This is a genomic window from Streptomyces sp. NPDC050704, from assembly GCF_040654355.1.
Taxonomy (GTDB): domain Bacteria; phylum Actinomycetota; class Actinomycetes; order Streptomycetales; family Streptomycetaceae; genus Streptomyces.
Genome location: NZ_JBFAHW010000040.1, coordinates 1 through 84768 on the forward strand (window position 1 = coordinate 1; position 84768 = coordinate 84768).

Sequence of the window (84768 nt, forward strand, 5' to 3'; positions counted from 1 at the left end):
GGTGCGGGCCGGGTGAACCATCGTCACCCGGCCCGCACCAACCGCCCGAAGTCTTTCAGTCGGCGATTCCGTCGAAGGCGATGACTTTGTCGATGTGGGCGCGGACGAGGAGGTTGCCGGGGGTGCCGTTGCGGGCGGCGTACTCCTGGGTGCGGTGCTCGCCCATGTAGCGGGCACCGAGGAGGCCACCCCAGCGCAGCATCTCGTCGGGGTTCTCGTAGGTGTCGGCGCGTCCTTGGAGGATGACGAACGCGTACGGGGGGTGGTCGTCGTCGACGCAGAGGGCGAACCGTCCGTCGCGGACGAGGTTGCGGCCCTTGACGCCGTCTTGCTCGGTGGTGAGCACGATGTCGTTGCCGTCGAGGAGGAACCAGACCGGGGTGACGTGCGGGCTGCCGTCGGCTCGGACGGTCGACAGTTTGCCGGTGCGGGTGCCGTGCGTGACGAACGCCCGCCACTGCTCGTCGGTCATCTTCCGCATGCGATGCCTTTCACTTTGGTGGACAGCCGTGCCGGTGGGGGTGTCGCACGTGTGCGCCGAGGACCGGCCCGGCCTCGGCGCACACGCGGGTCTCTCAACGGCCCCAGAAGGCGTCTTCGGCGTTCTGGTCGCCGGAGAAGAGCCACATTTCGGTGATCTTGCCGTTCTGGATGCGCAGGAGGTCGAGGCCGTCCATGGCCATGGACGTGTCGCCGCGGCGGCCGGCGAAGTGGATGGTGGCGGCGATCAGGTCGCCGTTGCCCATGAGCGAGTGGATCTTGTCGATGGAGAAGGTGCCCTGGCTGGCCTCCATCATGCTGCCGAGCATCTGGAAGACGGCGCCCTGGCCCTTGTGGTCACCGGAGAACTGGTTGGTGCCGGGCTGGTGCCAGACGATCTCCGGGTCGAGGAGGTCGCCGAGGCCGGCCATGTCTCCGGTCTGTACGGCCTGGAAGTAGGCGCGGGCGAGGTCGAGGTTCGCAGTGGTCATCGAGGTCTCCACGGGTTCGGGCGGGGTTGTCGGGCGAAGTCGAGACGGTCGGCCAGGCCGGCCTCGGCGAAGGCGGTCTCGATTTCGGTCCGGCCTTCCTGGAAGTGGGCCCAGCTGTCGTAGTGCGCGGGGACGATGCGGCGGGCGCCGAGTGTCTTCGCGGCTTCGGTGCGCGGTGGCCGCCTGGTGCGGCGGTCGGCGGCCGTGACCGCGCTTACTGGGCGGGTACCGAGAACACGCCGAAGTGGTTGCCGGCGGAGTCCTCCAGCCGGGCGAAGGTGAGGCCCGCGGAGTCGGAGACCGGCTCCATGAGGACCTTGGCCCCGAGCTCCTGGCCGCGCTTGACGGTCGCGGCCACGTCCTGCACCAGTACGTAGAAGACCGCGTAGTTGGGGAAGCCGCCCTCCGACTCCCACACGCCGCCGGACGGCTGCGGGGCGCCCGGCGCCATCACGGAGTGGTAGGTCACACCGGGCGTGTTGGTGTTGAGCGCGTACTTCCAGTCGAAGAGCTCGCCGTAGAACTCCTTGACCTTCTCGGGCTGGTCGGTGCCGAACTCGAACCAGGCGACCGAGTTGAAGGCGGGAACGGTCATGACACTCACTCCTTTTGCCCCCGGCAAAAGGGGACGATTGTGACTCGCTGAAGCAGGCTGAGTACCGGGCGGTGGCCGCCACTCGCGATGGGCCCCGAGGGGAGCGGCAGGGGCGGCAGGCCCTGAACCGGCCTGGCGTCCAGCAAACCATTTACATTCCATGGAAGCAACTTCCGAGGAGTATTGATCCGCGGGTGTGGCTTTGGCGGTCTCCAGCCGACCAGCCCTCGGGCGGCACAGGACCCCGGCGCACGGCCTCCAGGGCATCGCGCAGCCCTTCACCGAGAGGTGTCAGTGAGTACTCGACGCACGCAGGCATCCCCGGACGGCCCGCCGTCTGCGTGCGTACACGGGTCGCCGCTTCGACGGCGGCGAGGCGGCGTACCGCGCGGCGGGGCGAGGCATCCCCTTCGTCGGCCTCGGCCTCGGCGTCGTCGGGCGCCGTAAGCGCGGACGCGGGCAGGCATGACGCCCCGCACGAGCCATCCGGGGAAGTCGGCTGGGGGGGCTGGCAATCTCATTTTGCACTGTGCAATGATTGGCCGTAGGGGGCACCGACGGACGATTGGCTTCCGGCGCCCAGGAGTGACAGCGGCAAGGTGGACGGGAGGCACACCGACCCGTCGGTGCCCCCCTCTGTAGTTCTGCCACCACTCAGCCGCACGGCCGGTTCGCGGCCTCGAAGCACACGCGGGCCGGCACAGGATACGGATCACAGAACGACGACCCAGCCCTTGATCGGCGTCGTGGACCGGAACAGCCATGGACGGCGGGGTCGCCATCTGCCGGTCCGTCGCCCCATGCCTGCGAGATGTCCAGGCGGGCATGTGTGTTGACCAGGTCGGAGATTGCCTCGCTCAGCGGCACGACGGCCGCCCTTGCGCGAGGAGGAGTCGGTCACCTGCCCCAGAAGGCGTCCTCGGCCGCCTGGTCACCGGAGTACAGCCACACCTCGACGACCTTGCCGTGCTTGAAGCGAAGGACATCCACACCGTCCATGCTCATGGACCTGTCGCCGCGCTTGCCCGAGAAGTGGATGGGGGCTGCCACCTTGTCGCCGTTGGGCATGAGGCCGTTGACCTTGTTGATGGCGAAGGTGCCCTGGCTGGCCTCGGTCATCCCGCCGAGCATCTTGAAGACGGCGTCGCGCCCCTTGTGCGTCCCGGAGAACTGGTTGAAGCCCGGCTGGTGCCAGACGACGTTCTTGTCCAGGATCCTGCCCACCTTGTCGAAGTCGCCCTTCTGGATGGCCTGGAAGTACTCGCCGGCGAGCTTGACGTTGGCGGCCTGCTGCTGGGCCTTCCATCCGTCGGCGGAACGGGTGACCGGCTTGTGGGCCGTGGCCGTGGCGGTGACGGATGTGTCCGCCGTCGCGTAGCTCACGCCGGCGGTGAGGGTGCCGACGACGGTGAGGGCGAGAGTGGTGGCCGCAACGGAACGTGTGCGAACGCGGTTCTTCATCCTGATCTCCCTGGTTTCGGTGGGATCTGCATCCCGGGACTGTTTCGCCGCCCCGATGCTTTCCACTGGTAACCAGTCACCTCAACGTAACCGTTGGTGACTTGTGGTGCACGTCACAAATTGATCGACCGGATGCACGCCCGTAAATGTGATGTGCGACACGTATTGCCATTGGTTACGTTGAGGTGACTGGTTACTGACGGTGAGCATGGGTGTCATCGGAACCAACTCACCGAGGGAGAGAGCCACCATGGAGTCCAGTGCCGTACTCGGCATCGCCCGGCAGTACGCCGTCGCGGTGTCGGCCAGGGATTTCGGCGCGGTCACCCGCATGTTCACCGACGACATCGTGTGGCATCAGCCGGGCAGGAACCAGTTCTCCGGCAGCCACCGCGGTGCGGCTGCGATCGGCGAGATGTTCGGCGGCATGATGACGGTCACCGAGGGGACCTTCGAACTCAGGACGACCGGCAACCCCATGGTCAACGGTGCACTGGTCGCCACACCGGTCCACTTCTCCGCCAGGCGTAACGGCGAGGTGATGGGGATGGACGGCGTCGACCTCCTGAGGGTCGAGGGTGACCGGATCGCCGAGGTCTGGCTCTTCTCCGCGGGTCAGGGCGGTGAGGACGCCTTCTGGGGCGCCGCCTGAGGGTGGGCCGCTTCCATGGAAACGCCGTCTCTACCGGCCGGGTTACGAACCCAACTTGCAAACACAGCAGCGTCGTTCTGCCCCGATATCCGGGGCGTAAAGGAGTGGATGGTCATGAGCAGCACGAACGTCGACATCGCCCGTGAGTACTTCGAGTCGATCCAGAAGGGTGAGTTGGCCCGGGTGGGGGAGCTTCTGGCGGAGGAGGTCGTCTGGCACCAGCCGGGCGGCAACCAGTTCTCCGGTGAGCACCAGGGCCGTGATGCGGTCTTCGCGATGCTCGGCGGGATGATGGAAGCCAGCCAGGGCAGCTTCGCCATCGACGCGGTCCATGCCTTGATGGGCAACGGCGATGTGGTGGCCGCCTCCATTCACTTCGCCGGCCGGCGCGGGGACGCGTCCATGAGCATGGACGGAGTGGATGTGCTGCGCCTGGAGGACGGGAAGATCGTCGAGATGTGGCTGTTCTCCAGCGACCAGGCGGCCGAGGACGCCTTCTGGGGGAAGTAGAGAACGGCCCGGATCGTGGGGCGTTGGCGGGCGGTCGCGTCGAGGCGCGGCCGCCCGCCGGCAATTCCTCAAAGTCCGGCCTGCTGTGTTCGTCACCAGCGGCCCAGCGGCCCAGCCGCCAAGCCGGGCTCGGGTCTTCCTCCCGGACTGTCGCTCGGTGATTTCCCCCGTCGCCCGGGCGGCATCAGGCCCCGGCGGTCCTCTGCGACGGCCCCCAGAAGAGAAGTGGAAAATGCCAGAGAAACGGGAGTTCAACATCTTTACGGCGGACTGCCCGTCCCGCACGTCGCTGGATCGCATCGCCAACAAGTGGGCGGCCATGGTGGTCGTCGCGCTCGGTACCGGCAGGATGCGCTTCGGCGACCTGCGTACCGCGGTCGGTGGGATCAGCCCCAAGGTCCTCACCGACACCTTGAAGAACCTGGCACGCGACGGACTGGTGACCCGGCACGCCTACCCGGAGATACCACCCCGGGTTGAGTACGAGCTGACCGCACTGGGACACACGCTGCACACACCTCTGCGCGTACTGGGGCACTGGGCCGAGGAACACATCCGCGAGGTCCTCGACGCCCGCGAGATCTACGACAACCGCCACTGATCCCCCGCTGGACCAACAGGCCTGGGCAGAGACGTGACGTGATCCGGGATCGACAGTGCCCAGCTGGTGTGTACGTCGTCAGGTGAGGTGTTTGCCGAGGTAGCGGCCGGTGATGCTGTGCGGGTTCCGTGTGATGTCGTCGGGGGTTCCGGTGGCAACGATGGTGCCTCCGGCGGTGCCGCCTCCGGGGCCCATGTCGATGACATGGTCGGCGTTGGTGATCATGTCGAGGTCGTGCTCGATGACGATGACGGTGGCGCCGTTGTCGACCAGACGCTGGAGGACGTCCAGGAGGGTGCGGATGTCGAGGGGGTGGAGTCCGACGCTGGGTTCGTCGAGGATGAAGAGGGCGTCGGACTGGTTGCGGGTGAGCTCGGTGGCGAGCTTCAGCCGCTGCGCCTCGCCACCGGACAGGGCCGGGGTGTCCTCGCCGAGGGTGAGGTAGCCGAGGCCGAGGTCGATGAGGGACTGGAGCCGGGTGCGCACCCGCCGGATGTCTCCGACCTGCTCGATGGCCTGCCGCACGGTGAGAGCCAGCAGGTCGGGCAGGCTGATCCCGCCGTCAGGGTCGCCGGGGGTCGGACGGAGGATGTCGGCGGCTTGGGGAGCGTAGCGGGCGCCGTCGCAGGCCGGGCAGGCGATATCGACGTCGGGGAGGAACTGCACGTCCAGGGAGATCTGGCCGGTGCCTTCGCAGCGGGGACAGCGAAGGGAGCCCGTGTTGTACGAGAAGTCCGCGGCGGTCAGGCTCTGTTGCCCGGCCGTGCCGGTGGCGGCGTAGGCACGACGCAGGTCGTCGAGGATGCCGCTGTAGGTGGCGACGGTGGACCGGACGTTGACGCCGATGGGGGTGGCGTCGACCATGTTCACCCGGGTGATCCCCTGCGCGTCCACCTTCGAGACATGGCCGGGCAGCTGGCGGCCGTCGGCTTGTGCCCGGAGGGCCGGGACGAGGCTGTCGAGGATCAGCGTGGTCTTGCCCGATCCGGACACGCCGGTCACGGCGGTCAGACGCCCCTGGGGGATGTCGACGTCCAGGGCGTGCACCGTGTGCAGGGGGCGGGTGTCCAGGTGGATGCGGCCCTGGTCGAACATCGCGTCGCGGTCGGCTCGGTCGCGTACGAGGGCGGGCTCGCGGCCGACGAGGAATCCGCCGATCAGGGAGTCGGGGTCGTTGCCGAGGGCGGTGACGTCGCCGGCGGCCAGGACGGTGCCGCCTTCGGTGCCGGAGCCGGGGCCGATCTCGATGAGCCAGTCGGCTTCGCGCAGGACCTGGACGTCGTGGTCGACGAGTACGACGGAGTTGCCGTCGCGCAGCAGGTCGCGCATCACTCCGAGGAGACCGTCCACGTTCGAGGGATGCAGGCCGATGGAGGGCTCGTCCAGGACGTAGAGCACTCCAGTGGTCTGGTTGCGCACCGCGCGGGCCAGCTGGACACGCTGCCGTTCACCGGTCGACAGGGTTGAGCTGGCTCGATCCAAGGCGAGGTAGCCCAGGCCGAGTTCGACCAGGCGGCGGGCGGCGTCCAGCAGAGTGGCGACGATGTTCCGCGCCATCGGGCGCATCTCCGGTGGCAGGGTGTCGGTGAGGACAGGGGCCCACTCGATGAGGTCGTCAAGGGTCTTCGCGGCTGCCTCGGCGAGATTGATGCCGTCGACCAGGGTGGCGCGTGCCTGCTCGCTGAGCCGAGTGCCACCGCAGGCGGGGCAGGTCTGGGCGCTGATGAACTTGTTCACCCGGTTCAGACCGCGCTCGGTCGTGGCGTTGTTCAAGGCGTCCTCGACCGCCCGGCGGGCGTTGCGGTAAGTGAAGTCCAGCTCGAAGAGCTTGCCGTTCTTGGACCGCACGCTGATGTGCCGCTTCTCGGCGGGGCCGTGCATGACGATGTCCCGCTCGTGGGCGGTCAGCTCCGTGTACGGCACATCGGTGCGAACCCCGAACTCGGCGACGACCTGCGGCATCACCGTCAGCCCGAACATCGACCACGGAGCCACCGCCCCCTCGGCGATGGTGCGTTGCGGATCCGGGACGAGGGCTGCTTCGTCGACTTCCCGGACCATGCCGGTGCCGGTGCACCGCGGGCATGCGCCGTCCGAGTTGAAGGCCAGCGACTCCGCGCCCGGCGGGTAGAACGTCACCTCGCACACAGGGCAGGTCAGGTCCAGCCCCGCGGCGACGTCGATGGTCGGGTCCTGCCGGTGGCCGTTGGGGCACAGGTGTGCTCCCAGGCGGGAGAACAGCAGGCGAAGGACGTTCAGTAGCTCGGTCGACGTACCGAAGGTGCTGCGCACCCCGGGGACACCGGGCCGCTGCCGCAGCGCGAGCGCCGCGGGCACATGCTCGACACTGTCCACCGCCGCGCGTGGTGCCTGCGCCATGCGCCGGCGGGTGTACGTGGACAGCGCCTCCAGGTACCGGCGTGACCCCTCCGCGTACAGGACCCCCATCGCCAGCGAGGACTTGCCGGAACCGGACACGCCTGCCACCGCGACGAGTTGGCGCAGTGGCACCGTCACGTCGATGTCCTTGAGGTTGTGGACCTTCGCCCCGCGCACCTGGATCGCCAGGGGTGGATCCCCCGCGCCCTCGGCCCCGGCCGAGGGCGGCCCGGATACTGCGTCGCCCGTGCTGTTGTGCGTCATCGGGTCTCCCTACCAACGGCATCTTCGGGTTCACCAACGACCCGGCACCCACAGAATAAATCCTCAGAAGTTGCTTCCGTGTAATGTATATGATGCTTTTGGTGTGACACAAGGAATGGCTGACGGCTCCGGGGAGCAGGCGGCGGGGGGAGGGGCGGAGGGCAGGTCAGGACGGGATGATCCGCCATTGCTGCCGCGTCTGTGACGCGTACGGCTGCTGCTCGACGTTGGCCCCGTCGGCGGTGCTGCCCTCGTCGACGCCGAGGGAAAGCCCGCTGTAGCGGTTGATGAGGAAGTAGTTTCCGTCACCGGTGGGCGTGACGGCCCAGTGCTGCTGGGGGGCGTCGGCGTCTCCCCAGATGCCGACGTTGCCGCCGTCCGCGCGCGAGAGAGCCGCGACCTCCAGAAGCTTGCGGCTGCCCACACCCTTGATCTTGTAGTAGCCGTCGCCGGTGCTCGTGAAGGTCCACTTCTGGTTCGCCTGGTTGAGCCATGGCCACTGATCGACGTTGGTGCCGTTGGCGGTGTGCGCGCCCTCCACGTCGGCGACCTTGCCGCTGTGCTGGGCGACCAGCCGGTAGACGGTGCCGTCACCGGGGAGTGTGGTGGACACCAGTGCGGGCTTGGCCTTCCGGCCGCCGATCCTGACGCCGCTGATGTTGGCGTAACCGCCGGTGGCCGCATTGACCTGGATCCGAACGAAGCCCACGTTCCTGGCCGGCCACTCGGCCAGCTTGAGCCTGCGGTCACCGGCCCAGGTGCCCGCGGTTACCTGGGTGAAGGTGACACCGTCGGTGCTGGTGTGGATGGTGTACGAGGTGATGTCGCCGTCGGTGGAGTTGCTGCGGTTCCACTGCTTGGGCAGGTACTCCAGGGTGGAGACGTTGCTCCACACCCCGCCCAGGTCGATGGTGATCGACTGCGGCAGCGGCAGGCTCCAGGTCGACCAGCAGGTTTCGTAACGGACGTCGCTGAGTCCGTCGATGGTGTTGAGGGGTCCCTCGCCGGTGTGGAAGGCGGTCGCGTACGCGTTGACCGGGGTGACCGGGTACTCGGCGCGCAGTGGCTGGGTGGGCAGCGGTGGCCGGGAGGTGTTCGGGCTCCAGGCGGCACCCACCTCGGCGAGCCGGTTGACGATGTTGGTGTCCAGCAGGCCGTTGCGGTTGGGCGGGCAGTTGAGGATGAACGAGGTGTACTTCGGCTCCAGGTCGGCCAGGTGTGACAGGACCGCGGCTTTGCTCATGAGGCTCTCGGTCGGGGTGGAGGGGTGCCAGAACCAGCCGTCGCTGATGGTCTGCCCCTGCATTCCGGCGTAGGTGTTGCCCGCCGGCGCCGAGACCCCCAACGGCTCCTCGAAGAAGATCGCGTCGCTGAGGAAGGGCTCCGACAGTCCGCCGATGTCGATCATGACGCAGTCCGGCTGCAGCTGTTTCACCAGCGAACGAATCCTCTGGTAGGAGACGGCCTGCTGCCCCATCTGCCATGTGTAACCGTCGGTCATGAAGATGTCGATGGTGCCGTAGTTGGTGAGCAACTCGGTGATCTGGCCGAGGATGAAGGTCATGTCGCCGGGCTGGATGGCATCGGTGGTTTCGAGCCCGGTCACCTTGTGCCGGCTCTCCCATGCCTCGACGCCGAAGGTGCGGTCCCAGATCGAGTAGTAGAACCCGACCTTCAGCCCCTTCGCCCGGAACGCATCGCAGTACGCCCGCACCACGTCCTGCTTGTAGGAGCTGTTCGCGACGTTCTGGGTGCCGTAGGCGCTCGGCCACAGGGCGAAGCCGTCATGGTGCTTGGTGGTCAGGATGCCGTAACTCATCTTCGCGGCGGCCGCCGCGTCGGCCCACTGCGCGCAGTTGACGCTCGGGGGAGCGAAGAGGGTGGGGCTCTGGTTGGGTTCGGCCCACTCCTGGTTGGTGAACGTGCCCAGGCTGAAGTGGTTGAACATGCCGAACCGCATGTCGACCATCTTGCTCAGGTTGGTCTGTGTGTCCGCGGCGGCTGCCTGCGACAGAAGGCCGGAGAAGCCGGGGACGATCGGCAGGGCGGTCGCGGCGGTCGCCGCACCCGCGGCACCGAGAAACATACGGCGATTCATTCCTGATGAGGACATGGCTCACTCCTGTGGATCGATGGCATGGATCGCGGTGACGCCGTCCCAGGTGGCAGTCGGCGCCGGCCTGGGTGCAGGGGCACCCGGGATGCGTCGGTCACGGTGACGAAGTGACCTTGGCGCGCAATCCGGTGACGAGCAGTGGGAACACACTCAGGAAGGCGGTCGGCGCGAGCCCTGCGGCGCGCCGGCTCTGACAACGTGCGCTCCTAACTCTTCGCGGGACAACACATGGTGCTGCGGCTCGACAACCGGGCTGAACGGAGTGACTGGTCACCCTCGGGCGGCGAGCAGGAGAGAAGCCACCGCACGGCGTGTGTTTCGCCGGAGTAACATCGGATCTATTAAGGGGCTTCAGTGCAGGGTCTGTCTAGAGGATCGACAGAAACCTCGTGATCGCAGCAGATGAGGCACCAAGTCTCAGGGGCAAGTGGCCGAGGTGCGGCATGTCAAAGGTCCGATAGGTCGGGTGAATGGGGTGGCTCGGGCCCTTGTGAGTGCACTTCCAGACGGGTCGGGGGCGAGCAACACCGGAACCGCCGTGGGGCCTGCTCCTGGGTGACGGACTCGCGGTGCGCCGGGTCCCGGTCGGGGTGCCGCAAGTCCCCTTCATCCAGCGCTTGTTGCCGTCCACGTTAGCGGGAAAGGTAGCCGGGGCGAGTCAGGTCCGGTGGTCAAGGTGGCCACCGCGATGTCGCTGAGCTGCCGCTCTTCTGTACGCAGGTGACCCCGATCGCTGACGGCATACAATTAACAACCTATGGAACATAATTCTTCGGAAGATGAATGATGGCTGACGCTGATCTGAAGCTGTTGTACCGGGAGCTGGTCTCGCTGGAGATCGAGCTGTGGAACGGCATCGAGGGGCGGTTGCGGGCCGAGTACGACCTGCCTCTCACGTCGTTCGAGGTGCTGCACCTGCTGTTGCGTCGGCCCGGGCGGCGGATCCAGGACATCGCGGAGGAGTTCTCGATCACGGTGGGTGGCACGAGCAAGGTGGTCGACCGCCTGGAGGTGGCGGGCCTGTGTCAGCGGCGGGCCAATCCGAACGACCGCCGTTCCTCGATCGTCGAGTTGACGCCCGAGGGACGGAAGCTGGTGAAGGGGGCGCTGAAGGTCTTCGAGGAGGAGCTGGAACTGCGTATCGGGTCGGTGATTCCCGAGCAGTCCGTACGGGAGGTGACCGCGGTTCTCGGCATGCTGCGGGCGGCTGGACGTGGCCTGGATGCGGAGCGGAAGGGTGCTGGGCAGTCGCCGGTGCCGGCGATGCGGGCGTCGAAGCAGGCCGGCCGGTCGGCCTCGTGAGCCACGACGACTGAACCCCGGTGCTCCACCGTCGCCGTCCCTGCCGGTGACAGCCTCGCCATGTCCCCGTACGAACTTGACGCGACAGTGCCCGCCGATCCCGACTGGTGGTACGGAACATGACTCCCCCTCCCTCAGGAGTCGGGCGGGTCGCCTATCGGGTTCCGGCACGTTGGTGTGTCCTGCATCACCGATTCGGAGTTGAGTGGCAGGCCCGGGTGTTGTGCGTACCCACCTGTGACGAGCGGAGCTCGGATGCAAGGATGAGGCCGACATGACTGCTGGGTGGTGTGCGCGCACGATACGGGCCGTGGTGTTCGCGGCCGTCTGCGTGCTGCTCGCCGCCCTCGGCCACGTCCTGATGTCGGGCTCCACCGTGCCCTGGTGGACGATGGCCGCCGGGTTCGTCGCCACGAGCGGCGTCGGCTGGTGTCTGGCGGGCCGTGAACGCGGGCTCACGCTGGTGGTGTCCGCTGTAGCCCTCGCCCAGGGCGCGCTCCACTGGACCTTCTCGTCGGCCCAGTCGGCACAGTCGGCGGCGTCGGGGGCCGGCACGGATTCCGCGGTGCACCACATGCGTGGTGAAGCGAGCGGCATGCCCATGGGCTCCACCTCCGTGGACGCGATCGACATGGGCGCCATGGACATGGGCCACGCGGCGCCTGCGGGGCACCTCGGCCACATGGCTCACGACATGAGCGGCACGTCGTCACTCGGCATGCTCGCCGCCCACGCCCTGGCCGCACTGCTGAGCGGCCTGTGGCTGGCCCACGGCGAGCGGGCCGCGTTCCGTGTCCTGCGGGCGGTCGAGGGATGGCTGGCCGCTCCGTTGCGGCTGCCGGTCGCCCTGCCCGCCACGCCGCCCCACCCGCCGCGCCCGCGGCCGACGCGCGAGCGTTCGGCACGCGTACCAAGACTGACACTCGCTCACACGATCATTTCTCGGGGGCCTCCGGCCGGAACCGCTGTCGCCTGAGACAGCCGGTTCCCCGAGGCCGTCCCCACTGTCCCACTGTCCCCACGAGCGCCGCGTCGTCGACGCCAGGGGCGGGAGGGCAGGGCTTTCGGGCAGGGGTCGTTCACGTCGTACGGCCCCATCCCACTTCCCTCCCGTTCCGGGACGTTTCCGCAGCGGCGCACCGCGCATCCCTGCGCGCCAGGCGCGTCGCGCCCGAGTGCGCGGTCGCGCATGCCGCCCTGCCGGGTCCCGGACAATCCGAGAAGGACATACAGGTGATCACTCCTGTCCTGACCGCCTCACGCGAAACGCGTGAGGCGGGGTACGAGGCGACGGACGAGTCCGGCGCGGCAGCGCGCGACGAGTCGGCCACCGCCTGGGCGCTGGCCGCCCGCGGCGGCGACCCTGCCGCCGTCGACCGGTTCGTACGGGCCCTGCATCCCGACGTCGTCCGCTACATCACCCACCTCTCCTCCGATCGCCAGCTCGCCGACGACCTGGCGCAGGACACGTTTCTGCGGGCGCTCGGCAGCCTGCACCGGTTCGAAGGGCGCTCGTCGGCGCGCACGTGGCTGCTGTCCATCGCGCGTCGTACGGTCGTCGACAGCTGGCGGTACGCCGCCGCGCGGCCGCGGTTGGCCGATGCGGACGACTGGACGGTACGGGCCGAGCGGGCCCAGCCGAGAGGGCTGCCCGGCTTCGAGGAAGGTGTGGCGTTGCTCGGTCTGCTGGACGCCCTGCCCTCCGAGCGCCGCCAGGCGTTCGTCCTCACCCAGTTGGCGGGACTGCCCTACGAGGAGGCCGCCGAGTTGAGCGGCTGCCCCGTCGGGACGATCCGCTCGCGGGTGGCACGGGCCCGGGTGGCCCTCGTCGAACTCCTCGCGGAGGCCGAGGAACCGCCTGCGCCGGCCGCGGCGGCGGCCTGAGGAATGGAGTGCCGGTGTCTCCATGTCCGCGGAGACACCGGCACCCCTCCCTCTCTCCAGCCGACCCTGGCTCCCGGGCTCACCGCACGCTCTCGGTCACGGTCGCCCGGACGGCGACCCTCCCGCTCTGACGGAACCACAGGCTGTACGGCAGCGTCTGGCCGGTCGTCAGCTCGGGCGGATCCAGGATCACCACTCCGAGGCCGCCCGGCGCCATGCGTACCGTGCCGCCCGCCGGGACGTCGACAGCCCATACCGGGTCCGTACGCCCCGTACGCCCTGTCCCGGTCCTGCGCACCGTACGGCGGAGTTGGCTGACGCCCAGTTCCGTCGAGTCGGCGTACAGCAGTGTGTCCTTCGACGGGCCGGCGTTGCGGACCTCGAAGTAGGCGGTGGTGGAGCCGGAGCCCGCGGGTGCCGCGATGATGCGCGCGTCGACGACCGTGATCCTGGGCGGCGCTTCGCCTGCCGCGCCGGTCGAGGTGTAGGCCACCAGCAGGGCCAGCGCACCACAGGAAGCACCCAATGGTGCCGCGACGGCCCGAAGGACGTTTCCCAAGGGCGTGTTCCGCTGCCTGCGCATCACACGCATCAGACTTCTCGGCTCCATGCGTCAGTGGTCGTGGCGCGGTCCCGTCTGGTTCCCGGCTCCTGCCGAGCCGACCGGTTCCGACCGGTTCCGGCCGGTGGCGGTGGTGGCCCGCGCCCGCGCCCGCTTCCGCAGGCGCGGCTGAACAAAACGCTGCGCGAACACGGGAACTCCGCACCACCAGCGACCGACTACTGGTTCGACAGCGCGGTTCGGCACCCGCTGACCAGCATGTGCGGTCGTCGGCGGGCCGAGGCGCGGTACTTCGGGAGAAGGTGGTTCGACACACGTGAAGCGAAGACGTCTGTTTCCTCGATCAGAGCCGAGTTCGGCGAGTCCGTCGCCCTGATGGCTGAGATTCGGCGGTTCATGGGGGAGGACTGACACGGTGAAAGCAGTTCGGCGACGGCGCCCACGAGGACCTGATCGTGGTCGCGGCCGGCGGCTCCCGGCAGCGCTCCCGACCGGGCGAACCCAGCCGCCAGGACCGGCACTTCGCCATGCGGGGCAAGGAGGTCCACCGCCACGCGGTGACGCGCATGGCCGAGTCCGCGCGCGCCACGCTGTCCCGGGCCGGCTGGAAGATCGACGACGTCGACCACTTCGTACCCCACCAGGCCAACCTACGAATCCTGCACTCGGTGGCCGACGACCTCGGTCTGCCACGGGAGCGCTGCGCGACCCATGTCGAGTCCGTCGGCAACACCGGCGCCGCGTCCATCCCGCTCGCCCTCGCCGACGCGGCCGCCGGTCAAGTGGTCCGCCCCGGCGACCGGCTGCTGCTCACGGCCTTCGGAGGCGGCCTCACCTGGGGATCCTGCCTGCTGACCTGGCCCGCGCTGCCCACGCTGGGCCACCTGTACGACCTCTGTGACCAAGGAGAACGGACGACGTCATGAGCACCACGTACGAGCAGTTGGTCGGCATTCTCGCAAGGCTGCACGACACTCCGGCGGACCGGATCCGCCCCGAGGCGACCCTCGGCGAACTGGACGTCGACTCGCTGACGACCGTCGAGATCAGCATCCGCATCGAGCGTGACCTCGGTGTGAAGGTCGGCGACGACGAACTCCAGCCCGATCTCACGCTCGGCGACATCGCCGGGCTCGTCGACGCCCGACAGACGGTCCTGTGACTCCTCCTCGACTCCCCCTCTCCTCGGAAGGCAGCACATGCAGATCGAAGAACAGCCCGGCAGCGCGATCGGCGCGACGGTCGAGGGATTCGACCATGCCACCGCCTCGGACGCCGACATCGACGCCGTCAAAAGCACTGTCTACACAAAGAAGATCGCCGTCCTGAAGGGGCAGGACCTCTCGCCCCAGGAGTTCCTCGCACTCGGCAAACGGCTGGGCCGGCCGGAGGCCTACTACGAGCCGATGTACCAGCACCCGGAGGTCGCCGAGATATTCGTCTCCTCCAACGTCCCGGAGAACGGAAAGCAGATAGGCGTCCCGAAGACCGGAAAATTCTGGCAGGCCGACTACCAGTTCATGCCGGAGCCGTTCGGCATCACCCTGATCTACCCCCAGGTTATTCCGGAGAGGAACCGCGGTACGTACTTCATCGACATGGGCCGGGCGTACAACAGACTGCCCGACGATCTCAAGAAGGAAATCGGTGGGACGTACTGCCGGCACTCCGTCCGAAAGTACTTCAAGATCCGGCCCCACGACGTCTACCGCCCCATCTCCGAGATCATCGAGGAGGTCGAGCGGAAGACACCCGCTGTCGTCCAGCCGACCACGTTCACCCACCCCATGACCGGCGAGACGGTCCTCTACATCAGCGAGGGCTTCACCGTCGGCATCGAGGACCAGGACGGCAACCCGCTCGACGAGGAGCTGCTCAAGTGGCTCTTCGACGCCACCGGTCAGCTCGACGAGTCCTTCGAGCACGACAACATCCACCTGCAGAGATTCGAGCAGGGCGACCTGCTGGTCTGGGACAACCGCAGCCTCATCCACCGCGCCCGGCACACGACCACGCCGGAGCCGACCGTCTCCTACCGCATCACCGTGCACGACGAACGCGGGCTCCACGACGGGATCACGCCGGCATGACGGACGAAGCCCTGCTGGCGCAAGTGCTGACGCCGTACAAGGACCACTGCAGGTACCTGAGTTCGGCCGTCGTGACGGAAACCGACGGACGCGCTTTCGCCCGCTGCGAGTTCGAGATCTCCGAGTCGTGCTACATCGACGACACCGGACATCTGAATTCCGTCGAGGTGAACATCTGCTACAACCAGATGATGTATTACCTCGTCGCCAAGTCCGTGAAGGAAGGACTGGGGACGGGATTCGAATCCTGGACGTTGGACGACTTCTGGAAGCACCAGCTCCCGGACATTCTCATCGCCCGCTTCTCCTCGAATTTCCGACGCCCGGTCAATCCCCGTGTGTTCTCCGGGGAGATGGAGTTCCGGTCCGTGATCCGGCGAGCCCCGGCCGGCGGGAGCCCGTTCCTGCACGCCGATACGGCCTTCCGCTACTGGGACGCCGACGCGGGCCGCTGCGACGGCGAGGCGACCCTGGCGTTCGTCAACGTCCCCTGACACGAGACGGGAGACCCACGACCATGGACCGGCTCCACCACCCGCAGCTCCAGACCCTCGTCCAGACCACGAGTCTCCACGCACAGCACCAGCCCACCACCCCCGCGGTCCTCTGCGAGGGCCGCACACTGACGTACGAGCAACTGCACCGCGAGAGCAACCGCACAGCCCACGCCCTTCAGGCCGCCGGACTCGCGCCGGGCGACCGGGTCGCGTATCTCGGCAAGGAGTCCGAGCATCTACGGCCTCACCGAGACCGGCAACACCGCGGTGTGCCTGCCCCCTGCCGCACACGTCCCCGGCGATTCCCTGATGCAGGCGGCGGGCCGCCCCTATCCGGGCGTACGCAGCAAGGTGATCGACGGTGAGGCGCGTGAACTGCCGCCGGGCGCGCTCGGGGAGGTCTGCCTGGCACAGACTGCGGTGCGCACCGAGGGCATCGCCGAGCAGTTCCGTCGGCAACCGAGGGTGCGTGCCGAGGTCGACGAGTGCTACCGGGGCCTGGCCAACGAGTTCCCCAACCAGGTCAGCGCCCCGCCTGAGAAGCCGAAGGGCGACGCACCACTGGGCGAGCACTACGCCTGGCGCGAGCAGCGCCGGCTGCCAAGTCCTCCATCCGGATCTGTGTGGAGCACACCAACGCCGAGTACAAGCAGTGGCGACCACTTCAGCGATTCACCGGCCGCCGCGAGTCCTCTACCGAGACCCACCTCGCGATCGCCGGGCTGGTCTCCGACCGCTCCGCCCGGCGGGCGACCCGGCGAAAGCCGAGCACCGAACTGGTGCCGGTCAAGCAGACTGCCTGCTGATCAACCACCAGCCGGACCGCCAGGCGAGCCGGCCTCAATATCATTTTCCCCCGAGGCCGTTACCCCAGGTCGGCGATCACTCAAGGTCATGCGCTTTCGGTGGGACCGTTGCCCGTGAGGTTTTCCGGGGGAGGTGTTCTTGTCCCCAGTACGCGAGTGCGGCGAGGGGGATGAGTGCGGCCCGGCCGTTTGTGGTGAGGGTGTAGCGGACGGTGGGCTGGTCCGGGTACTCGGTGGTGGTGATCAGGCCTGCTCCGGTGAGTTCCTGTAGGCGGTCTGCGAGGGCGTGTTCGCTGATGGCGGGCAGGGTGTGTTGCAGGTCCGGGAGTTCGGTGGCTCCTTTGGCCAGGGCGGACAGCAGCGGGCCGGTGCCTGCCGCGCCGAGGGTGGCGCAGGCGTGGGAGAGGGCGTCGATCACGGTGTGCTCGGCTGCCCGGAGCGCGTCATCCGTCATGGTGTGCACACCTTCCTTGCGGGATGCGGCTGGTCGGTGGGTGGTTCGCTTCCAGGGGTGCGCGCGGTGCGCAGGCCGGCAGGTCCCGTCGGGGCCTGGGAGGGGATGGCCTGTGCACCGCGCGCGGTCTGCGGGTGGTGTTTGTTCAGCCCATGTGGACGGCCGGGGCGCCGTCTTCCGCGTGCTGCCGTCCGGCGTTGATGGCCCAGACGGTGATGGCGAGGCCCGCGAGGAACATGGTTCCGGCGGCGACGAAGGCCATGGTGTAGCCGTGGGTCAGGGCCTCGCCGGCCTTGGCCACCAGGCCGAAGTCCTTGGCGGCGAGCCCTCGGTAGAGGGTGGTGGCCGCGTCCGGGAGCTTGTCGTCGGCGGCCGACGTGGAGATTGTCGAGAGGATGGCGAGGCCGAGGGCGCCGCCGATCTGCTGGGCGGTGTTGAGCAGGGCGGAGGCGATGCCGGTGTCGTGGTGGGCGACGCCGCTGACCGCGCCGAGGGTCATCGGTACGAAGCTCATGCCCAGGCCGAGCGCGGTGACGAACATCGCGGGCATCAGGTGTGAGGTGAACGAGGAGTCCGGTTCCAGGGTGGCGAACCAGAACATGCCGACGGCTGCGACCAGCAGTCCGGGGCCGGCGATCATGCGGGGCGCGACGTGGGTGACCAGCTTGGCGCTGATGCCCGCGGCGGCGGCCATGCCGAAGCTGAACGGAAGGTAGGCGAAGCCGGTCTTCACCGGGCTGTAGCCGAGGATGAGCTGCATGTACAGGGTCAGGAAGTAGAAGGTGGCGAACATGCCCGCGCCGATGAACAGCATCGTGGCGTAACTACCCGAGCGGTTACGGTCCTTCAGAAGGCGCAGCGGCATCATCGGGTCCGAGACGCGGGCCTGCAGCAGGAGGAAGGCGGCGAGCAGCGCGGCGGCCCCGGTGAAGGAGACCAGGGTCAGGGTGTTGGTCCAGCCGTGTTCGCCGCCGCGGGTGATGCCGTAGACCAGGGCGAGCAGTCCGCCGGTGCCGGTGATGGCGCCCGGAATGTCCAGGCGGCCGGGGTGGCGTTCCGCCTCGACGAGGGTCCTGGTGCCGGCGAGCACCACCAGGCCGATGGGGATGTTGACGAAGAACACGAAGCGCCAGTCCAGCAGGTCGGTGAGGACGCCGCCAAGGAGCAGGCCGACGGTGGCGCCGACGCCGCCCATGGCCGCGTACACCCCCATCGCGGTGTTACGCCGCTTGCCTTGCGGGAACGTCGTGGTGATCAGTGCCAAGGCGCTGGGGGCGGCGAGTGCGGCACCGACGCCCTGCAGGATTCGGGCGCCGATGAGCAGACTCTCGTTGGGGGCGAGTCCGCCCAGCAGGGAGGCCAGGGTGAACACGGTGATGCCGGCCTGGAACATGCGCCGGCGTCCGAACAGGTCACCGGCCCGTCCGCCGAGGAGCAGCAGGCCGCCGAAGGCCAGGGCGTAGGAGTTGACGATCCAGGCGAGGTTCGCGTCGGTGACGTTCAGGTCGGTCTGGATGGCGGGCAGCGCGATGTTGGTGATGGTGGCGTCCAGTACCACCATCAACTGCGCTGCGGCGATGACGAGCAGGGCCAGCCCGAGGTGCCGGCTTCGGCCTGGCTGTGCGGGGGGTGTACCGGCCGGGGCCACGGCGGCCGTGGCCGCGCTTTCGGTGGGCATGAAAAAGACTCCAGAAGAGACATGTCGGTGGAGCAGCACGGCCGGAAAACGGCCGGGGCCACACTGGAAAAGGGGACACTCGATAAGGCGGTGAACTTCGCGCTTTCGCTGCAGAAGAGGAATGGTCCCGTGCGTTCAGGCAGGGGGGCAGATGGCGCCTTTGGAACACAAAAAAACCTAGCACCGGCCGACGGCCCGGATCGGACCGTAAATAGTGTGGCAAAGGTCACCCTTGACAAGGAGGCCTTTTCTCCGGGCTCTGAATATCGTCCAGGAACCCCGAATCCGGCTGGCGGGCAACTTGACAGATAGGCCTTTTCTCTGAGCACTGATTCCTGCCCAGTAACGTCTCGGGACGGCTTTCTCTTTCTGTGCCCACACGGTCGACTTCCCTGTCAAGGGCGATGTTCCCCACACGAGGATAACGCCGGACAAGGGCCGTCACCGGTGAAGTCGCGGTGTTACCGTTGGCTTCGTGATAAATCGCATCGTCGTCAAGGGTGCCCGTCAGCACAATCTCCGTGATGTGTCCGTCGATCTGCCCAGGGATGCGCTGATCGTATTCACGGGCGTATCCGGATCCGGAAAGTCAAGTCTTGCGTTCGACACCATATTCGCCGAAGGTCAGCGGCGTTACGTCGAATCCCTCTCGGCATACGCGCGGCAGTTTCTCGGGCAGCTCGACAAGCCCGACGTCGATGCCGTCGAGGGACTGTCCCCGGCCATCGCCATCGACCAGAAGACGTCGAGCCGCAATCCGCGCTCCACGGTCGGCACCATCACCGAGGTCTACGACCACCTGCGACTGCTGTACGCCCGGATCGGTCATCCCCACTGCCCGAAGTGCGGCGAGCCGGTCAGCAGGCAGACACCGCAGCGCATCGTCGACCTGCTCCTGGACGAGGACGAGGGGACCCGCTTCCAGGTGCTGGCCCCGGTCGTCCGCGACCGCAAGGGCGAACACGCCGAGGTCTTCCGGCAGTTGTCCGCCGACGGCTTCAGCCGGGTCCGGGTGAACGGGACGGTCCTCGCGCTGGCCAAGCCGCCCGCACTCGACAAGCGCAAGCAGCACTCTATCGACGTGGTCGTGGACCGGCTGGCCGTCAAGCATGGCGTACGGCAGCGGTTGACGGAGTCCGTGGAGACCGCGCTGGGCCTCGGCGGCGGTGCCCTGCGGATCGAGTTCGTGGATCGCGAACCCGGGTCCACGGGCCACGAAATGGTCTTCTCCGAGGCGATGGCCTGCCCGCGCGCCCACGAGCTCGGCCTGGAGTCACTGGAGCCCCGCCTGTTCTCCTTCAATGCGCCCTGGGGTGCCTGCCCTGCCTGCACCGGCCTCGGCTCACGTATGGAGGTGGACCCCTCTCTCGTCGTACCGGACGACTCCAAGTCCCTGGCCGAGGGCGCCATCGCCCCTTGGACCAACACCAGCGGCGCCGACTACTTCACCCGCCTGCTCGAAGCCCTGGCCGCCGACGCCGACTTCAGCACGGCCACGCCCTGGCGCGAACTCCGCGCCGACGTGCGGGAGATGGTGCTGCACGGGGCGGACCGCCAGTTGCACCTCGCATACCGGAACCGGTTCGGCCGCGAGCGCTCGCACCTGTCCCGCTACGAAGGCGTGATCCCGCACATCGAGCGCCGCCACGCCGAGGGCGCCGAGGGTGCCGAGTCCGGGGGCGGGTCCGGGGCCGCGCAGAACCGGTTCGCCGGGTACATGCGCGAGGTGCCGTGCGCGGCCTGCGGGGGCGCCCGCCTCGCCCCGGGCGTCCTGGCGGTCACGGTCGGCGGGCGCAGCATCGCGCAGACGGCCGCGCTGCCGCTCGGTGAACTCGCCGGGTTCGTCCGTGCGTTGGAGCTGACGGACAGCGAGCGGCGGATCGCCGAGGCGGTGCTCGCGGAGATCGGCGAGCGGCTGCGGTTCCTGCTCGACGTGGGCCTCGACTACCTCTCGCTCGACCGGCCCGCCGCCTCCCTCTCCGGCGGGGAGGCGCAGCGGATCCGGCTGGCGACCCAGATCGGAACCGGCCTGACCGGCGTGCTGTACGTCCTTGACGAGCCGTCCATCGGACTGCACCAGCGCGACAACCAGCGGCTCATCGAGACTCTGAAGCGGCTGCGCGACCGCGGCAACACGGTGATCGTGGTCGAGCACGACGAGGAGACGGTGCGCGTCGCCGACTGGGTGGTGGACATCGGCCCCGGCGCCGGCACCCACGGCGGCCGGATCGTCTGCTCGGGCACCGTGCGGGAGCTGGCCGAGCACCCGGAATCCCTCACCGGCGCCTACCTCTCCGGACGCCGCAGGATCGCGCTGCCCGCCCAGCGGCGACAGCCGACACAGGAGCGTGCCCTCACCGTGCACGCGGCGTCCGAGCACAACCTGCGCGACGTGACGGTGTCCTTCCCGCTCGGGGTGTTCACCGCCGTCACCGGCGTATCAGGATCCGGCAAGTCGACCCTGGTCAACGACATCCTGCACACCGCGCTCGCCCAGCGGATCCACCGCGCGCACAAGGTGCCGGGCCGGCACCGCGCCATCACCGGCATCGAGCACGTAGACAAGGTGGTCCAGGTCGACCAGTCGCCGATCGGCCGCAGCCCCCGCTCCAACCCGGCGACGTACACGGGCGTCTTCGACCACCTGCGCAAGCTGTTCGCCCAGACCCCGGAGGCGAAGGTGCGCGGCTACCAGCCCGGCCGGTTCTCCTTCAACGTCAAGGGCGGACGCTGCGAACACTGCTACGGCGACGGCACCATCAAGGTCGAGATGAACTTCCTCCCGGACGTGTACGTCCCGTGCGAGGTGTGCAAGGGCGCCCAGTACAACCGGGAAACCCTCGACGTGCACTACAAGGGCCGGTCCATCGCGGACATCCTGGCCATGACCGTGGCGCAGAGCGTGGACTTCTTCGACGGCCACCAGATCATCTCCCGGCATCTGCGGACCCTGGACGACGTCGGGCTCGGCTATGTGAAGCTCGGCCAGGCGGCCACCACCCTGTCCGGCGGTGAGGCACAGCGCGTCAAGCTCGCCGCCGAACTCCAGCGCCGTACCCGCGGACGCACCCTCTACGTACTCGACGAACCCACCACCGGCCTCCATGCCGCCGACGTCGACCGGCTGCTGACGGCGCTGCAACGACTGGTCGACGGCGGCAACACGGTCGTCGTCATCGAGCACAACCTCGACGTGATCAAGTCGGCCGACTGGCTCATCGACATGGGACCGGAGGGCGGCCTGCGGGGCGGCGAGGTCATCGCCGAAGGCACCCCCGAACAGGTCGCGGCCGACGTCCGGTCGCACACCGGACGATTCCTCAACTCCCTGCTGGAGCTGGAACTGGAGCGGACATGAGCGTCACCGAGGCGGCGACCCGGGTGGCGGACCCGGAGGAACTCCGGCTCGCGGAGGCCGAGGAGACCGACGAGACCGACGCGCCCCGTGCGCGGCTCTCCTCCGACACCGGCACGGTCGACCAGGTGAAGGACTACCTGCGGCTCATCACCAAGGTCCGGCTGCTGACCGCCGAACAGGAGGTGGACCTGGGCAAGCGCATCGAGGCCGGCCTGTATGCCGAGCACCTCCTCGCCGAAGAACCCGGCCCGGACCCGCACTTCCGCCGGGAACTGTCCCTCCTCGCCGAGGACGGCCACCGCGCGAAGAACCACCTCACCGAGGCCAACCTCCGCCTGGTGGTCTCCGTCGCCAAGCGCTTCACCGGACGCGGACTGCAGTTCCTGGACCTGATCCAGGAGGGCAACACCGGGCTGATCAGGGCCGTGGAGAAGTTCGACTACACCAAGGGCTTCAAGTTCTCCACGTACGCGACCTGGTGGATCAAACAGGCGGTCACCCGGGCCCTGGCCGACCAGGGCCGCACCATCCGCATCCCGATCCACACCGTGGAGGTCATCAACCGCGTGGCGCGGGTCAGGCGCGAACTGCACCCGGCAACTGGAGTACTTCCTCGCCATCGTCGAGCACGGAGGTTTCAGCAAGGCCGCCGCCGCCCTCCATGTGGCCCAGCCGTCGCTGTCCCAGGCGATGGCGAACCTGGAGGCCGATCTCGGAGTGGCCCTCTTCCACCGGGTGGGTCGGGGCGTCGTACTGAGCGAAGCCGGTGCGGAACTGCTGGAGCCGAGCCGGCGCGTGCTGCGGGACCTGGCCGCCGTACGGGACACCGCGGCCGCGCTCGCCGGGCTGCACGGCGGCACCGTCGAGGTCGCCACGATGCCCTCGCCCGGCATCGAACCGCTCACCACCCTCATCCACCGCTTCGCCGAACTGCATCCGTCGGTGACGGTGAGCACCCAGGCCGCCTTCACCCCGGACGAGGTCGTCTCCCTGGTCCGCAACGGCGCCTGCGAACTGGGCCTGCTGGGCAGCGCCGCCCCCGTGCACCCCTCCGGCCTTGACGTCCTGCACGTCGAGGACCAGCCGTTCGTGGTCGTCGCCGCGCCCGGCGGGGCGGTCGAGGACGACGTCACGATCCGGCCCGAGGACCTGGCCGGCCGACAGCTCATCGCGTCCCGCACCGGCAGCCTGATGCGCAGCATCGTGGACGACATCACCGCGGGCGGCACCGGAACGGAGATCGTGACGGTCGTCGACCACCGCACGTCGATCCTGCCGCTGGTCCTCACCGGCGTCGGCGTCGCCGTCCTGCCCTCCTCCTGGACCCGGCTGGCCCGCCGCTGCGGCGCGGTGGTCGCCCCCATCGAGCCGACCGCCCAACTCCACGTGGCGATGGTCAGCCTGCCCGCCCACCTCACGCCGGCGGCGCGGGCGTTCCTCGCTCTCACCGGGTCGCTGGCACAGCGGCGGGCACCCGCCGTTTGACGCGGGACCGATCGGCCACGCCTATACGTCGTATCGAAAGCAGGTCTTGGACGCGCCGTGACGTCGGTGTGTTGACTCGAATCCGACCGCACGACAGCGAGCCGGAGGCACCCATGACAGCCGCACCCCGCACGTTCCGCATCGCCGCCATCCCCGCCGACGGGGTCGGCAAGGAGGTCGTCGCCGCCGGGCGAGCCGTCCTGGACGCCCTGGCCGAGACCTCCAACGGGTCCGCTGCCCCCTTCGCCTTCGCCTGGCAGGAGTTCCCCTGGGGCTGCGAGTTCTACGAGCGCACCGGCAGGATGATCGACGACGACGGCCTGGAGCGGCTCAAGGACTTCGACGCGATCTACTTCGGTGCGGTCGGCTGGCCGACCGTCCCCGACCACATCAGCCTGTGGGGCCTGCGCCTGAAGATCTGCCAGAACTTCGACCAGTGGGCCAACATCCGCCCCGTCACCTTCCTTCCCGGCATCACCAGCCCCCTGCGCAAGGCCGATGACACCGAGCTGGACTGGGTCGTCGTCCGCGAGAACAGCGAGGGGGAGTACGCGGGACTCGGCGGCCGCAACTTCTCCGGCCGCGGCCCCGGCGGTGAAGTCGCCGTCCAGTCGGCCCTGTTCACCGAGGTGGGCTGCGAGCGGATCATGCGGTTCGCCTTCGACCTGGCCCGCACCCGGGCACACAAGAAGGTCTCCTCCGTCACCAAGAGCAATGCCCAGCAGTACGGCATGGTCCTGTGGGACGACGTCTTCAAGCGGGTCGCCGCCGACTACCCGGACGTCGAGACCGAGAGCGTGCTCGTGGACGCGATGTCCGCCAAGTTCGTGCTGCACCCCGAGGATCTGTCGGTCGTCGTCGCCTCCAACCTCAACGCCGACATCCTCTCCGACCTCGGCAGCGCCCTGGCCGGCAGCCTGGGCCTGGCGGCCAGCGCCAACCTCAACCCCGAGCGCCGCTTCCCCAGCATGTTCGAGCCGGTCCACGGCTCCGCGCCGGACATCGCGGGTCGGGGATTGGCCAACCCGATCGGTGCGGTCGGCAGCGCGGCGCTGATGCTGGAGCACTTCGGCCTGCCCGGCCAGGCTGCACAAGGCGATCGAGGCCACGACCGCGGCGGGCATCCTCACCCGCGACGTGGGCGGTACGGCCACGACGGAGGACGTGATCAAGGCCCTGATCGGCGCGCTCAACGCCTGACGGTCCGCCGATGCGGCGTCACCCCTTGAAGATCCGCTCGGCCTGATAGCGGTGGGTGGTGTGCAACTCCCAGTAGACGGGGGAGATCTGATCGGCCGTGGCCCGAGGCTGTCCGTAGAAGGTTGAGGTGCCGATCGTGGCGTCGATGCCGATGTGGGCGGCTTGGATGCCGGTACCGGCCAGTTCCTTGTGCAGGTTGACGGCCCAGTTGCGCAGTGCAGCGGCGGCGGCGTTGATGTCGGCGGTCGGCGGCCGCGGGTTGATGGAGCGGGCGCCGGTGGTGAACAGCAGGGTGCCGGCGCCTACTTCACGCATGGCGGGCAGCACGGCGTGGGTGGCGGTGATGGCCCCGTAGAGCTGGAACTCGATCTCGTGCTGTATGTGAGCCGGTTCGGTGTCGGCCGGGGTGGTGGGCGCGGTGGAGTCGAGGCCGGCGGCCGGGGAGTACTCCAGGACGTCGATGCGGCCGAACCGGGTGACGGCGTGTTTGAGTGCCTGGCCGAGTGCGTCGCGGTCGAGGACGTCCGCGGGGAACGCGGCGGCGGTGATGCCCTCGGCGGTGAGCGTGTCGACGAGACCGTCGAGCTTGTCGCGGTTGCGGGAGATCAGGGCGACGTCGAAGCCCCGGGTGCCGAAGGTGCGGGCGATGGCCAGGCCCAGCCGGGGGCCGGCTCCGATGATGGCGATGCTGGTCACAGCGGTCCTTCCGTAGGGGGTGTGGCGAGAGGTAGACGTCTCGGCGGGTGGGGTCCAGGCGGCGACCCCTAATCGGACAGGCCTATCCGATTGATGATTCGGATAGGCCTGTCCGATTCAATGGAATCACTGTAGCAGGGAAAGTGGATAGGTCAATCCGATTGCTGGGCTGATCGGCATGACCCCCTGGCACGGTTTCGTCGGCTACATCGAGACCGCCTGTGCGAGGACTTCGACCCCTCGGACCTGCAGCAGTCTTCGGAAGACCTGGTGGAATCCTGTCAGGAGTCAGGCCTTCTTTCCGAAGACGAGTACCTCGGTGGAGGCGATGCCCATGGGGGCCAGGAAGCTGGTCTCCAGGACGCAGTCGAGGGTCGCGAAGAGGTCCACGCATGTCTGGCGAGGCATGGCGGCCGGGTAGGAGCCGTGCCCGGCGCCGCCCTGGGTCGCCCAGGCGTGCACCGTGGCCGGGTCCAGGCAGGTCTCTGTCATCACGTCGAAGACGATCCGGCCACCCGGTCGCGTGACGCGTGCCATCTCGAAGAAGTAGCGGGAGGCACAGAGGAAGGTCACGGTGTTGAAGACCTTGTGGGCCTGAACGAGGTCGACACTGCCGTCGGGTGTCGAGGCGAGACTGGATCCTGCGGTCGGTTGGGCGACCACGCTGAACGTGTCCACCAGGTAGTCGGACCAGGGCGCCGCCGTCTCGTAGATCTCGTAGCGGCCCGGTGAACACTCCTTCAGCGTCTTCTCCAGGTACCGTCCGGACCCGGGGCCGATCTCCAGCACCGTGTCCGGTTCGGCGGTGAAGACGCCGAGTGTGCGTAGCTCGTCGATGGTGAACTGGGTGGCGCCAGGCGTCCCGTTCATGACCTCGTCGATGTAGTCACCGACCGACAGGCCGGCCGCCCGTGCGGCTCGCACCGTTGCCTCGAAGGGGATGAAGTCGTCCACTCCACCCCGGTTGTTGTTGGCGCGCACGATGTCGAATCCCGCACGGCCCAAGAGCCGCTTGACCCCCGACTTCCATACTGACGTTCCTCGTCCTGCTGGGCTCATCAGACATGCCCCCCCGGCTAGTCTCCACCCTAAGTACCCAAAAGCATATGAAGCATATGACAGCGGACGCGGACACGCAGCGAGACGGCGAACTTGGCTACGCGGGGTGCGGTTTGCCGCGACGGCATGGTTGGTTAGGGTGACAAAGTCAGACACAACGGGGGCTCGATGGTGGGGAGTTGGGCCGGAGCGGGCCTGGAAGTCGGCCCAGCGCGGCCATGTCGGCGGGCTGCGGCGGACAGTCTTCAAGAGGGCCTGGAGCAGGGGAAACAGGAGGCCACTGATTCATGGCTGCCCACCGGTCGGATGACTGGCCGAGCTCTCACCCCGTCTCAAGAGGTCAAGATCCGGAACACCGGCTGCCGATCACGGCGAGCCGGCGCGGGTCGACCGGGCGCGGTGGGGGTGTGACCGACCGGTCGGCGCCTGCGGTGCTGCCCCCGTCGCTGCGCGGGTGGCTCGGGCTGATCGCGGCCCTCGCCGCGCTGGTGGTCGTCGTGCTCGGGGTCCTGTACGCCGGTCACGGCGAGTCCGGCAGGGTGGACAGGTGGTTCATCCAGCCGACGGCGGACAGTGTGCGGCCGCCGTGGCGGAACGTCGCGCTGGCCACGGACTTCCTGGCGGAGCCCGCCGGAGCGGTGATGCTGGTCGTGGCCACCGTGACGGGCTGCCTGCTGCTTCGGCGGCCTCGCGCGGCGGTGTTCATCGTTGCCGGTGCCGGCCTGACCGTGGCGGCGACGATGCTGCTCAAACCCCTGGTGGGGCGCACCATCCACGGCGACGGCAACCTGTCCTACCCCAGCGGGCACACCGCGTTCGTCACCGCCCTCGCCCTCATGGTGGCGCTGGTCGCGACCGGCCGGCTCGGCCTCGGCAGGACGGCCGGCACGTTACTCGTGCTCGCCGCGGCGCTGGTCGCCGGCGCCGCGATGGGCTGGGCGCAGGTCGCCCTGGGCGCGCACTACCCGACCGACGTCCTCGGCGGCTGGTGCACCGCGCTGGCGGTGACACCGGCGACCGCGTGGCTGGTCGACCGGCTGGCCGATCGGGCGGCCGACACCGGTCGCCGGGAGCGCCGCTGACGTCACGTCAGGTCCCGTCACGCCAAGCGGCGGAATACGGGCTTCACCGGTCGCCCGGCCAGCCAGGGGGTGGGGTCGGCGGCGTCCAGTGCCTTCCGGTACACCGCACATGCCTGGGCCACCACGTCGACGGTGTGCTCGATGTCGGCGTCGCTGAGCGCGCTGCTCACCACGAACGACGGGGCAAGCACCCCGCCCGCGAGGAGCCGGCGCAGGAACAGGGTGCGGTACTCCTGCGACGGCTGCCGGTTCTCGTCGAGGGTGGCGAAGACCAGGTTGCTGGCCCGGCCCCGGACGACGACGTGGTCGCCGACGCCCATGGTGGCCGCGGCGTCGCGGACACCGGCGGCCAACCGCTCGCCGAGGGCGTGCAGTTGTGCGGTGACGCCCTCCTCGGCGTAGGTGGTCTGCACGGCCATCGCGGCCGCCAGGGAGTGCGTTTCCGCGCCGTGCGTGGTGGACAGCAGGAACACCCGGTCGTCGGAGTGGCGCAGCCCGCCCCGCTCCATCAGCTCGCGGCGCCCGGCCAGTGCGGAGACGGCGAACCCGTTGCCCAGCGCCTTGCCGAACGTGGAGAGGTCGGGGACGACGCCGTACAGGCCCTGGACGCCCGCCTCGGACCAGCGGAAGCCGGTGATCATCTCGTCGAAGACCAGTACGCAGCCGTGCCGGTCGGCCAGCTCGCGCAGGCCGGCGAGGTACCCGGGCGGCGGCTCGGTGTGGGTGGCGGGTTCGAGGATCAGGCAGGCGACCTCGTCCTGGTACCGGGTCAGCAGCTCCTCCGTGGCGGCCAGGTCCCCGTAAGGGAACGCCACGGTGAGCTCGTTGGTCGCCGTCGGGATGCCCGCGGACATCGGCGTCGTACCGATGAACCAGTCGTCGGTGGAGAAGAACGGATGGTCGCCGCAGATGGCCACCCGCGGGCGCCCGGTGGCGGCGCGGGCGAGGCGCACCGCGGCGGTGGTGGCGTCGGAACCGTTCTTCGCGAACTTCACCATCTCGGCGGTCGGCACCGTGGCCAGGAAGCGTTCTGCGGCGTCCAGTTCCACGATGGACGGCCGGACGAAGTTGCTGCCGCGGTCGAGTTCCCGCCGTACCGCCTCGGTCACGCGTGGGTGGGCGTGGCCGAGGCTGACCGACCGCAGCCCTGAGCCGTACTCGATGTAGCGGTTGCCGTCGATGTCCCACACGTGGGCGCCGCGGCCGTGGCTGATGACCGGGGCCAGGTGCTCGGGGTACTGGTCGTCGCCCTTGGCGTAGGTGTGCGCGCCTCCGGGGATCATGGCGTGCAGCCGCTCGTTCGCCGTCCGCGACCGGGGCAGGACGAACTCCTCGGTCTCTTCGGTGTGTTCGGTCTGTTCGGTGGTCACGCCGACCTCAACTCTCCTTCTGCTTCAGGACCTCGGCGAGGCTCGGCGCCTCCCGGTCCCGCTGGGACATCGATGCGACCGGCAGCGGCCAGGGAATGCCGAGCTCCGGGTCGTCGAAGGCGATCGTCACGTCCTCGGCCGGATCGTGCGGGCGGTCGATCCGGTACGAGGTGTCGGTGGTCTCGGTCAGCGCCTGGAAGCCGTGCGCGCACCCCGCCGGGATGTAGAGGGTCGCCTGCGTCTCACCGGACAGCTCGAAGAAGGCCCGGTTGAGGTAGGTCGGCGAGTCAGGACGCAGGTCCACGACGACGTCGAAGATCCTCCCGTACGAGCACCGCACCAGCTTGGCCTCGCCGGCGCCGGAGCGCAGGTGCAGGCCGCGCAGCACGCCCCGGACCGAGCGGGACAGGCTGTCCTGGATGAAGGCGTTCGGGTCGAGGCCCACCGAGCGGACCACGTCGGCGTCGAAGGTGCGGCAGAAGAAGCCGCGTTCGTCGACGTACGGCGTGGGCTCGAAGAGGTACGCGCCGGTGATCTCCGGGACTTCGGTCGCTTTCATGGAGCCTTCCGCATGGTGTGGGCGTGGGTGTGGTCGGTCGCCGGGAACAGGGCCGCCGTCAAGGCGCTGAACTGGTCCTCGAGTTGCCGGGCGGCCACCAGGTTCCGCTCGGCCAGGGTCCGCCGCAGCTCCGCCGATCGCTGCTCCAGCACCCGGAACTGTTCGAGCAGCCGGTCGGCGTCGACCTCGCGGGCCGGGTGGCGGTACGCGGCAAGGCCCATCCGAGCCATGAGCGCGTCGCTCTTCGCCGCATAGCTGAGGGCGAGTGTCGGTGTACCGGCCTTCAGCGCGCAGATCAGGTTGTGATAGCGGGTCGCCACCACGGTGTCGGCGGCCGCCGTCTCCTTCATCAGGTCGGCGAGCGAGGCCGCCTCGGCGGCGGTGACCAGCGGCGAGTCCACCGCGTCGAGGATCGCGGCGACCACCGGTGTGTCGCACTCGTCGCCGGTGAGCAGCCGGACCGGCCTGCCGTCCTCAACCAGGGCGCGGACGAAGCGAGTTGTTCCGTCGAGGTAGCGCCGGTGGATCTCCTCGGCACGGGCGCGGTCGTCGTTGCCGCCGTGGAAGTCCATGACGCCGACGCAGACCGGGCCCGGCGGGTCCGAGGGCGCGCTCGCCGGCGGCGTCGGCAGGGCGAACGCGAGGTCCGGGTAGACCTCGTCGCGCGCGGTGTCCACGCCCATCGCCCGCATCGCGTCGCGGGACAGGGCGTCCCGGTAGGAGCGGTACGTGGCCAGCCGCGCCGACCAGCGCACCAGGGCCCGGGTGGGCCGGTCGCTGATCGTGTCCGCGCCGACGCCGACCAGCGCGACCCGGGTGCCGAACAGCCGGCCGCTCGCGCAGAGCAGGAACAGCGAGTAAGGGAAGCCCCAGGGCCGCAGCGGCAGCGTGGCCTCCAGGACACCCATGCCCGGCACGATCACCACGTCGTGCCGGCGCACCCAGGCAGCGGTGCGGACGGCGTCGACGAGTTTGCCAAGCCCCTTCGCCGCGATCGCGCCCGCGCGCGACGCGGTCCGGTACTCCCCGCGGTACCAGTGCAGCCGCGTCGCGGGTATCCCGTACCGGGCCGCGACGACCTCGGGGCCGCCGCACAGCGCGTCCACGGCCGCGTCCGGGTGCTCGGCGCGGAGGTACCCGAGCACGGCCTCCAGCGACCCGTCGTTGCCGAGGTTGCCGGAGCCGAGCAGGCCGAACACCCCGACGCGCACCGGAGTTTCGTCCGCGGACGTCATGCCTGCCCCCCTTCACGACCTTCACGGCCGGCGACGAGGGCGTCGACGGAGACGGTGAGCCCGCCCGGGTCCACCGGGGCACGGTCCTCGACCCGCTCGCCGGCGCCGGGCCGGACCCGGCTGGTCATCCACGCGGCCAGGTGGCCGTAACACGCCCGCCGGTCGGCCGCGGACAACGGCGCCCGCCGGATCGCCGAGGCGAAGCCCCAGACGTACTCGGCGAGCAGCCGGGGCGTGGGGTGCAGCGGGCCCGCCCGGCGCGGGTCCAGGTTGACGCACCGGGAGCGCTTGGAAGGGTTCGCCCGCTCGGCGCGGGTGGGGTGGTCGCGGCGGAAGTACAGCAGCTCCGGCACCTGGTGGAAGGGCCCGTGCAGGGTGATCTCGGCGACGAACGTGCGGTCCGCGTGGTGGTAGCTGTCGTGCGGCTTCACCCGGCGCAGCACGTCGGCCCGCATCACCCCGTAGAAGTCGTCTCCACCGGGCTCGAACAGCAGACTGCGGAAGCGCTCCGGCGCGTGCGGCGAGTCGGTGGTCAGCCGGTACTCGTACGGGACCTTCACCTTGCCGTCGCCGTCGATGACCGCCTGGCCGCTGTGCGCGAGGATCATCTCCGGCCGCTCGTCCAGCGCCTCCACACAGCGCCGCAGCAGGTCCCGGGCGTACAGGTCGTCGTGCGAGGCCCACTTGAACAACTCGCCGCGGCACTCGGTGAACACGTGGTTGTGGTTCGGTGCGGCGCCGATGTTCCGGGGCAGCCGCAGGTACCGGATGCGCGAGTCCTGCTCGGCGTACTTGTGGCAGATGTCCTGGGTCCCGTCGGTCGAGGCGTTGTCGGAGATGACCAGCTCGAAGTCCTCGTAGGTCTGGCCGAGCAGGGCGTCGAGCGCCTCGGCGAGGTACTCCTCGCCGTTGTACACGGGCAGGCCGATGCTCAACCTGGGATGGGCGGTCATGGTGTCCTCACTTGGGGGAGTGGGTTCTGTCGGTTCTCGCGCAGGGCGGAGCGCAGCTGCAGCCACCACACGGCCGAGCTGCTGACGGTTGCGGCGGCGACGCCCCAGGCCGAGCCGGCCGTGCCGGCCATGGCAGCGCCGCCGAGCCCACCGCCGACATAGCAGACTGAGGCGAACAGTTGGCAGCGCAGGCTGCGCCGGGCCGCGGCGAGGGCGCGCAGCCCGGCCGCCGCGCCGGTGCCGAGGCCGGCGCCCGCGACGCCGAGGGTGACCGGCACGATGAGCTGTGCGGCGGAGTGCCAGACGTCGCCGAGCACGAACTCGCCGAGCCGGTCCGGCATCAGCAGCAGTGCCCCGCCCCAGAGCAGCGCGGCGGCGGCCTGCCCGCCGCCGAGGACGAGGCAGAACCCGCCGAGCCGATGCGGGGCCCGCCGCAGCACCCGTGCCGCCTCCGGGACGGTGACCAGCGAGAGGCCCATCAGCACGGCGAGGAACGGGCCGAGCAGGAGCTCGGCGCCCCGCACCGCGCCCACCGCGCCGACCCCGACGATCGCGCCGAGCCCGTACGCGCGCAGCTGGGCCGCGCCGCTGAGGCTGACGTTCTCGGCCAGGTACCGGTAGCCGAGATCGCGCTGCTCGCGAAGCCACCCGCGTGCCTCGGTCACCCGGGGCCGGATGCCGGACTGGATGTAGCCGTATCCCGCGGCCACCGTGGCGGACGCGCCCCAGGCGAGCACGAACGCGGCCACGCTGCCCACGCGGGCTGCCACGACCAGGGCGGGGATGAGCGCGATGCCCCACACGAGGTCGTTGACGAACGCCTTCCGCCCGGCGCCGGCGGCGAAGAACGAGAACCGCCAGGCGTCCTGCAGCAGCAGCCCAGGCAGCATGACGCCGAGGCAGGCGAACGCGAGCCCCAAGCGGCCGCCGAGAGCGAGCCCGACCACCAGACACACCGCGCCGATGGCTGCGCCCACGCCGAGTGCGGTACCCGACGACCGGGCCACCGCACCGCGCCAGGACGTGTCCGACACACCGCTGAAGCGCACCACGAGCGGATCGGTGGCAAGGCCGCGGGAGACGTTGAGCACCACTCCGTAGGTCACCCAGGCGAGGCTGAACACGCCGAACGCGGTCACCCCGAGCGAGCGGGCCACGTAGATGCCCACCACGAAGTTGCTCATGCTGGAGGCCGCCTGGTCGGCCAGCCCCCAGGACAGCCGGCCGACGAGGGCCCGCCGGGCGGATCCGGCCGGTCGCCCCGTTGCCCCCTGCTTCTCCCCCTCGGTGGCCATCGGCGTCATGCCTTGATCAGCCCGGCGCCCCGCAGGGCGCCGGCCGCCGCGGCGACGCTGTCGAACGGCAGCCCGGACCGCTCGGCGACGTCCAGCAGACTGTGCTCGCCGTCGGAGAGACTGAGCACCCAGAGCATGGCCATCTGGGCCTGCTTGGTGTCGCTGCGGCCGCCGAGCGCGTCGTACAGCCCGCGCCGGCCCAGCTGTGGTTCGCCGTAGGGACTGAGGTTGAGATACCGCCGGTTGCGGTCGAGGACGGCGAACGCCTCGCGGCAGACGGCGAGCGTGTCCGCCATCGCCTCCGGGGAGACGAAGTCCGGGTTGTCCGCCGAGGTGTGGTACTCGGGGTAGCCGGCGTACGGGGTCCGGCTGAGCGAGCCCACGCCGAGATTGAACCCGGGTGAGCAGTACTGCCGCTCGTCGTAGCCGTACGGAGTGAACTCGGTGACGTGGTGCGGGCGTTCGGAGGCGGCAAGGACGTGCCGCAGCACCTGGTCGATCTCCGCGTCGCCGCGCCTGCTCTGTTTGTACGTCAGGTTGCCCGAGTCGCCCGCACAGGCCAGCACAAGCCCGTGCTTGACCCGGTCCACCCGCTCCGCGTTGCGGGCCAGCCAGGTGATCGCCCCGATGGTGCCGGGCGCGAAGATGAACCGGTAGGTGTAGTACGGCGTCTGCTCCGCCAGCGCCCGGGCCAGGTACGTCGCCACCGCGATGCCGGCCAGGTTGTCGTTGGCCAGCGACGGGTGGCAGACGTGGCAGGAGACGATCACCTCGTCGGGGACCTGCCCGGGGACCACGTGCTCGGCGTAGGTGAGGTGGCCGTCCGCGAGTGTGGAGTCGATGCGCACCTCGTACTCGCCGTCCGGCAGCGCGTCCAAGGTCTCCTGGGCCAGGCAGAAGCCCCATTCCGGTTTGTAGTAGCTGGTGCGGTACGGCACCCAGCTCGGGTGGTCCGGCAGGGTGTGCAGGTGTTCGCGCAGCTCGGCCAGCGGCATGGTCGCCGACACCGGCACGCTGTAGCCGAGCACGTGCAGGCTGGACGCGGCGAAGTCGACGACCCGGTTGCCGGCGGTGTCGGCGATGTACGCGTCCCGGATGTTCCACTCCTGCGGCACCGTCCAGTCGAGCACCTGGGTCCCGGTCGGCACCTCGTGCACCTGGAGCGGGATGTACTCGCCGACGATGTCCAGGGTGGCGCGCACCCCGTCGCCCGTGATGCTCCGGCACAGCGGGTACAGCCGCTCCACCAGCGCGTGCATCTCTTCGCCGGGCGTGGTCGTCGGCTGTTCGCCGGCCGCTCTCATCGGCGCCGCCGCAGGGTGTCGTCGACGGTGCCGGCGTTGGACGCCGCGCGCAGCACGGCGAGGCGGGTGAAGCGTCGCTCGAAGTCCTCCCGCGTCAGCCCGTGTTTCCGGTAGGCGTCGGCGAGTTCGAGCGCACCCTGCTTCACCGTCCACTCGCAGTCGAAGCCGGGTATCGCGGCCCGGAACCGGGAGAAGTCCACCCGGTACGACCGTGGATCGGCCCCGTTCTCCCCGGTGATCACCACCTTCGCGCCGGCCACCGCCTCGGCGACCTGCTCGGCGATCTCGGCGACCGTGACGTTGTTGGTCTCGCTGCCGATGTTGAACGCCTGGTCGTGCACCGCTTCGCGCGGCGCGGTCAGCGCGGCCGCGAAGGCGCGTGCGATGTCGGCGGCGTGTACCAGCGGGCGCCAGGGGGTGCCGTCGGAGAGCACCAGGACCTCGCCGGACAGCAGCGCGTGGCCCACCAGGTTGTTCAGCACGATGTCGGCGCGCAGCCGGGGCGAGTAGCCGAAGGCGGTGGCGTTGCGCATGAACACGGGGCTGAAGTCGCCGTCGGCCAGCGCGTGCAGGTCGTCCTCCACCCGCACCTTGGACTCCGCGTACGGCGTCACCGGGCGCAGCGGGGCGTCCTCGCCCACCAGGTCGTCACCGCCGGCGGCGCCGTACACCGAGCAGGTCGACGCGTAGAGGAAGCGCCGCACTCCGGCTTCGCGGGCCAGCCGGGCAAGGCGTACGGAGGCGTGGTGGTTGATGTCGTAGGTGAGCTCCGGTGCCAGTGATCCCAGCGGGTCGTTGGAGAGCGCGGCCAGGTGGATCACGGCGTCGACCCCGGCCACGTGTTCGGCCGTGACATCGCGCAGGTCGACCCGCCGGCCCGGCGGGTCCTCCGGCGGCGGGCCGAGGACGCAGTCGGCGAACAGGCCGGCGTCGAGGCCGACGACCTCGTGCCCGGCGGCCGTGAGGATCGGGGCCATCACGGTGCCCAGGTAGCCCTGATGTCCGGTCAGCAGTACGCGCAAGGTTCATTCCCCCAGATCGGAAGTGCCGAGATTGAGCGTGAGTTTGGTGGCGGCGAACGCCTCGGCGTAGCGCGCGTGGCATTCGATGCCGCGGATCCGGGCCAGGCCGAGAAAGGCCTCCCGGTCGTACCAGGGCCGGTGCCGTTGCGAGGGGTAGTGCTCCTGCAGCAGCCGCACCTTCTGTTCGGCGATCTCCGGCGACAGCGGCTGGTACGCCGCCATACGGCCGAGATCGCCGTCCCACTTGACGATCTCGTAGCCGAGCACGAGGTGGTCGCGGAACGCGGTGGTGACCAGCTTCGCCAGGCCGCGGTGGTCCTGGTGCGCGTCCTCGGTGCGCGGGGCCAGCACGAGATCCGGTTCGGCCCGCTCGCGCAGTTCCTCGACCGCGGCCTTGGCCTCCTCCCAGTGCGCGGGCAGTCGGCCGTCCGGCAGCTTGTGCACGGTCAGCCGCAGGTCGGCGCCCGGGCAGAAGGCGGCGAGCGCGGCCTGCTCCTCCTGCTCCCGCTCGCTGCCGCCGCCGGTGAGCACCAGGGCATCGACGCGGATACCGGGCCGGGCGAGGCACAGCGTCAGCAGCGTGCCGCCGGCGCCGATGGCGATGTCGTCGCAGTGCGCGCCCACCGCGACGATCCGGTCCAGGCGCCCGGCCCCGAGCCGGATCACGCTCTCACTCCGGAGCCGTTGCCCCTGCCGGTCGCACCCTGGACACCCTGGAGACCGGCCCGCACGCCGTCCCGTTCCCACACGGCCCACGGGCGGTCACCCCGGGTGTAGGCGGCGTCGAGCGCGGCCCGCTCCTTCACGGTGTCGGTCGGCTTCCAGAAGCCGCGGTGCTGGTGCGCCACCAACCGGCCGCGCTTGGCGAGTTGGGCGCATCCGTCGGCGACCAGGTCCCCGTTCTCCGGTATGTGGTCGAAGACCTCCTGGCGGAGAACGAAGTAGCCGCCGTTCTCCCACAGCGGCATATCGCTCACCGCGGTGATGCCCCCCACCAGGCCGTCCTCGCCCAGGTCCACGCAGTGGAACGACGATTGCGGCGGCACCACCATCATCGACGCACCGGCGTCGCGCACGGCGAACCGGTCGATCATCTCCGGCAGCGGGGCGTCGGTGAGCACGTCGGCGTAGTTGGCGAGGAACATCTCGTCGCCGTCCAGGTGGTGCCGCACCCGGCGCAGCCGCTCCCCGATCGGCGACTCGATGCCGGTCTGCGCGAACGTGATGGTCCAGTCGGCGATGTCGGTGGACAGCAGCTCGGTCCGCCCGCCCCGCAGTACGAAGTCGTTGGACACCGTCTCCTCGTAGTTGAGGAAGAAGTCCTTGATGTGGTGGGCGCCGTACCCGAGGCACAGGATGAACTCCGTGTGCCCGAAGTGCGCGTAGTAGCGCATGACATGCCAGATCAGCGGTCGCGGGCCGACCATCGCCATCGGCTTGGGCACGTCGTCGGCGGTACCCTCGCGCATCCGCATCCCGTAACCGCCGCAGAACAGAACGACCTTCATGCTGTGCCCTTTCCAGACGCGCCCTCGACAATGCTCAGTTCCGGGATGGGAAAGACGAGCCGGCCGCCCCAGTCGTGCACGAAGGACAGCTGCTCGACCAGCTCGGCCCGCAGGTTCCACGGGAGGACGAGGACGTAGTCCGGTTTGTCGGCGGCTATCCGCTCGGGCGGCAGGATCGGGATGCGGGTGCCCGGGGTGAACCTGCCGTGCTTGTAGGGGTTGCGGTCGACCGTGTACGGGAGCAGGTCGGGCCGGATGCCGCAGTGGTTGAGCAGGGTGTTGCCCTTGCCCGGGGCGCCGTAGCCGACCACCGTCTCGCCGCGCTCGGCCGCGTCGATGAGGAACTTGAGGAGGTCCCGGCGCACCTTGGCCACCCGGGCGGAGAACTCGGTGTACCCGGACAGCTCCTGCAGCCCGGCGGCCTTCTCCCGGTCAAGCACGTCGGCCACCCGCCCGGTCGGCTCGCCGGCCACCTCGGCCGGCCGGGCCCACAGCCGGATGGAGCCGCCGTGCGTGGGCAGCAACTCGACGTCCACCAGCGCGAGTCCACCGCTCGCGAGGGCCCGGATCGCGGACGCGACCGTGTAGTACTGGAAGTGCTCGTGGTAGATCGTGTCGTACTGGTTCTCCTCGATCAGGCTCAGCAGGTGCTGCACCTCGATGGAGACCCAGCCGTCGTCGGCCACCAGGGCGCGCAGTCCCTGGGTGAACCCGACCACGTCGGGAATGTGCGCGTACACGTTGTTGGCCACGACCAGGTCCGCCGGGCCGTGCTCGGCGCGGACGGCCGAGCCGGTGTCCGGGCTCAGGAACTCGGTGAGCGTGGGCACACCCGCGTCCCGCGCCGCGGCGCCGACGTTCACCGACGGCTCGACGCCGAGGCAGCGGATCCCCCGGTCCACCACGTGCTTCAGCAGGTATCCGTCGTTGCTCGCCACCTCGACCACGAAGGCGTCGGAGCCGTTGGTGTCGAGACCCACCCGCTGTACGGCGTCGGCGACGTACGTACGCGCGTGCTCCACCCAGGAGGTCGAGTACGAGGAGAAGTACGCGTACTCCTTGAACGTCTCCTCCGGCGTGATCAGCGGCGGAATCTGCGCCAGCCAGCAGTCGGTGCAGACCCGCAGGTGCAGCGGGTACGTCGGCTCCACCGTGTCCAGTTGGTCCGCGGCGAGAAAGCTCTCACATGGTGGCGTCGCCCCGAGATCGACGACGCTCGTCATCGCTTCCGAGCCGCAGAGTCGGCATCGTGTCATCTACTTTCCCCATCCCCCTGCTCGCGCGGATGTCTCCGCCGCGAGCCTGTGTCGACCGACCCGCGATCGCGGTGCGGTACTCATCCACCAGGCGCTCAAGACCGACGGCCGGGCTGAAACCCTGCTCGTAACGGCGTCGGGCCGCCTGGCCCATCTCCCGGTTGCGGGCCGGCTCGGCCGCGATCCGGCGTATCCGGGACGCGAGCGAGGCGGGCTCGCCCGGCCGGTGCAGCAGCCCGGTCACCCCGTCCTCGACGAGTTCGGTGAAGGCGCCGTGGCCGGCGGCGACGGTCGGCACCCCCGCGGCCATCGCCTCCACGACCACCAGGCCGAACGCCTCAAGCCACGTCGAGGGAGCCACCACGGCGACCGACCGCGCGATGGCCTGGCGGCACTGAGCCGGGTCGTACAGGCCGACGTAGCGCACGTCGTCCCGGCCCGCCGCCCAGGCGGTCACCTCCGGCTCCAGTGGCCCCGTGCCGGCGATCACGAGCGGCACGCCCACACCGCCGCTCGCCGCGATCTCGTCCCAGGCGGCCATGAGCAGCCGTACGCCCTTGGCCTCCGCGAGCCGGCCGAGATAGAGCAGCTGCTCGCCGTCGCCCGTTCGGCGGGCGTCCGGCTCCGGCACGAAGTTGTGCTTCACCGCAAGGCGTTCGGCCGGCATACCGGCCTCCACCAGGACGTCGCGCTGCGCCGCGGAGATGCAGAGGAACCGCTCCACGCCGGACCACCACCGCCGCCGGTTGACCGACAGGCTGACCGCGAGCGGCACCGTCGCGAGCCGGGAGTTCCGGTAGCAGCCGTGCCGGACGGCGGGCAGCGGCGTGGAGCCGACGCACTCGGTGCACGGCCGGCCGTCCCGTTGCAGCGTGCCGGGTGGGCAGACCTGGGTGTAGTTGTGCAGCGTGGCGACGGCGGGCACGCCGACGTCGGCGCAGGCGGCAAGCACCGCGGGCGACAGGAGCGGGAAGACGTTGTGGACGTGCACCACGTCAGGGCGCTCGGCGCGCAACCGGGCGGCGAGCTCCGTGCGTACCGCCGGGTTCCACGGCACGAGCAGCGGTATCGCCGCCTTGCCGAGCAGCGACCGGGCCGCGATGTCGTCGCTGCGCCGCTCGAACACCTCGACCCGGTGGCCGGCCGCGCGCAGCAGCGCCACCTCCTGGTCGACGACCTTGTTCTCCCCGCTCGGCTGCGCCGAGGCGTAGCGGTTGTGCACCACGAGGACGTGCATGCTCAGGTCACCTCCGATCGTTGGGCCCATCGCGGGACGCGTCGGCGAGGCACTTCGGGCTTCGAGAGCCGAGGGACTTCGGGCGCCGGAAGGGGAGCGGCCACGGCAGGTGCCGCGAGGAGCGACGCGGCCAGGGCCAGATGCAGCAGATACGGCGAGGCGTCGCCGAGCCCGGCCTCGGTGTACGACGCGATCGCGCAGTAGCTGATCAGGAAGATCGCGCAGGCCCTCGACAGCGACGGTGGCCGCAGCAGCGCGACGCCGGCCAGCACGATGATGACCGCCGCCACCAGGGTCAGGCCGAGCAGACCCTGTTCGTGGAAGACGGCCAGCCAGCTGTTGTCGATCGGCAGCCCGCCGAACGACTTGTCGCCCAGGCCCATGCCGAACAACTTCTCCGGGGTCGTCCTGGGCGCTGCCAGCAGGGCGTCCCAGACCTTGGCCCGGCCGGTGAGGTTGGAGAAGTTCTCCTGGCTCTGGCCGCGCAGGAACCACGCCTGGAGCGCGGAGGTGAACCCCACCGCGGCGACCGTGGCGCACAGCACCGTCCAGGTGAAGAACCGGCGGGCCGCGGCGCTGGTCAGGATGAGCGAGCCGATCGCCAACGCGAGGCCGATGAAGAGGCCGAGCGTGGCCGTCCGGGTATGGGTCAGCGCGAGCAGGACGAGTGAGGGCACGATGACCACCGCCGCACTGACCCGGTCGGTCCGGCGGCCCAGCACGAGCAGCACGGTGAGCCCGATGATCACTGCGGCGTACTGTCCGATCTGCGGCGGGGTGAGCGGCCACAACGCGCCGACAAGGCGTCCGCCGTAGAGCTCGGGCATGGCCGCGCCCGGTGAGATGACCGCGCCGGCGGCGACCGACCCGAGCACCGCGAAGTACATCCGGATGTGATGCCGGACGAACGTCAGGCCGCCGTCCCACCAGCGGCTGAGCAGCCACAGCGTGCCGATGAAGAGAGCCAGCCGGGTACAGCGGAACAACGCGCCGAATCCGGACTCCAGTTGGAGGCTGGAGATGAGGCTCGGCACCAGCAGCAGGGTGAGCAGGAGCAGGAAGGCACTGGCTCGGATGCGCAGCCGGAGATTGAGCGCGAGCGCCAGCGCGAACGCGGCGACCAGCGCGCCCATCGTGACCAGCTGGATGAGGGAGCGGGGCAGCGGGACGATGGTCTTCGCCCCGGCGGAGCCGAGCGTGTTGAGGATCAGCAGCCCCCAGACGACGCCGACGATCTTCGGCGGGCCGGCCGGGCGCGGCTCGGCGCCGGGCCGCGTGCCCGCCGTGTCCGGTCCGTCCGCCAGCTCATCGCGCCGCAGGTCCCCGCCCATCTCAACCACCGGCCCGTGCGCGGAAGGTGCTGCCCGCGTCCTGCTGGTACGGCGTGCCCTGCCACTCCCCGGAGGTGAGTACCCGGCTCGGGTCGTGGGCGACGAATTTCCACGGTCCGAGGTAGACGTTGTCGTGCCAGCGGTTGTCCTGCTTGCGGGTGATCGCCTCGGCCACCCGCTCGCCCTTGTACGGCGACCAGTCCGGGTAGGTGCCGTAGTTGGCGAGGACAGCCATGCGGTCGCACTTCGCCGTGCACTTGACGACGGACTTGTCCAGCACGAAGCGGTTGTCGTGGATGTCCACCCGCTGGGTCTTCCACCGGCAGTCGGCGTAGAGCGGCGGCTTGGCGATCGCCGGCTGCGCGCAGCGGTCGGAGTCCGGCACCAGCAGGGTGCAGTCACCGGACGAGGTGTTGGCCGGGCTGTTGCAGAACCGGTCGGCGTTCTCCCACAGGGTGATCCCGGACCAGTTGTTCTCCAGCACGTTCCGGTAGACCTCGACCTTGTCGGTGCGGGCCTTGATCCGCGGTTCGCCGCCGGACTCGGACAGGTAGACGGTCGCGAACGGGAAGTTGTCGCCCTGGGCGGCCTGCTTGCGGCCGTCGACCCAGTTGTTCCGCCGGATCTCGTTGTTCCGGATCACCGCGTTGTAGCTGGTCTCGTAGATCAGCGCGGCACCGTCGTTGGCCTCGATCACGTTGTTCTCGATGCGGAAGTCGTTGTTGTTGGTGTCCGCCCACAACCCGGTTCCGCGGTTGTCGTGCACCCAGTTGCCGCGTATGTCGGCGCCGTCGACGGCCCAGAACTTGATGCCTCCGGTGCAGCCGCAGCCCTCCTTCCGCCGCTCCCAGTCGCCGGTGTTGTTGCCCACGATCTCGTTGCCCTCGACCACCAGGCCGCGGATGGAGTCGCCGGCCTTGTACGCGTTCATGCCGTACTGGCCGTTGTCGCGCAGGCAGCTGGCACGGACCTGCTGGCGGGCACCGGCCATCAGCCCGGCGGCGGAGTTGTACTGGATCGTCGCGTGCTCGATCACCCAACCGTCGGCCGAGTCGTGGTTGACCACGCCCTCGTCGTGCGGCGCGACGAAACGCTGCACGGTCAGATGGCGGATCGTGACGTCGCGGGCACTGCCGCCGAACGCGTACTGGTTCTTCTTCCCGCCGTCGAACACCGCGCCCGGCGCGCCTATGTAGCGGTTCCCCTCCTTGGGGATGACCTGGGCGTAGCGGTCCGGGTCGAGCCGGTGCTTGCCCGGTCGAAGCCAGAACGTGGTCTTCGGCGGGCTGCTCTTGGTCTTCGCGGCCAGATCACCGACCACCGCGGGGTCGACCGTCACCGCGCCCGCCGGCGCCTTCGCAGGCCCGGCCGCGGGCTTGGCGCACACCCGGGCCACGGACGTGGACCGCGCACCGGACGTGGATGGCGCACCGGTCGGCTCCGCCCCGGTGTCCGGCGTGCTCGTACAGCCGGTCGCCGCCAGCAGGGCCAGCCCCAGCGGTGCCGCCGCCAACGTCCAGTGCCGCCTCTTGATCTCCACGCGCACCCCTAGCCGCCGAACCTGAGGACGGTGGTGAACTCCACCGCGCCGTCGGCGGAACCGGTGCCGACCAGCGTTGTGGCGGGTTCCTTGCGCCCGAAGCCGGGGGAGTACCAGCCCAGCGGCGGGTCGCTCTCGCCGCGATGCGCCCGCCAGGACAGCTCCCCGGGCAGGTCGAGCACCGCGGAGCGCTCCTCGCCGTCCCGGGTCCAGGTGAGCTGTGCCCGGTTCCCCACCAGGTCCGCGGCGATCGCGGGGCCGAGGTGGAACGCCAGGCGTACGACCCGGTGCGGGCCGGGTTGGCCGCGGACCTCGTCGACCACCCTCAACTCCGGTGTCGCGGCGGTCAGTTCCACCCGGCGGCGGTGCACGGAGCCCTGGTAGCCGTCGTGTTCGGCGGACCAGCGGGCCGTCCCCCCGTCGGAGGTGCCGGGTGTGTCCACGGCCAGGACGCGGCTGCGGGCATGCCGGGTCCACAGGAACGGGCCGCCGGAGACGGACTGGTCACCGCCGTCCAGCTGCAGGGTGTTGTGGCCGAGGGTCGAGCGGAAGTACTGCCGCCACTCGGGCTGCCCGTGGTAGCAGAACGTCCCCGGGTCGGCGAGCACGTCGACCCCGTCGTGCCGGACCTCCACGGACAGCGCGTCCGCGTGGGCATGCGCGGCGATGGACAGGAAGCCGTGCGGCCCGCCGTCGCAGCGGCACCAGATCTCTCCCGTCTCCGCCGGACCGCGCAGGATGGTCATGCCCGCGTCCGCGAAGTGGGCCGGTAGGCTTGTAGGGCGGGTCGCGGTCGGTGTGGTTCCACCGTCCGAGTACGGCCGGACGAGCGCGGCAAGGAGCGGGGTACGCACATCGGTGCCGGTCACCGCCGGCCACCAGGCGAGCCGGCCGAACACGGCGTCCCCGGTGGCAAGGAGCGAGGCCCAGCGGTCGGTGCCCGCGCCGTCCAGGACCAGACCGTGCCCGTCGTCCGCGTCACCCTGGCGCGGCGGCCGTAATCGGCTGTCCACGACGGCCGCGAGCGCGTCGGTCATCCGCAGCAGCACCAGCCGGACGGACGCGGGGACCGGCACGTCGGCGGCGTCCGCCTCGGCCACCGCGGCCAGGCCGAGTTCCAGCACGAGTCCGTGATATTCGGTGGCCAGCTCGCGGTTGAGGCCGGAGTCGAAGGTGTTGCTTCGCAGGTGCTGTTCCAGCGACCGCAGCGCGTCGGCCCGCCAGCGTGCCGAGGAGGGGAACCACCCGAACGCGCAGGCGGCCGCGAACTGCCCGGCGGCCTCGGCGATGATGTGGTTGTTCGCCGAAGAGCCCCGGCTGGGGAAGGCGGCCAGCCAGCGCTGGTGGTGCCAGATCTGGTTCAGCGCCACCGGGTTGTCCTCGAAGAGACCGGCCGCGCCCGGCCAGCCGTCGAGCAGCCGGCGGATCCACACCCAGGACAGCAGTCGGATGCCCAGCTCGATGCCGCTGATCCAGTGCACGCCGCGCAGCGGAGGGTTGGCCGTCCACCACGACCGCAGGTGCTCGGCCACGCGCTCGGCGTACCGCTCGGCGCCGGTGATCGCGTAGGCGGCGGCGAGCTGGGTCAGGTACTGGTGCCGGGACAGCTCCCAGATCTGCTTGATGTCCCCGACCGCGTCCTCGTTGCGGTACGGCACGTCGAAGGCATAGCCCCATGGAGCCCGGCGCCCGGTCTTCGGGTCGCACCACCAGTCCGGGTCGACCAGGTCGTCGCGGACCACCCCGAAGTACTCGGCGTGCCCGTACATCAGCCGGTCCGCCTCGGCGATGAGACGTTTCGCGGCGTCCGGAGATACCGCGGCGATCGTCCCGGCGGGCAGTACCGCGGTGAACCGGGCGTCGGTCACGGTCGGGCAGTCGGGCCGTGCCGACCGCCACCGCCGCCTGCGCACCGCGTCGCCCGCCCGGCCGCCGACCTCCCGCGGTCCCATCCGGGACAGCCGCCGCAGGTACCAGCCCGGACTCCCCGAACTCACCGTCATCGCGCCCTCGCCAACGTCACCGGCGCACCGCCGGCCAGGCCGGCCTGCACGGCGAGCGTGGCCGCCGTGGTGGCGACCAGCGACTCCAGCGGCACCGGCATCGGCCCGCCGGTCCGCACGGCCTTGACGAACGCGGCCAGTTCGGCGTTCTGGCCCTTGTCCCGGGCCTTGGGAAGCCGCGAACTGACCCACCGCTTGCTGTCGTACACACTGGCCCGGACGAAGTCGTCGAGCCGCAGCACCTTGCCGTCCGCGATCAGGTCCAGGGTCTCCTTGGGGAAGCCGGCCGCGCCGGTGGTGACGTAGCTGATGGTGGCGGTGGACCCGTCCGGGTAGCCCAGCACGACCTGCAGGTCCTCGTTGCCGGGCGCGGCGACCGTGTACACCGAGACCGGGTCGGCCCCGAGCAGCCAGCTCGCCGTGTCGATGAAGTGTCCGCCCTCGCCGGCGAACCGCGAGCCCTCGGTGCCCTGTCGGAGGTACCAGCTGCCATGCTGCAGCCGGCCCGCGTTGACCAGGTAGCGCAGGCTCGCCGGACCGGTCCGGGCGCCGAACCGCTGCCTGGCCTCCTGGAGCAGCGGCGCGAACCGGCGGTTGAAGCCCACCTGGAGCCGGTCGTTGCCGGACTCCTCCACCGCCGCGAGCACGCCGGCCAGCTCGTCCTCGGTGAGGGCCAGGGGCTTCTCCACGAACACCGTCTTGCCGGCCAGGAGCGCTCTGCGGGTCAGTTCGGCGTGCGAGCTGTGCCGGGTGACCACGAACACCGCGTCGATGGACTTGTCACCGAGTACGGCGTCGAGGTCGGTGGTCGCCTCGGTGAAGCCGAACTTCCGCTTCGCGTTGGCCGCGGACAGCGCCGTCGTGGTGACGACGGTCGACAACTCGACGCCGTCGCGCTGGGCCAGGTGCGGCAGCAGCATCGACGTCGCGTAGTTGCCCGCGCCGACGAACGCGAGTCGCACCGGCGCTTTGGCGGCCCGGGTCGGTGTGGACACTCCGCCGCCGGGCCGCTTCACCGCGGGCACGGCTACCACCGGGGCTTCCGCTTCCCCTGCTTCCGCTGTGTGTTCGTCGGGGCCGGGGTACCGGAACAGCACGGCCACGGCCTTCAGATCGCCGTCCTTCAGGCTCTGGTAGGTCTCGACGGCGTCATCGAAGTCGGCGACGTGGGAGACCAGGGGCTCCACGTCGACGCGGCCGAGGGCGAGGAGATCGAGGAAGCACGCCAGGTTGCGGCGCTCGGTCCAGCGCACGTAGCCGATCGGGTAGTCCCGGCCCTCCAGCTCGTACTCCGGGTCGTAGCGCCCGGGGCCGTAACTGCGGGAGAACCGGACGTCGAGTTCCTTCTCGTAGTACGCGTTCCACGGCAGGTCCAGGCGGCACTTGCCGATGTCGACGACCCGGCCGCGGTCCCGGCAGAGCCGGGCGGCCAGCTCCACGGGCTGGTTGCTGCCGCCGCCGGCGGCCAGGTACACCTGGTCCACGCCGTGACCGCCGGTGAGTTCGGCGACTGTGGCCTCCACGGCCGCGGACGCGGGATCGCCGCAGGCGGCGGCGCCCAGCCGCTCGGCCAGCTGGCAGCGCGTCGGGTCGGGGTCGACGCCGACGACGCGGACTCCCGAGGCGGTGAGGAGCTGGACCACCAGCTGCCCGATCAGCCCGAGGCCGATGACCAGGGCCACTTCGCCGAGCCGTGACTCGCCCTGGCGGACGCCCTGCATCGCGATCGACCCGACGGTGCCGAAGGCCGCGTGCCGCGGCGCGAGGCCGTCCGGCACCGGGGCGTAGAGGTTCTTCGGCACCCAGTTCAACTCGGCGTGCAACGCGTGCTCGTTGCCGGCGCAGGCCACTAGGTCGCCGACCTTCACGTCGTCGACGCCGGCGCCGACCTGCTCGACCACCCCGCACAGCGAGTAGCCCAGCGGTGTGTAGGAGTCCAGCTTGCCCATCACCTTGCGGTAGGTGGCGGGCACCCCGTTGGTGGCCACGCTCTGCATGACCTTGGCCACCTGGTCGGGGCGGGAGCGGGCCTTGCCCACCATCGACATGCCGGCCTCGGACACCTTCATGAGCTCGGTGCCGGTGGATATCAGCGAGTAGGCACTGCGGACCAGCACACCGCCCGGCTTGCACCCCGGCACCGGCACGTCGAGCACCGCCAGCTCGCCGCTCTTGTAGTTCTGTACAACCTGCTTCACCCGTACTCCTCAGATTCCTAAGCCGTTGAACGAGTGCTCTGGCCGGACCCGGAGGTCGCGCCGCGATACCAGTACTCGAGGGTCAGCACATGCCACAGATGCTTGGAGAAGTCCCGCTGCCCGGCGGCGTCCTCGGCGACCATCCGCGCCAGCGCGTCGCGGCGCAGGATCCCGGAACTGACGAGCACGCCGTCGTTGATCACCTCGTGCACCAGCGGTGCCAGATCCCGGCTCATCCAGGCCCGCAGCGGGGCGCTGAACAGGCCCTTGGGCCGGTACACGATCTCCCGGGGCAGGATCGAGGTGGCCGCCTCCTTGAGGACGGCCTTGCCCTGCCGTCCGACGATCTTGCGATCGCCGGGCACGGCGAACGCCGCCCTGACCACCTCGACGTCCACGTACGGCACCCGCACCTCGGTCGACGCGGCCATGCTGGAGCGGTCCGTGTAGGCGAGGTTCAGGCCCGGCAGGAACATCCGGGAGTCGGCCAGGCACATGCGGTTGACGAAGTCGGCAGGGTCGTCGAGGGCATTGTCCTGGTAGATGTCCGCATGCTCGGTCAGCACGTCGTCGACCGTCCCGGCCAGGTCCGGATCGACCAGGGCGAGCAGCTCGGCCTGGTCGTACATGGTGTAGCTGCGCCGGAAGGCGGTCTCCTCCGGCAGATCGGCGAAGGAGAGGAAGCGCTTCGCGAAGCGCACCGACCGGTACCCCCGGCGGGCGGTGGCGACCGGCAGCCGGTCCACGGCCCTGGACACCCCGCGCCGCAGGGGCCGCGGGACGCGCTGGTAGCGCAGCGCGAGCAGGTTGGCCAGGTGCTTGCGGTACCCGGCGAACAGCTCGTCGGCACCCATCCCCGAGAGCATCACCTTCACCCCGGCCTCCCGGGCGGCCGAGCAGATCAGGAACGTGTTGATCGCGGCCGGGTCGCCGATCGGCTCGTCCAGGTGGTACGTCATCTGCGGCAGCAGGTCGAGCACGTTCGGAGCGATCTCGATCTCGTGCAGGTCGACGCCGAACCGCTCGGCCACCTGCCGGGCGTAGCGCAGGTCGTCCGGCATCGACTCGAACCTGGCGTCCTCGGCGCGGAACCCGATCGTGTAGGCGGAGATCCCGGGTCGGTCGCGGGCCGCAAGGGCGGTCAGATAGCTGGAGTCGAGACCGCCGGAGAGGAAGGTCGCCACGGGTACGTCGGAGAGCAGGTGGCGCCGGGTCGACTCCTCGACGATGGCACCTATGTCCGGCAGCTCGCCGGCCCGCGCCCGCTCCCGGCCCTCCGCGGCGACGTCCTTCAGGTTCCAGTACCGGCCGTGCTCCACCCGGCCGTCCGGCCGGAACTTCATCCAGCTCCCCGGCGGCAGCTTCTCCGCCTCGCGGAACGCGCAGCGTGAGTCCGGCACCCAGTAGTAGAGCAGCGAGGCCACCAGCGCGGCATGGTCCACCTCCAGCGACCCGCCGGTCGCGGCGGCGAGCGCCTTGAGCTCGGAGGCGAACACCAGGCCCGCACCGCGCCGGATCAGGAACAGCGGCTTGATGCCCAACTGGTCGCGGGCTAGCACCAGTTCACCGGTGCGCTCGTCGAAGATCCCGAACGCGAACATGCCGCGCAGCCGGGGCAGGCAGTCCGTGCCCCAGCGCCGCCAGGCCTCGAGCAGCACCTCGGTGTCGGAGGTACCGCGAAAGCGCACCCCGGCGGCTGCCAGCTCGGCACGCAGCTCGGGCGCGTTGTACAGCTCGCCGTTGTACGTAAGGGCGAGGCCGTCCGAGACCATCGGCTGGGCGCCGGTCTCGGACAGGTCGATGATGGCCAGCCGGCGGTGCCCGAGCTGTACTTCGCCGTCACCGACGGAGTGGCCGTACCGGCCCGCCCCGTCCGGACCGCGGTGGGCGAGGGTGTCGGTGAGCCGGTCGGTCACGACCTTGCCGTCCGGCCATCGGTAAGTGCCTGCGATGCCACACATGTCCTACCTCGCCTCCTGGTCGTTGTCCGGGCCCTGTGCGGTCCACGCCGGCAGCCGTTCCGTCCGCCGCCGGCCCGTGCCGTTCTGCCGGGCCGGTACCTCGCCCACCTCGCCGCGGCCGCGCGGCGCGGTGGGCGCCCCGTCCCACAGCGTGCCGTCGGTCCTGTCACGCGGATCGGGGTCGATCAGCACCACACCGATCACCGGAATGCGCTGGTCCGCGAGCTGCCGTGCCACGGTGTGCAGCCATGCGGCGCTGCCGTGCCCGGCACGTACGACGAGCACGGTCCGGCTCCCGAGGTACCGGAGGTCGGTCCACGCGGTGCCGGGCGCGACCGAGCCGACACCGATCCGGCGCTCCTGTGGCGACACGGCCGCCGCACGCTCGCCGCTGACCACGGTCGGGTCTCCTGGCTTCTGGCGGCGCTTTGCGAGCTGCGGTCCTGGCAGACCGTCGATGACGACCACCGGCCCCTCCGCCGCCACAGCCGCGGTGAGGTTCAGCGCGATCACACTCGTGCTGCGGGCACAGCCGAGTTCCAGCAGAGACAGCGGTTCCGCGGAGCCGCGCACGGTGCGGGCCAGGCTCGCGGTGAGCCGTTCGCGTGCCGCCCGGGTCCGTCGGCGCTGCCACAGCCTGCCCGACCGGCGGGGCAGTTCCGTGATGACCGAGGCGCCCAGGTTCGCCGCGATGTCCCGGCGCAGCACGGGGCGGTCCCGCACCACCGTGGAGACCGCGGCCAGCGCGAGCCCGAGTACGAGCCCGAGGACGAGCCCGATCGCGGCGTTGGTGACGGCGGCCTTGGGCAGGGAGTGCCGGATCGCGCGCGGGGCGTCCACGATCTGTGTGCCGGCGATGATCCGGGGCGTGCCCATGCGCGCCTCCTCGGCGCGCTGGCCGAAGTCGGTGATCCGCGAAGTGAGTTCGGCCCGGCGGGCGAAGAGCGACTCGGTGCTCGCCGACGCTTCCGGGTCGCTCTCCGGCGATCGGCCGCCGATCGCCTCGTTGACCTCGGCGAGCTCGTCCCGCATACGGTCACGCTGGTCGAGCAGGGCCTTGGACTCGGCCTTCGCGGTCTCCTGCATCCGCCGCACATGGTCCGCGACGAACGCGTCGGCCAGCGCCTTGGCCCGGGCCACCGCTTCCGTGTCGCTGTCACCTGTCACGTCGATCTGCAGCAGGTTGTTGGTCAGGCCGGTGCCCCGGTAGTCCCGCATGAAGTCCTCCGGTTTTTCCGGGGACTTGAGGGACCGCAGGGCCCGCTCGGCGATCCTGGTGGTCCCCAGGAGCTCGGCGTCGGTGCGGATCAGCGTTCCGGTGTCGTTCGGCTGGTCCTCCTGATGTGCGACCAGCACCTTGGTCACCGCGGTGGGCGGTGGCGGCAGCAGGACCGCCATCGCGGTGCCGGCCAGCAGTCCGAGGAGCGCCAGGGAGCACCAGAGGCGGCGGCGTCTGCGTACCGCCACCACCAGCGCCTGCAGGTCGAAAAGCGGAGTGGCGGCCGACGACTCCGGAATCTTGCTCGTCGTCACACTGAACCTTCCCTCGCGTTGTCGCCGACCCTGATCTCCGGCGAGGCGTGCTGCGGAGGACGGTCGGCGGTTCGCGGCGGACGGGCCCGGACCGTGTCGGCGACGACGATGCCGACGACCTCATGCCTGCTGTCCGTACACGCCTCGGCGATACCGGCGAGCTCCTCCGCGGTCCAACTGCCCGCGCTGAGCACGACCAGGGCGCCGGACTCTGTGTCGCGGTCCGGCACCAGCGGCCGGTCCACCGAAACTTCCACCACCCGCAGCAGCGGGTCGTTCCCGGCCTCGGCGACGAGCTGCCCGGCGGCCCGGCGGGCGATATCGTCGCCGTCCGGTACGACGACCAGCAGCCGCCGGGGGGCCGGCAGCTTGTCCCGGAGACGGGCGCACACGCGCCGGTAGCGGATCCGCCTGCCGGCCTCGTCGCCGGACAGCTGCGGGGTCGGTATGTCCCACCGCGCGTCGACGCCGAGGAGTCTGCGGATACGGGCCCGCGGGCCGAGGTCTTCCGGCCGGTGCGCGGGCCGTTCACCGGATACGTCGACGGTGCCGAGGAGCGCCGAGCCCAGCGCCGCGGCGATCTCCGGTTCGGTGCGCAGCCGGCGGTTCATCCGTGCCGCGACGAGATGGCCGATGACCGAGAGCAGGAAGGACAACAGCGCTCCGGCGACGACGAGTTGCGTCGTCGTCGGCGGGGCTTCGCCCGTCGGCCGGGCCGACGGACCCATCACGACCATGCCCGCCTTGTTGGTCGCCGCGTCGGCCTCGTCCAGCTTCCGCATGGCCTCCTGCAGCGTGGTGCGCAGCTTTTCGAGCTCGGTGCGGGCCTGCACGCTCTCCACGGTCTGTCCGGGATCGGCCGCGTTGGCCAGTTCGGTGATGCGGCGGTCGGTCTGCACCACCTTCTTGCGCAGTGCCTCGGGCTCCGTCGCCGCGTCGTCGGTGTCGTCGCCCGCGATCCGCGCGGCGAAGGTGACGAACTGCCGGGCCACCTGGTCGGAGAGCCGCTGCGCGCGCTCCGGGGTGTCGGCCTTGCCCGAGATCTTGATGATGTTCCCGTCGGCGGTCTCGGCGCTCACTTGATCCAGCAGCTCACTGCCGCTGACGCCGGTCCAGTCGAGCTCGGCTGCCGCGCGGTCGACCACCGCCGAACTGGCCGCGACCTCCGCCTGGGTCAGCAGTTCGCGTTCCTCCCACTGCCCGGCCAGCAGTACCGATGCCGACGTCGTGTAACTCGGCGGAAAGAGCAGCGAGGTGCCGAAGCCGACGAGCGCGCCCACCACGGTGAGGACGGCGAGAAGTCGCCAGCGCCGACGGAAAATCCGCCCGATCGTGACCAGGCGTATCGTGTCATCGCTCAACTGCGCTGCCTCTTCCCTTTCCGGACCTGGTCGCCCGCCGACACCGGCGTGTGGTCACGGCAGGCAGCGGCGTAGGCGGCGAGCAGCGACGCCTGCGAGTTCCGCCAGGAGAGCTGCCCGCTGATCCGCTTCTGGCCGATCTCGCCCATCCGGGCCCGCTGCTCCGGATCGTCGAGGAGCAGCGCGATGAGCTTGGCGAACTCGGCCTCGTTGTTGGCGGGCGCGTAGACGGCGGCGTCACCGGCGGAGACGCGCGCCTCCCGGAGGTCGAACGACACGATCGGCCGGCCCATCGCCATGTACTCCAGGACCTTGTTCATGGTCGACACGTCGTTGAGCGGATTGCGTGGGTCGGGGGAGAGGCACACGTCCGCGGTGGACAGGTAGCGCACCAGGTCGGCGTCCGGAATGCGCCCGGTGAACCGCACCTGCTCGGAGAGCCCGAGCCGCCGGGACAGTTCCACCATCGCGTCGAAGGCGTCGCCGGAGCCGACGAACACCGCGTGCCAGTCGGTCCGCCCCATCTCGTCGCGCAGCTTCGCGAGGGCCCGCAAGGCGTAGTCGACGCCGTCCTGCGGGCCCATGACGCCGAGGTAGCACAGCAGATGAGGCTTGCCGCGCTTCAACTCCGGCTCGGGCGGCACCGGTTGGAACCGGTCGGTCTGGGGCGCGCTGCGCACCACGAAAACGTCCTCAGGCCGTCGGCCGCCGCGGCGCACCGCGACGTCGCGGTAGCTCTCGTTCGTGGCGAGCACGATGTCCGCGGCCCGGTAGGTCCGCCGTTCCAGCGCGCACACGGCGCGGTAGAGCAGATCCTCGCCGCGGTCGAACCGGGACAGGTACAGCTCGGGTACCAGGTCGTGCTGGTCGAAGACGAACCGCGCGCCGCGCCGCTTCAGCCACAGCGCCGGCAGGAACAGCAGGTCGGGCGGGTTGCAGGCGTGGACCACGTCGACCGGGCCGACCTTGCGGGCCAGCCGGGCCGTGTGCCACAACGCCGATCCGTACTCCCGCAGATAGCCGGCCGGCCCTCCGGTGGCCGCGCGCAAGGGGTAGCGGTGGATCCGCACCCCGTCGATCACCGCCTCCGGCTCCGTGTCCCGTTTCTCCCCGCGGGGGCAGATGACGTGCACCTCCCAGCCCGCGTCGCGCAGTGTCGTGCACTCCTGCCACACCCGCCGGTCGAACGGCACCGACAGGTTCTCCACCAGGATCAGCGCACGTCGGTTCGACCCGTCGCCGCCGGCTGAGTCGCCAAACGCTGTGCCGTCAAACGATGTGTCATCAAACGGTGTGTTACCAAGCAAGGCCCACGTACCCCGGTTCGGCCCGCCGCGCCTCGGCGTCGGGAAGGTGGATGAGGTCGACGATCATCGGTCCTTCGCCATGGGGCAGGGCCGACAGCACGGCCGGATCCCTGGTCCCGACGAGGCACACCTCGGCGTGTTCGAGCACCTCTTCGACGGAGTCCGCGAGCAGCTGCGCGAGGTGCGGCAGCCGGGTCTCGATGTACTCGCGGTTCGCGCCCATCAGCCGGGAGAGGCTCACGTTGGCGTCGTGGATCCGCAGGTCGTACCCCTTGCCGAAGAGTCTCTCCGCCAGCTCGACGAGCGGGCTCTCGCGGAGGTCGTCGGTGCCGGGTTTGAAGGAAAGGCCGAACAGGCCCACCCGGCGCTTGCCGGTGCGCTCGACCAGCTCCACCGCACGCTGCAGATGGTCGGAGTTGGAGGGCAGCACGTGGGAGAGGATGGGTACGGAGATGTCGGCCCGCTGCGCCGCGTGGACCAGGCTGCGCAGGTCCTTGGGCAGGCAGGAGCCACCGAACGCGAAGCCGGGCCGCAGGTAGGCGGGGCTGATGTTCAGTTTGCGGTCGGCCAGGAAGACGTCCATCACCTGGTGCGAGTCCACCCCGAGCGCCTGGTACACCGCGCCCAGCTCGTTCGCGAAGCCGATCTTGAGGCCGTGGAACGCGTTGTCCGCGTACTTGATCGCCTCGGCCGTCGGGACCGGCACCCGGAACACCTCGCCGGGCACGCCGTCGTACAGCGCCGCCACCGCGTCGCCGCTTGCCGGGTCGAGTTCGCCGATGACGGTCTTGGGCGGGTCGAAGAAGTCCCGCACGCTCGTGCCCTCGCGGAGGAACTCCGGGTTGACCGCAACCCCCACGTCAGCCCAGCCCGCCCCGGCCGTGCCGCCGACGTACTTCTCCAGGATCGGTACCAGCAGGTTCAGACAGGTGCCCGGGAGCATCGTGCTGCGGAACACGACGGTGTGCCGGCCCCCCTGCTCGGCCCCCTCGGCCAGCGCGGCGCCGATCTGTTCGGTGACCCGCTCCAAGTACGTGGTGCACAGGCTGCCGTTGGGCTCCGACGGCGTGCCCACGCAGACCAGCGACACCTCGCTGCCCATGACCGCCTCGCGGACGTCGCCGGTGGCGCGTAACGCCCCGGTCCGCACGACCTCGGCGATGAGCTCGCCGATCCGTTCCTCGACCACCGGGGCCTTGCCGTCGTTGACCAGGTCGACCTTCGCCTGGTTCACGTCCACCCCGATGACCTCGTGCCCCATGCTGGCCAGGCACGCGGCCGACACACAGCCGACGTAGCCGAGCCCGAAAACGCTGACCTTCATGACGCGTCCCTCCCCCCAGGCAGGCCCTTGCGGCCTGCGGTCCGTGCGCGACCGTTGAGTTGCGGCCCCCCGCGCATCAGTAGGCCCCCTGTCCGTGGAGCACCGCACGCAGCGTCTTCCACAAGATCACCGCGTCCAGGGCGAGCGACCAGTCCTCCACGTACCGCAGGTCGAGGCGGACCGCCTCCTCCCACGGCAGGTCGCTGCGTCCGCTGATCTGCCACAGGCCGGTGAGGCCGGGCTTGACCAGCAGCCGCCGCCGGATGTCCGGGCCGTACTCGGCGGACTCCTCCGGCAGCGGAGGCCGCGGACCGACGAGCGACATCGATCCGGTGAGCACGTTGAAAAGCTGCGGGAGCTCGTCGATCGAGTACCGGCGCAGCACCGCTCCCACCCGGGTCACCCGCGGATCCCGGCGGAGCTTGAACAGCAGCCCCGCACCCTCGTTGCGGTCGGCCAACTGGGTACGTGCCCGGTGAGCCCCGTCGACCATGGTGCGGAACTTGAAAATGGTGAACTCGCGGCCGTTCTTGCCGACCCTGCGCTGGCGGTAGAGCGCCCCACCACGACTGTCCGCCATCACGAGCAGCGCGACGAACACCATCAGCGGCGCGAACAGCATCAGCAGGATCGCCGCGCCCATCCGGTCGACGACCCCTTTGATCGCCCGGCGGCCCCCGGTGAAGGTCGGCATGCTGACCCGCAGCAGCGGGATTCCGAGCACCGCGTCGACGTGCAGCCGCGGTCCGGCCACTTCCATCAGCACGGGGGCCACGACCATCTCGGCATCGCTGCCTTCGAGGTTCCAGGCCAGCCGCTGCAGCCGGTCCGGTGACCAGTGCGGGTCCGATGTGACCGCGACGACACGGTAGCCGTCGCGGCGGACGTGGTTGGCCACGTCCGCCAGTCGGCCGACGACCGGCACTCCGTCCAACTGGTCACCGTCGGGCCCGAGTCCGTCCGGCGTGCACACCGCCTCCACCTGCCAGCCGAGGTGCGGGAGCTTGCGGGTTCGGGTGATCAGATCGCGTACGGTGGCCGCGCTGCCGGCCGCGAGCACGGGTCTCAGGCACTGTCCTTCCTTCCGCTGTCTGTGCAGCCGGAGGCGGAGCAGATACCGCGCGGTCATGGTGACGATCGCGATCGCGGGTATCGCGACGAAGATCCAGAGTTTGATGTTGCGCGAGGTGAGGGCGATCCCGCCGAGTGCCAGTACGACGGTCGCCGTGAACAGCGAGCGTCCGAGCCGACGGAACTCCTCGGCACCCTGGCCGAGCACGGCCGGAGCCCACGCCCGGCTCACCGCAAGCGCTCCCAGCACCAGCAGTTCGGTGCCGAACGCGAGGATTCCCCACTTCTCGTGCCAGTTGGCCGCGTCCCGGGCCCCGAAGAAGTTGCCGATCGCCGCCACCACCAAGGCGGTGGCCACCGTATCGCTGGTCATCACGGTGCGGCGGTAACGCTGCTCCCAGTCGTGCGCGGACTGTCTGATCGCCCCATCCGCCAGAGGCCCACGCGCCGACGGAAAAGGGCCGACTAATCCCCCCTGCCGCACAGAACCCCCCAGGTCCCCAGTTGTACGACGTGTTCGCCCGACACAGTCCCTCCCCCCGGGAGGTCCCCGCCTCCCGCACAGTCCCTCCCCACGGGAGTCCCTCACCCCCGCGCCGCGCTGTTCCTCCACCGGGAGGCCCCCGCCCCCCGCGCATGAAATCCCGCGCTGTTCGCGCTACTTGGACAACCCACCCTGGCGGTGGTGGAGTCGCATGTCCTGCCAGACTCCGAGGCGCTCGGGAACCCGTCGAAACCTTGGGTGCTCCCCGCACCCAAGGCCCCCTCGCGGGCTCCAAGAACTGGTCATCCCCACGTCTGGCGCCGGGGACGCGACGGCTGGCTTTCCGTAGCGCCGGACCTATAGATCACTATCGGTCGCCTCGTGCCCGATCACCTGAAGCACGGTCAATCTAGACCATCGAAGCCGGTCTGTAGAGGGGATGTGTGGAATTTGTGTTCAAGCCATGAGGCCGGATTTGCCCGTCGATGACCGCCTGCGGCGCCTCGACGTGCGAGGGCAGGCCTGAGCGAAACCACTGTCACAGATGCGCCGTGTGCCCGGTCAACCCTTCGACGACGAGCGACCGCGATCGAAGGCTTGGAAGGCAGCGGCGAAGATCCCGCGTATTGGGGCAAGGTGCGGCCTAAAGGAGGCGAAAGTGTTCGAACAGCGGAAAGAGGCAGAAATGAGGCTGTACTCGGAAAGGAAGGCCAGGGAGCTCGCCCTGAAAAAGCAGCGGGAAGAGGGCAGCGAGAACAACGACGTCACCGAGACACCGCCTCGGGCGGACGAGGTGCGCGCGCCCACGGAATCGACGGCCGCCGCCGACGCGGAGACGACGGCCACCGCCGACGCGGAGACAGCCGGATGACCTCTGGCGTGGGCGGCCCACGGATTCGGAGACCTGCGCGGCGCGAGCCGTTCTGAGGAACGCGTCGACCGCGGCGCCTTGTGTGTCACGTTCATGCCCTGAGCGCCCGCGCGGACGACGGCCCGCTGCTGGGCCGCTACCAGTTCCGCAACCGCGCGTTGTGGCTGTGCCTGGCCGGCGTCCTCGCCGTACAGGTCGCCGTCGTCCACCTGCCCTGGGCGCGCACGGTCTTCGGGACCGTGCCGCTGACCGTGACCCAATGGGCCCTGTGCCTGGGCACCGCGTCCACCGTGCTCCTCGCCGAACTCGTCCTGCGCGCCCTGCGGCCGGCACCGCGCGGCAGCGGTCGCGCTGGGGGCCCGCTCGACGTCAGCGGGCCGACAGGAGTTCCACCTCGGCCGTGAAGAGCAGGGCGGGGTCGAAGCCCATCCCGGTGAAGTGGCCGGCGAGTTCCAGGGAGAGGGCGCCGTGCAGCCGGGTCCAGAACGAGAGGGCCCGGCGTAGCGCCGCGGGTGGGGCGGGGTGGCCGCCCGCCCACTGCCGGTGGCCTTCCAGGTGTTCGTCCAGGGGCGTCGCGGGCGTGTCCGCGGGCAGCGCGGCGCAGGCGTCGAGAAGGGTCGCCATGATCTCCGCCGCGATCGCGGTGACGTCGTCGGGGGCGTGATAACCGGGCACGGGCGTGCCATAGACGAGGAAGTACCGCTGGGGGTCCTTGAGGGCCCAGCCGCGCAGCGCGTACGCCAGTCCGGCGAGGTCGGCATCCGCCTCGGCGGCGGCCCGGAAGGCGTCGGCCAGGCTGCGGTACGCGTCTGTGATGAGCTCGGTGATCAGTTCGTCACGGCTGCCGAAGTACCGGTAGAGCGCGGGACCGCTCATGCCCATCTGCTTGGCGATCGCGTTGAGGGACAGCGCGGACGCCCCCGCGGTGGCGAGCTGCTCCCACGCCCGCTCCTTGATCTCCGCGCGCACCTGCTGCCGGTACCGCTCGCGCGGCGTCGTCCTGGCTTCGCCCATGACCGCCTCCTTCTCCGCCTCGTTCGTTACACCCTATCGCTTCTGCATGACCCACTCCCGTCGGCACCTATTGCCGCTTGACAGGTTCGCGAGTTGCGGTCACTGTAGTTATAGCTTCTAACGAACAAGTCGGCATCTTACTGACGGAGGTAGTCATGGGTACAGCAGAACTCGTCGAGGTGGTCCTGCCGGGCACGGTCGAGCCGGACGGGCTCGAACTGCGGTACGGGTCCATCCCGGTGCCGAGCGCGGGCCAGGTCGTCATCGCCATGGAGGCGACCGGCGTCTCGTTCGCCGAGCAGCAGATGCGCCGCGGCCGGTACTACGACCAGCCGCCCTTCCCCTTCGTACCCGGTTACGACCTGGTGGGTACGGTGCTCACGGCCGGCGAAGGCGTCGAGCCCGGCCTCGTCGGCAAGCGGGTGGCCGCGCTGACCAAGACCGGCGGATGGGCGAGCCACGTGGCCCTGGACGCGGCCGACGTGGTGGCGGTGCCGGACGGCGTCGGCGCCGCGGAGGCCGAGACCGCGGTGGTCAACGGCGTCACCGCCTGGCAGATGCTGCACCGCAAGGCACGCGTGCGGGCCGGGCAGACGATCCTCGTCCACGGCGCCAACGGCGGCGTGGGAACCCTGCTGGTCCAGCTGGCCCGTTCCGCCGGGGTGCGGGTGATCGGCACGGCCTCCGCCCGCCACCACGACGCGCTCCGGCAGCAGGGCGTGACCCCGGTCGACTACCGCACCGAGGACATCCCGGCCCGGGTCCGCGAGCTCGTACCCGGTGGTGTGGACGCCGTCTTCGACCACGTCGGCGGGCGGAGCGTGACGGACTCCTGGCGGCTGCTCGCGCCCGGCGGCACGCTCGTCTCCTACGGCAGCGCCGCCACCCGCGACGACTCCGGTTCCAAGCAGTTGCCCGTACTGAAGATCCTGGGCCGGGTGTGGCTGTGGAACAGCCTGCCGAACGGCCGGCGCGCGTACTTCTTCAACGTCTGGGCCGGACGCGCCTTCGGCAAGGACCGCTTCCGGGCCCGTCTGCGGGCGGACCTCACCCAGGTCTTCGCGGCGTTGCAGCGCGGCGAGGTCACCGCCCAGGTCGCGGCCCGACTGCCGCTCGCCCGCGTCGCGGACGCCCTGCGGCTGGCCGAGTCCGGCACCGTCACCGGAAAGGTGGTGCTGACACCGTGAGCCGGGCCCGGACGGTGCGAACGCCTCGTCCGGACCCGGCTCACGGGTTGGGGGTTCAGACACAGGCTCTCAGCCGGCGGCGCGGAAGGAGCGCAGCCGCAGGGAGTTGCCGACGACGAAGACCGAGGAGAAGGCCATGGCCGCGCCGGCGATCATCGGGTTGAGCAGGCCGGCCGCCGCGAGCGGCAGGGCGGCCACGTTGTAGGCGAAGGCCCAGAAGAGGTTGGAGCGGATGGTGCCGAGGGTGCGGCGGGAGAGGCGGATGGCGTCGGCCGCGGCACGCAGGTCACCCCGTACGAGGGTCAGGTCGCCGGCCTCGATGGCGGCGTCGGTGCCCGTGCCCATCGCCAGACCCAGGTCGGCCTGGGCGAGGGCGGCCGCGTCGTTGACGCCGTCGCCGACCATGGCGACCGAACGGCCCTCGGCCTGGAGCCGCTTGACGACGTCGACCTTCTCCTGGGGCAGCACCTCGGCGATGACGTCCGAGGCGTCGATGCCGACCTCCCGGGCGACCGACTCGGCCACGGCCTTGTTGTCGCCGGTCAGCAGGATCGGTGTCAGGCCGAGGGCGCGCAGCCGCGTGATCGCCTCCGGGCTGGTCTCCTTGACCGCGTCGGCGACTTCGAGGACCGCCCGTGCTTCACCGTCCCAGGCGACCGCGACGGCGGTACGCCCGGACGCTTCGGCCTCGGTCTTCGCCCGCTCCAGGTCGGCCGGAAGCTCCATGGCCCATTCGCCGAGCAGCCGCTCGCGGCCGACAAGGACGGCGTGGCCCTCGACGATGCCCTGTACGCCGAGTCCGGGGACGTTGGCGAAGTCCTCGGGCGTGGGCAGTGAGCCCAGCTTCGCCAGGGCTCCGTCGGCCACGGCGCGGGCGATCGGGTGCTCGGAGGAGTGCTCCAACGCGCCTGCCAGCCGCAGGACTTCGGCCTCCTCGGTGCCGTCCGCGGTGTGCACGGCCAGCAGGGTCATCCGGCCGGTGGTGACGGTGCCCGTCTTGTCGAGGACGATGGTGTCGACCTTGCGGGTGGACTCCAGCACCTCGGGGCCCTTGATGAGGATGCCGAGCTGGGCGCCGCGTCCGGTGCCGACCATCAGCGCGGTCGGAGTGGCCAGGCCCAGGGCGCACGGGCAGGCGATGATCAGCACGGCGACCGCGGCGGTGAAGGCGGCCGTCAGTCCGGAGCCGTTGCCCAGCCAGAAACCGAGCGTGCCCAGAGCCAGGGCGATGACGACAGGTACGAAGACCGCGGAGATCTTGTCGGCGAGCCGCTGGGCGGCGGCCTTGCCGTTCTGCGCGTCCTCCACCAGCCTGGCCATCCGGGCCAGTTGGGTGTCGGCGCCGACCCGGGTGGCCGCCACGACCAGACGCCCGCCCGCGTTGATCGTGGCACCGGTCACCGAGTCGCCGGCCCCCACTTCCACCGGCACGGACTCGCCGGTGAGCATGGCGGCGTCCACCGCCGACGACCCCTCGACGACCGTCCCGTCCGTGGCGATCTTCTCGCCCGGTCGTACGAGGAAACGGTCGCCGACCTTCAACTCGGCGGTGGGGATGGTCTGTTCGCCGCCGTCGGGGCGCAGCACGGTGACGTCCTTCGCGCCCAGCTCAAGCAGGGCCTTCAGTGCGGCGCCCGCCTTCCGCTTGGAGCGGGCCTCGAAGTACCGCCCGGCCAGGATGAAGGCCGTCACACCGGCCGCGGCCTCCAGGTAGATGTTCCCGGCCCCGTCGCTGCGGGAGATGGTCAGTTCGAAGGGGTGCGTCATGCCGGGCGTGCCCGCGGTGCCGAAGAACAGGGCCCACAGCGACCACGCGAACGCGGCCGACGTGCCGACCGAGATCAGCGTGTCCATGGTGGCCGCGCCGTGCCGGGCATTGGTGAACGCCGCCTTGTGGAAGGGCCAGGCGGCGTACGTCACGACCGGCGCCGCCAGCGTCAGGGACAGCCACTGCCAGTACTCGAACTGCAGCGCGGGGACCATCGCCATCGCGATGACGGGGACGGCCAGGATCACCGCGGTGACCAACCGCTCGCGCAGCGGCCGCAGTTCGTCGTCCGCCGCCGCCGTTTCGGCACCGCCCTCGGCCCTGTCCCGTACGGGAGCGGGTTCCTGCGCGGTGTAGCCGGTCGCCTCGACGGTGGCTATCAGGTCCTGGACGGAGACCTCGTCGGCGTACGCGACCTTGGCCTTCTCGGTGGCGTAGTTGACGGTGGCGGTGACGCCGTCCATACGGTTGAGCTTCTTCTCGATACGCGCCGCGCACGAGGCGCAGGTCATGCCGCCGATGGCGAGCTCGACCTCGGCGGCGGCGCCGGTCGTGGTGGTGGTCATGGCTGCTCCTCGTACGGGGGGAGTGGTGCCGGGTCAGGCCCGGCCGGTGAGTTCGTAGCCGGCGTCGTCGACGACCTCGGCGATCAGGGTGTCGTCGGGCTCGGTGGCGCTGTCGACGGTGACCCGGCCGGTGTCGAGGTCGACGTCGACCTTGGTCACACCGTCCAGCTCACCGATCACCGTGGTGAGCGTGGCCTTGCAGTGGCCGCAGGTCATCCCGGCGACGGCGTACGTGGTCGTGATGCCTTCGGTGGCCGTCGACCGGCCGGTGGTGGTGCCGGTCGAGCAGGTTCCGTCGGTGGAGCAGCAAGACGAAGACATGGGTTCCTCCTGGTGGGTGCTGTCGCAGTCCGGCTCGGATAGGTTGCATACGGGGGAGGGGTACCCCCGTCGACACCCTGTATACCCCCATGGGGTATCTGGCGCAAGTGGTCCGATCGCCTTGACTTTATACCCCCCAGGGGTACCTTGGGGTGCGTGAAGGGCCTCGCATCCCAAGCCGGGCCCCGGTTCCCCCAGGAGATGGCCATGAATACCGGAGTGAAGATCACCGTGTTCGCCGCCGCGCTCGCCGCGACCTTCGGCACCGCCTACGGCGTCGGCCAGGGCATCGACCCCGTCGTGGCGGACGGCGGATCCACGAGCCACAACAGCCACAGCGAGACATCACCAACCACGGAGGGAGGCGGCGGCCGTGCGGGGCAGGAGCCGGCCCCGGCCGGCGGACTGCAGATCTCCGAGACCGGCTACACCCTCGACCTCAGGACCCCGCGCGTCGAGGCCGGACAGCGCACCGAACTTCGCTTCAGCATCCGCGACAAGAACGGCCGCGCCGTGACCTCGTACAAGCGCGAGCACGACAAGGAGCTCCACCTCATCCTCGCCTCACGCGATCTGGGCACCTACCGCCACCTGCACCCCGCCCGCGCCGCCGACGGCACCTGGAGCACCCCCGTCGAGCTGCCCCGGGCGGGCGACTACCGGGTCTTCGCCGACTTCACGCCGGGGGCGAAGGGGGCCGAGAACCTCACGCTCGGCGCCGACCTGGCCGCGTCGGGCCCGTACGAGCCGAAGGGGCTGCCGGCGCCGAGCGCCGCCGCCAAGGTCGACGGTTACGAGGTCAAGCTGGCCGGCGGACTGCGGCCGGGCGCGGCCGGTGAGGTGAATCTGACGGTCTCCCGGAACGGCAAGCCCGTCACCGACCTCCAGCCCTACCTCGGTGCCTACGGTCATCTGGTCGCCCTGCGCGCCGGCGACCTCGCCTACCTGCACGTCCACCCCAACGGTGAACCGGGTGACGGCAGGACCGAGCCGGGCCCCGGCATCTCGTTCACCGCCACCGCGCCCAGCGCCGGCTCGTACCGCCTCTTCCTCGACTTCAAGCACGAGGGCGTGGTCCGCACGGCCGCGTTCACCGTCCGGACCGGAGCGGCGACGGCCGCGGACGAGGCCTCGGGCAAGGCCGCGGACGGGCACGCGGGCGAGACGGAAGAGCCGTCGAGTGATCACGGACACTGAGGCGCATCGCATCTCCGGCTGCTGCCGGGTACTAAGCACATAGGTAGTAGTCGGAGATCTGCGCGCAGGAGTCCCTGTTACCCGGGTTACCTGGACTCCTGCTTGGGCTGTCGTGCCACGTTCCGCAAAGCCTTGCGCAGGGCGGCCACTTCGTCCTCGGACATGTTCTCCACGAAGTGAACCAGTGCCGCCGGCCGGTCCTTGCTGGCTCCGAGACCGTCCTCCATGAGCGCGGCGGAGTACGCCTCGCGGCTGCGGACCGGCGTGTACAGCCAGGCACGGCCCTGCTTACCGCGCAGCAACCAGCCCTTGGAGTACAGGATGTTGGTCACGGTCATCACCGTGGTGTACGCGACGGGGCGGACCTTGTTGATGTCGTCGACGACCTCGCGCACCGTCGCCGGGCGGTTCCACGTCCAGAGGCGGTCCATGATCTCCGCCTCGAGGTCCCCCAGCCGCCGCATGGCCCTGACTTCCTTCCGCCACCGATATACGCAGGGCCATAGTAGACGGCAGGAACCGTCACCCTTCGAGTACGTCCGGCGCGATTCCTCCCCCGAGGAAGAGGCTGATACCCCGGACGGGTATGGTGTCTTCGTGTTTGCTCCAGTGGCGGCAGGGATGTAAGGGACCGATGGACCGTGCCTACGATGAGGTGGTGACCCGCCTCGGACAGCTCGCCCGACCGCAGTCCACCGTGCGGTTCGGTGGCCTGCTCGTCTGCGCTCTGCTCCTTGGCCTGCTCGGCATGCACGGTCTCGGCCCGGTCCCGGACATGACTGCCGCCTCCGGTCACCCGCGGACGGCGGCGACCGAACCCATGGGCGTCATGGCGTCCGCGCCGGACGTCTGCGATCACGACGAGGGCGGTTGTACGGGGCACGCCGTGCACGCGGATCCGACGTGTGCCTCCACGTCCGTCGCCGGGCCTCCCGCCCTGATGCCGGTCCTGCTGCCCGACGTGGCGGCCTGTGCCGGGGTGCCTGATGCGCGCACCCTGCCGACCGGCAGCGGTCCCCACGGTGGCCGGGCGCCACCCTCACTCTCCGAACTCCAACTCCTGCGGATCTAGAGCGGCCCGCTCGACGCCGTACGCCCACGAGGCATGTCCCCGAGGCGCGGCGCCGTGCACCGGCATGCCCTTCACCGAATCCGTTCCAGGAGTTCAACCATGACAGCGCAGCGCACGCTCATTCGCCGTACCGCCCTCACCGTGACCGCGGGAGTGGCCGCCCTCGTGCTGACCGCCTGTGGCGGCGGGGGACACGACATGGGGTCCATGGACTCCGAGTCGAGCTCCGGCGAGTCCGCGACCGCCTCGGCCGAGGCCGGCGGCCACAACGACGCGGACGTCTCCTTCGCCACGGAAATGATCCAGCACCACCGTCAGGCCGTAGAGATGGCCGACCTGGCCGACAGCCGTGCCTCCTCGCAGGAGGTCAAGGACCTCGCCACGAAGATCAAGGGCGCGCAGGACCCGGAGATCAAGACGATGTCCGGCTGGCTCAAGGCCTGGGGCGAGGAGGTCCCCGCGGACATGTCCGGGATGGAGGGCATGGAGGGCCATGACATGCCGTCCATGCCCGGCATGATGAGCAGCGAGGACATGGACAAGCTCGACAAGGCGTCCGGCGCCGAGTTCGACAAGATGTTCCTCGAGATGATGGTCGACCACCACGAGGGTGCCATCGAGATGGCCAGGACCGAGAAGGCCGACGGCGAGTACGGTCCGGCGACGAAGCTCGCGGACGACGTGATCGCGGCCCAGACGGCGGAGATCGAGCAGATGGACAAGATGCTCGACAAGAGCTGACTCATCGGCAGGCCATGCCCAGCAACCCCCGCTGGCCTGGGGGCTGTTGGGCATGGCCTGCGTCGCTTCCTGTTCAGTCCCGGACCGAACCGGGCGCGCCGCCCAGCAACAGGGGCCACACGCTGGGCATTTCGCCCACCGGAACCTCGATCAGGGACGGCCCCGGTTCGCCGAGGGACTCCTTGAGCGCCCCGGCGAGCGCGGCCGGACTCCCGGCCCGGACGGCGGGCACCCCGAACGACTCCGCGAGCCGTACGAAGTCCGGGCTCGCCAGCTCGCTGCCGATGAACCGGCCCTCGAACTCGTCCGCCTGGATGCGCCGGACGTTTCCGTAGGCGTTGTCGTTGAAGACCACCGCCGTCACGCCGATGCCGTACTTCCGCGCGGTCGCCAGCTCCTGCATGTTCCAGGAGAAGCCGCCGTCCCCGTTGACCGAGACGACGGCCCGGTCCGGGTGGCCCACCTTCACGCCGAGGGCCGACGGATAGCCGTAGCCCAGGGTGCCCTGGTAGCCCGGGGTGACGAACGTCCCCGGGGTGTGCACGGGATAGCCGACGCCGGCCAGATAGCCCACCTGGGTCAGCTCGTTGACCAGGAAGCCGTCGTCCGGGATCGCCTCCCGCAGGGCGCGGACGTACGACCACTGGGGTTCGACGCTCTCGACCTTCCGGGCGCACCACGCACGCACCTCGGCCAGCTCACCGGGCTGCCACTGCGAGCCGCCGCCGTTCCCGTTCAGTACGGCAAGTACGGCACACAGATCGTCCAGTGCCGTACGGGCGTCGGCGAGCAGCGTGACGTCGGCCCGGCGCGGCGGCCCCAGGTCGGCCGCGTCCGCGTTGACCAGGACGACCTTCGCCCCGGGGGCGGTGGGCAGCGCGGTGCCGCGCGGGGACATGAAGCGGCTGCCCACGACCAGCACCATGTCCGCCGAGGGCAGCAGCCTGGGGGCGGCGAGGCTGGAGAAGGCGAGCGGGTGGTGGGCGGGCACCGCGCCGCCCGCGTTGCGGCTCATGACCACCGGGGCGGACAGTTCCTCGGCGAGCGCGGTGAGCGCGGCACCGGCCCGCGAGGCGAGCACGCCGCCGCCGGCGTACAGCACGGGCCGGTGGGCGGCCCGCAGTACGGCGGCGATCTCCGCGACGGACGCCTCCTCGGGCCGCTCCGGCCGGTCGCCGTCCGGAGCCGGGTCGGCCAGGCGGGTGTCCGCGCGTGCGGTCAACAGGTCCGTCGCGATGGTGAGCGCCACCGGTCTCGGGCGGCCGGACCGCGACTCCCGCACCGCCCGGCGTACGAGACCGGGGATCCGTTCCGCGGACTCGGCCCGCGCCGACCACTTGGTGACCGAGGCCAACACGCCGTCCTGGTCGGGCAGTTCGTGCAGGATGCCCAGGCCCCGGCCGGACAGCGCCGAGGGGATGTCGGCCGCCACGCACAGCATGGGCGACGAGCAGGCGTACCCGGTGGCCACGGCGGTCAGGGCGTTCAGTACGCCGGGACCGGGGACCACCAGACAGACGCCGGGCCGTCCGGTGGTGCGTGCGTACGCCTCCGCCATATGGGCCGCGCCCTGTTCGTGGCGGGCCGCGATGTAGCTGATCGGCCCGCCGGCGTCCCGGGCGCGGGCCAGGGCGTCCAGTACGTGGTCGAGCTGGACGCCCGGCACGCCGAACACATGGCGGACGCCCTCCCGCTCCAACTGCCCGACCAGCGCCTCCGCGCCGCTCAGTTTCATGCGGTGGCCGCCTTGGTCTCGTCGGGTTCCGGTTCGCCGACCCCGTCGCCCTCGGCCCCGGCCACCGGCCGTGACCTGGCGTCCCGGCGGTCCAGCCAGTTCAGTACGGGCACGGTCATCACCGTGGTCACCAGGGCGACGAGGACCAGGGCCGCGAACAGCTCGTCGCTGACGATGCCGGCCGCGAGCCCGATGTTGAGCGCGATGAGCTGCATGAGCCCACGGGCGTTCATCAGCGTGCCGACCCTGACCGCCACCGCGCCGGGTTCACCGCGCAGCCGGGCGGCCGCCCAGCACCCGCCGAACTTGCCGGCCACGGCCAGGACGACGGCAGCCGCCCCGAACGCCATCACGGCGGGATCGGCGAACACGTCGAACCGGGTGTTCAGACCGGAGTAGGTGAAGAACATCGGGACGAAGACCACCTGGGTCACCGACTGGGTGGTGCGCACCACGCGTTCGGACGCCTCGCCGCGCGGCATGGCCATCCCGACGCTGAACGCCCCGAACACGGCGTACAGCTGGATGATGTCGGTGAACCAGGCGGCGCAGAACAGCACGGCGATCGTGAACAGCAGCCGGGTCTCGGCGCTGAGGCCGGGCCGGGTCATGATCCGGGCAAGGAGATGGCGTACCACCAGGAGCATGACGGCCACGAACAGCAGCGAGCCGCCGACCGCCTTCATGATGGGCTCCGCCTCGCCGGAGGCCACGCTGAGCACCCCGGCGAGCAGGATCCAGGCGACCGCGTCGTCGGTGGCCCCGGAGGCCAGGGACAGCGAGCCGTGCCTGGTCCCGGACAGCCCTCGTTCGGTGATGATCCGGGCCAGCATCGGGAAGGCGGTGATCGCCAGGGCGACGCCGACGAACGCGGCCGTCACCCAGACCGAGACACCGTCCACGAAGATGCCGACATGGCCGTGGGCCGCGACGGTCAGTCCCACGCCCAGTGCGAGCGGGACCAGCACTCCGGCCGAGGAGACCGCCACGGCCGTGCCGGCCAGTCCCCGGCCGGCGTGTGCCCTGAACTCGTATCCGGCGTGGAACATCAGCGCCACGAGACCGATCTGCCCGGCCACGTACAGCACCGGTTTCAGCTCCGGCGGGAAGACCGCGTCGGACACTCCGGGGGCGAGCAGCCCGAAGAGGGAGGGGCCGAGCAGCACCCCGGCGATCATCTCGCCGACCACGGGCGGCTGGCCGAAGCGGGCTGCCACCAGGACGACCAGACGGCAGGTCAGCAGGATCACGACGGCGGCCGCGAAGAACGCGGGAGCGAGCTCTGTGGGAGTCATCGTCCGGCCCTCCCCAGCGGCTGCCGTGGGCTGCCGGAGGCGGCGGACGGTTCGAGGTCGTCGGACGGCAGTGCGGCGAAGTGGTTCCGGCACAGTCCCTGGCGCCGCGCGTCCCACACCATGTAGCTGCCCAGGACGAGTTGTACGAGACTGCGCGGGATCCCGGCCCAGCGGTCGCCGAGCCGCATCGCTGTGAGCCGGGCCGTCCGGCGGGCCGGACCCCAGGCCACCCCGTCGGTGGTGCGCGGAACGAGGAGACAGGGACCACGGCTGGGCAGCGACCGGGTGTGCTCCGCCGAGGAGGCCAGCCGGAAGCGGCGCAGCACCTCCTCGGCGGCGACCCGCATGGTCAGAACGGCGAAGCCGCGGGCCGGGCACGGTCGGTTGGCGGTCACCCCGAAGGGGATGAAGGACGCGGGCCGGTCGGCCGCGGACAGCCATCGGTCCGGGTCGAAGCGCTCGTGGGCGGCGGTGCCCGACCGCTGGTACTCGGGGTAGTTGAACAGCAGAACCGAGCCCGAGGGGATGGGCGGCTGTCCGTTCCGCGGGATCTCGCCGGTCGAGATCCGGTGGGCCACACCGAACAGCGGGAAGTGCTGAAGCGTCTCGTTGACGACCCGGTCCAGATAGCCGGCGTCGTGCTCCTCGGCCAGCAGCCGTTCCTGCACCGGTTCGTGCGTGGCGAGTGCGAGCAGCAGATGGGCCATCCCCTCCGACATCTGCACGACGGCGGTGTTGAAGAAGGTGCCCTGGAGGTAGTACGCCTTCTCCTCGTCCGAGAACAGGGACGGCAGCGGCACCGGCGGGGGAGCGGTGGCGAGCCGGTCGCGCAGATACGCGGTGAGCCGCTCCCGTCGGTCCATGTGCCGCAGGCTCGTGCACTTCAGGGCGCTGACCACGTCGTCGGCGTTGCCGACGATCAGGTCCCGGACGTGGCGCGGGCACGGTTCGCGGAAGACCACCTCGTAGTAGACCTCGGCCCAGACCGGCATCATCAGGTCGCGCAACCGGACTTGACGCGACCGGGCTTGATGCGACCGGGTGGCGAACTTCCTTTCCTGGCCGCCGAGTTCGTCGCGGTTGTCGCGTTCATCGAGTTCGTCGAGAACGCGGCGGGTGCAGCGGCCGACCAGTTCCGTCCACTGCTCTCTGGAGAGCCCGGCCAGGATCTGCCGGGTCGTCCTGGCCACCTCGTCGTAGCGCGGACCCGGTTCCAGGTGTTCCTGGTGCACCTCGGGGCCGGGCGAGAGCCAGTACCAGAACAGGTCGGACAGCGCGGCGCCCCGACTGCGGCCGTTGGCCGCGGGATGCCCGTACACCTGCTTGAACTCCTCGGCGGGCACCTCCCGGCTGGGCGCGGGGATGCCCTCCTCTCCGTTGACCCGGGCGAAGATGCGGACGCGCAGCGCGACCACCGACCTGGGCAGCCAGTACGGGAGACTCGCCGCCGCGGCCGTGGCCGTACCGGCGATCAGCCATCGCTTGCGGCTCATGGCGTCACCCCGCCGTGCCAGGCGTCCCGCGGCCCGGCCGATAGCGGGTCCACCGGGGCCTGGCCCCAGCCCGGCCCCCACGCCGGGGCCCGGACCAGATCCGGTGTCAGGTCCGCGAGGCCGGACGCGCCGCACAGCGCCATGGCGTCGTCCACCTCCTCGCGCAACAGCTCGAGGAGCCGCCGTACGCCCTGCTCACCGCCCTCGGCCAGCGCCCACATCACCGGGCGGCCGATCCCGGCGGCGGACGCGCCGAGCGCCAGCGCCTTGACCACGTCGGTGCCCCGCCGCACGCCGCCGTCCAGCACGATCGGGATCCGGCCGCCGACCGCGGCGACCATCTCCGGCAGGAGTTCGAGGGTGGCGGGGACGGTGTCGAGCTGTCGGCCGCCGTGGTTGGACAGCAGCAGCCCGTCGATACCGTGCCGCACCGCCAGACGGGCGTCCTCGGGGTGCAGCACGCCCTTCAGCAGGATCGGCAGCGAGGTGGTCTCGCGCAGCCGGTCGATGTGGTCCCAGGAGAGCTCGGGGGACATGGCGATCTGCCGTACGTGTCCGCTCTCGCCGTCCCGCAGGTCGACCAGGTTCTCGCAGCGCAGACCGGGCGGCAGGTCGTGGAAGGCGTTACGGCGGTTGCGTTCGTTCGCGCCCAGCACGGCGGAGTCGACGGTGACCACCAGTGCGGTGCATCCGGCGTCGGTGGCCCGGCGCACCAGGGCGTCGGTGATCTCAGGATCGGGCTGGATGTACAGCTGGAACCAGAGGGGAACATCTCCGCCGACGGCACGGGCCGCGTCGGCGACCTCGCCCACCGCCACCGTGGACGCCATGCTGACGATCATGATCGCACCGGCTGAGGCAGCGGCACGTGCGGTGGCCAATTCGCCTTCAGAGTCGACGAGTTTGTGGAAGGCGGTCGGCGACAGCAGGACCGGCAGGTCGGCGCGACCGCCGAACAGGGTGACGCCCAGCTGCCGTTCGGCGCTGCCGCGCAGCACGCGGGGCAGCAGCCGCAGCCTGGTGAACGCCTCTTCGTTGGCCCGTACGGTGATCTCGTCGCGCGCCCCGCCGGCGATGAAGTCGGCGTAGACCGGGTCCAGTTTGGCCGTCGCCGCGGATTCGAAGTCCCGGACGTTCAGCATCATGGCGGCGTCACCGGTCCGCGGTGGCCGGCCGGACGGCCGGCTCGCCATCCGGTTCGGCGGCCGTTCCGGAGACCTCAAGTTCGCGGGCGAAGAAGCGGGCGAGCGGGGCGTGATGAACCTCCGGGTCGTCCCACTCGTTCTCCAGGTTCTCGGCCATGTGATGGATGCCGAGCAGTTCACCGTCCCGGAAGTGGCGGATCACCGGGTGCAGGTAGGAGGCGTCGAAGGCGTCGTCGACCGAGTTCTGGGCGGTGCGGCGCACGGTGATGTCGAAGGGGTCGACCTTGTCGTGGTCGGGGCCGTACTCCAGGGTGACGGTGAAGTAGTCGCGCCCCTCGGTGAGTTGACTGCCGTGGGCGTGCTCGACCGGCACCTCCTCGTGGTAGCGGGCCTGCTCACCGGGCACCATGACCACCAGGTCCCCGAGCACGCCGAACTGCTGCCACAGCGCCGAGCTGCGGTTGGTGCGGGCCACCACCGCGTCCGCGAGCGCGGCAGGCGCCGGGTCGAGCGGCAGCCGGGGCCAGGGCCGGTCGTGATGGCGCTCGTCGAGGATGCGGCTCAGGGCGCGTACGGCGTAACGGAAGCCGTGGATGAACCCGCCGGTGGACTTCTTGAAGTCGCGCTGCTGCATCAGCGTGCCGGCGAAGTACAGGCCGGGCACGTTCACCGACTCGTACGCCGGACTGAGGGCGGGGAAACGGCCGTTGATGGCCATCTCGGGCGCGCAGCCGGGGCCGAAGACCGACGCGTCGAAGCGGAAGCCGGTGCACACGATGATCCGGTCGTAGCTCAGTTCCTTCACGACCTCGTCGGCCCGGGAGAAGCTGAACCGCACCCGGTACCGACCGGCAGCCCCCGCCGCGTCGCCGTCCTTGGCGATCGACAGCACCTCGCCGTCCAACAGGGCGTTCTGCGACTTGAGTTGGTAGGTGTCCAGGAAGTTGTTGTTGACGGCGCGGACATGGCCGACGTAGTGGGTGTTCCAGGCCATGCGTATCGAATGCGGTCCGGCCACATGGATCACCGCCGCGGTCTCGACGAGACTGTCCGCCGTCTCCAGCGCGGAGTTGCCCTTGCCGAGGATCAGCACGCGCTGGTCGGTGAAGTCCTCGGGATCCACGGAGACGGTGGCGTAGTCGTCGGCGGTCTCGATACCGGGGATGTCGGGGGTGTTGGGCAGGGTGAGTCCGGTGGCCATGATCAGCCGCCGGGCGTGGTGCTCGTGCCCGTGCTGGTCGGTGACGGTGAAGTGGCCGTCGTCCTCGCGCCGGACTCTTTCGACCCGGGTGTCGTACGCGATGTCCAGCTTGAAGGCCTCCGCGAAGTCGGCCAGATAGCGCACCAGGTCGTCGGCGTGCGGGAAGTAGCGCTTGCTGTAGCGCGTGAAGAGCAGGCCGGGGTCCGGGGACAGCAGGGAGTTCCAGTCCATCCGCAGGTTCAGCTCGGGGTCGTCGGTACCGGTGTGCGGCTTGTTGATGGAGATGAGCGTGCGATGGCGGGGGAAGGTCCGGAAGAAGGTGCCCGGGGCGCTGCCGCTCTCCAGAATCCGGTACGAGTGCCCGGCGGCCTGCAGTAACTGACCGAGCTGGAGTCCCGCGGGACCGCCGCCGACAACGAGGTGGTCAAGAAGCTTGCTCCGCACGATTTTCTCCTTCTGCTGCTGGCATGGATGCGCGCGTGACGGCGGTATGTGGTGCGGGCGCCGTCGTGCGGGGGCGGCGTCCGGGCGCGGCGATGCGGTGAGCGCCCGTGCTGTCGGCCGGGAGCACCGTGATGGGGACCGCTGAATGGCGCGGACCGGTCGGCGGGGACCGGCTCAGCGGCGATGCGGGGACGTTCGGTGGGGCGGAGCGCTCGAGATCAGTGACGTGACCGTGGTGGTCTTGGCGTGCTGATTCGGAGGGTGGCTCGGGAAACGGTGCTGGTTGCTGCGGTGACCGAGGGCGGTGCAGTCGTACGGGACGTCACGGGCATAACGGACCCTTCGCCGTCTGACCTCTCAAGACCTCTCGTTGAATCCTCAAGCGGAACCGTAGTGACCGGAAGAACACGTTGGCAACGGCCGTATTGCGCCATCGCGGACGCGGCGCCCGGGGAGCCGTAAGAGTTCCGTCATCTCCTGGCCGGGGTTGGCGGGGCCGCCGACCCCGTTGAATGGGATCGACGGAATCCGAGAGACCGGCTGGGGTGGGACGCGTGTTCAGGGCATTGGGTAAACCGCTGGTCGTGGGGTTGCTGACGGTGGCGATCGTGGCTGTCGGTGTCGGGCTGTACTGGTTCCAGCCGTGGAAGCTGTGGGAGGACGAGACCGTACAGGAGGCTCTTCCCGGGGCGGCGAGCACGCCGACGCCCGCGGCGGCCCCCTCGGACTCCACGTCGGCCGAACCGGTCGAACCGGCAGGTCCGCAGACCTTGGCGAGCGGTGGCCTGATCAGTCACGAACACGAGACGTCCGGCACGGCGAAGGTGATCCGGCTGGCCGACGGCTCGCACATCCTGCGGCTGGAGGGCCTCGACACCAGCAACGGTCCTGACCTGCGCGTCTGGCTGACCGACGCGCCCGTGAAGGAGGGCCGGGCCGGCTGGGGCGTCTTCGACGACGGCAAGTACGTCAGCCTCGGCAAGCTGAAGGGCAACAAGGGCGACCAGAACTATGCCCTGCCCGCCGACGTCGACCCGGCCGCCTATACGAGCGTGAGCATCTGGTGCGACCGCTTCGACGTCTCGTTCGGCGCGGCGGAGCTTGCCCGGGCCTGAGCCTGAGTCCGGTGGGGGTTGGTTCAAGGGCCGAGGGCTGAGCGCCGACGGGTGTCGCGGGCGCGGTCAGGGCGTCAGCCTGTCTTCCGCCCCCACCGGGTGTCGATACGCTCCCACTCCGCGTCCCACTGCTCCATGCGCCGCCGGTCCAGGCGAGCACGCACCAGCCAGGCGGCGCCCAGTACGACCCCGCCCACGCTCGCCGACGCCAGCACGCCGAGCAGGGCCGCGTGGAGCCGTGCCTCCCCGGCGCCGACGGGCGCGGCCGTGAGCGCGCCGCTCCGGTCGGTCCACACGGTGACCCGGTCACCGGCCGGGGTACCGGGAACCACCCTGACCTCGTCCGTACGGGTCGAGCCGTCCGGCGCGGTCCAGCGGACGGTGGCCCACACCCGTTGGTCGCTGCCCACCCGGGCGAGGACCTCGCCCTCGGCGTTCTCGGCGAGCACGGCCGAGACCGCGCGGCTCTCGGCCCGCCGCCGGTCGGCGTCCGCCTCGACCGCGGCCGCCGCTCCAAGGCCCGCGAGCAGACCGGCCAGCAGTGCCAGCACCCACCCGGCGAGCACTATCCAGGCCTCAAGGACGTCGCTGCGCCGCCTGAGCGGATTGCGTCGCCACCGCCACCACCGCACGTTCGCGCATCGTGACGCCGTCACGGGCCGACACCCCCTTGTGTGAGCACCGACAGCACATCTCCAGTGTGCTACCGAGACGGCGAGAAGTCCCCGGTGAGATCCCGACGAGCATGCTTTCCAGCGGACAGCGGATGAGGAGCCGGTTGTACGAGCTCGTGACCTGGCGGTCGGATACGAAACGAGGAGACGGGCGAATGTTCCGCTCATTCGAACAGATGCACCTGTCGGGTCTGCCACTCTTGTCTACCGTGCGTCAGGAAGACGTCATCGGCGCGTCAAGGGCAGAGGAGAGCGCGTGACACGGCTGGAGATCCCCGACGAGTATGTGGCGGGGTACACCCAGATCCTGGCCGACGTCTGCGCCACCGGCCGCCGCCTGACCCGCGACGAGTTGGAGTCGCTACGGGTCCAGGGAGAGCGGGCCGCGGAGGCGGGGTTCGGACTGCGGGCCCTCGTGCGACGGCATCTGTCCGCGACCCGCGAAGCCTGGCCCAGTCCCACACCCGCCGAGAGCGGCCGCCTGCTGGCCGCGGTCGAGCAGGCGGTGGACGCCTTCGCCGAAGGGCACGAGCGGGCGCAGAAGCTCGCGGTGCGTCAGGAGGAGGCCGCCCGCCGGGAGTTCATCGACGACCTGCTCTACGGCCGGAGTGACCTGGGACGGCTGGCCGAGCGCGCCGTACGCTTCGGGCTGCTCCTCTCCGGGGCCCACGCGGTCGCCGTGGCCCAGAGCCGCGAACCGGTCGACGACGCCCATCCGGCCACCCGGCACGTGGAGAGCGCACTCGTCAGCCGGTTCGGTGAGCGGCGCATCCTGCTCACCACCAAGGAAGGCCGGCTCATCTGCGTCGCGCCCAGTGACCAGGAGGAAGTGCTGACCTTCTTCGCCAAACAGGCACACGCGGCCACCGACGGTGGCCAGGTGGCCATCGGACGCCCTCACCCGGGCGCCGGAGGCGTCGTCCACTCTTACGAGGAGGCCCTCAACGCTCTCGACCTGGCCGCCCGGCTGCATCTCGACGAACCCGTGCTGCGCGCCGTGGACCTCCTCGTCTATCCGGTACTCACCCGCGACCGGCAGGCGATGGCCGACCTCGTACTCAACACCCTGGGTCCGCTGAGATCGGTGCGGGGTGGCGCGGGAACCCTCATCGAGACGCTGGCCGCGTACTTCGACACGGGGTGCGTCGCGGCCGAGGCGGCCCGTCGCCTCAATCTGAGCGTGCGTGCGCTCACGTACCGGCTGGAACGCATCCACAAGGTCACCGGCGCCAACCCGGCGGATCCCGTGCACCGTTACACCCTGCAGACCGCGGTGATCGGCGCGCGGCTGCTGGGTTGGCCGGACAGGGAAGTGTGACGGAGCCCTCCAGTTGGCCGAGGCCCGGCAGCCATCCAGAACCCGACTCTGCTTATGACGGCCATTGCTCCGGACCGGCAGAGCGCACAGGATGGAGTGTGGGTCAGAGTCCCGCCGTGCAAGCCGCACAGGGGGACAGGGCAGCGGGCCCCGGATCACACTGGCACGGGCCCATGGGGGATGGGGGAGCGATGTTTTTCGTGGTGATCACCGGCGGAGTGCTGGCCACGATCGTGGCCTGGGCGACGGTGGTTCTCGTCCGGCGGGACCGCCGACGGCCCGCACTCGGCCCGGAGGCGCACCGGATCGAGGCCGCCGCCACTCGCGGTATCCGGGACGCGCGCCGCCATGCCCGGTCCCTCAACCACATAGGCGGGGCCGGGGGAATCGACCGCCTCGACAACGGCGGCACCGGTGGCAGCGGGGGACGGTAGGGACTCGAAGCGTTGACGCCGGCGAGCGCCGTCGGTGAGCACCGCGGCGGTCACGGCTCAGCGCAGGCGCTTGTCGAAGAACGCCATTGTCGCGTCCATCGAGGCCGGCCACTGCGGTGCGAACGTGTGGCGCTCGCCCTGGTACACCCGGAACTCGACGTCCTTGCCCGCCTCCTTGAGCGCGGCGACCGTCTGCCTCGACCAGGCGATGGGACAGGACTCGTCCGCGGTGCCGTGGTGGATCAGCAGTGGCTCGGTCACCCGGTCGAAGTACGTGACGGGCGAGGCTTCCCTCCAGAACCTCGGGTTCTCCTTGGGGGTGCCGTGCTTCGCGTCGATCTCGGCGACGACCGGGTCGCCGTCACCGCGCTGGAAGTGGTCGATGTTCTCGGCCGGACGTGAGCTCACCGGTGCGAAGACCACGGCGGCGTCGACCAGACCGGGGGCCACGACCAGCGTGTTGTAGACGACGCCGCCGCCCATCGACCGCCCGAGCAGGCCGATCCGGTCGCCGTCGATCTCCGGACGACCGGACGCGCGCAGCGCCTTGACGGCGCCGATGACGTCCTCGGTGTAGCCGAGGCGGAGGTTGACGTCGTTGTCGGGGTCGTCGTCGGAGCGGGCGTGGTTGCGGTAGTCGGTGTGCAGGACCACATAGCCGTTGCGGGCCAACAGCTCCTGCTCCCGTGCCAGTCCGCGGCCGCTGGTGTAGACGGCTGGGTCGATGTACCCGTGCGCCAGCACCAGCGCCGGGAAGGGCCCCTTGCCCCGGGGGATGTTCATGATTCCCGAGATCGTCAGCCCGTTGGCCTCGTACGTCACCTCGTACCCGGTATAGGCGTCGGTCCGGGCGCGTACGTCGCCGAGCCGGAGGTCCGAGCCCCGGTGCTCGCGTGCGATCAGGCCCGGAATGGACACCGGGTTGGCCGGAGACGCGGTCGGTCTTGGTGTCCTGCTCGGCGTCTCGGTCGCGGCCCGGGCCGGCGGCGTCGTGTCGGTGGGCGCGGTGTCGGTGTCGCCGTCCCCCGTGCAGCCCACAGCGGCCACCAGGAGCAGCCCGGCGGCGACCCGGGCCATGTCCCGTAACCGCATGCGGCCCATTATCCCCCGACCGGCCGTGCTGTGGGGCGGTCGGCGAGATGTGGGGCGGCTCCGGAAGAAGGCGGGCCGTTCGTCGGGCGCGGGCGAGGGCGAAGTAGCGCAGCCACACGTAGCCGAGGGAGAACGAGCAGCCCGTACTCGGTGAACTGCCGGAAGGTGACGCCGACCCGGCCGCGGGTGTTCCGGACCGGGCACCAGGAAGAAATCACACAGCTGTACCGTTGTGCTCGTTGACGGCCGAGCGGTGCCCGATCCGGGACCGCGAACGCGAGGCCGGCCGGACCACGGGTCCGCCGAGCCGGAAGGGTGGAGGTGGCGCAGGTGCGAACCGTGTCCCGCCGCCCCGTCGCGACGCTCGTCCCGCGCCGCCGCGTGCACCTGTACACCAGGCCGCACATCGACCTGCTCCGCGTGGCCGGCGCGCTCTGTCGTTCCTGACCTGTAGCCCTTGGGCCGCACCCTCCCTCTGAGGGCCGGCTTCCTCGTACGGTCGATCAGGAAGGCACATCTCCCGTGTCCTCAGCACCTTCTGCCCTGCCCTCCGCACTCCATCTCGCCGTCGCGCTCGACGGCGCCGGCTGGCACCCGGCCGCCTGGCGCGAGCCGGTGGCCCGCCCCCGGGACCTGTTCACCGCCGGATACTGGGCGGACCTCGTCACCGAGGCCGAACGCGGTCTCCTCGACTTCGTGACGATCGAGGACGCGCTCGGACTCCAGTCCTCGCACGCCACGGAACCCGACGGACGCACCGACCAGGTCCGCGGCCGCCTCGACGCGGTCCTCATCGCCGCCCGCGTCGCCCCACTGACCCGCCACATAGGACTGGTGCCGACCGTGGTGGCCACCCACACAGAGCCCTTCCACATATCGAAGGCGATCGCCACCCTCGACTATGTGAGCACCGGCCGCGCGGGCGTACGGGTCCAGGTGTCGGCACGCCGGAACGAGGCCGCCCACTTCGGCCGTCGCACGTTCCCGCGGATCCGGGGCGAGGACGGCGAAAGCCTGGACAGCCCGGCCGTACGGGAGTTGACGGCCGACCTCTTCGACGAAGCCGCCGACTACATAGAGGTGGTGCGGCGGCTGTGGGACAGCTGGGAGGACGACGCGGAGATCCGGTCCGTCGCCACCGGCCGCTTCATCGACCGGGACAGGCTGCACTACATCGACTTCGAGGGCCGGCACTTCAGCGTCAAGGGCCCCTCCATCACACCCCGGCCGCCGCAGGGTCAGCCGCTCGTCGGCGCCCTCGCCCACGAGTCGGCGACCGGCGCGCCGTTCCGGCTGCTGGGCCGCTCGGCCGACATCGGGTATGTCACCCCGCACGACGCCGACCAGGCACGCGCCGTCGTCGCCTCGGTCCGCGCCGAACAGGACGCGGCCGGGCGAGCGGAGGAGCCCCTGCACCTCTTCGGCGACCTCGTCGTCTTCCTGGACGAAGACCCCGCCGTAGCCGCGGCCCGCAGGGAGCGCCTCGACGCCCTCGCGGGTCACCCGTACCGCAGCGACGCCAGGATCTTCACCGGCACCCCAGCCCAACTGGCGGACGTGCTACAGGAGTTGGGCCAAGCCGGACTGACCGGCTTCCGGCTGCGCCCGGCCGTGGTCGGCCACGACCTCCCCGCCATCACGCGAGGCCTGGTCCCCGAACTCCAGCGCCGGGACGCCTTCCGGCGCTCGTACGAGGCCGACACCCTGCGCGGACTGCTGGGACTCGCCCGACCCGCCAACCGCTACGCCGCAGCGGACCCGGCCAAGGCCGCCAACCCGGCCGACACCGCCGACGCCGTCACCACCGCCTGAGCCGGAAGGACCCACGACCATGAGCAAGCCGCTCAAGCAGATCCACCTCGCGGCCCACTTCCCCGGCGTCAACAACACCACCGTGTGGAGCGACCCCGAGGCAGGCAGCCACATCGAGTTCAGCTCCTTCGCGCACTTCGCGCGCACCGCCGAACGCGCCAGGTTCGACTTCCTCTTCCTCGCCGAGGGGCTGCGGCTGCGCGAACAGGGCGGAAAGATCTACGACTTGGACGTCGTCGGCCGCCCCGATACCTTCACCGTCCTGAGCGCGCTCGCCGCCGTCACCGAGCGCCTCGGACTGACCGGCACCATAAACTCCACCTTCAACGAGCCGTACGAGGTGGCCCGCCAGTTCGCCAGCCTGGATCACCTCTCCGAGGGTCGCGCCGCCTGGAACGTCGTCACCTCCTGGGACGCCTTCACCGGCGAGAACTTCCGCCGGGGCGGCTTCCTGCCGCAGGACGAGCGGTACTCCCGGGCCAAGGAGTTCCTGGCCACCGCGAACGAACTCTTCGACTCCTGGCACGGGAACGAGATCGTCGCCGACCAGGAGAGCGGCACCTTCCTGCGGGACGCCAGGGCCGGCGCCTTCGTCCACCGGGGCCAACACTTCGACATCGAGGGGCAGTTCAACGTCCCGCGCTCCCCGCAGGGCCGCCCGGTGGTCTTCCAGGCCGGCGACTCCGAAGAGGGCCGCGAGTTCGCCGCCGCCAGTGCCGACGCGATCTTCAGCCGGTACGCCACCCTCAAGGAAGGCCAGGAGTTCTACACGGACGTCAAGGGCCGCCTGCCCCGCTACGGCCGCACGTCCGGCCAACTCCTCATCCTGCCCGCCGCGACCTTCGTCCTCGGTGACACGGACGCCGAGGCGGCGGAGCTCGCTCACGAGGTGCGGCGGCAGCAGGTCAGCGGCGCCACCGCGATCAAGCACCTGGAGTTCGTCTGGAACCGCGACCTGTCCGCGTACGACCCGGAAGGCCCGCTCCCCGACATCGACCCCGACCTCGGTGAGCACACCATCGCGCGAGGCCGTGCCCAGGTCCGGATGTACCGCGACCCGCTGGCCACCGCCCGGGAGTGGCGGGAGCTCGCGGCCGCCAACAAGTGGTCCATCCGCGACCTGGTCATCGAGACCGGCAACCGCCAGTCCTTCGTCGGCTCCCCGGCGACGGTCGCCGACAGCATCAACGACTTCGTCCAGGCCGACGCCAGCGACGGCTTCATCCTCGTCCCGCACATCACCCCCGGCGGCCTCGACGGCTTCGCCGACACGGTCGTCCCCCTCCTCCAGGAGCGCGGAGTCTTCCGTACGGAGTACGAGGGCACGACCCTGCGCGACCACCTGGGTCTGGCCCACCCCGACGCCGTCCCTGACTCAGACGCCGAGACCGACGCACGGGGCGTGCGGACCGCGTCATGAGTCCCGACCCCGTCCCGTCCGTGTCCACGTCCACCCACCGCTGAGGAGTACAGCCACTCATGCCCGACATCCCCCTCGGCGTCCTCGACCTGGTCCCGGTCTCGTCCGGCTCCACCGCGGCCGAGGCGCTGCGCAACTCGATCGACCTGGCCCAGCGGACCGAAGGGTTCGGTTACGCCCGCTACTGGTTCGCCGAGCACCACCTGAACCCGGGTGTGGTCGGCACCTCACCGGCGGTCGTCCTCGCCCTGACCGCCTCCGCGACCTCGACGATCCGGCTCGGCTCCGGTGCCGTACAGCTGGGCCACCGCACGGCCCTGTCCACGGTCGAGGAGTTCGGTCTCATCGACGCGCTGCACCCCGGGCGCCTCGACCTGGGTCTCGGCCGCTCCGGCGGCCGCCCGCCCGGTGCGCGCGCCACCCCGCTGCCGGCCGCGACCCCCGTCGTCGACGGCCGCGCCCCCAACGGGCTGCTGATCCCGCCACCGTTCTCCCTCGCGCACCTGCTCGGCTCGCCCAGGGTCGCCCTCCAGCTCAAGCTGCTCAGGCAACCGAACGCCGAGCCGCAGGACTACGGCGAGCAGGTCGGCGACATCCTCGCGCTGCTGGCCGGTACGTACCGGTCGGCGGACGGCATCGAAGCACATGTCGTCCCGGGCGAGGGCGCCGACGTACAGGTGTGGATCCTGGGCAGCAGCGGGGGAGAGAGCGCCGAGGTCGCGGGGCGCAACGGCCTGCGGTTCGCGGCGAACTACCACATCAGCCCGGCGACCGTACTGGAGGCGGCGGAGGGCTACCGTGCCGCCTTCCAGCCGTCCGAGGTGCTCGAAAAGCCCCATCTCAGCGTCTCCGCCGACGTCGTGGTCGCCGAGGACGACGAAACGGCCCGTGAACTCGCCGCCGGCTACGGCCCGTGGGTCCGCAGCATCCGTACGGCCGAGGGCGCGATCCCGTTCCCCACCCCCGAGGAGGCCCGCGCCCAGGCCTGGACCGACGCGGACCGGGCCCTGGTCCAGGACCGCCTCGACACCCGGTTCGTCGGCTCCCCGGGCCGGGTCGCCGACCAGCTGGCACAGCTTCAAGAAGCCACCGCCGCCGACGAGTTGCTGATCACGACCATCACCCACGACCACGCCGACCGGGTCCGGTCCTACGAACTGCTGGCCGAGGAGTGGCGACGGAGGTGAGTCGACGGCAGCCGTGACGGAAGGTTTCAGCCACCCACCTGGCTTGTTCCGGATGCCTAATGGGACCATTCTTGTACGCATGGTGACATTGCCGCGCGATGAAGGGCGAGCGGCCACGGCCGGTGACGCCATGGCGGTGGTCGACGCGCACGGCATGGTCACGGGCTGGAGTGAAGGAGCGCGCCTGCTCACGGGGTACACCGCCGAGGAGGTCACCGGCCGGCCGGCGGCGGAGCTGGTGGACGGCGATCCGGCCGGACTCTGGCGGGCCCTGCGGGCGGGTGACGGGGCGGGCGAGGCCGTGGTCGTGGCCGTACGTCATCGCGACGGGCACCGCCTGGAGCTGGCTCTCCGGGCGTGCCCGGTGCAGGGGGAGCAGCCGTCGTACGTGATCACCGCGGAGCCGGACGAGCGGGAGCGGATGCTCGGTGACCTGGCGTTCCAGCAGGCATCCATGTCGATGTCCGTCTTCGACACCGGGCAGCGTTATCTGCGGATGAACGAGGCGGGATGCCAGGTCATGGGGCAGCCCTGGGAGGTGTTCCGGCACCGCTACTTCCCGGACACCGTGGAGGACGCCGAGCACAGCCGCGGCTTCCTGCGCCATCTGGAGATCGTGGTGGAGACCGGGAAGCCGGTCCACTACGAGAGCTGGACCCGCTCGCCGTCCGGCCGGCGTATGCATGCCTGGAACATCGAGATGTGGCCGGTGCGGGACGACTCCGGAGAGCTGCTCGGCACCGCCCTCGCCGCGTTCGACAGCAGTGAGCAGCACTGGGCGCGCCAGCGCCTGGCCATGCTGAACGAGGCCGCCGAGTCCATCGGCACGAAGCTGGACGTCGTGCACACCGCACAGCAACTGGCCGAGCTGGTCGTTCCCCGGCTCGCGGACTTCGCCAGCGTGGACCTGCTGGACCGGGTGCTCGCGGGCGAGGAGCCCATCGAGGGCAGGGCGGACGCCGACGTGGAGCTGCGCCGGGTCGCGCACCACTCCCTCACGCCCGGAGTGCCCGAGGCCGCGATCGATCTGGGTGCGGCGGACGTGTATCCGCCGTCCTCGCCGCCCGCCCGTGCGCTGGCTTCGGGCGACGTGGTGCTCACCCGGACCGGCTCGCCGGACCTCGACACATGGTTCGCGCACCACGACGCCCGGTCCGCCAGGCTGCGCGACGCGAAGGACCACGACCTCTCGCTGATGGCCGTACCGCTGGTGGCGCGCGGTACGACGCTGGGCGTGGCGGTCTTCGTACGACTGCTGACCCCCGAGTCGCCCGACCCCTTCGACGGCGACGACGTGTCGCTGGCGCGGGAACTGGCCAGCCGCGCGGCCGTCTGCGTGGACAACGCCCGCCGCTACACCCGGGAGCGCACGACCGCGCTGGCCCTGCAGCGCAGCCTGCTGCCCCAGCTGATGGCCGGGCAGGCGGCGGTCGAGTTCGCCTCCCGCTACCTCCCGGCGCTGTCGCAGGCGGGCGTGGGCGGCGACTGGTTCGACGTGATCTCGCTCTCCGGGACCCGGGTGGCGCTGGTTGTCGGAGACGTCGTCGGACACGGCATCCACGCCTCCGTCACCATGGGGCGGCTCCGCACGGCCGTATGGACCCTGGCCGACGTCGACCTGCCGCCGGACGAGCTGCTCACGCACCTGGACGACCTGGTCGGGCACCTGGGGGCCGACGAGAGCGCGGTGACCGGCGAGATCGGCGCCACCTGCCTGTACGCGGTGTACGACCCGGTGTCCCGCCACTGCACCATCGCCGCCGCCGGGCACCCGCCGCCCGTGCTCCTGCTCCCGGACGGCACCGTCCAGATCGTCGAGGTGTCCGCGGGGCCGATGCTCGGCGTCGGCGGGCTCCCGTTCGAGGCCACCGAGCTGGACGTGCCCGAAGGCGCCGTACTCGCCCTCTACACGGACGGTCTCGTCGAGGCCCGTGATCTCGACGTGGACACGGGCACCGCCGCGCTGTGCACGGCCCTGGCGGTCCCGGCCGAAACCCTGGAGGACGCCTGCGACAACGTCCTCAAGGCCCTGCTCCCGGAGCGCCCCGCGGACGACGTGGCCCTGCTGCTGGCCCGTACCCGTGCCCTGGACGCCGAACAGGTCGCCGCCTGGGACCTGGCCGCCGATCCGGCGGTGGTCGCCACCGCCCGGCAGTACGCCACCGAGCAGCTGACCCGCTGGGGACTCGACGAGGCCGCCTTCGTCACCGAACTCGTGGTGAGCGAACTGGTCACCAACGCCATCCGCTACGGCGGCTCCCCGATCCAGCTGCGGCTCATCCGCGACCGGGCCCTCATCTGCGAGGTCTCCGACGCCAGCAGCACCTCGCCCCACCTGCGCCGGGCCCGCACCTACGACGAGGGCGGGCGCGGCCTCCTGCTCGTCGCCCAGCTCACCGACCGCTGGGGCACCCGGCCGAGCGGCACCGGAAAGACGATCTGGGCGGAACAGGCACTGCCGACGGCCCAGTGAGCGGGCAGCGGCGATGGTGCATTGGCGGGACACCGGGCAGCAGGGAGCATGCCCTGCGCGGTCGAGCCTCGTCCTCGTTCAGTCCCGGCCGACGTAGTCGCGCAGCGCCTGGGAGCGGGAGGGGTGGCGCAGCTTCGACATCGTCTTGGACTCGATCTGGCGGATGCGCTCGCGGGTGACCCCGTACACCTGGCCGATCTCCTCCAGGGTCTTGGCCTGCCCGTCATGGAGCCCGTACCGCAGGGAGATGATGCCTGCCTCGCGCGGGGTCATATGAGAGAGGACGGCCTGGATGGTCTCCTTGAGCAGCTGGAACGTCACCATGTCGAAGGGGGAGACGGTCTCGCTGTCCTCGATCACGTCACCGAGCTCGGTGTTTCCGTCCTCGCCCAGCGGCATGTGCAGCGAGACGGGCTCCTTGACGTATCCGTCGAGTTCGATGATCTTGGCGACGGGCAGGTCCAGCTTCTCCGCCAGTTGCTCCAGCGAGGGCTCGACGCCCAGTTCCTGGAGCAGTTCCCGACGGAGCCGGGCCACTTTGTTGATGATCTCCACCGCGTGGACCGGAATGCGGATGGTCCTGCTCTGATCGGCCAGGGCGCGGGTCAGCGCCTGCCGGATCCACCAGGTCGCATAGGTCGAGAACTTGAACCCTTTCGCGTAGTCGAACTTCTCGACCGCCCGCATCAGTCCCGTGTTGCCCTCCTGGATCAGATCCAGAAAGGTGAGACCCCGTCTGGTGTAGCGCTTGGCGATGGACACGACCAGACGAAGGTTCGCCTCGATGAGATGGGATTTCGCCCGGTGGCCGTCCTCCGCGAGGATTTCCAGCTCGCGCCGGAACAGTGCGTCCAGACCGGGTTCTTCCGCAAGCTTCTGCTCGGCGAACAGACCGGCCTCGATCCGCTTCGCGAGATCCACTTCCTGGGCGGCGCTGAGCAGGCGGACGCGGCCGATCACCCTCAGGTAGTCCCGGACCTGATCGGTCGTGGCACCGTCGGAGGTGAGCGTCGGTGCGGGGGCGTCGGCGTCGGTCTCGTCGTCCGGCGACAGGAGCAGCGCCTCCTGCCCCTGAACCTGGGTGTCCGGAACCTGGGTGTCCGTGTCCATTGCGCTCAACTTCTCTTCCCGTGCCTCTGCTCAGGAGCCCTGAATTCTCATAATCCCCGGTGGTGATTGATTGACTGGCCTGGGAATCGTCATTCCGGCGACATCGTGGTGGGTGAGGGCCTGGGCACATCAGGATCGCTCAATTACGGTACACCCGGCGGGCCCTTGATCGACCGCATCGCATTGGCGTAAAATTAAGGTGACATGAATCACGTGCCATGCGCTGTTGCTTTTCTCGGCGGATTCTGGATCTGCCTTCGCCTGTGAGGACGTGGTTTTTTCCTCGGTGTGCCCGGCGTGCCCGGCGAGTTCGCCGCGGCGTGCGGTGTGAGCGGCGCCGCGACCCGTGCTGTACCGGCACTCGGCGATCCCGCCGAGGGTCGGCTGCCGGTGGCGTGTCACCGGCGGTCGTTTCTCGCCCCCGCCGCCCCTACCCGTCCCGTCCCCGGGGGCTCCGCCCCAGACCCCGAGGGGGTGTGTTGTCGGGTGCGGGTGGGTGGGGGCTGGTCGCGCAGTTCCCCGCGCCCCT

Annotated in this window: 71 protein-coding genes and 6 pseudogenes; 33 read left to right on the forward strand and 44 right to left on the reverse strand. The window is 70.3% G+C overall.

Annotated features, from left to right (window positions below):
- Nucleotides 1-55 precede the first annotated feature (55 nt).
- The 4 genes from AB0I18_RS23720 to AB0I18_RS23735 form a co-directional block, all read right to left on the reverse strand.
- Nucleotides 56-481 carry a PPOX class F420-dependent oxidoreductase gene (locus tag AB0I18_RS23720; RefSeq protein WP_363107555.1) on the reverse strand — a complete coding sequence of 142 codons (426 nt, stop codon included), beginning with the start codon at nucleotides 479-481 and terminating at the stop codon, nucleotides 56-58.
- Between the two features lie 94 nt (nucleotides 482-575).
- Nucleotides 576-971, reverse strand: coding sequence for a nuclear transport factor 2 family protein (locus tag AB0I18_RS23725; RefSeq protein WP_363107556.1), 396 nt, complete (start codon nucleotides 969-971; stop codon nucleotides 576-578).
- 214 nt (nucleotides 972-1185) lie between these two features.
- Nucleotides 1186-1566 (reverse strand): VOC family protein, encoded by a 381-nt coding sequence (locus tag AB0I18_RS23730; RefSeq protein WP_363107557.1) that lies wholly within the window; start codon nucleotides 1564-1566, stop codon nucleotides 1186-1188.
- Nucleotides 1567-2463: 897 nt separating this feature from the next.
- On the reverse strand, nucleotides 2464-3027 hold the full coding sequence (locus tag AB0I18_RS23735) for a nuclear transport factor 2 family protein (protein WP_363107558.1): 564 nt from the start codon (nucleotides 3025-3027) through the stop codon (nucleotides 2464-2466).
- Between the two features lie 250 nt (nucleotides 3028-3277).
- Here AB0I18_RS23735 and AB0I18_RS23740 point away from each other — a divergent pair, with 250 nt between their 5' ends.
- The 3 genes from AB0I18_RS23740 to AB0I18_RS23750 all read left to right on the forward strand — a co-directional run bounded on the left by AB0I18_RS23740 (nucleotide 3278) and on the right by AB0I18_RS23750 (nucleotide 4790).
- The gene (locus AB0I18_RS23740) at nucleotides 3278-3679 is read left to right on the forward strand and encodes a nuclear transport factor 2 family protein (protein WP_363107559.1); all 402 of its coding nucleotides are present in this window, start codon (nucleotides 3278-3280) and stop codon (nucleotides 3677-3679) included.
- 114 nt (nucleotides 3680-3793) lie between these two features.
- The gene (locus tag AB0I18_RS23745; protein ID WP_363107560.1) at nucleotides 3794-4189 is read left to right on the forward strand and encodes a nuclear transport factor 2 family protein; all 396 of its coding nucleotides are present in this window, start codon (nucleotides 3794-3796) and stop codon (nucleotides 4187-4189) included.
- 232 nt (nucleotides 4190-4421) lie between these two features.
- Nucleotides 4422-4790: a helix-turn-helix domain-containing protein gene (locus AB0I18_RS23750; RefSeq protein WP_363107561.1), complete on the forward strand. Its 369-nt coding sequence runs from the start codon at nucleotides 4422-4424 to the stop codon at nucleotides 4788-4790.
- Nucleotides 4791-4868: 78 nt separating this feature from the next.
- Here the strand turns inward: AB0I18_RS23750 and AB0I18_RS23755 are convergent, their stop codons facing one another.
- Both AB0I18_RS23755 and AB0I18_RS23760 read right to left on the reverse strand, forming a co-directional pair.
- Nucleotides 4869-7433: an excinuclease ABC subunit UvrA gene (locus AB0I18_RS23755; RefSeq protein WP_363107562.1), complete on the reverse strand. Its 2565-nt coding sequence runs from the start codon at nucleotides 7431-7433 to the stop codon at nucleotides 4869-4871.
- Nucleotides 7434-7599: 166 nt separating this feature from the next.
- Nucleotides 7600-9519 (reverse strand): alpha-L-fucosidase, encoded by a 1920-nt coding sequence (locus tag AB0I18_RS23760; RefSeq protein WP_363107563.1) that lies wholly within the window; start codon nucleotides 9517-9519, stop codon nucleotides 7600-7602.
- 813 nt (nucleotides 9520-10332) lie between these two features.
- Between AB0I18_RS23760 and AB0I18_RS23765 the strand changes: the two genes are divergently transcribed.
- The 3 genes from AB0I18_RS23765 (at nucleotide 10333) to AB0I18_RS23775 (ending at nucleotide 12735) form a co-directional block, all read left to right on the forward strand.
- Nucleotides 10333-10851, forward strand: a complete 519-nt coding sequence (locus tag AB0I18_RS23765; RefSeq protein ID WP_363107564.1) for a MarR family transcriptional regulator — start codon at nucleotides 10333-10335, stop codon at nucleotides 10849-10851.
- A gap of 274 nt (nucleotides 10852-11125) precedes the next feature.
- On the forward strand, nucleotides 11126-11827 hold the full coding sequence (locus tag AB0I18_RS23770) for a hypothetical protein (RefSeq protein ID WP_363107565.1): 702 nt from the start codon (nucleotides 11126-11128) through the stop codon (nucleotides 11825-11827).
- Nucleotides 11828-12084: 257 nt separating this feature from the next.
- On the forward strand, nucleotides 12085-12735 hold the full coding sequence (locus AB0I18_RS23775) for a sigma-70 family RNA polymerase sigma factor (protein WP_363107566.1): 651 nt from the start codon (nucleotides 12085-12087) through the stop codon (nucleotides 12733-12735).
- A gap of 79 nt (nucleotides 12736-12814) precedes the next feature.
- On the opposite strand, the gene AB0I18_RS23780 is transcribed toward AB0I18_RS23775, so the two are convergent.
- A complete protein-coding gene (locus tag AB0I18_RS23780; protein ID WP_363107567.1) occupies nucleotides 12815-13294 on the reverse strand; it encodes a copper chaperone PCu(A)C in 480 nt (159 codons plus the stop codon).
- A 49-nt stretch (nucleotides 13295-13343) separates the two neighbouring features.
- Here AB0I18_RS23780 and AB0I18_RS23785 point away from each other — a divergent pair, with 49 nt between their 5' ends.
- From AB0I18_RS23785 to AB0I18_RS23820, 8 genes and pseudogenes are all read left to right on the forward strand, one after another.
- Nucleotides 13344-13469 (forward strand): hypothetical protein, encoded by a 126-nt coding sequence (locus tag AB0I18_RS23785; RefSeq protein ID WP_363107568.1) that lies wholly within the window; start codon nucleotides 13344-13346, stop codon nucleotides 13467-13469.
- Nucleotides 13470-13728: 259 nt separating this feature from the next.
- Nucleotides 13729-14223, forward strand: a pseudogene (locus tag AB0I18_RS23790) (3-oxoacyl-[acyl-carrier-protein] synthase III C-terminal domain-containing protein); the annotation flags it as partial.
- Entirely contained in the window at nucleotides 14220-14459 is a 240-nt protein-coding gene (locus AB0I18_RS23795) for an acyl carrier protein (protein ID WP_363107569.1), read from the forward strand. The pseudogene AB0I18_RS23790 and the gene AB0I18_RS23795, both read left to right, overlap by 4 nt.
- 37 nt (nucleotides 14460-14496) lie before the next feature.
- Nucleotides 14497-15387 (forward strand): TauD/TfdA family dioxygenase, encoded by an 891-nt coding sequence (locus AB0I18_RS23800; RefSeq protein ID WP_363107570.1) that lies wholly within the window; start codon nucleotides 14497-14499, stop codon nucleotides 15385-15387.
- Nucleotides 15384-15881 (forward strand): FcoT family thioesterase, encoded by a 498-nt coding sequence (locus tag AB0I18_RS23805; protein WP_363107571.1) that lies wholly within the window; start codon nucleotides 15384-15386, stop codon nucleotides 15879-15881. Before AB0I18_RS23800 ends, AB0I18_RS23805 begins: the two co-directional genes overlap by 4 nt.
- Before the next feature lie 23 nt (nucleotides 15882-15904).
- Nucleotides 15905-16054, forward strand: a pseudogene (locus AB0I18_RS23810) (hypothetical protein); the annotation flags it as partial.
- A gap of 97 nt (nucleotides 16055-16151) precedes the next feature.
- Nucleotides 16152-16244, forward strand: a pseudogene (locus AB0I18_RS23815) (hypothetical protein); the annotation flags it as partial.
- Nucleotides 16245-16507: 263 nt separating this feature from the next.
- Nucleotides 16508-16690: a hypothetical protein gene (locus tag AB0I18_RS23820; protein WP_363107625.1), complete on the forward strand. Its 183-nt coding sequence runs from the start codon at nucleotides 16508-16510 to the stop codon at nucleotides 16688-16690.
- A gap of 76 nt (nucleotides 16691-16766) precedes the next feature.
- Here the strand turns inward: AB0I18_RS23820 and AB0I18_RS23825 are convergent, their stop codons facing one another.
- Together AB0I18_RS23825 and AB0I18_RS23830 are read right to left on the reverse strand one after the other, a co-directional pair.
- Nucleotides 16767-17144, reverse strand: coding sequence for a winged helix-turn-helix transcriptional regulator (locus tag AB0I18_RS23825; protein WP_363107572.1), 378 nt, complete (start codon nucleotides 17142-17144; stop codon nucleotides 16767-16769).
- A gap of 145 nt (nucleotides 17145-17289) precedes the next feature.
- Complete coding sequence (locus tag AB0I18_RS23830) at nucleotides 17290-18822, reverse strand: MFS transporter (protein ID WP_363107573.1); 1533 nt, start codon at nucleotides 18820-18822, stop codon at nucleotides 17290-17292.
- A gap of 475 nt (nucleotides 18823-19297) precedes the next feature.
- On the opposite strand from AB0I18_RS23830, the gene uvrA reads away from it, so the two are divergent.
- The 4 genes and pseudogenes from uvrA to AB0I18_RS23850 all read left to right on the forward strand — a co-directional run bounded on the left by uvrA (nucleotide 19298) and on the right by AB0I18_RS23850 (nucleotide 24865).
- Complete coding sequence (gene uvrA / locus AB0I18_RS23835) at nucleotides 19298-22180, forward strand: excinuclease ABC subunit UvrA (protein WP_363107574.1); 2883 nt, start codon at nucleotides 19298-19300, stop codon at nucleotides 22178-22180.
- A 68-nt stretch (nucleotides 22181-22248) separates the two neighbouring features.
- A pseudogene (locus AB0I18_RS23840) lies at nucleotides 22249-22770 on the forward strand (sigma-70 family RNA polymerase sigma factor); the annotation flags it as partial.
- Nucleotides 22771-22780: 10 nt separating this feature from the next.
- A complete protein-coding gene (locus AB0I18_RS23845) occupies nucleotides 22781-23665 on the forward strand; it encodes a LysR family transcriptional regulator (protein ID WP_363107624.1) in 885 nt (294 codons plus the stop codon).
- Between the two features lie 113 nt (nucleotides 23666-23778).
- Nucleotides 23779-24865 (forward strand): annotated as a pseudogene (locus AB0I18_RS23850) (tartrate dehydrogenase).
- A gap of 18 nt (nucleotides 24866-24883) precedes the next feature.
- Here the strand turns inward: AB0I18_RS23850 and AB0I18_RS23855 are convergent.
- Nucleotides 24884-25561: an SDR family NAD(P)-dependent oxidoreductase gene (locus tag AB0I18_RS23855; protein ID WP_363107575.1), complete on the reverse strand. Its 678-nt coding sequence runs from the start codon at nucleotides 25559-25561 to the stop codon at nucleotides 24884-24886.
- 288 nt (nucleotides 25562-25849) lie between these two features.
- A complete protein-coding gene (locus AB0I18_RS23860; RefSeq protein WP_363107576.1) occupies nucleotides 25850-26620 on the reverse strand; it encodes a methyltransferase domain-containing protein in 771 nt (256 codons plus the stop codon).
- A gap of 407 nt (nucleotides 26621-27027) precedes the next feature.
- Here AB0I18_RS23860 and AB0I18_RS23865 point away from each other — a divergent pair, with 407 nt between their 5' ends.
- Nucleotides 27028-27702, forward strand: coding sequence for a phosphatase PAP2 family protein (locus AB0I18_RS23865; RefSeq protein WP_363107577.1), 675 nt, complete (start codon nucleotides 27028-27030; stop codon nucleotides 27700-27702).
- Nucleotides 27703-27719: 17 nt separating this feature from the next.
- Here AB0I18_RS23865 and AB0I18_RS23870 read toward each other — a convergent pair whose 3' ends face one another.
- The 21 genes from AB0I18_RS23870 to AB0I18_RS23970 all read right to left on the reverse strand — a co-directional run bounded on the left by AB0I18_RS23870 (nucleotide 27720) and on the right by AB0I18_RS23970 (nucleotide 55554).
- Nucleotides 27720-29072, reverse strand: a complete 1353-nt coding sequence (locus AB0I18_RS23870; RefSeq protein WP_363107578.1) for a glutamate-1-semialdehyde 2,1-aminomutase — start codon at nucleotides 29070-29072, stop codon at nucleotides 27720-27722.
- A 7-nt stretch (nucleotides 29073-29079) separates the two neighbouring features.
- Nucleotides 29080-29631: a dTDP-4-dehydrorhamnose 3,5-epimerase family protein gene (locus AB0I18_RS23875; RefSeq protein ID WP_363107579.1), complete on the reverse strand. Its 552-nt coding sequence runs from the start codon at nucleotides 29629-29631 to the stop codon at nucleotides 29080-29082.
- A complete protein-coding gene (locus tag AB0I18_RS23880; protein WP_363107580.1) occupies nucleotides 29628-30866 on the reverse strand; it encodes a polysaccharide pyruvyl transferase family protein in 1239 nt (412 codons plus the stop codon). The genes AB0I18_RS23875 and AB0I18_RS23880 overlap by 4 nt, the downstream gene beginning before the upstream one ends.
- Nucleotides 30863-31819, reverse strand: coding sequence for a glycosyltransferase family 2 protein (locus tag AB0I18_RS23885; RefSeq protein ID WP_363107581.1), 957 nt, complete (start codon nucleotides 31817-31819; stop codon nucleotides 30863-30865). Before AB0I18_RS23885 ends, AB0I18_RS23880 begins: the two co-directional genes overlap by 4 nt.
- Nucleotides 31816-33123, reverse strand: a complete 1308-nt coding sequence (locus AB0I18_RS23890; protein ID WP_363107582.1) for a hypothetical protein — start codon at nucleotides 33121-33123, stop codon at nucleotides 31816-31818. The genes AB0I18_RS23885 and AB0I18_RS23890 overlap by 4 nt, the downstream gene beginning before the upstream one ends.
- Complete coding sequence (locus AB0I18_RS23895; protein ID WP_363107583.1) at nucleotides 33120-34418, reverse strand: DUF4910 domain-containing protein; 1299 nt, start codon at nucleotides 34416-34418, stop codon at nucleotides 33120-33122. Before AB0I18_RS23895 ends, AB0I18_RS23890 begins: the two co-directional genes overlap by 4 nt.
- Nucleotides 34415-35440, reverse strand: a complete 1026-nt coding sequence (locus AB0I18_RS23900) for an SDR family oxidoreductase (RefSeq protein WP_363107584.1) — start codon at nucleotides 35438-35440, stop codon at nucleotides 34415-34417. The genes AB0I18_RS23895 and AB0I18_RS23900 overlap by 4 nt, the downstream gene beginning before the upstream one ends.
- 3 nt (nucleotides 35441-35443) lie before the next feature.
- Complete coding sequence (locus AB0I18_RS23905) at nucleotides 35444-36106, reverse strand: PIG-L deacetylase family protein (protein ID WP_363107585.1); 663 nt, start codon at nucleotides 36104-36106, stop codon at nucleotides 35444-35446.
- A complete protein-coding gene (locus AB0I18_RS23910) occupies nucleotides 36103-36948 on the reverse strand; it encodes a glucose-1-phosphate cytidylyltransferase (protein ID WP_363107586.1) in 846 nt (281 codons plus the stop codon). Before AB0I18_RS23910 ends, AB0I18_RS23905 begins: the two co-directional genes overlap by 4 nt.
- Nucleotides 36945-38204: a class I SAM-dependent methyltransferase gene (locus AB0I18_RS23915; protein ID WP_363107587.1), complete on the reverse strand. Its 1260-nt coding sequence runs from the start codon at nucleotides 38202-38204 to the stop codon at nucleotides 36945-36947. Before AB0I18_RS23915 ends, AB0I18_RS23910 begins: the two co-directional genes overlap by 4 nt.
- Nucleotides 38131-39441, reverse strand: a complete 1311-nt coding sequence (locus AB0I18_RS23920; protein WP_363107588.1) for a glycosyltransferase — start codon at nucleotides 39439-39441, stop codon at nucleotides 38131-38133. The genes AB0I18_RS23915 and AB0I18_RS23920 overlap by 74 nt, the downstream gene beginning before the upstream one ends.
- Before the next feature lie 2 nt (nucleotides 39442-39443).
- The gene (locus AB0I18_RS23925; protein WP_363107589.1) at nucleotides 39444-40772 is read right to left on the reverse strand and encodes an O-antigen ligase domain-containing protein; all 1329 of its coding nucleotides are present in this window, start codon (nucleotides 40770-40772) and stop codon (nucleotides 39444-39446) included.
- Nucleotide 40773: 1 nt separating this feature from the next.
- Nucleotides 40774-42312, reverse strand: coding sequence for a right-handed parallel beta-helix repeat-containing protein (locus AB0I18_RS23930; RefSeq protein WP_363107590.1), 1539 nt, complete (start codon nucleotides 42310-42312; stop codon nucleotides 40774-40776).
- A gap of 8 nt (nucleotides 42313-42320) precedes the next feature.
- Nucleotides 42321-44315, reverse strand: coding sequence for an alginate lyase family protein (locus tag AB0I18_RS23935; protein WP_363107591.1), 1995 nt, complete (start codon nucleotides 44313-44315; stop codon nucleotides 42321-42323).
- Nucleotides 44312-46513, reverse strand: coding sequence for a bi-domain-containing oxidoreductase (locus AB0I18_RS23940; RefSeq protein WP_363107592.1), 2202 nt, complete (start codon nucleotides 46511-46513; stop codon nucleotides 44312-44314). The genes AB0I18_RS23935 and AB0I18_RS23940 overlap by 4 nt, the downstream gene beginning before the upstream one ends.
- Nucleotides 46514-46530: 17 nt before the next feature.
- Nucleotides 46531-48474 carry an asparagine synthase (glutamine-hydrolyzing) gene (gene asnB, locus AB0I18_RS23945; RefSeq protein ID WP_363107593.1) on the reverse strand — a complete coding sequence of 648 codons (1944 nt, stop codon included), beginning with the start codon at nucleotides 48472-48474 and terminating at the stop codon, nucleotides 46531-46533.
- A 3-nt stretch (nucleotides 48475-48477) separates the two neighbouring features.
- Nucleotides 48478-50007, reverse strand: a complete 1530-nt coding sequence (locus AB0I18_RS23950; RefSeq protein WP_363107594.1) for a Wzz/FepE/Etk N-terminal domain-containing protein — start codon at nucleotides 50005-50007, stop codon at nucleotides 48478-48480.
- On the reverse strand, nucleotides 50004-51368 hold the full coding sequence (locus AB0I18_RS23955; protein WP_363107595.1) for a Wzz/FepE/Etk N-terminal domain-containing protein: 1365 nt from the start codon (nucleotides 51366-51368) through the stop codon (nucleotides 50004-50006). The genes AB0I18_RS23950 and AB0I18_RS23955 overlap by 4 nt, the downstream gene beginning before the upstream one ends.
- The gene (locus tag AB0I18_RS23960) at nucleotides 51365-52576 is read right to left on the reverse strand and encodes a glycosyltransferase family 4 protein (RefSeq protein WP_363107596.1); all 1212 of its coding nucleotides are present in this window, start codon (nucleotides 52574-52576) and stop codon (nucleotides 51365-51367) included. Before AB0I18_RS23960 ends, AB0I18_RS23955 begins: the two co-directional genes overlap by 4 nt.
- Nucleotides 52577-52664: 88 nt before the next feature.
- The gene (locus AB0I18_RS23965) at nucleotides 52665-53999 is read right to left on the reverse strand and encodes a nucleotide sugar dehydrogenase (protein ID WP_363107597.1); all 1335 of its coding nucleotides are present in this window, start codon (nucleotides 53997-53999) and stop codon (nucleotides 52665-52667) included.
- Nucleotides 54000-54075: 76 nt separating this feature from the next.
- Entirely contained in the window at nucleotides 54076-55554 is a 1479-nt protein-coding gene (locus AB0I18_RS23970; RefSeq protein WP_363107598.1) for a sugar transferase, read from the reverse strand.
- A gap of 544 nt (nucleotides 55555-56098) precedes the next feature.
- Between AB0I18_RS23970 and AB0I18_RS23975 the strand changes: the two genes are divergently transcribed.
- Both AB0I18_RS23975 and AB0I18_RS23980 read left to right on the forward strand, forming a co-directional pair.
- Nucleotides 56099-56425 carry a hypothetical protein gene (locus AB0I18_RS23975; RefSeq protein ID WP_363107599.1) on the forward strand — a complete coding sequence of 109 codons (327 nt, stop codon included), beginning with the start codon at nucleotides 56099-56101 and terminating at the stop codon, nucleotides 56423-56425.
- An 80-nt stretch (nucleotides 56426-56505) separates the two neighbouring features.
- A complete protein-coding gene (locus tag AB0I18_RS23980) occupies nucleotides 56506-56829 on the forward strand; it encodes a cation-translocating P-type ATPase C-terminal domain-containing protein (RefSeq protein WP_363107600.1) in 324 nt (107 codons plus the stop codon).
- Here the strand turns inward: AB0I18_RS23980 and AB0I18_RS23985 are convergent.
- On the reverse strand, nucleotides 56795-57439 hold the full coding sequence (locus tag AB0I18_RS23985; RefSeq protein WP_363107601.1) for a TetR/AcrR family transcriptional regulator: 645 nt from the start codon (nucleotides 57437-57439) through the stop codon (nucleotides 56795-56797). The genes AB0I18_RS23980 and AB0I18_RS23985 overlap by 35 nt on opposite strands.
- A 155-nt stretch (nucleotides 57440-57594) precedes the next feature.
- On the opposite strand from AB0I18_RS23985, the gene AB0I18_RS23990 reads away from it, so the two are divergent.
- Nucleotides 57595-58626: a medium chain dehydrogenase/reductase family protein gene (locus AB0I18_RS23990; RefSeq protein ID WP_363107602.1), complete on the forward strand. Its 1032-nt coding sequence runs from the start codon at nucleotides 57595-57597 to the stop codon at nucleotides 58624-58626.
- A 69-nt stretch (nucleotides 58627-58695) separates the two neighbouring features.
- Here AB0I18_RS23990 and AB0I18_RS23995 read toward each other — a convergent pair whose 3' ends face one another.
- The gene (locus AB0I18_RS23995) at nucleotides 58696-60960 is read right to left on the reverse strand and encodes a heavy metal translocating P-type ATPase (RefSeq protein ID WP_363107603.1); all 2265 of its coding nucleotides are present in this window, start codon (nucleotides 60958-60960) and stop codon (nucleotides 58696-58698) included.
- A gap of 33 nt (nucleotides 60961-60993) precedes the next feature.
- Nucleotides 60994-61281: a cation transporter gene (locus tag AB0I18_RS24000; RefSeq protein WP_363107604.1), complete on the reverse strand. Its 288-nt coding sequence runs from the start codon at nucleotides 61279-61281 to the stop codon at nucleotides 60994-60996.
- Between the two features lie 207 nt (nucleotides 61282-61488).
- On the opposite strand from AB0I18_RS24000, the gene AB0I18_RS24005 reads away from it, so the two are divergent.
- Nucleotides 61489-62478 (forward strand): hypothetical protein, encoded by a 990-nt coding sequence (locus AB0I18_RS24005; protein WP_363107605.1) that lies wholly within the window; start codon nucleotides 61489-61491, stop codon nucleotides 62476-62478.
- Between the two features lie 86 nt (nucleotides 62479-62564).
- Here the strand turns inward: AB0I18_RS24005 and AB0I18_RS24010 are convergent, their stop codons facing one another.
- Nucleotides 62565-62942 (reverse strand): BlaI/MecI/CopY family transcriptional regulator, encoded by a 378-nt coding sequence (locus tag AB0I18_RS24010; RefSeq protein ID WP_363107606.1) that lies wholly within the window; start codon nucleotides 62940-62942, stop codon nucleotides 62565-62567.
- Between the two features lie 170 nt (nucleotides 62943-63112).
- Between AB0I18_RS24010 and AB0I18_RS24015 the strand changes: the two genes are divergently transcribed.
- Together AB0I18_RS24015 and AB0I18_RS24020 are read left to right on the forward strand one after the other, a co-directional pair.
- Nucleotides 63113-63550 (forward strand): DUF6153 family protein, encoded by a 438-nt coding sequence (locus AB0I18_RS24015; RefSeq protein WP_363107607.1) that lies wholly within the window; start codon nucleotides 63113-63115, stop codon nucleotides 63548-63550.
- 99 nt (nucleotides 63551-63649) lie between these two features.
- A complete protein-coding gene (locus AB0I18_RS24020) occupies nucleotides 63650-64291 on the forward strand; it encodes a DUF305 domain-containing protein (RefSeq protein WP_363107608.1) in 642 nt (213 codons plus the stop codon).
- Between the two features lie 73 nt (nucleotides 64292-64364).
- On the opposite strand, the gene AB0I18_RS24025 is transcribed toward AB0I18_RS24020, so the two are convergent.
- The 5 genes from AB0I18_RS24025 to AB0I18_RS24045 are packed head-to-tail and all read right to left on the reverse strand — an operon-like array spanning nucleotide 64365 to nucleotide 71604.
- A complete protein-coding gene (locus AB0I18_RS24025) occupies nucleotides 64365-66026 on the reverse strand; it encodes a thiamine pyrophosphate-dependent enzyme (protein ID WP_363107609.1) in 1662 nt (553 codons plus the stop codon).
- Nucleotides 66023-67321, reverse strand: coding sequence for a cation:proton antiporter (locus AB0I18_RS24030; protein WP_363107610.1), 1299 nt, complete (start codon nucleotides 67319-67321; stop codon nucleotides 66023-66025). Before AB0I18_RS24030 ends, AB0I18_RS24025 begins: the two co-directional genes overlap by 4 nt.
- Entirely contained in the window at nucleotides 67318-68814 is a 1497-nt protein-coding gene (locus tag AB0I18_RS24035) for a cytochrome P450 (RefSeq protein WP_363107611.1), read from the reverse strand. Before AB0I18_RS24035 ends, AB0I18_RS24030 begins: the two co-directional genes overlap by 4 nt.
- Nucleotides 68811-69959: an alpha-hydroxy acid oxidase gene (locus AB0I18_RS24040; protein WP_363107612.1), complete on the reverse strand. Its 1149-nt coding sequence runs from the start codon at nucleotides 69957-69959 to the stop codon at nucleotides 68811-68813. The genes AB0I18_RS24035 and AB0I18_RS24040 overlap by 4 nt, the downstream gene beginning before the upstream one ends.
- A gap of 7 nt (nucleotides 69960-69966) precedes the next feature.
- Nucleotides 69967-71604 carry an NAD(P)-binding domain-containing protein gene (locus tag AB0I18_RS24045; RefSeq protein ID WP_363107613.1) on the reverse strand — a complete coding sequence of 546 codons (1638 nt, stop codon included), beginning with the start codon at nucleotides 71602-71604 and terminating at the stop codon, nucleotides 69967-69969.
- A gap of 545 nt (nucleotides 71605-72149) precedes the next feature.
- Here AB0I18_RS24045 and AB0I18_RS24050 point away from each other — a divergent pair.
- Nucleotides 72150-72719: a DM13 domain-containing protein gene (locus AB0I18_RS24050; protein WP_363107614.1), complete on the forward strand. Its 570-nt coding sequence runs from the start codon at nucleotides 72150-72152 to the stop codon at nucleotides 72717-72719.
- A gap of 74 nt (nucleotides 72720-72793) precedes the next feature.
- Here the strand turns inward: AB0I18_RS24050 and AB0I18_RS24055 are convergent, their stop codons facing one another.
- Nucleotides 72794-73375 carry a hypothetical protein gene (locus tag AB0I18_RS24055; RefSeq protein WP_363107615.1) on the reverse strand — a complete coding sequence of 194 codons (582 nt, stop codon included), beginning with the start codon at nucleotides 73373-73375 and terminating at the stop codon, nucleotides 72794-72796.
- A gap of 274 nt (nucleotides 73376-73649) precedes the next feature.
- On the opposite strand from AB0I18_RS24055, the gene AB0I18_RS24060 reads away from it, so the two are divergent.
- Both AB0I18_RS24060 and AB0I18_RS24065 read left to right on the forward strand, forming a co-directional pair.
- On the forward strand, nucleotides 73650-74711 hold the full coding sequence (locus AB0I18_RS24060; RefSeq protein ID WP_363107616.1) for a helix-turn-helix domain-containing protein: 1062 nt from the start codon (nucleotides 73650-73652) through the stop codon (nucleotides 74709-74711).
- Nucleotides 74712-74902: 191 nt separating this feature from the next.
- On the forward strand, nucleotides 74903-75145 hold the full coding sequence (locus AB0I18_RS24065) for a hypothetical protein (protein WP_363107617.1): 243 nt from the start codon (nucleotides 74903-74905) through the stop codon (nucleotides 75143-75145).
- 57 nt (nucleotides 75146-75202) lie between these two features.
- On the opposite strand, the gene AB0I18_RS24070 is transcribed toward AB0I18_RS24065, so the two are convergent.
- Complete coding sequence (locus AB0I18_RS24070) at nucleotides 75203-76237, reverse strand: alpha/beta fold hydrolase (RefSeq protein WP_363107618.1); 1035 nt, start codon at nucleotides 76235-76237, stop codon at nucleotides 75203-75205.
- Between the two features lie 330 nt (nucleotides 76238-76567).
- Here AB0I18_RS24070 and AB0I18_RS24075 point away from each other — a divergent pair, with 330 nt between their 5' ends.
- The 5 genes from AB0I18_RS24075 to AB0I18_RS24095 all read left to right on the forward strand — a co-directional run bounded on the left by AB0I18_RS24075 (nucleotide 76568) and on the right by AB0I18_RS24095 (nucleotide 83129).
- The gene (locus AB0I18_RS24075; RefSeq protein WP_363107619.1) at nucleotides 76568-76684 is read left to right on the forward strand and encodes a putative leader peptide; all 117 of its coding nucleotides are present in this window, start codon (nucleotides 76568-76570) and stop codon (nucleotides 76682-76684) included.
- A gap of 75 nt (nucleotides 76685-76759) precedes the next feature.
- Nucleotides 76760-78049: an LLM class flavin-dependent oxidoreductase gene (locus AB0I18_RS24080; RefSeq protein WP_363107620.1), complete on the forward strand. Its 1290-nt coding sequence runs from the start codon at nucleotides 76760-76762 to the stop codon at nucleotides 78047-78049.
- Nucleotides 78050-78068: 19 nt separating this feature from the next.
- Nucleotides 78069-79469 carry an NtaA/DmoA family FMN-dependent monooxygenase gene (locus AB0I18_RS24085; protein ID WP_363107621.1) on the forward strand — a complete coding sequence of 467 codons (1401 nt, stop codon included), beginning with the start codon at nucleotides 78069-78071 and terminating at the stop codon, nucleotides 79467-79469.
- A gap of 59 nt (nucleotides 79470-79528) precedes the next feature.
- Nucleotides 79529-80656, forward strand: a complete 1128-nt coding sequence (locus AB0I18_RS24090; protein WP_363107622.1) for an LLM class flavin-dependent oxidoreductase — start codon at nucleotides 79529-79531, stop codon at nucleotides 80654-80656.
- A gap of 79 nt (nucleotides 80657-80735) precedes the next feature.
- Nucleotides 80736-83129 (forward strand): SpoIIE family protein phosphatase, encoded by a 2394-nt coding sequence (locus AB0I18_RS24095; protein WP_363107623.1) that lies wholly within the window; start codon nucleotides 80736-80738, stop codon nucleotides 83127-83129.
- A 78-nt stretch (nucleotides 83130-83207) separates the two neighbouring features.
- On the opposite strand, the pseudogene AB0I18_RS24100 reads toward AB0I18_RS24095, so the two are convergent.
- Nucleotides 83208-84185 (reverse strand): annotated as a pseudogene (locus tag AB0I18_RS24100) (RNA polymerase sigma factor); the annotation flags it as partial.
- Between the last annotated feature and the right edge of the window lie 583 nt (nucleotides 84186-84768).

What these genes read in the sequence shown, in the direction of transcription:
- AB0I18_RS23735 (WP_363107558.1), bottom strand. Translation starts at nt 3,027, where the DNA reads ATGAAGAACCGCGTTCGCACACGTTCCGTTGCGGCCACCACTCTCGCC.
- AB0I18_RS23800 (WP_363107570.1), top strand. Translation starts at nt 14,497, where the DNA reads ATGCAGATCGAAGAACAGCCCGGCAGCGCGATCGGCGCGACGGTCGAG.
- AB0I18_RS23760 (WP_363107563.1), bottom strand. Translation starts at nt 9,519, where the DNA reads ATGTTTCTCGGTGCCGCGGGTGCGGCGACCGCCGCGACCGCCCTGCCG.
- AB0I18_RS23740 (WP_363107559.1), top strand. Translation starts at nt 3,278, where the DNA reads ATGGAGTCCAGTGCCGTACTCGGCATCGCCCGGCAGTACGCCGTCGCG.
- AB0I18_RS23910 (WP_363107586.1), bottom strand. Translation starts at nt 36,948, where the DNA reads ATGAAGGTCGTTCTGTTCTGCGGCGGTTACGGGATGCGGATGCGCGAG.
- AB0I18_RS24015 (WP_363107607.1), top strand. Translation starts at nt 63,113, where the DNA reads ATGGACCGTGCCTACGATGAGGTGGTGACCCGCCTCGGACAGCTCGCC.
- AB0I18_RS23995 (WP_363107603.1), bottom strand. Translation starts at nt 60,960, where the DNA reads ATGACCACCACCACGACCGGCGCCGCCGCCGAGGTCGAGCTCGCCATC.
- AB0I18_RS23745 (WP_363107560.1), top strand. Translation starts at nt 3,794, where the DNA reads ATGAGCAGCACGAACGTCGACATCGCCCGTGAGTACTTCGAGTCGATC.
- AB0I18_RS23935 (WP_363107591.1), bottom strand. Translation starts at nt 44,315, where the DNA reads ATGACGGTGAGTTCGGGGAGTCCGGGCTGGTACCTGCGGCGGCTGTCC.
- AB0I18_RS23985 (WP_363107601.1), bottom strand. Translation starts at nt 57,439, where the DNA reads ATGGGCGAAGCCAGGACGACGCCGCGCGAGCGGTACCGGCAGCAGGTG.
- AB0I18_RS24070 (WP_363107618.1), bottom strand. Translation starts at nt 76,237, where the DNA reads ATGCGGTTACGGGACATGGCCCGGGTCGCCGCCGGGCTGCTCCTGGTG.
- AB0I18_RS24090 (WP_363107622.1), top strand. Translation starts at nt 79,529, where the DNA reads ATGCCCGACATCCCCCTCGGCGTCCTCGACCTGGTCCCGGTCTCGTCC.
- AB0I18_RS24025 (WP_363107609.1), bottom strand. Translation starts at nt 66,026, where the DNA reads ATGAAACTGAGCGGCGCGGAGGCGCTGGTCGGGCAGTTGGAGCGGGAG.
- AB0I18_RS23915 (WP_363107587.1), bottom strand. Translation starts at nt 38,204, where the DNA reads ATGACACGATGCCGACTCTGCGGCTCGGAAGCGATGACGAGCGTCGTC.
- AB0I18_RS23885 (WP_363107581.1), bottom strand. Translation starts at nt 31,819, where the DNA reads ATGACCGCCCATCCCAGGTTGAGCATCGGCCTGCCCGTGTACAACGGC.
- AB0I18_RS24000 (WP_363107604.1), bottom strand. Translation starts at nt 61,281, where the DNA reads ATGTCTTCGTCTTGCTGCTCCACCGACGGAACCTGCTCGACCGGCACC.
- AB0I18_RS24040 (WP_363107612.1), bottom strand. Translation starts at nt 69,959, where the DNA reads ATGATGCTGAACGTCCGGGACTTCGAATCCGCGGCGACGGCCAAACTG.
- AB0I18_RS24010 (WP_363107606.1), bottom strand. Translation starts at nt 62,942, where the DNA reads ATGCGGCGGCTGGGGGACCTCGAGGCGGAGATCATGGACCGCCTCTGG.
- AB0I18_RS23990 (WP_363107602.1), top strand. Translation starts at nt 57,595, where the DNA reads ATGGGTACAGCAGAACTCGTCGAGGTGGTCCTGCCGGGCACGGTCGAG.
- AB0I18_RS23965 (WP_363107597.1), bottom strand. Translation starts at nt 53,999, where the DNA reads ATGAAGGTCAGCGTTTTCGGGCTCGGCTACGTCGGCTGTGTGTCGGCC.
- AB0I18_RS23725 (WP_363107556.1), bottom strand. Translation starts at nt 971, where the DNA reads ATGACCACTGCGAACCTCGACCTCGCCCGCGCCTACTTCCAGGCCGTA.
- AB0I18_RS23730 (WP_363107557.1), bottom strand. Translation starts at nt 1,566, where the DNA reads ATGACCGTTCCCGCCTTCAACTCGGTCGCCTGGTTCGAGTTCGGCACC.
- AB0I18_RS23765 (WP_363107564.1), top strand. Translation starts at nt 10,333, where the DNA reads ATGATGGCTGACGCTGATCTGAAGCTGTTGTACCGGGAGCTGGTCTCG.
- AB0I18_RS23825 (WP_363107572.1), bottom strand. Translation starts at nt 17,144, where the DNA reads ATGACGGATGACGCGCTCCGGGCAGCCGAGCACACCGTGATCGACGCC.
- AB0I18_RS23770 (WP_363107565.1), top strand. Translation starts at nt 11,126, where the DNA reads ATGACTGCTGGGTGGTGTGCGCGCACGATACGGGCCGTGGTGTTCGCG.
- AB0I18_RS23830 (WP_363107573.1), bottom strand. Translation starts at nt 18,822, where the DNA reads ATGCCCACCGAAAGCGCGGCCACGGCCGCCGTGGCCCCGGCCGGTACA.
- AB0I18_RS23880 (WP_363107580.1), bottom strand. Translation starts at nt 30,866, where the DNA reads ATGACGTCCGCGGACGAAACTCCGGTGCGCGTCGGGGTGTTCGGCCTG.
- AB0I18_RS23920 (WP_363107588.1), bottom strand. Translation starts at nt 39,441, where the DNA reads ATGCACGTCCTCGTGGTGCACAACCGCTACGCCTCGGCGCAGCCGAGC.
- AB0I18_RS24035 (WP_363107611.1), bottom strand. Translation starts at nt 68,814, where the DNA reads ATGAGCCGCAAGCGATGGCTGATCGCCGGTACGGCCACGGCCGCGGCG.
- AB0I18_RS23875 (WP_363107579.1), bottom strand. Translation starts at nt 29,631, where the DNA reads ATGAAAGCGACCGAAGTCCCGGAGATCACCGGCGCGTACCTCTTCGAG.
- AB0I18_RS23895 (WP_363107583.1), bottom strand. Translation starts at nt 34,418, where the DNA reads ATGAGAGCGGCCGGCGAACAGCCGACGACCACGCCCGGCGAAGAGATG.
- AB0I18_RS23785 (WP_363107568.1), top strand. Translation starts at nt 13,344, where the DNA reads ATGCGTCAGTGGTCGTGGCGCGGTCCCGTCTGGTTCCCGGCTCCTGCC.
- AB0I18_RS23890 (WP_363107582.1), bottom strand. Translation starts at nt 33,123, where the DNA reads ATGACGCCGATGGCCACCGAGGGGGAGAAGCAGGGGGCAACGGGGCGA.
- AB0I18_RS24005 (WP_363107605.1), top strand. Translation starts at nt 61,489, where the DNA reads ATGAATACCGGAGTGAAGATCACCGTGTTCGCCGCCGCGCTCGCCGCG.
- AB0I18_RS24085 (WP_363107621.1), top strand. Translation starts at nt 78,069, where the DNA reads ATGAGCAAGCCGCTCAAGCAGATCCACCTCGCGGCCCACTTCCCCGGC.
- AB0I18_RS24065 (WP_363107617.1), top strand. Translation starts at nt 74,903, where the DNA reads ATGTTTTTCGTGGTGATCACCGGCGGAGTGCTGGCCACGATCGTGGCC.
- AB0I18_RS23975 (WP_363107599.1), top strand. Translation starts at nt 56,099, where the DNA reads ATGCGCCGTGTGCCCGGTCAACCCTTCGACGACGAGCGACCGCGATCG.
- AB0I18_RS24030 (WP_363107610.1), bottom strand. Translation starts at nt 67,321, where the DNA reads ATGACTCCCACAGAGCTCGCTCCCGCGTTCTTCGCGGCCGCCGTCGTG.
- AB0I18_RS23750 (WP_363107561.1), top strand. Translation starts at nt 4,422, where the DNA reads ATGCCAGAGAAACGGGAGTTCAACATCTTTACGGCGGACTGCCCGTCC.
- AB0I18_RS24020 (WP_363107608.1), top strand. Translation starts at nt 63,650, where the DNA reads ATGACAGCGCAGCGCACGCTCATTCGCCGTACCGCCCTCACCGTGACC.
- AB0I18_RS23755 (WP_363107562.1), bottom strand. Translation starts at nt 7,433, where the DNA reads ATGACGCACAACAGCACGGGCGACGCAGTATCCGGGCCGCCCTCGGCC.
- AB0I18_RS23925 (WP_363107589.1), bottom strand. Translation starts at nt 40,772, where the DNA reads ATGGGCGGGGACCTGCGGCGCGATGAGCTGGCGGACGGACCGGACACG.
- AB0I18_RS23860 (WP_363107576.1), bottom strand. Translation starts at nt 26,620, where the DNA reads ATGAGCCCAGCAGGACGAGGAACGTCAGTATGGAAGTCGGGGGTCAAG.
- AB0I18_RS23795 (WP_363107569.1), top strand. Translation starts at nt 14,220, where the DNA reads ATGAGCACCACGTACGAGCAGTTGGTCGGCATTCTCGCAAGGCTGCAC.
- AB0I18_RS23805 (WP_363107571.1), top strand. Translation starts at nt 15,384, where the DNA reads ATGACGGACGAAGCCCTGCTGGCGCAAGTGCTGACGCCGTACAAGGAC.
- AB0I18_RS24095 (WP_363107623.1), top strand. Translation starts at nt 80,736, where the DNA reads ATGGTGACATTGCCGCGCGATGAAGGGCGAGCGGCCACGGCCGGTGAC.
- AB0I18_RS23720 (WP_363107555.1), bottom strand. Translation starts at nt 481, where the DNA reads ATGCGGAAGATGACCGACGAGCAGTGGCGGGCGTTCGTCACGCACGGC.
- asnB (WP_363107593.1), bottom strand. Translation starts at nt 48,474, where the DNA reads ATGTGTGGCATCGCAGGCACTTACCGATGGCCGGACGGCAAGGTCGTG.